The following is a 115343-nucleotide window of genomic DNA, read 5'->3' on the forward strand; positions in this document are numbered from 1 at the left end:
ACTTGGTAGGAAAAGGCTTTAATAAAAATAAGCGTTTGCACAACAAGTATCTTGTTTTAGAACAAGACACAAAAGAGCCTTTAGTTTCAAAACTTGAGATTCATATATTGAACCTTGAAAAGGCAAGGCTCTTAAAAGAAGGTCAATATAAAAATAGTAAAACAAAACGCTTATTAAACTGGCTGAAATTTATAGAAACTGATGATTGGGAGGTACGTAATATGCTGGCACAAGAATCACAGATGATGAGAAAGGCAAATGATACTATTACAATAATGGAAATGAGTCCTAAAGATAAATGGCTATATGATTCCCGTATGAAATACGAGCATGACAGGGCTTCATGTATAAACGAAGGTTATCGACAAGGACTTGAGCGTGGTCTTGATAAAGGTGTTTACCAAAATAAACTTGAAACGGCAAATCTTATGAAAAAAGCAAATTGTGAAATTGACTTTATCATGCAAATGACAGGCCTTAGCAAAGAAGAGATAGAAAAACTCTGATTAGTGTGAGAAAAAATTTAACAATTTTTTTTCAATTTTGCTTGGTATTTTGAATTTTTTGATGTATAATAATGTAAGAACAGTTATATTCGGCCTTTACTATAGGAGGTTTTTATGAAAAAGACATTAATTTTTATTTTGATGATACTTGTTTTAATAGTGTCATCCTGTAATTTGTTTTTAAAAGAAGAATACGGCGAGCTTATTTTAAGCTTTGACGAAAGCCTTCCCGACGGTGCCAGAGCCTTGGGTCCCGACGGTCTTCCAATTCTTTCGACTACTAGTATGAAAATCGATATAATCAGAGAAGACGGCTATACGGTAACAAGAGAACTCGGTGCCGAAGAACCTAAGTCCTTGATTGAGCTTGTACCTATCGGTGAAAAGATAGAGATAATAGTTACGGCAATTAACCCATCAGGTCAATGGTCGGGTAGGGCTTTTCACACTGTAGTTTCAGGTCAAAATCATGTAAGAGTCCTCTTAAACAAAAACATTTCAGGCTTAAAAAATCTTTTGTTTACACAGAAGAAGACTGATGCTCCTACTACCCCATACAACTTAACCCTCTATATGGACGGAAAAGAAATTAATGCTCACTCATCGCAATCAGAGTACAGCTTTGGCCGCGACAGCCTGGGACGGCTTTATATTAGTGTTAATGAGTTCAACTTTCATATCTATCGCTATACGAGTGAGGGTGAACTTCTTAACTATGTCATGGAGTCGATTTCTTGTTTTGCGAACGATTATACGACGGGAAAGATGTACGGTATTAATGGTTCCGGAAATATTATGAAGATAGATGAAAACTTGAACATCTCTGCTTTGAGCCCTCCCACAAGCCTTTTACATTATAACGATGCAGCGGCAATAGATAATAATCGGGTTGTATGGACATGGACAGATAATCCCTCTGACCCTTTAAAACTGAACTTCAAAAACAATTTGGAGAGTGGAGAAAATCCGATACCAATTGCAATCGAGAATCATATTAATATTCACCCTTGCAAAGAATCGAAAGTAAACGATCTTTTTATCCGCGGCGATTATGTATATGTGCTTTTTAATACCGTGAATGAAAGTGCGGGTTCAAGCGATTCTAACCTTTACTCTTTAGGCGGTGTCGTCCGTTATAATATAAACAATTTGACTGCTCCTCCTGTAAAAATCGGTTTTTCAAACAGCGTCAGCTTTGAAGACAGCTTATTAAAAAACTACGACTACTCCAAAAACTTTTACGGGGCTGTAAAAGTAATCGGCTTTGATGAAGAAAACATCTACATAGCCGATGACGGCTTTGATGCTGCCGATACTCCTGCAGGTGCCCGTATCGTTAAAAACCGCAACCGTATCGCAGCTCTTAATATCGCAACAAATACTTTAAGTTTTAGTGATGCCGGGCCCGCAAAATGGTATAACGAATGGAGAGAGTGGAGAACGCCTAATACGAAGATGATAGTGTGGAAATCTGATGCCGACTCCTCAAGAATTGGGATGAGTTACTATCAGGTAGAAAGAGGCGATGAGGACTTATCAAGTGCTCATCCGTTTATAACTTCCGGCGTCTACACCCCCATCGGTGTTTTATACAGCGATGTATTTTGTTATGACAGCGCAGGAAACTTCTATGTTTCGGGCAAAGACGGCAGCGATGAAAAATTATACCGATATGTATTAAAAGATGACGGAAGCTATGAGACCGACGGAGAAAAGGACATATCTAATAAACCGGAGGCTATGGCGGTTTCCGTTTCTTCCATTGCTGCCGATGCGGGAAGAACAATTTTGTTTTATTATAAGGCTCCGTTGAATTATCCTTATACTCATAAAATAGAGCGGCTTGCATGGCCTACGGATACTTTCTCTTATGCAGCAACAGCGCCCGAAATTAAATTGGCTGATTTAGGCGAATATGACACCGTTACTGCAATGGCAGCAAATAAGGACGGCATTTTTGTTGCGGTAAAAACCGTAAACGATAAGAATACTCAAAATGAAAAATATATGATTAGGGTTAAAAAATATGCACATCAACGGCTTGACTCTCCGGGATATATTAGTGCTGCTGAAACCGTAACCGTTATTGATGAAACATCGACAAACTATACTTCTCCTTGGACACAGGAACAGGCAAACGCATACATCAATGAAGACCTCAATGCTCTTTATATTTCAGACGGCGTATTATACGGTCTTACAACTAACCAAAAGGGATATATATATGGCGTTTCCTCCATGGCAACGGAGGTGTTTATAGGCGGTAAACTGCTTAAAATCGGGAATACCAAATCCCTTGGTTCTTATGTTGTTGTACTGTATAAAAACGACGGTCTTAGGCCTGCAACGTCTGGAGAATTCGCCCCCTACCGCTTTATTGCAGTTAAGCCAAAGAAACTCGTTATAGCTTCCGACGGCTATTACGGTAAGGGAACGGCTCCCAGAAATAAAAATAAGGTGTTTGTATTTGATATAGGAAACTGGGCCCATCCTGATGAAACGGTTACTCATGTTAGAATCAATTTCTCAAAACAATTGAGCTATTCCGGCGGCTCATTCATCTGGACAAGTGAATAGGCCTCTTATAAGTCTTTCCGTTCCGGTTTACGGAACGGAAAGCTCTTTGCCTGCTCTTTTGGATAGTATTTTAGCTCAGAACCTGCTGCTTAAAAACGCCGTTCAAAAGAGCGGCTTTTTTTCGAATAATAAAGATACCTTGCCCATCGAAATCCTCATCGTAAATGACGGAAGCCCCGGCGGTTCTTCTTTACCAAAAATTCTTAAACCCTATAAAAAGAAATTCAAAAACCTCGGTATTCCTCTGACTCTTTTGGAACACTCCAAAAATCTCGGACTGGTTGAAGCCCGCCGTACTTTGGTAAATGCTGCCTGCGGAGACTATGTTTTTTTTATAGATCCCGATGATACCATGCCTTCCGATTCTTTGTTGAATTTTTATGATGGTCTGCTTGCTTCGGGCTGCGGTATTCTTTCAAATGCTACGGATATTATTCACGGCAAAATGCGGCTGTCAGTTCCTCAGTTCAATATGGCAGATAAAAAAAATACGGAAAAATTCGACACTTTTTCAAAAAGCGTGCAGTCGATACATCCGGGTTTTCTTTCGGGAAACGAAGTTCTTGAAAATTTTTTAATCAAAAAAGAACACTCAGGTTTTTTATGTGCTAAGCTATTCCGTACCGGTCTTTTGCAAGAGGTGTATGCCGAGCTTCCCCATATTTTTTGTATTATGGCGGAAGACCTTTTGGTATATTTTTTTGTGCTTTTAAAAAAGCCCTCGTACTACGGCATCAATTCTTTTGTATATAATTATATTAACGATACGGGTATATCTTCAGCTGTTCAGGTTACAAGTCTCGACCGCTGGGAAAAAATCTGTTCCTCTGCCTCTGTCTTCACCCTTATTTTTTCCTATATTCAGGAGCATCCCCTTGACGAAAAATATATAGATGAATTACGCATCGCCTGCAATAACCAGCTTAAAAAAAACATAACTAAAATGAACAACGATTTTACCGGCAGCCTCCAAGCCGAAGCCTACGCAATTCTCTGCGATTACTGGGGCGAAGACTATGTAAAACAAATTGAAAAAAGCATGAAGGATGAATAGGCTAAGGGGTGATTACGCCGAAATGATAATTTTGGGTTTGACAAGGCCCTTTATTCATATGACTTTAAAAAACACCTTTACAAGAAACAACTTTTTTCTTTGCGAAGTTGAGCGTGCGCTCAATGCTTTGTGTCCCTCGCGGTTAAATAATCAATAAAATTTACTTTTTTTTTAAATTTTACTATTTATTGCAAACTCTTCATACAATAATTATGAAAGGGGAGAAATTTTCTCTTTTAAATAATTTTATTGGAGTTTTATATGAAGCAACTATTTAAAATAACCCTCCGCAACGACTATGCTTTTAAACGAGTATTCGGAGTGGAAGAAAACAAGGACGTACTACAGGACTTGTTAGAATGTATATTGGATAGTAATATGTTTTTTAACTATTGAAAAATTGATATTTATATGGTAATATCTTTAATAAAGATAATGCTAAAAATTTACAAAATAAGACGGGTTCTTAGGGCAGAGCCCTAAGCGGTTCTTTTGAAGATAGGAGGGGTTATAGGGGAGGAAAGAAATCTTTTATCCGAAAAAGTGTCTTTCCTCCCCTAATTAATCCGGAGGTGAGAGAAGTGTTAGCAGAAAATTCAGAGATGATGAAAAAAGCAAATGCCGCTATTTCTGTAATGGAAATGAGTCCTAGAGATAAATGGCTATATGATTCCCGTATGAAATATGAACATGACAGGGCATCATGTATAAGCGAAGGTTATCGGCAAGGTCTTGAGCGTGGTCTTGATAAAGGTGCATACCAAAAAGCTCTCGAAACGGCAAAGCTGATGCGTATGCATAATTACCCGATTGCCGAAATTTGTACAATATCGGGTCTTTCCAAAGAAGAAGTAGAAGCGATTAATTAATTGGTAATTTGTAATGTGTAATTATGCCGAATTTTGAGATTTGACAAATTTTTCATTTATGTGCTATAATATACTTTATGGAGAAAAAGTATTGGAAGATAGGTGTATTGATTCTCATTTTTTTGGGGCTGGTAGTTGCGGGAACACTCGTTGTTTATCAAAAACTCCCTGCGGGACAATCTTCGGGAAGTCCTGTAGGACACCCTACCGGAGAGCAGGCGGAGCTTTCTAAAACGGAAACTGCCGAGCCTGAAAAACCTAAACAGGAGAGCGAAAACACGGAACTTAAAAAGGAAGAGCCTAAAAGGGTTGTACCTACAAAAACGCCCGGGAAGGAAGTACTTAAAAAGGCGGCACCCAAAAAGATAGAACTTAAAAAAGCATCTAAGGCAAAAGAGAGTGATGTTTCGGCTGACCATGTTCAACCGGCTGAACCGCCTGAAAAGCCCTCAATGGGAATCTCCCTTGCCGGTAGGGATAAAAAAACTTTTAACTGGTCCTTAGGACTCTTGGCCGAGGCAAATATGAATTCGCCTGACGGTTATGCGATGGGCACGGGACTTTACACCCTTTTTATGCTTCCTTTAAAACTCAAAATAGGGCACCTATCCTTGGGAGCCAGGACTCTTTATTCCAATGACTTTAAAAAACATCATATTTTTGATGCAGCCCTCTTATTCCGTTGGAATTTTTATGATTTTTCAAAGATAAAAAAACGGGATTCGGGCTTTTTTATCCAATTGGAAGGCGGTGCCGTTTTCGGCCTAAAAGAAAGAGAGCCTTCAAAACTTTTTATGTATGCCCTCGGCGAAGCCGCATTCGGTTACCGCTTTACAATAAATAACTTTTTTATCGAACCCTATCTAAGAGGCGGCTATCCCGTAATCTGGGCAATAGGAATCAGCGGAGGATTTAGAATATGAAAAAATTTTTTGTTTTATTTTTGGCGATACTTTTTGTATCGGTTACGGCTTGTAAAAACCCGTTTTTTAAAAACATGCTGGATAAGGATTCGGGGAATGAAGGGGCCGGAAATTGGAATTCTCAAAGTTACGATTTTGTTCTTGTCACACCTCCTGCAAACGGCATCGTAGGCGTTGCCCCTGACTACCCCTTACCCGGAAGTCAAGATTATTGGAAAGGCGTATTTATTGCAGGGCGCACGGTAAAACTGAGTCCCTATAAGATTGGCAAAATGGAGGTAACCTATGAGTTATGGTATAGTGTACTCAAATGGAGTACTGATAATGGTAAGGGATACGTCTTTGCAAACAAAGGGCTTGAAGGTTGGGACGGCACAGGCGGTGGAGGTAGTTATCCTAATTATGCGAATATCGGTAAGCCTCCTACAGCAAACAAAAATCATCCTGTAACGATGGTAAGCTGGCGGGACTGCATAGTATGGTGTAATGCGTATACGGAAATGAAGCTGGGCTCCGATGAGCAATGTGTATACCGCGAAAGCAATGCTTCTGGTGCTGCGGTATTAAAAGATGCAACTGCTACAACTGCTTGCGATGCCGCATACGCCGATATGGGTAAAAAAGGCTTTAGGCTGCCGACCGAAGCGGAATGGGAATACGCAGCCCGCCGGCAAAATGACAACACAAATGCGACAGACTACGGCGAAGGTGGTAGTAATGTATGGCTGACCAAACTAAACAGTGCAAGCGGAGCAACAAAGCCGATAGGCTTTAACGGACTGAGCCTACCCGACGGAGAAACTTGGGAAAGTTTACGGGATGAACTTACTAGAGTTGCCGTTTACTATAATTGGTGGAACGGAACCGGCTGGATACATCAAACACCTGCGGTAACGAAGACCGCCGCAGCCGGAAGCAAGACTGCAAATGCACTCGGTTTACACGATATGAGCGGGAACGTATGGGAATGGTGTTTTGATGGGTACGAAGCCGAGATAGCAACCGGCGAGGTTACCAATCCTCAAGGTGCCGCGTCAGGCTCTAGCCGCGTCGAACGCGGCGGCAGTTGGCTCGGCTACGCGAACGGCTGCGCTGTAGGCCTACGGTTCAACCACAGTCCTGACTACAGGAGCTTCATTCATGGCTTCCGCCTGGCTTGCCGGCCTTAAGTTCACACATTTTGCCTATGAGGTTGAGCAGCGCAGGGCGCAGCGTAAGCCGCCCGAAGCAGTGAAACCGAACAGGCAAAATGTGTTTTGTGGTGCAGTAAATATTTGAAAAAAATAGTAAATTATAAAAAGATTTTTGTAATCGATTCAGTTTTTAAAAATTTCTTTGCGAAGTTGAGCGTGAGCTCAACGCTTTGCGCTCGCTGCGGTTAAATAATACCCTTACAAAATTACCGAAGTTGTGGTATAATAATAGATAAGGACATAGGCGGTATGATGCAGAACATTCTTCAATAGATGAGCATAGGTACAAAACAATCGGTATGGTAAATAAGGTGTTGACTGTTATCTATACCGAACGTAAAACTGCAATCAGAATTATTTCGGCACGCCTTGCCGAACAGGAGGAAATAGATGAGTACTATAAAAACTATGAGTTTAGATGAAGTTGCAAACTACGAGATACCCGCTGAAGATTTGGAACGGCTGAATAATTTTAAGAATACTGATTTTTCCGATTGTCCGAAAGATACGGCTGCACAGTTGAAACTGTATAAACCATGGTATAAACTTCATCCTCACGGTTATGGACAACAAAAAGCCGATATGCAAACCGAAATTGATGATGACCTTCTTGCATGGCTGAAGCAAGGAGAGGAAGGTTATCAGACCCGTTTGAATGCAGTATTACGCTGGGCAAAGCAGAACGGTTGCCCTATGGCAGCTCTTGGAAGAAGGTAATTGACTGAGGATAGAAACAAGGATTTTCCGATGGCTCATACAAAAACAAACTTGAAATAGCAAATCTTATGATGTGTATGAATTATCCGAACACTCGAACGAGTGTATACCCTCCACTCGGACGAGAGGCAGAGTGTTCTGCAGAACCGTCTTTAGACTTACCGCAATCCCTCTGTTTTCAATCTCAGCTAAAGATTAAACTAAAAATTTGATAACAATGCGGGTTCTTAGGGGCGGAGCCCCTAAGCGGAATTTTGGCTGCTAAAGCGGACAGGATGTCCGCCTGTATAAGCTATAGTTTTTCGATTTCTTCTTCGGGAAGACCGGTTATCTTTTTTATTAAAGACATATCCAGTTTTTCCATTTTCATAAGTTTGGCTGTTTCTCTCTTATTTTCATAAATACCTTTATACCTAGCATCCATCTCAAAAGTTGACATTAATCTATATTCTTGTCTTGCTTGTTCATTTTGTTTTACTGTTTGTATCATAGCCTCTATCTCCCTTGTAAATTTGCTTTTTGCTTTGCCCGTTTTAAGGTATTCTAAAAACTCTTTTAATTCTTTGTCTTCGGTATTTTCAAAAGCCTCTGAGTTTATTATAACCTTTTTTGTTCCATTTTGTAAAGATATATTTTTATCTTCAAGACAGATATTTTCAAAGGTGTAAATGGGCTTATTTTTCCCGATAGCATCAAAAGTGCAAATAAAAATTATAAAACTGTCATTTAAATTATTATAGGAATTCCCCCTATCCAAGAACGAAATATCGATGGCTGCTTGGTAAAATCTCATTCTTTTAGGTATATTCTTCTCGTTATTTACCTGCATTTCCACATCGTAGAATTTACCGTTTTCAGTTTGTACTAACACATCGAATCTCACTGACTTTGCCTGTTCATAGGTGTTAATATTATGCTGTACCGAAATATATGCAATTTTGCCTATTGTGTCTGATAGTATCATTTCAATAAGTCTTTTGCATAAATCCGGATTTTGCATAACTTTACAAAACATAAAATCGTCTTGTAAAGTCAAATCTTCAAATCTTTTTATCATTTGTGTTCTCCTATTTTTTTTATATTCTCCCTCCTCATTATATTTATAGAAAATATTTAAAAAAAATAGTAAATTATAAAAAGATTTTTGTAATCGATGCAGTTTTAAAAAATTCCTTTGCGGAGTTGAGCGTAAGCTCAACGCTTTGCGTCCCTTGCGGTTAAATAATCAATAAAATGTAAAATTACGCCTAAAAAACAACACAATTATCGACATCGAAATTCAAAACAGGTGGAACAGCGAGTTTATCCAACGAACCATCTTTTTTAACTATTGAAAAATTGATATTTATATGGTAATATCTTTAATAAAGGTAATGCTAAAAATTTACAAAATAAGACGGGTTCTTAGTGATTGCAAGCTGGCGTAGCAATCCAAGCCCTAAGCGGTTCTTTTGAAGATAGGAGGGGTTATAGGGGAGGCAACAACCAACGAAGTTTCTAGGTCAAGAAATCTTTTATCCGAAAAAGTGTCTTTCCTCCCCTAATTAATCAGGAGGTGAGAGAAGTGTTAGCAGAAAGTTCTGAAATGATGGCAAAAGCCAATGCAACAATAGAAGTAATGGAAATGAGTCCAAAAGAAAAATGGCTTTATGATTCCCGTATGAAATATGAACATGATAGGGCTTCATGTATAAATGAAGGTTATCAACGAGGTCTTGAGCGTGGTCTTGATAAAGGTGCATACCAAAAAGCTCTCGAAACGGCAAAGCTGATGCGTATGCATAATTACCCGATTGCCGAAATTTGTACAATATCGGGTCTTTCCAAAGAAGAAGTAGAAGCGATTAATTAATTGACATTCGCCTTTTTAATACATCAAATACTTTTCTCTCATCTTTAAAAACTTTTTTTCGTCTTTTTCGATAAATTTAAAGTAGTCATCTAAGGAAAGGCTCATCGAGCTTAGCTTGTTTGTTCCGCTTAATAAATTGAGGCCGCAGAGTTCGGCAGGGTAGTTATTTATCTTAAACTTATCGGGATACATTTCCCTTATTGTGTACATCACCGCGATTGCAGCTTTTACGGGCAAGAATTTGTTTTTATCCCTGACGATGATTTGAACTCCTTCGCATAGCTCATCCTTATAAACCGAAAGGGCAGGTGTAAAATAGGCGGGCTTAAAAAAGACTCCCTCAAGCTTGAGGGCATTTAGAGCTTCTGCTAAAGCCTCGGCATCTATATAGGGGGCTCCTATGTATTTAAAGGGCATGGTTGTTCCTCTTCCTACCGAAATGTTTACCCCTTCAAAGATACAAAAGCCCGAATAAACTAAGGCGGTATCGGCTGTAGGAATATTGGGCGAAGGAGGCACCCACATTAAATTAAGGTCTTCAAAATAATCTTCACGGCTCCACCCCTGCATGGGGACTATTTTTAAGTTACAGCCTATCTTAAATTCTTTATTGAACATTAAGGCTAATTCTCCCACGGTCATGCCGTGCCTTTGCGCAATCGGAAAATAGCCCGTAAAGGATTTATATTTCTCTTCCAAAATATTCCCCTCAACGTTTATGCCGTTTATAGGATTGGGCCTGTCAAAGACAACAAAGGTTTTTCCGTCACGGGCGCATGCTTCCATTGCATAGGCCATTGTGTAAATATATGTGTAAAACCTTGCTCCTACATCCTGAATATCGAAGCATAAAACATCTATTTGTTGAAGCATCTCTTTTGTGGGCCGCTTTGTTTTTCCGTAAAGGCTGTAAACGGTAAGGCCGGTTTTTTTATCTACCATGTTGGAAATACCGGCTCCATCCCTTGCATTTCCCCTTATTCCGTGTTCCGGAGAAAAAAGGCTTGAAAGATTAGTCTTTTCGTATAAGATTTCGATGCTTGATCTTCCTAAAGAGTCTATACCTGTTTGATTGGTAATCAATCCAATTCTTTTTCCTTTAAAAAGATTAAAAAATTCGTCGACGCGTTCAATTCCCGTTTTAAAATCGGACTCGTCCGGCTTACCTGCTTTTTTTTCTGCAAAAACTATTAGGGCAAGACTACAAAAGCAAAATAAAAAAAGCGTTTTTTTCATCTTGCCGTTCCTTCAGCTTGTTTTTTTGCTAAGTTTTTCTTTGAGTTCCTTGATTGAATTTCTGCAAGTATGGCCATAGCTTTTTCACTTTTTAAAAATTGTTTTAGGACTGCAGATTGCTTTGATTGTTCTTTTATGCTTTCCATTATGGCTGTCAAATCCTTGCGGGAACCTTCGTTATCATAAATTTGAGGTGTCATAGTTATAAGTTCTTTTCTGCCTACCGCAAGTTCTATAAGCATTTGATCCAGCAGAGCATTATCATAGTTTTTAAATGCGGAATAAATAAGGGTGGTAATGGCTCCATAGTTTTTTGCAAGATAAAAATCGCCCTCATATTTTCCGCGCAAGTTTTTTCCAAAAAGGGCAGGGGTGTTTTTTGCGCTTGTAAAGATTATGATTATTAAATCTTCTTTAGGATCGATTAAGGTTAATGTCCCCGTCCAGCCTGTGTGTCCTATTGTGTTTGCACTTGCAAGCTGCGAAAAAGCCCAAGCATAGCTGTTATTAAGTCCCTGCCTCCTCCATCCCAAGCCTGCCTGCGAAAAAAAATTCCCCTGACTGGTAAATAAATTCAAAACGCTTGAATCGAATAGTTTGATATTTCCGTAACCGCCGCCGTTCAGCATTACCTGAGCCAAAACTGCTATACTTTCGGCATTTGCAAAAAGCCCTGCATGGCCGCTTACCTGATCCATTGAATTATAGGCCTCAGGGTCGTGTACCGTTCCGTGAACCGGTAAATATTTTATATCTTTAAATTTTTCGTCCTTTGTCCTTTTGGGTGAGCGTATTTCGGTTGCAGTGATATCTTCTTTTGTAAATCCTTTTTTTAAAGGCTCATAGCAGACTGAAGATAAATTTAAGGGTTTGTAAAGGTTTTCTTCCGTATACTTATCCAAGGGCATGCCCGTTACCTTTTCTATAATCAAACCCAAAAGCATATAATCTATATCGGAATATAAAACCTCAGTGCGAGGAGAATATATTAAGGGAGTGTTGCAAATCAGCTCTAAAACAATCTCCTTGTTTTGTCTTTTATCGCTTTCCTTTTTTTTTGTTATTTTTTTGTTCACATAATATTGTGCCCCTGCCGGAAAACCTGCCTGATGCTTTAATAAGTCCTCAACGGTAATATCGCCCTTTCCCTTAAAGCGGGCCCTCTTGTTATCTTGAAAATCAGGAAAAAAATCTTTTACCTTGCCATAGATTGAAATTTTTTCTTCGGATATAAGTTTTTGTAGTGCAAAATTTACCGTATACATTTTGGTGTTGCTGGCTAGATCAAAAAGAGTTTCTTTTGTGATAGGCTTTTTGTTTTTGTGCAACAGGGGTTTCCCAAATTCGTCAACGGTGCTGATATAACCGTAGGCCGAATTTTTTATCATCCTTCCGTTTTTTACCACTACAAGCTGAACCGAAGGAAATCCGTTTGCTGTTTGTGCCTCCATAATGTCATCTATTATTTGAAAGGCTCTATAATTTACATTATTTAATTTTTCTTTTTTTTCGATAATGGAAGGGTAGGGGATTTTTACCGATAAGGTATAGGCTTTCAAAAAGCCCTTATCATCTTTTTCTGCTTCAATGTTTGTAATGAGTAAGTTATTGGTTCCGTTTATTACCTCATCTCCGATATAAATTTGAGTGTACTTATTTTTACAGATTTTTTTTGTATCTATTTTTTTTCCGTTTAAATATAAAAGAAATTTTTTTACATTTTCGGTATGAAAATAAACATAGCCCTGTCCCGTATAGGCCTTAAAAGGAATAAAGCTATTCGGTAAAATTGAAGGATCGTATTTTTCTTCATCCGGAGGAAAGCTTATATCCGTTTGAAAGCCTAAAAAGCCTCCTTCGGTTTCTTCCGATTTATAAATGTAGGCGTCTGCCGGTTCGCTCTTTATCTTTGATATTTGAGCCGAGCGGCATGACAAGATTAAGCTGATAACAAAAAAAATGCACAAAAATTTTTTCATTTGCCCATTCTATCATAAAATGTAAAAATAGAAAAGAAGAGAAATTTCTTCTTGCACATCAACGGATTATTGTATATAATGAACTGGGAGGTTCGATAAACAGTTCGGCAGGAATTCAGCCTCACTGTTTATCTGCCGAGTTTGCCTTTCGGCAAACGTCGCATTATTGTATGCGGTTTTGTAAACAAACCGCTTGAAAAAAACTTTTTTCAGGATTTGATTCGCTATCCGCTTTAGCGGATACGATGAAAAATTTCCTTGCAGAACAGAGCCGAAAGGCTCTGATATTTGCTGCAAAAAGTTTTTATGGAGGATTCTTATGTCAAAATTTAAAATGCAAAAGGCTAGCGCCGAAATTCTGGATAAATTGATAAAGCCTATTTCATCGATTACCGGTGCCAAAAATGAAGGGTTTTTAGTAACTGCAGGATGCGGAACTGAGCGTGAACAATGGAATACAATGACTGCCGGCTGGGGATCTATAGGTTTTTTATGGAATAAACTTACAGCTACCGTTTATGTAAGACCTACCAGATATACTTCCGAATTTGTTGATAAAGAAGATTATATAACTCTTTCTTTTTTTGATGGAGATGATCCATGGGCTAAGGATATGCTGGCTTTTTGCGGTTCCGTTTCGGGCCGAAATGCCGATAAAGCAAGGGAAACAGGTTTAAAACCCGTAATGCTTGAAGACGGTGTTATAGCTTTTGAGCAGGCTAAAACCGTTCTTGTATGCCGAAAACTCTACCGAAGCGAATTCGATATGGACTTATTTGTTGACCCGCAGATTATTATAGATTCATATCCAAAAAAAGATTTTCATTATGTTTATATTTGCGAGATAGTTTCCGTTTATACAAAATAGAGTTCTTTATTAGGGGCTTAGCGGCCTATGATAGATACATTTGCCCCAAACCATTTTTTACTCGTTTTTTCTAAAAAATCGGTTTTAGCCATATCTTCTAAAGTAGATTTGACGGCATTCATCAGGGCGATGTCCTCTTTTCTAAAAGCTATAACATATTCTTCGTAAGCTATAGCTTCATCCAGCACCCGATACGAGCCTTTTCTTGCTTGTATCAGGCTGCTAATTGAAAGAAGGTCGTATACTACACACTCTATTTCATCCTTTTCAAGAGCATTTACGGCTTCTTGGGCACTCTGAAACACAAGCGTGTTTTTAAATACTCCGTGAGTAGATTCGGCTTTTTTAAGACTTTCATGTATAAATGATGAGGATGTAATACCTATTTTCTTTTCCCTTATGTCTTGAATGGTGTAATAAGGCGACTTATCTTTTACAACCAATATTATAGCACTTTTTATATAAGGTGAGGTAAGAGAATAAATTTTATCACGCTTCTTACTGTATGCAAAGGCACTCCATATACAGTCGATTTGTCCATCCTTAAGTAATTTATCTCTTTGATCCCACTTAATGACTTTAAAAATCGGTTTTATTTTCATACGATTGCACAGTTCTTGAGCTACTTCTATGTCATAACCTTCCATTTTTGTCGTAAAAAGGTTTAGAAAAGAAAAAGGAGGATAATCATCCCGAATCCCTATTATAAATTCTTTTTTTACAAGAATTTTTGCAAGAGAAATATCGTTTGCTTTTTTTTGGATACGGACAGCCTTGGGTTTACAAGATGTCATAACCAATATCGTGAATAAAAAGATAAAGCTAAATTTAAAAATATGATTGGAATTTTTTTTCATAATAAATTTTCCCTTTTACTTTCCAAAAATCAGTAAATCTTTACCGAACCATTTTCTTGAAATCTTTTCAAGAACGCCTTTTTTTTCTAAAATGTATAAAACTCTTTCTATTTCCGTTTTTAAAGCCTTATTCCCTTTTTTAAATGCATATACATAGGAGTCTAAGGCTATAGCTTGTTCAACAAGACTGTACACATCCGGCTCTTTATTTAAGTATTCCGTCATTGTTGAAATATCTCCGACACAGGCGTCCAGTCCAAGGTTTTTTAAGTCTCCCAACATTTGAGGAATATTCTCATATGAGTCGTTTAATGAATGAATTCGAGTCATAATATCGGGATTATTTTTAATCAAGTCTGCTCCAAAACTTCCTTTTTGTCCCCCTATCTTCTTATCTTTTAGATCTTCAAAGGTTTTAATATTCTTTGATCTCAGAGTTAAAATAACTACGGCATTGCGTAAATAAGCTTGTGTAAGCTCATAGGTCTCATTTCTCTCATCCGAATAAGAGAATCCTGATGCAATACAGTCGACGGATCCCGTAGTTATCAGCTCGTTTACTTCGGTAGGAACTATTGAGCGGAATTCTACCTCGATATTCATTATATCTGCTATTTCTTCGAATACATCAATATCAAAGCCTGTTATTTCGTCTTTATTATTATAAAAACATATGGGCGGATTATATGCATTTACCCCTACAATTATTTTAGATCTTACAAGAACTTCGGCTAATGAAATATCATCCGAAGATATTTCATCAATTTCATTTTTTTTACATGAAAATATCAAGCTGAATAGCAAAATTACCGCAAAAAAAACTGCCTTTGAGTTTAATTTATTACGCATGAAACAAATATATCATAGTATCTGCAAATTGTAAAGAACGGAAAAGGCGCTTGTTTTCATTATTGAAACTTTTATCAAAAAATGATAGAGTACAAAAGATTATGAATGGGAGATATGATAAACAGGAGAAATTTGTGAACGATAAGATTGCCATTATCGGAGCAGGCTCTTGGGGAACGGCCGTGGCCTGTTCTTTAGGAAAAAACGGACACAGAGTTGTGCTTTGGAGCCATACTGCCGGCGTTGCCGATTCGATAAATACTGACCATATAAACGAAAAATACTTACCTAAGCATAAATTGCCTAAAACCGTTTCCGCCTCTACGGATATGGAAGAGGTATGCAAAGATGCTTCTTTTATATTTTTAGCAAGTCCTTCACTCTATTTAACCTCAGCGGTTGAAGAACTTCTTAAATTTGCTCCTTTTAGCCATGATGACGGCAAAATGCCTTATCCTACAATCGCCGTGCTGACAAAGGGTTTTATTCCTGATGAAAACGGAGAGCCTCAGTTTATAATAGACGTTTTGGAAAAAATGCTTCCCGATTTTTATAAAAATCACTTGGTTTATGTAGCAGGCCCCAGCCATGGGGAGGAAGTGGCCGAAGGTAAGCTGACCGGCCTTATAGCTGCATCTCAAAACCCCATGTGTTCTATCCGCTGCCGAGAGATTTTAAGGTCGAGGAGTTTGCTTGTTTATTCCAGCTTGGATATAATCGGAGTGCAGGTTTGTGCGGCCGCTAAAAACGTTATAGCCGTCGCCTTCGGTGTTTTGGATGCTTTAACCGTAACCTCCGATATTTTCGGCGACAATACCGAATCCCTACTTTTGGCTGCCGGCTTAAACGAGATTCAGGCTATAGGCAGGGCTATGGGGGCGACTCATCCCGAAACCTTTACATCGATTTCCGGAGTAGGCGACTTGGACGTAACCTGCCGAAGTAAGTACGGAAGAAACCGCCGTTTCGGTAACGAAATTATCACAAAAAAAATTCTTCTTTCCTTTGAAAATTTGGACGATCTTATTAAAAATATCGATAAGATAGGCTACTTGCCTGAAGGCGTTGTCGCCTGTAAATACCTGAACATTCTTGCAGAAAAGCGTAATTTAAAGCTGCCTATCTGTTCGGGGCTTTATAAAATCTTAAACAAGGAATTAAAACCTCTTGACTTAATAGAAAACTTATTACAGGGAGATACAAAGTAATGCTCGAAAATATTACCGAAAAATTCAGCGGGATAATGCGCTCTTTGAGCGGTAAATCCAAAATTACCGAAAAAAATATTGAAGACACAATCGAAGAAATAAAAACAGCTCTTTTGGATGCCGACGTAAACTTGCGCGTTGTACGCCGTTTTATAAATGCTACAGCAGAAGAAGCCAAGGGCGAAAGGGTTTTAAAGTCCGTCGATCCCGGTCAGCAGTTTACAAAAATTGTATACGATAAAATGACCTCCTTTTTGGGGGATGAAAAAAAAGCTCTTGACCTAAGGGGGCCTGACACCCAGTCGGTAATCCTCTTTTTAGGTCTCCAAGGCTCCGGAAAGACTACCAGTGCCGCAAAATTGGCCTTAAAGCTTAAAAACGAGGGCAGAAAGCCCTTGCTGGTTGCCTGCGACCTTGTCCGCCCTGCCGCCGTAGAGCAGCTTTCCGTTTTAGGCGGAAATATCAGTGTGCCCGTTTACAAGGAAGAAACTAAAGATGCGGTAAAAGTAGCAAAAAATGCTCTGGCCTTTGCCAAAAAGAACTTTTATGATACGGTAATAGTCGATACGGCAGGCCGCCTTCAAATCGATGAAGACATGATGAAGGAAATCGTCAATATTAAATCTGCCGTAAAACCTATGGAAACCATTCTTGTTGCAGATTCAATGACCGGTCAAAGTGCCGTTGATGTTGCAAAGGAATTTGACGAGCAGGTAGGGCTTTCAGGCTTGATCCTTACAAAATTCGACTCCGATACCAGAGGCGGTGCAGCCCTTTCCTTAAAGACCATAACAGGTAAGCCCATTTTTTACATAGGAACAGGCGAAAAACTCGAAGATCTTGAGCCCTTTTATCCCGACCGCATTGCAAGCCGTATCTTGGGCATGGGCGACATTGTTTCTTTGGTTGAAAAGGCCCAAGCTCTTTATGATGAAGAAGAGGCGGAAAAGCTTCAAAAAAAGATGCAAAGCGAAAGTTTCAGCCTTGCCGATATGCTCATGCAGTTGGAGCAGGCCGAAAAGATGGGGCCCTTAGAGTCAATGCTCGATATGATTCCCGGGCTTTCAGGTCAAATAGACAAGGATAAGCTTGACCTCTCGCTTTTAAAACGCCAAAAGGCCATAATCCAGTCGATGACCTTAAAGGAAAGGGATAATTTCCGCATTATCGGGCCTCCCCGCCGTAAACGCATTGCAAAGGGCTCAGGAACCTCCGTAGGCGATGTAAACAAGCTTTTAAAGCAGTTTGAAAAGACCCGTCAAATGATGAGGAAGGTGTCAAAAAATAAGGGACTGCAAGCTAAAATGATGTCCGGCGGGTTTTTCGGATAAGTTTCCACATTAAAATTAAAAGATTAAAATTAAAAGGCCTTGAAGCGTTAAGCTCAAGGCCTTTTTAGATAGTCACAGTTTCCTTTTGTGTTTTAAGGACGCATCTTTTTTTCGGATTTTGCTTGACATTGAATGCATTTTAAAGCGTAGGGCAGGGCCTTTAGTCTGTCTTCAGGTATCTGGTCCTTGCAGGTAATACATTTTCCGTATTTGCCTTCCCGTATTCTTTCCAATGCAGAATCAATCTTTTGCAGTTTTTTTACATTATTTTCTCCGATAAATTCGAGCATATCTCTGTCGGTACTATATGAGGCCAAATCTGCAAAGTCTTTGGGGATGCTGTTTGCTAAGGTTTCTGCATACTCTTCATCATTTCTCTGCAATGAAGCGAGTATTTCCTCCCTCTCTTTTAGCAAATATTCTTTCATTTCCTCAATAAACTTCTTTTTCATACACATCTCCTAGTTGACAATTTTTTTAATAGACTTTAGAATTATACGACTAAATCAAGCAAAAAGCAAATGTTTTTTTTGAATTTATTCATTTTTTTGGAGGTCTTGTGGCTAAGGAAGAAGCAATTGAAGTTGAAGGTATTGTTAAGGAGTCTCTTCCCAATACTATGTTTAGGGTTGAGTTAAAAAACGGTCATGTTATTTTGGCTCATTTATCCGGAAAGATGCGGAAGCATTATATTAAAATCGTACCGGGAGATACGGTAAAAGTTGCCTTATCCCCCTATGACTTGACAAGAGGCCGAATTATCTTCAGAGAAAGATAAACGTTTATCTTTAGATAAACGCTTATCTTAAAGATAAGCTCTAATCGAATATCGCCATATAGCCTTTCCTTATTCGGAGAACTCCCTCTGCAACAAGGGATAAGGCTAAGAGAAAACCCAAAATTCCTAAAAAGATAATACTCTTAAATAGCAGGAGACCTACTATTGTCAGTAGTATGCCGCTTATAAGTATCTTAAAGGCTTCACTTCGGCTAATTTTTTCTCTTTTCTTTGCATTTTCGCTTCGGATATTTCTCCAATTTTTCCACCAATTAGAGCTGAAAATGTCGTCTCCAAAGGGATTTGTGTTTTGACCGTAAGTATAGGTTTTCTCTGAAGAGTTAAAGGGGGTTGATGTACCGAGGTCGTAGTCTCTTCGTCTTTGAGGGTCGGAGAGCACGGAATAAGCCTCGCTTATATGCTTAAATTTCTCTTCAGCTGCCTTGTTATCCGGGTTTTTGTCGGGATGATACTTCATAGCCAAGGTTCTATATGCCTGTTTAATTTGGTCTTCATCAGCATTATTAGAGACATTCAGTATACTGTAATAATTTTCCACTAACCTATCACCGTTCCTTTAAAATCTTTACCGTTGAGAATGTTTTCCAAATTCTCAATATCTTTTCCGGCAGCACATATTACTTTTATACCTGCTTTTTGGGCTCTTTGGCTTGCTATGGGGTCAAAAGGGGTGTTTTTTCCGGGTACCCATTCCGTCCCGACTATTTTTATAAAATCTTCCCAAGATATTGAATCTATAGGTCTTGCTTCAGGATTCTTTTTAGGATCGTCGGTATAGACTTTGGCAATGTTTGAAAGATTTACTACCAAATTTCCCGAAAACCTTTCTGCAAGGACTACGGCATCATTATCCGTAGAAAAGCCGGGTTTCCAGCCTGCTGCAACCAGTATTTGACCGCCGAACATATCGACTGTTGTCGGGTCGTAAATGACAGGGTTGGGGCAAAGATCCTCAAAAACAGCCTTTACAAGCTGGGCATTGAGTCTTGTAGCCATTATTCCTATCCAATCCGCTTCATCATTTTTGGCAGAGGCCTTTCGTAGGTCACAAACTGTCCTGTATGCGTTTTGATAATCTCTGGCAGGAGCACCGCCTCCGATTACCATAATAATTTTTCGTGATGAATCTTGCGAAAGCCAATTTCTTATAGTTTTTGAAAATTTATCTAAAAAATCGAAATCCGGTTTATCCGGGGCTACTATAGAGCCTCCTACCGACAAAACAGTTACCATACTATCCCTCCTCAAGGATAATTATCTGTATATTAACAACTGTACATAAAAAAAAGTTTCTTAAAAATTTCAGTTAAATGCATTGTGTCGAATTCCGAGGCTCCTGCAGAGGACAAAAGCTCAATAAAAAATGTCTCATTTATTTTTTTTCCGCCTTTTTTAAATAAACCTAGGCCCGAAAGGTATTTGCATATCTGTTCCGAGTTTTCTTGAATCATCTTCATTGGAGCTTTTTGTAGGTAAATGTTTTTTTCTATGCTTGGATTATCTTTTTTTGATAGCGGATTATTCTTTTCTGCTATATACAGGGAATAGCAAAGAATAAGCACGGCATGGGAAAGATTATAGGAGCCGAAGTCTTCTTCAGCAGGAATATTAACCGAAAAAGAGCATAGATTAAGCTCTTCATCTATAAGCCCGGTGCGTTCATTTCCAAAAACAAGGCCTAATCTGCCTCCGTAGAATCTTTTTAAGTCAAGACATAGGTCTTCGGGGCTCATGCCCAGATCTTTACGTTTATGGCCTGTTCGTCTGCTGGTTCCTATTAAAACAGAGCAATCCGATGCGGCTTCTTTTAGGCCTTCAATGGTAGGAGGGTAAAAATGAGCATTTTTCCACACATGGGAGGCGTGAAGGGCCAGTTTTAAGACTTCCGTTTCATCATAATCTTCCTTGCTTCCCGTAATTCTCAAATCCTTAAAACCCGTATTTGCCATAACTCTGCATACGGCTCCTATGTTTGCACTTGTTTCCGGCCGGCAAAGAATAATTGTTTTTTCAAAGTTCATTTTTGTATATTGCCTTCATTCTGCCCTTATGTCAAGAGAAATTAAAAAAAAATCTTAAATTCGGAAAAATAAACTACAAGTTTGTAAATATTAGCCGATACTGTAACTGTAAAAGTTTTTTTTTGTTATCTTATGATATCTTTTGAATTATTAAAAGTGCAAGTTACAGAAAAATAGATTTTTTTTGTTTTTTTATTTGACTTTTTTTTAAATAAAGGGTATAATGGAGTTTAGACATACTGGATTATTTCTTTATTTTGAAAATAAAGTGGGAGAATTATGAGTAATAACAGTGTTATAGCCGGTTTTGATGATGAAAAAGATGATAGTTTAAAGATTCGGCTTCAAAGAGTAGATGGACTTGACAAATGCGTAGTTGTTTTTTTGAATGGCTATATTGATACCTATAACTCTGCGTTTTTTCAAAAACGCATTGCAAAGATTATAGACAGCGGTTTTATACAGATTGTATTTAACTGTGCTGCTTTAAATTACGTTTCATCCACAGGTATAGGTTCGTTTACAGCCTTTTTAAAAACCGTAAAACCAAGAGGCGGAGATATAGTTTTATTGGATATTCAACCCAAAGTATATGAAATATTCCAGCTTCTGGGCTTTTCACAATTTTTTAATATTAAGGATGCTTTGTCTGATGCAGTTTCATTTTTTCAAAGTTCGAGTACGACTGCAAATGCCCAAGTATTTCCGAAAATATTTGCTTGTCCCATATGCTCAAAGAAACTAAAGGCTACTAAGGCAGGCCGTTTTAGATGCTCGGAATGTAAAACTATATTGGCTATCGATAATAATGCTCAGGTTTTTTTGGGCTAAGGTTTAATCTTAATTTAAAATTGCAGTTTATAAGCCTGTTTTCTTCAATCAGGCTTATAAACTGCAATAAATGTTTTCAGGCTTATCTTTAAATTTCTAAAACTATTTTTATCTTACAAACGAATTAACCGAGAGCGGGGAACCTATCCATATCCCTTCGGCTCCAAGGTATTCTTTTTTCTTACCTTTGATTAAAAACTGAACGGAACTTACCGTTGAAAATTCACATGCAGTAAAAACTATCTGTTCAAGCTGGGCTTGATAGGCCTCTATGCCGTATCTGTTAAATTGAAAATCTTCGCTTATATTTACTTCTGCAACCCCGTTTTTTACTTCAATCGATAAAAGCTTTGTATCGGGCGGAATAAAAGAGCGGAAGCCTTGTTTTGCTTCTTCCGCTGAGGGGCCTTGAAGGAGGCTGTTTATGGCTTCGGTTAATGGCGAGTCCGTTTTTTCAAGCTGCCTCATAACCGGCTTTCTTACTAATTTACCGTCCGAATCTATTTTAACCAGATAAATTTTAGAGTTCCGTTTTTCAGATGATTTTTCATTTTTTTGCTCAAGTTTGGACTCCTCTTTTTTAGATTCGTCTTTGTTTTTGTTTTCAGAGTTTTTTTTGCCGGTTTTAGTTTCCGTTTTTGCCGGTTTTTCATTTGATCTTTGAGGACTTGGCTTTTTTTCTTCTTTGGATTTATCCGAACCCTTAGTTTTTTGCGGTTCCGAATTTTTTTTGACCGTTTTTTGAACTTGTTCAGCCGGTTTTTCCGGGGCGGCTTCGGTTTTTTCTTCGGAAGAATTTTCTTCATTTTTTTCTGCCGCTCTGATTTTTTCTATTTCGTTTTGAATGCCTTCAATATCCGCTTCATTTTGCTTTTCTTCTTGCATTTCTTTTTTTTGGAATATGCTTATTGCATTTGTTTTTTCAAAAACACGGGCAATATTGTCTTTGTTGATAAAAAAAAGCAGGGCAACCAATAAAATAAATGCAAGCCAAAAAAAACAGCCTAAAGATGTATTTTTCTTTCCCATAATCACCATATAATAATATATTTTAGAAAAAAATACTACACTTTTTATAAAAAAGTATATACATAATGTTAAAAAAATTGTATAATCGTACAATATGATAGTAGCGATTGATGGACCTGCAGGCTCAGGTAAAAGTACTCTTGCAAAGATGCTTGCTGAAAACTTGAACATTACGTTTATGAACACGGGCAGTTTTTACAGAGCATTGGCTCTTGCTGTGCTGCGTTCTTTCGGAGGCGGAAATGACGGAAGCGGAGGACAAACTCCCGATCTTTCCGATGAAGAAAAATGGACATCCTTTGCAGAAAAGACGGAACTTTTTTATATAAACGGCTCAATGTTTTTGGGTAATGAAAATGTTGAAGCTTATCTTAGAAGTGATGCTGTAGAATCCATCGTTGCTCCTCTTTCAGCTATAGTTCCTATAAGACGCATATTAAATAAGAAAATTCGCGAAGAAGCCTCTAAAACCGGAGCTGTTTGTGAAGGCCGGGATATGACTACCGTAGTTTTCCCTAATGCCGATATTAAGTTTTACCTTGATGCTTCTGTAGAGGCCAGGGCAAAAAGGCGCTTTGAGCAGGGAACAAGCAATCTTTCGCCGGAAGAAATAAAAAAAACGATTCTCGAAAGAGATGAGGTGGATAAAAACAAAAAAGAAGGGAGCTTAAAAGTAGCTCCCGATGCCGTGTATCTGGATACATCGGACTTAAATATAAATGAAGTTTATGCAAAAATGCTGGCGGAGGTGTCGGCAATAATGCCGGCATCAAAGTCGGAAAATATCAATAATAAAGGGTTATCTATGGAAAAGATGGAAGTGGTAAAGGATGTTGAAAAAGACTCCAACGGAAACATCCAAGCACAATTACAAGAGGAGTACTTAAATAATTTTGAGGCTCCAGAGGCGGGGACAATTAAAGAAGGTTATGTTGTTGCTGTAAACAACGGAACCGTTTTTGTCGATGTAGGCGGTAAATCCGAAGGTCATATTCCTTTGGATGAGTTTGATGAAGAACCTAAGGTAAATGATAAGGTAAATGTTCTTATCGAAAAAACCGAAAGTTCTAACGGTCATTTGGCCGTATCAAAACTCAAGGCCGATAGGCTTATTCTTCAAAAAGAGTTTAAACAGGCTTATGCCGATAAGACTCCGATTGATGGTACTATCGCAAAGCAGGTAAGAGCCGGTTATGAGGTAAAGCTCGGCGGCGGATTGACTGCTTTTTTACCTTTGAGTCAGGCAGATGTATCCAGAGTTGAAAAACCGGAAACTTTGATAGGTGTAAAGTCGAAATTCTACATTGAAAAATTGAGCTTTAACTCACGCTCAGGTGAAAATATTGTTGTAAACAGACGTAAGTACATGGAAGGGCGTACCGAAAAAGAAAGAGACGCCTTTTTTCAAAATACAAAGATAGGCGACACCGTAAAGGGAACTGTTAAGAGCTTTACCAGTTTCGGTGCCTTTATTGATTTAGGCGGTTTTGACGGACTCTTACATATCAATGATATGAGCTGGGGTCATGTAACCCGTCCTAAGGACTTCGTAAAGAAAGGCGAAGAAATAGAGCTTAAGGTAATCCGCCTTGATCCGGAGAACAAGAGAATAAACCTCTCATTAAAGCATTTTAGTCAAGATCCTTGGCTTCAGTTTGAAGACAAGTTCCATGTTGACGACATAGTTACCGGAACGGTTACAAAGACAACGGACTTCGGAGCTTTTATCGAGTTGGATGAAGGAATCGAAGGTTTGGCCCATATCAGCGAATTCAGCTGGGTTAAGAAGATTAATAAGCCTGAGGACATATTAAAGCCCGGAGATAAGGTAACATGTATGATTCTCGGCTATGATATTCAGGCCGGAAGAGTTTCTTTGGGTCTAAAACAGGTTACGGATAATCCTTGGGATACGATTGAAGAGCGTTATCCTGTAGGAACACGCTTAACTCGAAAGGTCGTTAAAATTACAAATGCAGGCGCCTTTATTTCTCTTGAAGAAGGAATTGACGGATTTTTACATGCAGATGATATTTCATGGATTAAACGTGTAAAACATCCGGGAAGCGAACTTGAAGTAGATAAAGAAATCGAGGTTATTGTTATCGAATGCGATGCCGAATCAAGAAGAATCCGTTTGGGTATTAAACAGCTTACCGATGATCCGTGGGAAAAATTCGGAGCCGCTTATAAAGTCGGTTCTACCGTTGAAGGTGAAGTTTCCTCAATCACCGACTTTGGTGTATTTGTAAAGGTTCCCGGAGATATTGAGGGTTTAATCCACAAACAAAATTTGGTTGAGTCCAGGGATGAAACACCTGAAGAAGCTCTTGCAAAATATGCTGTAGGGGATAAGATCAAAGCTGTAGTAATCGAAATAAATCCGAGAAACAAAAAAACCGCTTTCTCAATTAAAGATTTTAAGCGAAAACAACAGCAGGAAGAAATTTCTCAGTACATGTCAACAGAACAAGAAGATGATGATTCATCTTATACTCTTGGAGACCTTTTAAAGAATAAACCGGAGTAAATCCGTTTGTCTTATGAGTACGGTTGAGAGCATTAAAAGAGATAAGCTTAATACTCTTATAAACACAAGTTTGCTGATAAACTCAAATTATTCGGATTTGAGTGTTCTTTTGGAGAGGATTGTAGAATCGGCAATGGAAGTTGTAGAAGGGGATGCGGCGTCTCTTTTGATGCTTGAACCTGACGGTGGAAGACTTAGGTTTGAAATTGCAATAGGACCTAAGGGGATTGAAGCAAAAAAGATGGTGCTTGCATTGGACGGTATTGCCGGCTGGGTTATAAAATACAATCGGAGTGCCATCATAAACGATGTATTAAGCGATCCGCGCTTTGATCCTACCGTGCAGAAGGTTACAGGTTACAAAAACCGTAATATGATTGCAGTCCCAATGCGCATTAAAGATGAATGTATCGGGGTGATTGAAGTCTTAAACAAGAGAGACAAAAAAGATTTTGATGCAGACGACTTAAACGTATTGGAACTTTTTGCTACGCAGACGGCTATTGCCTATCAAAATGCAAAGCATTATGAGAAGTCTCGGGAAGAAATTATTTGCCTTCAAGATCAGCTGGAGCAAGATAGAGGCTACCATACTTTTATTGCAAAAAGTAAGGTGATGAATGAAAAGCTTGAGCTATGCCGTAATATAGCGGCTTCCGATGCCTCCGTACTCATATTGGGTGAGAGCGGGGTTGGAAAAGAGCTTATTGCCGAACAGCTTCACTTGAATTCGAGACGTGTTAATAATCCCTTTATCAGGGTGAACTGTGCTGCCTTACCCGAAGGCTTGCTTGAAAGTGAGCTTTTCGGTCATGTAAGAGGGGCCTTTACGGATGCAATTTCGGATAGAAAAGGAAGGTTTGAGCTGGCCGATAAGGGAACTATTTTTTTAGATGAAATAGGTGATATCCCTTTAACCTTGCAAACAAAGCTTTTAAGGGTCTTGCAGGAAATGGCCTTTGAAAGGGTAGGTTCAAATAAAACTCTTACGGTTGATACCCGAATTATTGCTGCCACAAATAAAAATATAGAAGAGCTTGTAAAGCAGGGGAAATTCAGATCGGATCTTTACTACCGCTTAAACGTCTTGCCTATATATATTCCGCCTCTTAGAAATAGAAAGGAAGATATACAGGAACTGGCACATTTCTTTTTAAAGAAGTTCAGCAAAGAAGTAAAAAAGCCGTTTTTAGGTTTTTCGCCTGATGCGGAAAAGCTTATAAATGCTTATTATTGGCCGGGAAATATTCGGGAACTTGAAAATGCTGTTGAGCGGGCATGTGTTTTGGGTAAGCCTCCTTATATCGAGGAAAAAGATTTGCTTTTAAAACTTGAATCCTCTTCTTTTGAGTCTGAGGGTAATTATTCAAATCCGGATTTAAAATCGGCCATAAATGATTTTAAAAAATCTTTTATTGTCAAAATTTTAAATGAACATAAATGGAATCAAACAGCTGCTGCCGAAAAACTCGGAATACAGCGTACATATTTATCGAGATTGATAAAAGAGCTCGAAATTAAGGAGATATAAAATGGTTTTGGAAGAAAATAAAGATTTGGCACAAAAAATCAATGATTTTTTAGTCCAATATAGAAAAATAGTGCTTGGCATTTTAGTTTGTATTTTGGTTGCCGTTGCCGGTATTATTGTTTGGTTTGTAACCGCTGAAAACTCCAAGAAAACTTCGGTAACAAGTGTTGAAAAAATTATTTATGAACTTGAAGACTTTAAACGGGAAGATCGGGCTAAAAATCCTGCATCTGAAGATGACGGCGGGGAGAACGAAAAAACCGTTTCTGAGGCTGTGAAAGAAGCTGAAGACAAGGCCATTGAAGAATTAAAAACCCTTGGTTCAAAATATTCTTCTTCCTATGCGGGCTTTCGGGCAAATACTGTGATAGCCGAAATCTATTTTCAGCGAAAAATGTATGAAGACGCTTTAAAATTTTATGAGCTTGCAGCAAAAGCCGTAAAAAATTCTTATGTAGAAGGAGTCGCTTCTTTTAATGCTGCCGCTTGTGCCGATGAGTTAGGAGATAAAGAGAAAGCCCTCGCTTATTATGACAGAGCTTCAAAGGTTGAAAATTTTCCGCTGATTCCCAGGGCTATCTTTAATACGGGCCGCCTGTATGAAGCCTTGTCAAAAAAAGAAGATGCCATCCTTTCTTATAATAAACTTTTGGAAAAATACCCCCAAAATGAATGGGCGCTTCTTGCAAAATCCCGTATAGTTGTTCTTACAGGAAACGATAAGCAGTAAATTGTTTAAGGATAAATTCGGTATATGCCGGTTTATCCTTAACAGAGGTCATATGCTTGGGAAAAAACTATTATGTTTATTCAGTATTTTTATTTTTTTCTCCTGCGGTATAGATGATATTGTTTATTTGGAGCCACCAAAATTAGTTCACAGTCCTACAGGGTATCATGATGCAGCTCATATGTATTTTGAGTTTGAAACCTCAGATAAAAAAAATTGGGGTATTGGTGAGTTTTTGGGATTTGAAGTGTATTACCGTATTTATGAATCGGAAACAGATTGTAAGAATCTGATAAAAAATATGGTGCAGTATGATGAGTCAAATCCTGCCAACTCCGTTAATCACCTCCTATCATCTTATAATTATAGGCTGTTAACATATCAGGGACACTCCTATCAAGATAGACCTATTGTTTTAGCTCCGGCTGCCAGCCCCGTTAATGATCGCCTTGTAAACTTCCGTCTTGAGGTTATTGACTCCTTTTCTAATTATTTTGAGATACCCGGATTGCCCCCGCGTAAGGTCTTACGTCAATTTGGTGAAGACTTCACTGTTGTAAAGCGCGGGGATTATGATGTTCAATCTTCAAGTAATCCTTCTCCTGATTCGTTTTATGTTGCAGCCTTTGCTGCAACTTACGGCTTCGATAAAAGCTTTAGGCCGCTTTATAGCAGCCTTATTTCATTGGGGTATGTTAAAATAAAAAAGAATACATAGTTTTATATGTATAAAATATAAAAAAAATACTGTATAAAAAAATACTTGAAATTTTCAACACGATATGGTAGAATCAGCATGCGAGGCATTTTATGAAAATATTGAAGCTTTTCATTTTTTGTATTGTTTGTTTGCTTATAAGTTCATGCAGTCGAAGGTTATCTGAAGTCAATGGCGTTAAGTATAATATCGATGAAGTTTTAAATAAAAATGAACCTATTACCATAAATGTTTGGCATTATTATAGTGCAAGTCAAAAAGAAAAATTTGACAATCTTATAGATAATTTTAATGCATCTGAGGGGGCCAAATACGGAGTGTATGTCCGTGGTATCAGAAGGGCAGGAAATGCAAGTGAAATATCTTCATTTTTAGCAGATGCCCTTTCTCAAAAACTTGGAGCAGATGAAATCCCCGATATTTTTTCGGCCTATCCCGATACGGCCTATGATTTCAACAAACAAGATCTTTTGCTGAATTTAGCCGATTTTTTTACCGAAAAAGAGAAAGACGAATATGTAAAAAGTTTTTTATATTCCTCCGGGTTTGGAGTAAAAGATGAAATTAAACTCTTTCCTGTTGCAAAGGCTACTGAGGTTTTTGTTTTAAATAAGACTGCATGGAAGCCTTTTGCAGAAGCCATGGGTGTTTCTTACCGTGATTTAGTTACCTGGGAAGGCTTGGTAAAAGTTGCAGAATTATACCATAACTGGACCGATTCATTAACGGCAGAACCTAATGACGGTAAACCTTTTTTTGGGCGGGATGCCTTGAGTAACTATATTTTAGTCGGTACTTATGAACTCGGCAACAGTATTTTCAATGTATTGGAAAACGGTGATGTTGAGTTTGTCTTGGATAAGAAAACCTTGCGTACCTGTTGGGATAATTATTATGTTCCGTTTGTCAAAGGTTTTTTTACTGCAAAGGGCAGGTTTAGGGCTGATGATTTAAAAACCGGTGACATCATTTCCTGTGTAACTTCAACTTCATCCGCAATATATTTGCCGGCTAAGGTTATGGATTCTGCGGGTAATTCTACTTTTATTGACTTAGATGTCTTACCCATTCCTCATTTTAGAAATGCAAAGCGTAAAACTATTGTTCAGCAGGGGGCCGGTATGGCTGTACTAAAAAGCGATATAAAAAGGGAGACAGCTGCAGTTCTATTTTTAAAATGGCTTACCGAGATGCAAAAATATTCCGAATTTGCTGTTTCTACGGGGTATCTGCCTGTTAAGAAAAAGGAACTTGAAACGGAGTCTCTAACAGCAGCTTTTTGTACAGATAATATCTGTATTTTACCTGTAGTGCAGGATGCTCTTAAGATAAGTATGGAAACAATGAAATCCTTAGATCTTTATTTTCAGCCGGCTTTTAAGAACTCGGATAAGGCAAGGAATATTCTTGCAGATTTGCTTCAAGAAAGAGCAAAAAGAGATAGGGCTAAGGTTCTTGAAAAGATTCAGGCCGGACAAAAATATAACGAAGCTGTAAATGAATTTCTTAGCGATAATGTTTTTGAAGAATGGTTAAAAGAACTTGAAAAACAGTTATTTGATTTAAAATAGTTGGAGTTATAATGAAAAACAGTAAAGATGCTCGAAAATATTCTACTTCCATTTTGTCCCGGCTCTTAGTTCCAATGTTTTTTGTATTTGTTCTTCAGGCAGCAGTAATGATGATGATGTTTTTAAGCTCCGATATCCTTAAAAAATCCAGCGACAATGCTTATGGAGTTTTAAGTGAAAAAGTTCTAAACCGAAAAATACTGATCGAAAATGAAATGACCAATAGATGGACAAGAATTACGGATTTGCATGAAAAAGTTTTAAAGGTAATCCAAACCGAATTGTCCCGCAATAATATTAAGCTTTATCAGCTTGCAGATAATACTGATTTACAAAACAGTATTCTGGATATACTGCTGCCTCAGCTTATATATACCATAAGACGGAACTATGTTACCGGTGTCTTTTTGGTCATTGATTCTCCCAGTCCTATTGCAAAAAAAAACGAGTTTTTTTATCCGGGTTTATATATAAGGAATGAAGATCCATCTTCTTATTCATCAAACAATGAGGACATCGTTATATCGAGAGGTCCTTCAGAAGTTGTGCAAAATCATAATATTGCCTTAGGAGTGGATTGGTCTCCTTTTTTTACTATTTCGCCTACCAGCCAAGATATTTTTTACAGGTATTTTAATGCGCCTATTGCTGCCGCTCAAAAATATCCGAATGAACCTGTTAAAAATCTGGCATTTTGGAATACTTTATTTAGGCTGGATTCTTTAAGCGACGAGACGATTACATATTCCATTCCGATAATGGACGAAAAAGGAAATATTTACGGAGTTCTCGGAGTAGATCTTTCGGCAAAGTATATTCAAACATTTTTAGATTTTGATGAACTCAATGTTTATAAAAAGGGAATGTATTGCATGGCCGTTCATGATATGGATGATAATGCCGGAACTTTTTTGCCTATAGTTTTTAACAGCATTGCGAGTAATTTGAACACAAGTCATATTCCGGCCTTTGAGGTTGAACAAACTTATTATAAAAATATTTTTAGTATCAATAAGGGCTCAATATTTACAGAAAGATATTGTTTGGCAATAGAACCATTTCATCTTTATCAACGTAACGGAATGTATGAAAATCAAGAATGGGTGCTGATAGGTCTGGCTCCTGAAGCCGGTGTACTTTCATTTTCGGTAACATTAAAGAAAATATTTTGGCAGTCTGTTATTGTTTCGGGTTTTTTGTTTTTAGCTGGTTCTTACTTATCTAGTAAACATATTTCCAATATGTTTACAAAGGTTGTACTAAAGCTGCAAAATAGTGATCCCAGAAAGATACTAAATATCGAAAAAATGAATATAACGGAAATAGATACTCTAATTGTTGCAATAGAAAGATTGAGTGCCAGTGTTTTTAATGCGGCTTCACGAGTGTCTACAATTATAGAAAAACTGCAAGTTCCTATAGGAGTTTTTGAACACAATATATTGATGGAGACGGTTTTTTGCAATTCGATTTGGTTTAAATTATTTAATATTCAAAACTATCCGGGTGATTCCGTTTTGAAGACGGACGAATTTTATAAATTGTTGGATCATTATGAGTATTATGTAGATATGAAGGATGATACCAGAACCATCTATGCTATACCTACAGGGGAACATGGGAAAGTCCGCTGGATAAGGTTTATGCAGACGAAGGAAAACGATAAAATTTTGGGTATAGCACTCGATATTACAAAGGAAGTTGAAGACCGCAAAAAACTTGAACTTCAAATGAATTATGATGAACTTACCGGTCTTTATAATAGGGCTGCCTTTGACAGAAAGATAACAGAAGTATTTAAGCAAAAACATTTAGGTATCTGTGCCCTTGTTATGTGGGATCTTGATAACCTAAAATATCTAAACGATTCTTTCGGGCATGCTTACGGAGATACTCAACTTATGGCATTTGGAAAAAAACTTGCTATGCTGCAACAAGAACGCTGTCTTGTTTGCAGACGTTCAGGAGATGAGTTTTACACCTTTTTTTACACCTTCTCGACGCCTGATGAAATTAAACTTATTTTGACTGCTTTTTGGAAGGATATACAGGAGACGCCTATAACCCTCCCTAATGGAGAAACGTCAAAACTCCGAGTTTCGGCCGGTTTGGCTTGGTATCCTTACGATGCAGACAATCAGGTAGATTTGGTCCGATATGCCGATTTTGCAATGTATGACGTAAAACATTCGTTTAAGGGCTCTTTATATGAATTCAATTTGGATGTTTATAAAAAGAATTATATAATGATTCACGGTACGGAAGCTCTTAATCAGATGCTCGACAGGAATCTTATAGAATATGCCTTACAGCCGATTGTTACTTCCGGTACCGGAGATATTTACGGATATGAAATGCTGATGCGTTCTTCTGCTCCGGAATTTAAAAGCCCTGAGGATATATTGCGTCTTGCTAAGGCCCAGTCAAAACTGCATAAACTTGAAGAGCTTACTTTTTTTGGAGCAATGGATACCTTTGTTAAAAAGATAGAAAAAGGGGAAATATCTAAAAATACGAAGGTATTTTTAAATACCATAAGCTCTCAAGTTTTATCGGATGCTAAATTCTTCGAATTTGAGGAAAAGTTTAAGCCTTATCTTTCAAATATTGTTTTGGAAATTACGGAATCCGAACCTCTTAATACAAACTTTTATGATCTAAAAAACGAGAGAATCCGTAATTGGAATGCAATGGTTGCAATTGATGACTTCGGAAGCGGTTATAGTAACGAGTCGTCGCTTTTATTCTTATCGCCTAATTTGGTAAAGATAGATATGTCCATAGTAAGAGATGTTCATAAAAGTCTTGATAAGCAAAACGTATTGGAAAACCTTGTTTCTTATGCAAAGAAAAGAGATATAATAATATTGGCCGAAGGTGTTGAAACAATAGATGAGATAGACGTATTGTTGCGGTTCGGTGTAGACTTGTTCCAAGGTTACTTTTTTGCAAAGCCGTCTTTTGATATTACTCCCATACCCGAAGAAAGAATACAGGAGTTAAGCAGGGTTTTCTCTTTGCATTAAGGCTGGTCTGATCTTATTGCTGTGACGCCTAGTTGACCGCAGGCTCCTCCTATGCTTTGCCCTCTTTTTTGCCGTGTGCTTATATTTAGGCCTGCCTTCTTTAGATAAGTTTCAAAGTTACGGACTTCAGCTTCCGATGGAGTTTTAAAATTCAAGCCTTCTACCGGATTCCAAGGTATTAAATTTATAAAACATTCAAGACCTTTTGCAAATTCTATGACCTGTTGAGCTGCCTTTTTATCGGTATTAAGCCCCTTCATAAGGGCAAGCTCTAAGGTTACCCTCTTATTTGATTTTGAATTAAAATATTTTATTGCTTGCTTTAATTCGTCAAGGCTGTTTGTTTTATTGATAGGCATAAGCTCTGATCTTAATGCCTCGTCAGCAGTTGTCAATGATACGGCGAGGCGTACTTCAGGCCCCTTATCTGCCATCTCATAGATTCCTTTGCATAGGCCCGAAGTTGAAATTGTTATGCGCCTTTTTGAAAGATTTCTTCCTTTGGGATGAGCAAGAATGTTTATTGCCTTATCTATTTCAGGTAAATTCAACATGGGCTCTCCCATCCCCATAAAGACTATATTATCCAAACTTCCTGCTTCTTTTTCCAAATGTAAAAATTGTTCTACGATTTCTGAAGCCGAAAGATTTCTTAAAAAGCCTATCTGTCCGGTCTTACAAAAAGCACATTTCATCGGGCATCCTGCCTGACATGAAACACAGGCTGTTTTTCTTTTTGCCTTATCGGTAAGCAATACGGTTTCTATTACAGAGCCGTCATAAAGCTCTACAGCCAGCTTAATTGTACCGTCTTTGTCTTCTAATGTTTCTTTTATTTTTGTCGAAAACAGAGAAAAATCTTTTTTTAGTTTAGAGCGCATATCGAATGACAAATTTGTCATTTCATCAAAGCTGTTTACTCCCGAAGCTATCCAGTGAAAAATTTGTTGGGCTCTGAATTTTTCTTTTAGACCGCAAAAGTTTTGAATCTCTTCAGGAAACATTCCCGAAAGAGCTGCTTTATGCTTTTTAATGGTCATTTTTTGTCAGCTCAAACAAAAGATCTGAAATCGTTTGATTTTTAATTCCAAGTTTCTGAAAATCTATTAAAGTTTCTATAGCTTTTTGCTTTTCTTTTTTTTCTATATAGCACTGGGCAAGTTCAAGATATACCCTATAATTCGTATCTTCGGTATCTTTAAGATGGGTTAGGGTAGTAATAGCCTGATCATATTTTTGTTGTAGTTTGCACAATATTGCAAGACCAAGCATTGCGTATGAATCAAAGTCTATGTCAAGAGCTTTTTGATAGCTTTCCTTTGCTTTTTCAAAGTCATTCATGCTGCGGTAGGCATCTCCTATTCGTGTTAAAATGACCTTGTTGTTAGGATCGAGTTCAAGTATTTTTTTCCAGTATATTATGGAGTTATATTGCTGGTTTAAACCTCTGTAACAGTCGGCTAAGCCGAAGAGTCCGTAAAAATTATTGGGAGATCGTTCAAGGGCTCTTTCAAAATAATATACGCCGCGGTCAAAGAGCTTCATTTTTCGGTAACAGTTTCCAATAGACGTCAAGATACGTATATCTACAAATTCTCCGCTCGATTCCATTACCTTTTCCCAGTATACGAGGGCTTCCCGATATTTTTTAAAGTCGTAATTTAGGTGCCCCAGTCCTATTAGGGCGTAGGCGTTTTTCGGGGATTTTTCCAATACTTTTTGATAAAGCTTTTCTGCTTTTTCAAATTCCTTGGTCTTTCGGTAAGCGTCGGCTACGCGGGTTAATACTGTGATATTTTTATCATCAAACTTAAGGTATTCTTCCCAGATAGCTATAGCCTTTGGAAATTGGTTCATTGATTTGTAGCAGTCGGCAAGCCCGAAAAGAGCATAGTTATTGCTTGGATGATGTTCAAGGCATTGTTTGTAAAATTGTATTGCTTCATTGAATTTATTGTTTTTACGCTCTGCATCACCTAAGCCTACCAGTGCATAATTATTTGTAGGATCAAGTTCCAATATTTTTTTAAAAACATTGATTGCTTCGGTAATACTGTTGCCTTTTAAAAGGGAGTAGGCCTGCTTTGAAAGTTCGGATATTTCAACCTGTTTTGAATTCTCCGGGCTGAATATGTCATCACTAAAGGATGGTCTATTTATAAAATCAGATTCCCCAAGGTCTGGAATCTCTTCATCTAAATTGTTTTCAGAAATTTCTGTAGTCTTATCCGGATTATCCATATTGGCTAATTCTTTTCCATGTTTGATGTCTGACATTAATCCTCCATAAATGTGTGTACGTACATCTAAAATTAATTAAACGCTGCAAATTTTTAAATAAGCATACGTATAATTTCCGCCAACTTATCCAGCAAAATACCTTCTTTATGGATATTATGAGCCAGATGATAAAATTTTAATGCTTTCAGGTGTTCATTTTGGTTTGTGTAGTAGTCGCCTATTCTTGCAAGGCCATCCGAATAACCGGTTGTAATAAAAATTCTTTCTGCAGCAGCTATGTCCTTTTTATTGTAAAGTTCATTACCTCGAAGGTTGAGTTTTGCCTTTTGTTCTGCGCTCAAGTTTTTAACAGGCAATTCGCTTGTTTTTATAAAGCCTTCTTTAATTTTTTGCAATATTCTTCCCTTTAAATGTACTTATATAAATATTTAAATTTCGTATTGTACGACTGTAAAAATAACAAGCATTGATAAATCTTAAACAGCATTAATTGCAAAATGTTACAATCAAAAACCTATTCCAATGGGAAGGCAAAGTATAACAAATCAATATAAAGCCGATCTTACTTGTATAATCAACCCTCTAATATTATACACTAATTTTTGATTTAATTCAATAACTAATGGAAGAAAAGTATAACCAAAGAGTAGAATTTGGACGACTCTTTGGTTATCCGGAAAATTTATTTTTAAATATTATTCATCAAAATCATCATAATCCAAGTCATCATCGTCATCATATTCGAAGTCTTCGTCATCAAAGTCGTCGTCAAAATCATCATCATCGTCAAAGTCGTCATCATCAAAATCGTCAAAGTCATCATCAAAATCATCATCATCGTCGAAATCGTCAAAATCATCATCGAAATCGTCGTCATCAAAGTCATCATTGTAAGAATCACTAAAAATTAAGGCATTATCGAATTTTTCCAATTCAAGATTTTCAAGCATAAACAACCCCTTGTACTACTATTTAGTTTATATCTATATAATTATAATAGATGAGAGCTCGCATTTTTGTCAACTAGATAATATCAAATTCTTGCCTTTTTTATATAATTTATTGCCTGATTTTGTATACTATTAGGCCGGAGCGGCCTGTTTCAAAAAATCTTTGCTCTTCCCAGGCCGAAACTATAATATCTTTTCCGATTACAAAATATGTATAAATAAATCCTTCGGGGAGAGCAGGAAGGGAGGTTTCTTTCCATTCTTGCGTTTCCGGATCTGCATAAAAAAGCCTGCCGGTTTCTAAAAGAACGGCCTTAAAAGTATTTTGATCGTTTTCAGGCGTAAATTCACATACCGAGGCTGTAATTTCAAAGTCTCCTGCATATGAGGTATCGGAATTTCGGTAAAAAATCACCTGCTTTGTTTTTAACTCTTCCGAAAATATCTCCGCTTTTACGTTTTTTGCAGTCATTTTGAGAATTTTACCTATGCCGCTCTCATCCTGAAAGACTGTAGCAGGAGAAGAGGCATCGATAAATTCTTCTTGACTTATCACTGAAAAGTTTCCTTTTAATAGGTCTTCAAAAGCGGGAAAGGAAAAATAGTCGAATTCTACACGGCCGTCTTGTTCCGTTTTAAAAGCCGCAAACCATTTTTTATTAAATTCCAAGGCTGAAAGTTGTGAAATATTTTTAAGATTAAAGGTTTGGGGATTGATGAGGCTTAAAAGCTCTCCGTTTACGCTATTATAGCGTAAGAGGCTTGATGGGCTTTCATCCTGAAGAATGGAGGAAAAGATTGTGTTTGTATATAATCTTATAAGGCTTCCAATGTCGGTTTTGTAAAAGCCTTCAGCCGTTTTTGTATAAAATTCGCTTTTGATTTCTATTTTAGGTTCTTCTTCAATGGAAAATGCAGGTAAAATCCCTGCCTTATTTACAAGAAATAGGGGCGGATCATACATTAGCCCCAATCCTGAAACTCTTACAGCTTCCGTCCACGGTAGAAAATCCGTTTTGGGAGCTTTTTCGGGAGAATCCGTTTGCTTTAAACATGGAGTTTCCGATTCTTCATCTTGAGTAAAATAATACCAGACCGTGCTTACAGGTTCGGTTTCCGCTTCGGTGTTTTCTGTTGGAGAGACTGTTTCAGGTTCGGCCTCTTTGTTTGCACAAGCGGCAAATAAGAGGACCGAAGCCAGAAGCACAGGAAAAACCCGTACTTTAAATAGATTATGCAAGGGCGATTACTTCTATTTCGACGAGGGCGTCTTTAGGAAGACGGGCAACCTGTACGGCCGATCTTGAAGGATGGTTTGAAGAGCCGAAGATTTCTGCATATACCTCGTTCATTGCTGCAAAGTTATTCATATCGCTTAAAAAAACGGTGGTTTTGATTACCTTGTCGATGCTTGTTCCTGCCTGTTCCAAAATTGCCTTTACGTTGAGCAAGGACTGGCGTGTTTGGGCTTTAATTCCTTCAGGAAAGGCTCCCGTAGCAGGATCCAAGGGGATTTGTCCCGATGTAAATACAAAACCGTTTGCCTTAATTCCCTGAGAATAGGGGCCGATGGCTGAAGGTGCCTTGTTTGTTGCGATAATTTCTTTCATTTAAAACTCCTTAAAACAAATTTTATGCGTTTATTTTACTCGTTTAAGGTCTCATAGTCAAGCCGAAGTTAAGTTCGTTTTATACGTTTAAAAAGTTCGGCGCGGTCGATTATAAAATAGAGGGGGCGGCCGTGGGGGCAGAGCGGTTCGGGGAGGGCGAAGGTTTTAACCGCTATATTGTATGCAGAAACGGGATCGATTATGTCGCCGTCCTTGCAGGCGGCACGGCAGGCTGATCTTGCAAGGATGTGGTGCATGAGTCCCGAAGGATCCTTACCTGCACCTGCAAGGTCTTCTTTTAAGTCTTTTTCCGTGCCCTGCCATCTTATGGGAACCGCCCTTATAATCCAAAGCCCTTTTTTGTCTTCACTTATATTAAAGCCCGCTTTTTGAAGCTCATGGAGGTTTAGTCTTATGATTTCATCGTCTTTTTCGGATTCCGTTTCGATGCGGTAAGGAATTAAAAGCTCCTGCGAGGGGCCGAGGCTTTTTTTTAAGCCTTCAAAAAGAATACGCTCGTGGGCGGCATGTTGGTCTATTATATAGAGGGCATTGTTTTTTTCGACAGCGATAAAGGTGCCGCAAAATTGGCCTAAAAATTTAAAATCGGATTTGGGGAGGTCTTGCGGCACAGCTGAGGTCTCATAAGCAGCAGCCGACAGTCTATGCTGTGCTGCTGACACTTCCTGAAAAGCTGCCGAGGCTTCAATCTGCCTTATGGGGGAGGACGGCCAATAGGTTTTTGTGCCGGCCGGATTATAGCTTTGGTTTAAATCGGCTGCTTCATATTCAGTTTTTTCAAAATCAAAGCCTTGCGTATATTCCGGTTGATAGCTTTCCTTTAAAAGATCGGAAACCGTTTTTTGTTTATAAAAAGAACTTATGGTAGAGCTTAGGCTGTGATGAATTTCTTTATAGTCTTCGAATTTTGCTTCCCTTTTTGCAGGATGAATATTGAAGTCGACTCTTTCCGGATCTACATTTAAAAACACAAAGGCTGCGGGAAAGCCTCCGTTGGGAAAATAGCCTTCCGAGGCATAGCAAAGGGCTTGAACAAGGCCGTATTCGTTTATCCGCCTTCCGTTTACAAAGATGTAGATATTCCGCTTGTCGGAGCGGACTACCGCGGGGCTTCCTAAAACAGCTTTAAAAGAAAAGCCGTCTCCTTCTTGGTTTATCTCGTAAAAAAGCTCTTCAGGTTCTTTAAGGCTCATGGCTGTAAGGCATCTTTCTTTTAAGGAAGAATGCGCCGGAAGAATTAGCTTATTTATTCCGTCCGCTATATAACGCATTTCGATATTGTAGTGGGGGAGGGCTTTTTCGACAAAGGTCTGACGGCATTGGGCAGCCTCATATTGAGGACGTTTTAAAAATTTTTTTCGGGCAGGGAAGTTTTCAAAAAGATTTTTAACTTCGACTGTTGTGCCCTTATTTAGGCGGGCAGGAGAAATCTTTCCTAAGGAAAGTTTCCAAGCTGCGGGGCCTTCGCGGGTGGAGGTAATTTCGAGGGAGCTTACAGCCTGCACCGATGAAAGGGCTTCACCTCTAAAGCCCAAGCTCCTTAAGTGGAGGAGGTCTTCAGCCTCTTCTATTTTGCTTGTGGAATGGGTATGGGTACAAAGCTCCAAGTCTTCCCTTGTCATTCCGCAGCCGTCATCGCTCACCCTGATTGAACTTACTCCGCCTTCTTCTATTTCCACTATAATTTGAGAGGCTCCCGCATCTATCGAGTTATCCAATAGTTCCCGCACAACAGAGGCCGGCCGCTCAATAACTTCTCCGGCGGCTATTTTGCTTGCGGTTTCTTTTGATAAGAGTTTTACGGGCTTGTATTCTCTCATGCCGGCTTCCTTTAAACGTTTTCCGTTACCGTAAACAGGTCGAGCTCCGGCTCTTCTTCTGGCAGTACTGGCTGGTTTAATAAGACTTCAATCTTTCCTTCCATTTTTTCTATATCTTTTTCGAGCCCTTTGGCAAGCTTTATGCCTTCTTCAAAGAGGGAAAGAGCCTTTTCCAAAGGAATATCGGAGGAGCGTATGTCATCGCTTATCTTTTCAAGTTTTTCCAGTCTTTCTTCAAATTTTTTCATATACAAATACTATCCTTTTTTTTGATGAGGGTCAAGTCTTCTTTATGAATTCCGATAGCGGCGGATAATTGACAAGCCATAGGGCTTATGCTAAACTATTAGTATGATGGATTTTAGTAGAAAGTTGCCTATAGGCGTACAGAGTTTTAAAGTAATCCGTGATGATAATTATCTCTATGTCGATAAGACCGAATATGTTTATAGATTGGCATCTTCGGGCAGAGTTTATTTTTTAAGCCGTCCGAGGCGTTTTGGAAAAAGTCTTTTTCTTTCTACTCTTGAAGCTTATTTTTTAGGGCAAAAAGAATTGTTTAAAGGCCTTGCCATTGAAAAGCTCGAAGAGTCGGAAAAAGAAAAAAGAGAAATCTGGCAGGAATATCCCGTTTTATATTTGGATCTTAATCTTGCAAAATATGAAACAAGGGAAGACCTTGAAAGCGTTTTAAATAATCATCTTTGCAGATGGGAAGAATTATATGATAAGAGCAATTCTGAAAATACTCTTGCAGAACGCTTTTTCGGCATCATACACCGTGCATACAAAAAAACCGGAAGGCAGGCAGTTATCCTTATAGACGAGTATGATAAGCCCCTTATTCACACTATGTGGAAGGATGCTGCCTTAAATGAAATCTATAAGACAATTCTTAAAGGTTTTTTCGGAGTTATAAAAACAGCCGACCAAGCAATACGCTTTGCCTTTTTAACCGGAGTTACCAAATTCAGCAAGGTAAGCATTTTCAGCGATTTAAACAATCTAAACGATATAAGTCAAAAGCCAGATTATGCCGGTATATGCGGAATAAGCCAAAAAGAATTATTGGAAACTTTCCGCCCCGAAATAGAAATCCTAGCCGAAAGAAACGAATTAAGCTATGAAGATTGTGTTTCAGCCTTAAAGAAAAGATATGACGGTTATTGTTTTTCTTATGGAACGGAAATGATGTATAACCCATTCAGTCTGCTCAATGTTTTTGATGGAAAACAATTTGAAGACTATTGGTTTGCAACAGGCACTCCGACCTTTTTGGTAAACGAATTAAAAAGAGCGGACTACAATATTCCCGACTTGGACGGAAACGTAGAGATGAATTCTGCTTTTTTATCCGATTACAGGGCAGGTGTGGACTCAATTATACCCGTATTGTTTCAATCGGGTTACTTGACTATAAAAGGCTATGATAAAGAATATAAGATGTACTTGTTGGGCTTTCCAAATGAGGAAGTGCGTTACGGTTTTTTGTATAATCTTTTACCCGAATATTCAAATATAAACTTTACAGATACCTCTTTTAATGTGGTACAGTTTACAAGGGATTTAAGAGCGGGAAAGGTAGATGAGTTTATGCAAAGATTAAAGTCGATAATGGCAAGCCTCCCCTACGGTACGGAAAAAAAAGACAGCAATGAAAGCATCGCCTTGAGGGAGCATAATTTTCAAGTTTGCATTTACTTGGTTTTTGCGTTGATGGGACAGTTTGTCGAAGTGGAAACTCCTTCATCTACAGGAAGAACCGATTGCGTTGTAAAAACAGAAAAGGCTGTTTACATCTTTGAGTTCAAACTAAAAGAAAGTGCGGAAGATGCCTTAAAACAAATCAAAGAAAAAAACTATGCCGAAAGGTACAAGGCTGAAAATAAAAATATAGTTCTTATAGGTGTAAGTTTCGATCCTGAAGAAAAAACCGTAAAAGAGTGGATAAGCGAAACATTGACATGATTTATAAATTCTGATAACATGTATCAAAGAGTGTAATTTTTGATAGATATAAAATGAGAGGAAAATAAATTGAATAAATAGACAAAAATAGCCGCCGATTACAGATTTTAACTTTCTTTTAAAACTAGATAACTTCTAAAAACTTGTTTTTTGAGAAGTGCTGTAATGGTGTGCCTTGTAAGTTGTAAACTTTTTTCTTTTGTCTAGGAGTTCAATATGTTAAAGAATTTTATTAAGTGCATCTGCACTGTTTTTAAATACGGAGCCTTTCCGGCTGTAGTCTTATTTTTTCTTTCGGTTTTTACGGGACTGACCCTTCCTTTTACGGTTTTATATACTCAAAAACTAATCGATTCTATAATTTTATTTTTAAAAGAGTCTGTTGTTTTGTCTTCCGTTTTATGGAATGCCGCTGTTTTAGCCCTTACCATTCTTTTTATGAATCATGTTAATTTTATAAGCAATATAGCCTTTATCTATCTTGAAAAAAAATTGACTTATAATTTATCCGAAGCTATTTTAACCAAGATGCTTAAGATAGAATTTGCATGTTTTGAGGATGCTGCATTACACGATGCATTAAAGGAAATCAGGAGCCGGCCTGCAAAAAAGGTTATAAATCTTTTTAAGGAATGCCGTGCCTTCCTTTGTGACAGCATAAAACTTTTTGGAATGGTTTTTATATTTGCAAGGGTTTCCCCTTGGCTGAGTCTCGGCTTTTTTGTTTTTTTAGTTTTGGATTTTATAAACGAATATATTGCAACAAAAAAAATCCAAGCTATCTATGCTTCTCAAGTTTTTGATGAAAGAGAACTCGAAGACTTAAGCTCCCTTCTTTCAAATAAGGATGCCTTGCCCGAATTAAAAATATTTTCCGCGATTCCTTTTATCGTAAAAAAATTTAAGGATAAGTATAAGGTTTTATTGAAGGAAAGAATATCGATTACTCTAAAATCTTACCGTTACATGGGGATTGCTTCCGTAATAATGATAGCATGGTTTTCTTTTTTAATCTTTGTTTTGATTCGGTTAATTATAAGAGGACAAGTGTCTGTAGGAATGTTTACAGGTCTTATAGCTTCAATAACGGAAATTTATTATTTGCTTGTATTTATGTCTCAAAGTTTTTGGGGCTTAATCGATGATAATAAGAGTATCGGCTTTTTGTATACATTTATGGATCTTCCCCATGATATTCATTATAAAGAAATGCGGTATGAGGAAAAAATTTTAGAACAAAACATTTTGGAACAAAACATTTTCGATAAAAAAAATGCAATCATTTTTGAAAATGTTTCTTTCCATTATCCTAATTCTGAAAAAAAAGTTTTAAAAAATATTTCTTTTAGGATAGAAGCGGGAGCTCACATTGCCTTGGTAGGAAAAAACGGCAGCGGAAAAACAAGTTTGATAAAACTGATTGCAGGACTTTATAAGCCTTCAGCCGGAAATATCTTTATAGGTTCAAAAAACATAAACTCTCTTTCCCGCGATGCCCTTCACAGGGAGTTTAGTGTTGTGTTTCAAGATTATGCAAGCTATCAGATGACCCTGCGTGAAAATGCAGCACTGGGAAGCATTGAATTTTTAAACGATGATGAACACCTAAAAAAATCCCTTGCCCTTATTTCCGATGATCCTGTTTTTGATGATCTGGATAAGCATCTTGGAAAATTGGAAGAATCTGGAACGGAGCTTTCAGGAGGACAAAAACAAAAACTTGCAATTGCGAGGGCTTGTGCCGCTAAAACTAATTTTATAATTTTTGATGAGCCTACGGCTTCCTTGGATCCTTCAGCCGAAAAAGAAATGTATCAAAATCTTCAAAAAATTATAGGTACTTCCAATAGGGGGCGGGGCTGTATTTTTATCTCGCACCGTCTTGCAAGTGCAAAAATGGCAGACATCATTTTTGTGCTCGATGAAGGGAGAATAATCGAAAAAGGCTCCCATGATGAACTTATAAAAAACGGCGGCCTTTATTCTAAAATGTACAAGGAGCAGGCTTCTTGGTATAAGAATGAGCTTGACACTAAAAAAGTTTTTATGAGAGGAAACTTATGAAAAATAATTATCTATACCGTTCTTTTAAATTTACTTTTGGGGTAAGCCCCGGTTCACATATTCTGGTTTTAATTGAAGAGATTTGGCAGGCCTTGTTTCATTCTATTGCAGCTCTTCTTTTAAGCGGTTTTATTGACACCGTTATAGCTTATTCTCAAAAAAGGGTTGAAGCAAAAAGTCTTTTACTTTATGCTTTGAGTTTTGCCTCCCTTTATGTCTTACAGGAATTATGGGCACTTGTTTATAACGGCACAATGAATATCGGAATGTATGAAAAACCGAATAATTATGCCAATCTTTTAATTGCCGAAAAAGCTTCACGCTTACGCTTAATCGAATTTGAAGATGCAAATATTTTAAACATGTATAAGTATGCTAAGGATAACATAGAAAACGAATATGTGCCTTATCTTGTAATGCGTATGATTTATATTTTTTGCCGATTTATCGAAATAGCTTCTTTAACATTTGTAATAAGCAAATTCGATTGGCGGCTTTTCTTTGTTGCAGGCATTTCGGTTATTCCTTATTTTATTACTCGCCTTATCCGCGGAAAAGAAATGTATAAATATAAATCGATTCAAATTCCTGAGGAGAGAAAACTGGATTATCTTTGGTCTCTTTTTACGGACAAGAGTGCGGGAAAAGAATTACGTATTTCAAGATCCGATGAGTACATAAAAGAAAAATGGCTTAAAAAGAACAAGGAAGTTTTTGATCCCTTTTGGAAGTTAAAGAAAAAAGATGCCTTTTCCGTTTTGTTTTGCGACATGCTTTCTTCTCTCGGATATGGAATTGCCGTTTTTATCTGTCTTTATCTTGCCTTAAATAAAACAATCAGTATTGGAAACTTTGGAGCGGCTATCGGTGCTTTTACTATGATTCAGTTTTGTATGCGGAATCTTTTGGAAGCCTTAGGCTCGATTTCAATGTATGCCGCCCATACAAAACATTTTTTCGATTTTTTGGATTTAGCCGAAGAAGCTCCTGCCGAAGAAACAGCCTCAGAGCTTAAAGGTTCAGTCTCCGTATCAAAAGAATCGGCCGCCGAATTTAAAAAATCGGCCGCCGAATCTAACGATTCGGCTTGTAGTTTAAAAAACTGCATCGAATTGAAAAATGTTTCTTTTTCATATCCGAATAAATATAAAAAAGCTATTGAGGATATAAATCTTTCCATTAGAAAAGGAGAAACAATAGCTCTTATAGGCGAAAACGGTTCGGGTAAGACCACTCTTTCTAAAATTATTTTAGGACTTTACGAGGCGGACGAGGGTTCCGTTTTTTGGGATGGTAGAGATTTAAATTTTCTTGACAAGGATGCTCTTTATAAAAATATTTCTCTTACTCTTCAAAAGCCTGTTCAATATAATTTTAGTTTAAGAGAAAATGTTGCAATTTCAGATTTGAGCAGGATAAACGAAGAGGTAAAAATTATAGAAGCCTTAAAGGAAAACGATGCCGATTATCTTTTAGAAAAAACAGGCGGTTTGGACGGAAGACTTGGGCGTATTTTTAATGGAGCTGAACTTTCAGGCGGGGAGTGGCAAAGGCTTGCCCTAAGCCGCTGCCGTTTTAAAAATGCCGATTTTTTAATCCTTGATGAGCCGACCTCGGCCCTCGATCCTATCGAAGAAAGCCTTGTGCTAAAACGCTTTATAAGCCTTATCAAAAACAAAACCGCTGTAATTATCTCGCATAGGGCAGGATTGTGCAGGCTTGTAGACAGGATTACCCTTATGAAAGAGGGCAGGCTCATAGCTTTAGGCACTCATGACGAGCTTTTTTCATCTTGTGAGGAGTATAGGAAGCTTTATTCTGCTCAGGCAGATTTATACCGAGATTAAAACTGAATTTCTAAGTTTTTTTCATTTATGCCTTGATTAAAATAAAAAAATGATGTATGGTCGTTACAACATTTTGTGAGAGGTTGCTGACATTGGTACCCTTAATTATTTTAAAGGAAGGCGACAAGGCCTCCGTACTTAAATTTGACGGAACGGGGGCCGAATTTTCCCGCCTTCGCAGTTTTGGAATAGATATAAATACGGAAATAACCGTTGTTACTTCTCAGGCCGATAAAAAAGGCCCTATTTTGCTTTTGGTAAACGGTTCAAAATATGCAGTAGATTATAATCTTGCTTCTAAAATTTTGGTCCGTTTATAGTATTGAGGAGATTGGAGATTTAAATGACTCTTGATGAATTGGAACAAGGAAAAAAAGGAATCATAGAAGATCTTGAGATAAGCGGAATGACTTTGCAAAGGCTTATAAGTCTTGGGTTTACTCCCGGAGCTGAACTTTCGGTTGTAAGAAAGGCTCCGCTTTTAGATCCCTTTGACATTTCCATCTGCGGTTCGCTTGTAGCAGTCCGTAAGGACGAAGCTAAAAAAATCATTGTAAAAGAAGTTTAGAATATGAAAAAAGAAAAAATAAATATTGCTTTTGCCGGTCAGCCTAACTCCGGTAAGTCAACCCTATTTAACATGATGACGGGAGCTCATCAGCATGTTGCAAACTATCCGGGTATCACCGTTGAGAAAAAAACGGGAGAGTATTTTGCTCTTGACCAATCGGTTTTTATTACCGACTTGCCCGGCACTTACAGCCTTACTTCCTATTCACCGGAAGAAAGGGTAACCCGTAATTTTATCCTCCGTGAAAAGCCCGAACTTTTGGTAAACATTGCCGATGCCTCAAATTTGGAAAGACATCTTTATCTGACATTCCAGCTTTTGGAAATGAACTGTCCTATTGTTATGTACTTAAACAAGATGGATTCTGCAAAAAATGCAGGCTTACAAATCGATGTCAATAAAGTTTCTTCTCTTTTAGGTATTCCGATAATAGCCGGTTCGGCCAAGAAAAAAGAAAAAGTAAACGAATTAAAAGATCTTATTTCAAAAACGGCTGAAAACTCTGAACCTCAAAAACCCTTTATGCTTACCTACGGTGAGGATATGGAATCCTATTTGGAAAAAATTGTCGAAAAATTAAAGGATTCTGCAAAGGACGAATTTTTTTCTATTCCCTTAAGATGGCTTGCAATCAAGCTTTGCGAAAAGGATTCCGCAGTTATCGAAGAAGAGGGTAAAAATTTTACAAACTTTGACTCTATTTTAAATTTTATAAAAGAAATCGAAGCCGAGCACAAGGAAAAACATAAGCACAGCTTTGAAATAGAAATAGCTCTTGCCCGCTCCGCTGCGGCAAAAAAAATTGTTGAAGCTGCGGTTTCAAAAAAAGAGCTTGAACAAAAAGCCGTCGAGTCCTTAAATATTAAAAGAAAGGTTACCGAGGTTATTGCCGCCCTTATTCTTTGTTTTGTAACCTATGAAATTTTGGATTCCCTCTTTTTGCTTTTGCTGATTCCTATCTTTGCAAATAACATTCTACGCTTGATTCTTAGCTTAGCCGGAGCTTTTGCCTTTACGGGAGGAGCTGCCCTTATCTATACTAAAGGCAGTTCAGGCAGTATAAATTCAACCGACAGAATCGACAAAGTGCTTTGCCACAAGGTTTACGGTCTTTTGATTTTGGTTGAGCTTGTTTTGGTCTTTTATTGGATAACGGTAGTTTTGGGTTATAAGATGACCGACAAGGTTTTCCCGATATTTAAATTTGTCAGAGCAATAGTTTCTCAGCTTATTTATCCTGAAGGTCTTATAAACGAGGGGCCTTTAAGAGGTTTGTTTTTAAGCGGGATAATTGATGGGGCAATAATGATTTTAAACTATGTCCCAATCTTTTTCTGCTTGTTTGCCCTCATTGCCTTTTTGGAAGATGTCGGCTACATGGCCCGCCTTGCCTTTATCATGGATAGAATTTTACGCAAGTTCGGTTTACACGGACAGTCAACCCTTCCTATGATTCTCTCGGGTGTTATAATGGGAGGCTGCGTTGTTCCCGGTGTTATGTCCACAAGGACAATCAGAGATGATAAGTCAAGATTGGTAACGATTCTTATCCTGCCCCTTCTTAACTGTATGGCAAAGATTCCTTTTTATGTTTTAATTACGGGAATATTTTTTACAAGCTACCAATGGATAGTTCTAGGCGGAATTTCCTTTTTTACATTAATAGTTGCCCTGATTGTTGCAAAATATTTCAGTCTCTATGTTGTTCACGGCAAGCCTGAACCTTTTGTACTTGAACTTCCGGCTTATAATATGCCGACCCTTAGAGGCGTTTTAATACGCACCTTTGAACGCTTATGGAGCTTTATCAAAAAGGTTGCAACGACTGTAGTTGCCGTTTCAGTTATAATTTGGGCAGGTGTAAATTTCCCTTCGTTGAGCTCGGAAAAAACCGCTCAATATGAAGCAAGAAAGGATGCTTACATTCAGGACTTTGCAGGAAAATTAAACAATTCCTATTCCCAATATTTTGCTTCCGAAAAGGGATTTATAGAATATCAGCGTTTAACCGAAAAGCTTTATTTGTATGATGCCATAAATCGGTTCGGCGGAGCTAAGGGTATGGAAAGGAATATAAATAGATTGTTTTTACAAAATCCCGAAATGACAAAAATAGCCTTAAAAGGAAAAATTGAACTCGGCAGCAATATAGGAGCTTTTAAAAATTATCTTGATATGTATTCTTCCGCAAAAAAAGATTTTGATAAAGCATACAATGATGCTCAAGAATTTCAAAAGCCTATTTTAAAGGCTTCATTTTATGCTTATTGGCAAAAGCTGAATCCTTACTTCTTTGCCCTTGTCAGAACCGGAAAAGTGAAAATTTCAGGCACAGCTGTAATCGATTCCGAAGCCGCTGCCGCTGCAAAGGCTATACGCCCTGCAAGTGCAGACCTAAAGCTTATCTCCGTACAATTGCGTAAAGAAACTTTGGAGAACTCCGTTTTGGGATATCTGGGAAAGGCAATGGAACCCGTTACAAAATATGCGGGCTTCGATTGGAAGGTAAATATTGCAATTCTAGGTTCCTTTGCCGCAAAGGAAGCTCTTGTTTCGACCTTGGGCACCATTTACAGTGTTGAGTCTTCAAGCGAGGATTCGGGTAAAGTTTTGGAAGCCCGCATTCAAGATAAGGAAACGGGATTGACCCCATTAGACGGTCTTACCATTATGATTTTGATAGCCCTTTTCCCGCCCTGCATTGCTACCGTTATGGCAACAAAGACCGAGACACAGAGTGTGGGTTGGACGCTATTCAGTGTTATGTATCCCGTAGTCTTGAGCTCGCTGGTTGCCGTCCTAGTTTTCCAGCTGGGAAGATTGTTCGGCTTTTGATTGTAAAAGAAATTTAAGGAAAACTTCTAAAAGACTGAAGCTTTTAGAGATTCACATTTAGAATTATAAATTTTATGGGAGTTTATAGATGAAAAAAATATTTATCGTATTTGTTTTAATGATGTGTTCTATTATGCTTTTTGCACATTCGCCCCTATTGACCGTTGAAGATAACGGAGACGGAACTATCTATGTTCAAGGCGGATTTTCAAATGGAGCTTCGGCTGCCGGTGTTAAACTTTATCTTACCGATAAGGCTTCAGGGCAAAAAATCTGGGAAGGAGAATTCCCCGATGTAGGCGAACTCAATCTGCCTATCCCGAATGTTCCGTATACGGTAACCTTTGATGCGGGCCCCGGCCATATTATCGTAAAAGACGGTCCCGAGCCTGAAGGCGGTTTCGGCAGTCAGACTGCTTCTTCTGAAGCGGCGGGGGAAAACGAGTCAGCCGGAGATGCTGCTCCGGCTCAAAAGCCCGTTGCTGTCTCCGGTTCCGCGGGCTGGGTTCCTATGGATACCGTTTCGGCAATGCCCGGTGTCGGTCCTTCGTTTACGGCAATCTTGGCCCTTATACTTGCGGTAATAAATTCGGTACTGATTGTCTTCCTCTTTAAAAAACAAAAAAGGTAGGTGTAAAAAGTGAAAAAGCTATTTTTTTCCGCATTGCTATGCTGTACGGCCTTGGGCCTTTTTGCTCACTTTCAAATTATTTATACTCCGGCTTCAATAATCGAAGCTTCAAATAAGAAGGTTGATTTTATAATTTCTTTTACTCATCCCTTTGATTCCGGCCTTACTATGGACATAGGTAAAAATGAAGCAGGCGAAATAAAAGGGTTAAAGGAATTTTATTCCATCCATAAAGAAAACAAGGCCGACTTAATGTCCTTTTTAAAAAAGGGAGAATTTGAATCTGCGGAAAACAAGGCCTTTGCGTATACCCTTGAATTTGATAAAGAGGCCGGTTTTAAGGGAGGCGGAGACTGGGTTTTAGTTGCCGTTCCTCATCCTTATTTTGAAGCAGCCGATGACGGATATATTCAGCAGATAGCTAAGGTCTTTATTAACAAGGCCGGACTTTCAACCGATTGGCAGTCAAGGGTTGCCGAAGGTTATCCCGAAATTTTGCCCTTGGTAAAGCCCTATGAGATTTGGGAGGGCGGTGTGATCCGTGCCCTTGTTTTGGACTCCGATGGGAAACCCGTGCCTTATGCTCAAGTTGAATTTGAAAACATGAACTACGATGTGGATATGGCAAATAAGAAATTTACCGGAGAACCCAAACTGCAAAAAGCAGGTGCCGGAATGATAATGGCGGATAATACCGGCGTTTTCGAGTTTATTCCTCCTTGTCCTGGATATTGGGGCTTTGCTGCTCTTGGGGTAGGGAAGGAAAAGGAATTCGGAGGGAAAGAACTTTCTCAAGATGCCGTTATTTGGTTTGAGGTCAGCAAGATTGAAGATGCGGCCGAACAGGCTGATAGTACAAAACAAGCCGATATATCTTCTTCTGACGGAGAGCCTTCTGAAAGCGCAAAACCCAAGGAAGGATTTTCGCCTGCGGCCCTGATAATAGTAATCTTGCTTTTTGTGGTTATGTTCGCTTGGCCTCCTATCTTTAAAAAGATTTCGGATAAGGCTGAAAATAAATAGGTAGCAAATAGATAAACAAGCCCTATTGGTGACCCATTGGGGACTTGCTTTTTTTTAGAAAATAAGATAGATTGTAAGTATTGAATTACATTTAAATTTTAAAAAAGGATTTATCCGTGAGTTTTAAAGCAAGGCTTTTGGCCATATCTTTTTTTAACTTAAGATAATGAGTCTTTAGACTAAAATATTTATAGGAGAGTTTCTATGAAAAAAATTACAGGAATAGTTTTACTTTTATTCTTTGTAGCTATGGCTTCATTTGCACATTTCCAAATGATTTATACCCCGACTTCAGTAGTTGAAGGCAACTCTGTTGATTTTAAGATTGTTTTTACACATCCTGCAGAATCAGGCCATACAATGGATATCGGTAAAAATGAGGCCGGAGAAATCAAGGGTTTTGAAAAATTCTTTTCCGTGCACAAGGAAAAGATTCAAGATCTTCTTCCTTCATTAAAGAAAACAGAGTTTTCAACTTCAGAAAATACGGCTTCAGCCTATGACCTTATCTTAAATAAAGATAATGGTTTTAAAGGAGGCGGAGACTGGGCTTTGGTAGCTGTTCCTCATCCTTACTATGAAGAGTCTGAAGGCGGCTATATTCAGCAGATCACCAAGGTCTTTATCAATAAGGCCGGTCTTGATACGGACTGGAGTGCGAGATGTGCCGAAGGTTATCCCGAAATCATGCCCTTAGTAAAACCCTACGATGTTTGGGTAGGCGGACTTTTCAGAGGCACTGTTTTAGACTCAAAAGGTAAACCCGTTCCCAATGCAGAAATTGAAGTTGAATATATCAACTTTGACGTAAACATGAAAAAAAGCAAATTTGAGAAGAAGGCAAAAACAAAAAATGCTGCAGCCGTTATTTTAGCCGATGCAAACGGAAACTTCTCCTTTGTTCCTCACAAGGCCGGATACTGGGGCTTTGCTGCCCTTGGTGCAGGTAATGTAAAAGAATTTGCCGGGAAAGAACTCTCACAGGATGCCGTACTTTGGATTGAGGCAGTACCGGTAAAATAGGGCATTCTTATGACATTAGGAATGGTTTTGACTATTTCCATAGTCGCAGGTGTGATCCTCTTACTTATCCGTAAATATTACAGGATATTTAAGGGTAAGGCTTCAGCCTGCAGCTGCGGAGAAAAAAATATCAATCCTAAGAGCGGTTGCGGTTGTGGATGCTGCGGCTGTTCTGCGGGAAAAAAAGAAAGCTAGTTCCTTTTTACTTTAAGCTAAGAATTGTTTCTTGTTTAAATAAAAAGTTAGCTGTATATACTTATATTAACTTAAAGGAGTTTAATTATGGTTAATAAAAGAATGGGTGCAAAGATTGCACTTATACTGGTTACACTCGCAGTTATTTTTACTGCTTGTAAATCAATGCCTGCTGCAAAAATGAACGATAAATTTGCGGCCGGAATGGAATTGGCCGCCTGGAAAGGCGAATGGGTTTCTGCAGATATAATAAAAGATAACCCGTCTTTAAAAGCAGCTTATAAAAAAACAGCTGCAGATATGCGCTTTTATACACCTGAAGGTCTTGAAGCTGCTGCCTTGGATATGTACAAAACACCGGCGGTAAAGGCAAAGTTTGACGGTACAAATACTGTTCTTTTTACATCTTTGGATAAAGACGGTAAAGAAATGCAAATTTCAGTCAAATACAAGTACTTGGGACAAAAAGCTGATAGTGAGTATCCCGATTCTATGTGGGAGACTTTTGAGGCTGTAGAAGATAAGCTTGAGAATGCAAACTTTAAGTATTTTATATCAATGCCTCCTCATGCTCATGGTGACGGACCAAAGCACTGGCATGCCCGTTTTGGAAGATACGGTATTGATAACCTTGTAGCCGGTGCAGGAAAATGGCCTACATACTATTCTTCGTCTACATCTGAGGCTGAGCTCGTTAAAATGTTTGAATCTTCAATCCCGAATATGCCTAAATGGAATCCTGCTTCTCCCTTTGAATCCTATGCCAAGCACGGCAAATGGATCAACTCTTTATCTATTTTCGAAAATACAAGTAAAGAAGTTGAAGCTGCTTATGCAAAGGTTATAAAAGAATTTGCAGGCAAAAATCCCAAGGGCGGAGATTTTACAAAGGCTGAAATTATTGCCGAATTACAGAAAGGAAATAAATCAGTTAAAGACTATTCCCACATGGAGTTTATTGTAAAAGACGGAAAAAATGAACTCGTTTTCTATAAAGGCGATAAGGAAATCTTTAGATCAAGCTATGTCCGTGTTGCTGCAAGTACTTCAAAACCGTATATGACGATGAAGGCTGAAAGAAAAGATGCCGGTATGTATTCTTTGATTTCATTTGTAGTTGTACACGGTAAGGCTCCGATGCTGCATTTCCACTTGTGGTACGGTAATAACGAAAAAGAAATTGAAGAGTTTGAAGGAACACCTACTTGTTACAGGACAGCTCTTACAGACGCTGAAATTGCAGCAGCTGTAGAGAAATCTGTAAGAAATCTTTTAGAAAAATTAACAAAGGCTAAAAAATAAATTTTATTGGGAACCTTATTTTAGGTTCCCAATTTTTATTAAGTTTATCAATATTTGATAGTACTTTATTTTGACATAAGGAGGTTACTATGTCGAAGAAAAATTTTGGCGCAAAACTTGTATTAGTTTTGATGGTTCTTGCAGTTATTTTTACTGCATGTAAGTCGATGCCTAACACAATCGGAGGCATGAAAATTGAAGCCGGTAAAGAACTTGCCGCATGGAAGGGTGAGTGGGTTTCGCTGGATTCCGCAAAAAATGATCCTTCTTTAAATTCTGTATACAAAGAAGCGGTTGCCAAAATGGAGAACTATACCGTTGAAGGTTTCAAATTGGCTGTTGAAGGAATGTATAAAGCATCATTTTCAAAGATAAAATTTGACGGAACAAACACTGTTGTGTTTACCGTAAAAGATGCTGATGGAAAAGAAAAAGAAATTTCTTCCGAGTATGTTTACAAGGGAAAGGTTCCTGTTATCGGTTATGACGGATATTATTGGGAAACCTTTGAAGCTGTAAAAAATGTACGCGGCCTTACTATGGCAAAATATATTATCTGTTTTCCCCCGCATCGAGATTCTGAGGACGGTTTACTCCATTGGCATGTAAGAGCAGGCGGATCCAGTATTGATGCATTGGTAAAAGCCGATCCTATGTGGTGGCCTACCTATGTGTCTGCTTCAATGACAAAAGAAGAGCTTGTAAAGAATTTTAAAGATACTATAGGCGCTGTTGCAGGAATGTTCCCAAAATCTCCCTTCGATCCTTATGCAAAGGAAGGAAAATGGATGAACAGCTCTTTAATTTATGACAATACAAGTGCTGAAGTTAATGCAGCTTACGATAAAATCATTAAAGAATTTGCCGGTAAAAATCCTAAGGGCGGAGACTTTACAAAAGCTGAAATTATTGCCGAAATGAAAAAAGTATACGGCACGACAGATCTTTATACTCATATCGAATTTGTTACCGAAGACGGTAAGAACGAATTTGTAGTCTATAAGGATGAAAAAGAAATTCATCGAGCGGCTTATAAGAGAACTGCCGAAAATGCCTCCAAGCCCGGATTGCTTGCTGTGGTAACGGATAAAAAAGATGCAGGAATGTTTAAGACAATTTCTTTTACTAACCCTGGCGGAAGTCCTTTACATTTCCATTTTTGGTATGGTATGAACAATGCCGATTTTGCCAAAATTAAAGAAAAGCCTACATGTATACCTGCAAACACATCAAACAAAATGATTGCAGAGAGAGTTGAAAAATCTTGCCGCAAAATTTTAAAAGGTATTGTTGAAAAATAATTGTATTGAGATTTTTTATAGGAGAGAATAAAAATGAAAAAAAGAACAGCTGTTTTTATTTGTTTTTTAGTGTTGGGAGCAGCTCTTTTGTTTGCTCATGCCCCGATGTTGTATTGCTATGATAACGGTGATGGAACTTTTACCTGTGAAGGAGGTTTTTCCGACGGCTCATCTGCTGAAGGTGTAGAAATTCGAATCGAAAATCCTAAGGAAAAAGATGCAAAAAAGAAGGTTATACTTAAGACCAAGCTTGATAAAAAGGGCGAGATAACAATTAAGTACGCCGATATCAAGGTAAAAGACTTTTTAATTATCTTTGATGCAGGTCCCGGCCATGTGGTAAAAGTAAAATCAAGCGATATTGAAAAATAAGAGCTGATTTACATTTTTAAAAAGGGACTTTGTTTTTACACTGTCCCTTACAATAAACCTCCTTTTTTTTCGTTTAAAAGAACATCGGCACTGTGCCAGCTTAAAGTTGCACATTTTATACGTGCCGGCATTTCGGCAAAGTATTCCAAGATTTGAGCATCTTCCAATTCTTCCTTTTCTTCTTCCGAAATTTCTTTTCCGTTCATCATCTTAAAAAATATTTCTACCTTGCGTTTTCCTTCTTCGGCTTTTTTTCCTTTTATAAGTTCAATCAGCATATTTGTAGAAGCTGTAGAAATGGCGCAGCCCCTTCCTAAAAAGGAAGCATCTTCTATGATTCCGTTTTTTTCCCGGATAAGCAGGGTAAGGTCATCACCGCATGAAGGATTATGTCCTCTTTCTATCTTTACTCCTTCGCCGGAAAGTTCGCGGCAGTTTTCTTTTTTTCGGGAGTATTCTAGAATCATTTCCTGATAAATCGTATCTATGTCCATTTATGTTCCTTATCGATATTATTTTTAAGTTTTTTTAATCCTTTAAAAAAACGCTTTTTACTTTTTTTAAGGCTGTGATCATAACATCTATGTCTTCCTTGGTATTAAAAATAGAAAAACTTGCACGGCAGCAGGAGTTTATGTTTAGGTAAGCCATCAGGGGTTGAGTACAATGATGGCCGCTTCGAACCATAACGCCGTATTCGTTTAAGATGTAGGAGGTGTCATGCGAGTGCACGTCTTTTACATTGAAGGCGATTATACCCGCTCTCTCCTCAGCATCGGTTCCGTAGGTTTCTACAAAGTCAAGTTTTTTTAATTCCGAAAGAGCATAAGAGTCCAATTCTTTTACGGTTTTTTCTATATTGGCATAACCGATTTTCTCGATATATTCTATTGCATTTTTAAGAGAAACTATGGCAGCTGTATCGTGGGTTCCGCCTTCGTATTTATAGGGAGCTTCCTTAAACTCGCTTGATTCTTCTGTAACAAAGTTGATCATATCTCCGCCGTATAAAAAGGGCGGCATCTTGTCCAAGAGCTCTTTTTTTCCGTAAAGAACCCCGACACCGAAGTCCGAAAAAATCTTGTGTCCCGAAAAAACTAAAAAGTCGCAGTCAAGGGCCGACACATCCTGTTTGTAGTGAGCAATGGCTTGGGCTGCATCAACCACAACAACGGCTCCGCTCTCATGGCTTAGTTTTATTACCTCTTCTATAGGGTTTATAATTCCTGTAGCATTTACCATGCTTGATAGGGCGACCACCTTTGTTTTGGAAGAAAGTTTAGCCTTAAAGTCATTTATGTCCAAGGTGCCGTTTTTGTTAAGGTAGATAAATTTTACGGCAGCCCCCGTTTGTTTTGCAACAAACTGCCAAGGTACGAGGTTTGCATGATGGTTTGATACCGCCAATAGAATTTCATCTCCGGTTTTAAGATTCGATAAGCCGTAACAATAGGCAATTATATTGAGAGCCTCGGTAGAATTTTTTGTAAAGATAATGCTTTCAATTTTGTCGGCTCCGATAAACTCGGCTGTTTTTTTTCGTGTTTCTTCAACCAAAATAGAAGAAGCTATTGCAAGGGAATGAGAGCCTCGGCCCGCATTTCCGTTTGAGTGTAAAAAATATTCTTTTATACCTTCTATAACCGATATAGGCCTTTGTGCCGTTGCCGCCGAATCCAAATAATGAATGTTAGGATTTTGCATAAGCAATGGAAAATCGTTTTTGTACATCTATTTCTATGCTCCTTAAAGCCGCATTTCTCTTTATTTTACATAAAAATAAGTCTTTTGTCCAGCAATGGGGGAGTGGGATTCAGGGTAATTGAATTATAAAACCGAACTACATAAGTTGACAAAAAGTAATACATATTGTATAATAAAAATATGGAAAACGAAAAAACAACAAAGCATCTTTTTGAATGGGACTACGAGAAAGAACAGCGTAATATAAAAATACATAAAATCTCATTTGAAACTGCAAAACTCGTTTTCAATGATAACAACCGAATTGAATTATTCGATATAAACCACAGCGGGGCAGAAGACCGTATTATTACTATAGGAAAGGTAGATAAGGTGCTGTTTGTTGTTTACACCGAACGAGGAGAAAAAACACGGATCATATCCGCAAGAGCCGCCACAAAAGCGGAAAGGAGACTTTATGGCAATAGTTACATCGGTTTTACACGGTAACGAAAAACCGACCAAAGAACAAATTGAAGAGATTAGGCGTGCCGCAAAAATGCCCATTGTATACGATGAAGATTGCCCGCCCTTAACCAAGGAGCAAATAAAAGAGTTTGCACGCATAGCCAAAGAACAGCGCAAACTTCGAAAAAAACAGGTAGTAGCAATCCGGCTTTCACCTGAAACCGCTGAAAAAGTCAAAGCCCTAGGTAAAGGCTATAGCTCCGTATTAAGCCGTATTATTGATGAGGCCTTTCGAAACCCCGAACTCCTGCAAAAATGTTTATAAAGCGGTAATGAATGATTAAAGGAAGGATTGGGCGCTGACGGGATCGAACCGCCGACATTCTGGGTGTAAACCAGACGCTCGTACCAGCTGAGCTAAGCGCCCAATGACATGGATAATATTACAAATCACAAAAAATGTCAATACATATTTTGTAAAAAAATGAAGTTTTTTGCCGCAGTCTTATCGCTTCTTTTTGAGTTGTTGATTTAATTTTACAAGCCCCGGCACCGGCTGAGGCTTAATAAATTTTATAAACTTAAAGGGATGTATATCTATTGCATTTGAATACCAGCCGCCTATGGAGTAAATATCTATAATATTTACGCTTAACCTATAGGATATCGGAATAATCACGCTCTCTCTCAGCAAGAGTTCTTCTGCCTTGCTTAATATTTCGTACCGTTTTTTAAAGTCTTTTTCGGCGTGGGATTTGAGGATTATTCTTTCAAATTCCTGATTTTTCCAGTCCGAGTCATTGAGGTTGGAATTAGGCCGGAACATCTCCAAAAAGGCCAGAGGGTCTGCGAAGTCTCCTATCCAAGTGATTGTTCCCAAATCATAATCATTTGATTTTAGGCTGTTATAATAAGCGTTAAAAGAAATAAGCTTAACTTCGGTTTTTACCCCTATTTTTGACCATGCGGCCGATAGAATTTCGGCTAATTCTTGATAATATGTATTTTCGGGGATTTTAATTACTACCTTTTTTTGTTCTTCGTTTAAATTAAGCTTATTTATGATTTCTTGGGCTTTTTGCAGGTTATATTCATTTACACCCTGAATTTTGGGGTAGCCTGCAAGGGGAAAAATCAAAGTTTCAGCCTTTATAGGATAGCCCTTGCGTAATTCCTCATATGGAACAGCTAAAAGAAGAGCTTTTCTAAACTCTGCCGCCTTAATATTCGGAGATGAAGTCTTAAAGAAAAAATAATCCGTTGCAAAAAGAGGGTCTATATTTACACAACGCTGATCGCCTATTTTAGAAATCACATCACTTCTTGAAAGCCAATGAATCTTCCCTATATTGAATTTTTCGATAGCTTCTTCCTTGCTTAAATCGAGGAAGAGGTTTATTTGAGGAATTTGAACATTATCCTTATCCCAATAGTGTTCGTTTTTTACCAAAATCAGCTCTTTTTCGGAAAATTTTTTTATCCTATAGGCACCGCTTGATATGGGTTTAAAGCTGTCCCTTAATTTTTCTATTCTTTCTATGTTAGAAAATTTTAAGGCTGCTTCAAGTTGGGAAGTTTCAACTGCTGAAAATGCATGATGGCATAGAATGTTGGGAAGGTGCTCAATTTCGGTATTTGTGGTTACTAAAAGAACTTGCCCACTTTCGGCTTTTATTCCGACTTGATTTTTATTTTTTAGTTTTCCGTTACGGTAATCGGCAGCTCCGTCTATGCAGTCCAAAAGCGAAGCATATGGATGGTTGCCTGCGGGGTTTAAAAGATTCAGCCATGAATCAACAAAGGTTTGAGCCGTTATGGGCTTTCCGTTTTCAAACTTTGCATCCTTTCTGATTGTAAAACGCCACGTTCTTCCGCCTGAAACACTGTGCTTTTCGGCAAGTGCCGGAACCGGCTGCAACGTATAAGGATCGTATACAAAAAGGCCTTCACAAAGGGCCGTTAAGATTTGGGCTTCTCCCGCATCGAAGGCCGTATGAGGGTGAAGCATTGGTATCCCTGAAGTTATGGAAATATTCAGTTCTTTTTTTTGGTCTTCTTGCGAAAACAGGCAAAAGGATAATAAAAACAAAAATAACGTAAATAGTTTATTCTTCATATAGCGGATATTATATTGTTTTTTTTATTATTATTCAATCGGATTATATTTTAGATAACCCCAAGTTTTTTCATTTGGTTTACTTCTTCGCTGAGAGCTTGATATTCGGCTCGGTATTGGTTTGCCTTTATAATCGAATTTGTAATTGTTGTAATTTCTATCTTGATTCCTCTTATTTTACTTCTAAGTTCCGGTTTTACGTTTTTATAGAATTCGTCAAGCCCTCCAAGCTGTTTTAGGATTTCATTGCTGTCGCTTATGTATTTTGTGAGGCTGTTAAAAAGAAACTCGTTCGGCATTGTTTTTATTTTTTGATTAACAGCCGAATTCGGCATTAAAATACTTTGAAATAAGGCTATTTTTTGAAGCACTTCTTTTTCAAAAACGGAATAGTTAATTGTTTGTTTTTTTGTATTTTGATTGATATTATCGGTAATAATGATTGTTATATGTTTTTCAGGAGGCTCCAGTTTTAGTACCTGCCTAAGAATTTGTGCTAATTTTTTAAATATCGTATTTTCAGCCTTGTATACCATTTCTTGATTGGACTTTATTTTTTCCAATGCTGCTTTTAAATGAGGAGCTGAATTTGAAAGAACCCTTAAGCCTGATATTAAAATAGGCCTGTGATTGACTTCCTGATTTGAAAAAAAGCTTTCCTTTGGTTTAACTTCAAGGCGGGATAGAATTTCCTGTTGTAATATGGCCGAATCGTCACCGTAATCTTCTCTGATTATTTCGACTATTAGATCCGTGTAAAAAGGCTTTTTTCTGAACTTTACTGTGAATACCTTTTTTATTTCCCGTAGTATATTTGAAGGATTTGCACAATCCGCCTTGCTTATCTTTACTGAAGGTATAACTTCTCTGCGTATTAAAAGTTTATATTCTTCACGGTAAAAGATGGAAAGGCTTTTAAGCTGGGTATTGATATAGGCCTCACTTTTTCCAAGGTGGGCTACAGAATCCCGTAATAGGCTGTTTGATAATTGGTCCGGGCCTTTGAAAAGGTTATTGATTATATCTGCTATAGCCCTTGTATTTGTATGATTTGATGTATTTGTAAAATCCGACCAAATAAAGGTACTATTTAGTTCAAGGAGGATGGAAATTCTCTTGGGAGTTAAAAACTCGGTATTAAACTGATAATAATTGTTGACAAATTCCAGCATTGTTTCATAGTGGGCTAAGCGGGTGCCTATAACGCTAGCCTTTTCCGAGTCTGCAAAGTTTTCTTTGCTTGGAATTTCAACCTCAGTCATTTTACTGTCATATTTATAAGGATCATCATGGATGACCCGTTTTTTTAAAAGAGTGCTTCTGACTGCGTGGAGTGCACTGCTTTGAATATTGTAGTTTTCCCGCACTTTGGGAAGAATTTGAGAGTTAAACTCATTCCTTTTTGTTTCAAGGATTACCGAAAGTTCCTCAACAAAGTTTTTTCTATTTTCCATACCCCACTTATCGGCATTTTTCCCTTTTTGTATAAGTGGGCATCTCTAAAAACCTTGTTGGATTTTTAGAGATGCCCGACGAGTTTTTCATAAGTCTTTATATATTAATGACTTATGAAAAACATCGCAAATTAAATTTAAGGAAACCCTCTAAAAACTGATGTTTTTAGAGGCTCCCAAGTATATAATAAGTAAAGATTTTTACCGGCTTAGGGGTTTGACAAAGTTCTTCTTTTGTCGTATTCTGTTATACATGTTTGTTTCAGTTGTTATAGATCCGGGTGGAAGGGAATCGGCTTCTCATCTCGCAGAAGTTCTAACGGCCAACGGCTTTGAACGGGTTCAGCATGCCTGTTGGGAATCGGTAACAATAAATGATGAAGGCCTTGTTACATTAAAGCAGGATATAGACCGGGTTACCGATTATTATGACATTGTACGCCTCTACCAATATCCTATTCAGGATGTATTTGCCGTAACTACGCTTTATAAAAAAAAGTGGCGAAGGGTGCTTGTACGCCCGCCCGCAAAAAAGTTGGAGAATTAAACCTTATGGAAGACTATAGATCAAATTTAGAAGCCTTAAAAAACGATATCTCTAATATTTGGGGGCGTCTTTGACCCTGAGGCGGTTAAATCGAAAATAGCCGAAAAAGAAGCTATAACCTTAGCTCCCAATTTTTGGAATGACAGTAAAAAAGCCGAAAAAATTATGGGCGAGATAAAGGCCCTTAAAAACAGAATTTACCCTTGGCAGGAGCTTATAGATGGTGTTTCCGATTTGGAAGTTTTGATGGAGCTTTCGGAAGAATCGGAAAATGACGAACTGTCTGAAGAAATCAGCTCAAATTATAACTCTATTTACGAAAAATATAAAAAATTAAGTATATTGAGCCTGCTTTCAGGTGAGGTCGATAAAAACGATGCTTATCTTACAGTCCATGCAGGAGCTGGGGGAACTGAGGCCTGCGATTGGGCTGCTATGCTGGTGCGCATGTATTTGCGCTGGTGCGAGTCCAGAGGTTTTAAAACGGAGACCATCGATTTAATAGAAGCCGAGGGCGGAATAAAGTCTGCAACATTTCAGATTTCAGGGGAGTTTGCCTTCGGTCTTTTAAAAAGCGAAACGGGGATTCATAGGCTGGTGCGTATCAGCCCCTTTGATTCCAACGGAAGGAGGCATACATCTTTTACTTCGGTCTTTGCTTTTCCGGTTCTTGATGATACGATAGAAGTGGATATAAGGCCTGAAGACTTGCGTATCGACACATACCGAGCCGGAGGAGCCGGAGGTCAGCACGTAAACAAAACCGACTCGGCCGTACGTATTACCCATATTCCAACCGGAATAGTTGTTGCCTGCCAAACTCAAAGGAGCCAAATCAGCAATAGAGCCACGGCTATGAATGTTCTAAAATCGAGACTTTATAATTATTATGAAGAACAAAAAGAAAAAGAGAATATGAAGTTTGCTGCCGAAAAAAAAGGTATTTCTTGGGGCAATCAAATCCGTTCCTATGTTTTTCAGCCTTACACAATGGTAAAAGATCACAGGACAAAGTATGAAACGGGAAACATTCAGGCTGTAATGGATGGAGAAATAGACGAGTTTATAAACAGCTTTTTAAATACGAAGATTGAAGATATGAGTATTGATGAGGACGATGCTCTATGATATGTATTGTATGCAAATCCGAATTTTTGGCAGCCGATATAAGAGCAATATGTCTTTCTCATGTAAACGAAACAATTAAGATTTTGCCTCAAGTTTCTCTTTTGCATACATTAACCAATGAAGATGTCCGCCTCGTTTTTTTTGATTCAAACCTTTTTACGGATACGGCTTCTTTTAGAAAAAAAAGCCCTCATACCCAATTTGTTGTTATTTCTTCTATCGGGGATGAAGACCTTGCAGAAAAAGCTCTTATCTGCGGCGCTTCGGATTTTTTATTATGCCCATTTACTGAAAAAGGAGTTGTAAATTGCTTATGAGATTCTCCTTTAAATTGAAAAAACTTATTTTTTTATCCGCATTTTTTTTTATAGTTTCTTTTTTGTTTTCACAAAAGAATGAAGATGAAAATTCCGATTGGACTATTGCCGTTTCCGAATTTAAAACGGAGGGACTTCCTTCCTCTTATCAAAGTTATAAAACGATAGTGCCTGAAATGTTTTTAATCTACATGGATACCGGAGCAAAAAGAATAGTTCCATTTGAAGAAAAAAAAATGAGGGCTATTATGGAAGCTTCAAATAAAAAACTAAGGCTTATAAAAGAAAGGGCAAAACTTATAAAAGACAGAGATGAGCTTTTTTTGTCGGTGGAAGACAAAAAAATAAAAGACGAAAAAGAGAAAAAACTTACGGAAGAAATTTTAAAAAAAGAAAAAAGTATTTATGAGGCCGATATAGATATCAAAATTGAAGAAACCCGTTTTTTTACTTCAAGCCATCCTAAAAATATAAACTTATGGAAGTATGGAGAATCTTTATATAAGCTGTCTGAAAATGCCGACATAGGCGAAAGTTTAAAAAAAGAAAATATCTCGGCTCTTATTTACGGCTCGGTAAAAGATATTTCAGGCTACATGGTTATAACCGCTTATTTGGATATGGGGATTCCCGGAATGAAGGTTCACGAATTTTCAGGGGCCGGAAGATATGATGATGTTGAAAAAGTCGTCGAAATGATGGTGCGGCAAATATACACAATTATTCAAAATACAAAAGAAGTAAAAGTATTTTTTGATGTTAATCCTAAAAATACAAAGGTTTATATTGACGGTGAGCTGATACGGGATTTTTCAAAACCTATAATGCTGCGTGAAGGATTTTATCAAATAGGAGCTTCTGCTCAAGATTATGTTGAAGAAACAAAAAAGCTGGAATTAAAAAATAAGGCTGCCTATACCTTAAAAATTAATTTAAAAAAAGAAGAAACCGCTACAATCGGTTTTAATCTTAAAAGTGCTTCTCCAAATTTATTTTTTAAATCCCAATACTCTATTCGCATTCCCGGAATTATAACTGTACCTAAGATGAAGTCTATTTTTGAATTTGAGGAAAATGGTATTCATACCTTCGGAGTTTTTGAGCCTTCAAATAATAATTTTTCACGGCAAAATGTTCAAAATATGATTATAAAGTTAAACAAAAAAAATGTAAAAGCTTCGATAGAAACTCAACGAAAAATTTTATATTGGTCATTGGGGGCTTTGTACATAAGCCTGCCTATAACGATGATTTTAAATTCTAAAGTAGATGATCAAGTATACGCTTTTAAGAGCGGAAAAATTCCTTATACACAATCCGAAGCAGATCGTATAAATAAACTCGTACTGACCCAAAATATTCTTCAAGGAATTACGATTGCTTTGGGAGTCAATTACTTTATACAGTTGATAATCTATTTGGTAAAGGCAGATAGAGCCTTACCGCGAAAGATAAAACCTAATTATTCAGCTCCTGTTTATGAGGAAGTTAAGACTGATAAAGATACTGTAGTTAACAATAAAGATACGGTTATTAAAGATGAGGAGAATAAAAATGAAGAATAAAAGTTTTGCAGCCGGATTAAAAAAATTATTCGGTTTATATAAGGGGCCGGATGAATCTTTTTTTGAAGATTTGGTTGATACTCTGATAGAAGGAGATATAGGAGCTAAGACAGCCCTCGAAATTGAAACCTCTTTAAGAGATTTATGCAAAAAAGAAAAGCTTGCTTCTGAAGATGATGTTTTAACCGGTCTTTATAATATTTTATTACCCTATGTCAAGATAACTTCTTTAGTTCCTGAGAAAGACAAGGTTTCTATTTATCTTGTTCTAGGTGTAAACGGGGTCGGCAAAACAACATCGATAGGAAAGATGGCTCATTATTATAAAGAAAAATACGGTACGCCCATCATTTTGGCCGCCGGAGATACCTTTAGAGCTGCTGCCATAGAGCAATTAAAATTCCATGGAGAAAAAAATGATGTGAGGGTTGTCGCACATCAGCATGGGGGAGACCCGGGGGCTGTCATCTTTGATGCAGGAGATGCAATGGCTTCATCAGGCGGCGGCCTTGTTCTTGCAGATACGGCAGGACGGCTTCACAATAAAGAAAATTTGGTAAGGGAGCTTCAAAAAATAGACAGGATTGCAAAAACAAAGGCTTCCGAAGGCTGCTATAAAAAAATATTGGTATTGGATGCAACTACAGGTCAAAACGGTTTAAGACAGGCCGAAGTTTTCCATGAGGCTATAGGAGTCGATGCTGTCTTTTTAACAAAGTATGATTCTACGGCAAAGGGCGGTGTTGCCGTTACGGCAGGAAAAGAGCTTAACCTTCCCATGCTCTTTGTCGGAACCGGAGAAAAATACGAAAACATATCTCCTTTTTCGGCTGAAAACTATGTAAAGGAATTTATCGGAAAAATATAAATGAGTTTAAAAAAAATATTATATTTTGTTTTTATTTTATACTCTCTTTTTATTTTTGCAGACGGTTCGGAAAATTCTGATGTTCAATCTCCTCCTGTGACAGAAACGGAAAATCAAAATTTGCCTGCAACTGAAAATGCCGATACTACAGTGCCTTCCGGTACAGAAACCGAAAATAAAAATTTATCCGAAAACGAAAAAGATCCGGAGGAATCCGATAAAGGATTTGATTCCATTCAAAGTTCCGGACTTACAACCGGTTTCGGAGACCGATGGTTTTTTGAAGAACTTGATGACAACGGCAGACCTCTTCTTTCCGTTCTATATGAAAAAGATAAACTTATAGAAAAAAAAACATATACCTACACAGACGGTTATCCTGAATCTTGCGAAGTGGTTTTACCTGATAAGCTTATCAAAATAAAATATAATCAAAAAAGAATGGAGACCGAAAAAACTATTTACGATGCGGAAGGCAAAAACGAACTCGAAAAAAATATTTATACTTATAATGAAAATAATTTATTGATAGAATCGTTTTTAAAAAAAGAAGGAACCGAATATATTTCAAAGTATGAATACGGGCCTGAAAATAAACCAAAATCCAAAACCGACTTTGTCAACGGGAATAAAATTTCTTACACGGAATATATGACGGATAAAAAGATAGTTCATTTATTCGAATATGGAAAAGAAGTCGGTGTAATAGAGGAAGAAATATAAAATGAAAAAGAATAATTATGGATGGATTTTTTTTGTTTTAAATAGATTTAATTCAGCAGATACAAAGGGGCGCTCTTCCATCTCTACTCTTTTTTCTGTTTTGGGGATTGCCTTCGGCGTAATGGTCTTGACTGTTGTTTTATCCATAATGAACGGTCTCCAGATGGGATACATAGATACAATTTTACAAGTTAGTTCGGGACATATAAGGTTGTACGGCGAAAAAGAAGATCTAAAAAAAGCCGAAAATTTAGAACTCCATAAGGCTTTTTTTATTTTTCAAGAATCACAAACATTGATGCAGGGAAATTACGGCAAGCAACACGGCGTTTTAATCCGTTCGGTGGAAAAAGATATAATGCAAAAAGACAAAGGACTTGCCTCTGCCTTAAAAATAACTTCCGGTTCTTTTAATATCTTAGAAAAAGATTCTGTGATTTTGGGTTACGAGTTGGCCCGCCAGCTCGGTGTAAAGGTTGGCGATAATGTAAATATTATAGCCGTGTCAGGTTCATCCGAAACAAGCCTTTTTCCTGAAAATCAAGATTTAATTGTTACGGGTGTTTTTAAAACGGGATATTATGAGGTAGACTCTTCCTTTGCCTTTATGTCTTTAGAAAACGGAGAAAACTTATTCGGAAAAGAGTCGAAGCTCTATGCCTCCGTCAAACTACAAAACCAAAACAATGATGCAGCCTATATATCTTCCCTAAATGCTTCATCCATTAATTTAAAAGCGGAATCATGGCGTACTTATAATCATGCTTTTTTCGGAGCACTTAGAATAGAAAAAAATATGATGATGCTTTTGGTGATTTTAATTTTTTTGGTTGTGTCGGTTAATATTTATAACGGAATGCGGCGTTCAATTTATGAGAGGAGGGAAGAAATTTCCGTTCTTGCTTCTCTTGGTGCTTACTCCAAACATATACAGGTTCTTTTTATTGCAAACGGTTTTACAATAGGCTTGATAGGTGCAAGTGCCGGTCTTTTATTGGGACTTTTGCTCTCGGTTCAAATAAATTCTATTTTTAATTTAATAGAAAATATAGTAAATTCGGTTTTGAATTTTGTGTCAATATTGTTTCAAAATTCATCCGATGCGGATTTTGCTGTTTTTAGTCCGGTCTATTTTTATATGGAAACCGTTCCGGTTAGAATATTTTTTAATGAAATTTTATTGATTTTTTTGTTCGGCATTTTTTCCTCATCCGCTGCGGCTATGATAGCTGCGAGACGGATATTGAAATTGAAGCCGGCGGAGGTATTACGCTATGAGTAAGGATATAGTTTTAATTTCCGGTTTAACCAAAACATTTTCTTCGGCAAGTGAAAAACTTGTAATATTCGATAAACTGAATTTTTCCATTAAAGAAGGAAAAAAGATTTCTATTACCGGAGAATCAGGTTCGGGTAAAAGTACCTTTTTAAATATACTGGGCGGTCTTGAATCGGCAGACAGCGGTGAGATTATTGCAGGTTCTTATAAGGTTCATTCGCTTGATGAAAAATCTCTCACCGAATATCGAAGCTCCTTTTTAGGTTTGGTGTTTCAATTTCATTATCTGTTAAAAGATTTTACGGCTCTTGAAAACGTAATGCTTCCCGCCCTTATTGCAGGAAGATCAAAAAAAGAAATAAAAGAAAAGGCTCTCTCCCTTTTGGAGGATGTAAAATTAGCCGAACGGAAAAATCATTTTCCGTCTCAGCTGTCGGGAGGAGAAAGACAGAGGGTTGCTGTTGCCCGCTCTTTGATAAACAGTCCCTCTCTTATTCTTGCTGATGAACCTACGGGAAACTTAGACCCTGCCAATGCCGAAACTGTTCAAAATCTTTTATTTTCAGTAGTAGATAAACACAAAAAGACCTTGGTTCTTGTTACCCATGATCAAAATATCGCCTCAATGACGGATATTTCTTATAAACTTTATAAGGGTAATTTGGAAGAAGTATGAAAAATTTAGTCTTTATAAAAATGGCATTTAGATTTTTAGGTATAGGTTCGGGAAAGACGGTTTCCAATGCCCGTAAAAGTTTATTCGGTGCCGTTTTAGGGATAGGCATAAGTATAGTTCCCCTTATTGTAGTTTTGGTTGTCTCTGACGGTATGATTCAAGGAATAACTTCCCGCACAATCGAGCTTGGAACGGGACATCTGCAAGCTATAAATATGAGGTCGATATCAAGCTATAAAAATGCCGAAACAGAAAAAAATATCCGCTCGTTAATTCTTGAGTTTGATGAGGGAAACTTTGTTGAAAACGCTTGGATTGAGAGGCAGGGAAACGGTTTGGTTATCGGTAAAAACGGAAGAAGCGGCGGTGCAATCCGTGCAGTCGAACCTGAATTCTTTACTCAAAATATCAGGGCTCTTAATCTTATAAAAGTCATATCCGGTTCTCTTGAATTTGAAAATAATAAGTCTGCAATTTTGGGAACAGCTATAGCTGAGAAGCTCGGTTTAAAAGTAGGGGATACATGCAGAATCATAACCATATCTAAAAACGAAAAAGGTAAAACAATTCCCCGCGTAAGTTCATTTAAAATTTCAGGCCTTATATCTTCAGGCTATCAAGAGCTGGATGCCTTGTGGGTTTTTATTCCTTTGGAGGAGGGTTTGAAGATTATACCGTTGACTTCTTCTTTGACCTCAATAGTGGTTTCAACCAAGGACCCATTTGATGAAGATAAGATGCAGGCTCTTCAATTAAAATTGAGCTCGATATTACCCGAAAGTTTTTCCATATATTCTTGGGCAGACTTAAACCGCTCTGCTTTTACATCCTTTAAGACCACTAAAAATATTTTACTTTTTATCATGTTTTTGATTGTCCTGGTTGCCTCTGCCAATATTTCATCGGCCATTGTTATGCTTGTAATGGAGCGAAGAAGGGAGATTGCCATACTAAAGGCTGCCGGAGCCCATCCATCGTCTATAAGCCTTGCTTTTTTGCTTGCCGGTCTTTTAACGAGCTTAGGCGGGATTATTTTGGGAATGCCCCTAGGAATTTTAACCGCCATACATATAAACGAAATCTTTGCTTATGCAGAAAAAATTTTAAACTATCTTCAAAATGTTTTTTATACCTTCTTTTATGGAGCCGGAAAGCCTCTTGAAATTCATCTTTTAGATCCTGCCTATTATTTGGAACATATTCCCGTAAAATTAAACCTTTTTGACCTTTACACGATAGCCGTTTCTATGTTAATATTATCAGTAGTAGTGTGTTTGATTCCTGCAGTACGGGCAGGAAAAGAAAAGCCGATAGAGATTATGAGGAAATTATGATTTGTGATATGTGTAAGTTAAATGAGGCTAAAGTTTCTGTGGAACAAGTTGCAGACGGTGTGACTAAAAATATTTATCTGTGTCCGGCTTGCTCACAAAGGCTCGGATTTGGTATGTTTTCTAAAACTATCGATATTTCCATAACAAAAATCCTTGGATCCGATGATGAAGATAATGATGACGGCAGAAAATCGGAGCAATGCCCTATATGCGGATTAAGTTTTAGAGAAATTGAATCGAAAAAAATGATCGGATGCTCAGACTGTTTTTCGTTTTTTAAAGCCGAAATTATGGAAATATTGGGAAAAAAGAAAAAAAATCTAAAGTATTCCGGGCCTATCACGGATGAGCAGTCTCCCGAAACCTTTTTTGAAACTCATAGTTCTGAAGAATTACATGAAGAGCTAAAAAAAGCTGTCGAAACTGAAGATTATGAAAGGGCTGCCGCTTTAAGGGATGAGATCAAAGCTTTGGAGAAAAACCATGATATCAAAATTTGACGGTTGGTATATGGAAAACGGTCCCGATACCGATGTAGTCCTATACAGCCGTTGTGATGTAGCCCGAAATATATCAGGTTTTTTGTTTCCAAATAAAATTAGTCTTTCCGACTCTGTTGACATTATTTCGCTTGTTTTTTCTTTTTTTTCCTCTTTGGAGGATTCCGCTTATTTTAAAAAGTTAAAACTTAGAGCAATAGATCCGCTTTCCATTAAACTACTTGAAGAAAAAGGAATTATTCTCCCCGATATGCCTGAAAAGATAGAAAAGGCTGTTTTGGTGCACGAAAACGGCTCTCTTTATATAGGTTTGAATCTTGAAGATCATATAAACATAAGTTCTTTTGCTGCCGGAATGGATCCGGAAGAAGTCTGTGCAAGGGCTTCCTTTATGGAAGTCAAAATGAGAGAAAAAATTAAATTTTCGGAAGATAGGGACCTAGGTTTTTTAACTTCCAATCTTATGGGGATAGGAACGGGACTGAAGTTTTCGGTTTTATGCTCTTTTCCGGGAATCCTTTATTCCAACTGCCTGGGTTCAGTCTTGGAATTAACAAAGCAAAGCAATCTCAATGTTGCAGGTTACTACTCGCCTAATTCTAAGAATTCCATAGGAGCTCTTTTTTTGATTTCAAATGCCGTATCTGCAGGCGATAATGAAGAGATTCAGACTGCGGATTTTATTTCCTGTGTAAATTCCATAATCGAAATTGAAAGAGAGAAGAAAAAAACTTTTCTAGATGAAAATAGATTGAAGGTTGAAGATATGCTTAGAAGAGCTATAGCTGTAGCTCAAAGTGCAAAACTTATGGATTTTAAGGAAGCAGCCGATATAGTTTTTAAAATAAAGTTCGGCTTAAATATGGGCTTAATTACCGGTATTACCAATGAAGAATGCAACTCGATGATTTTTAAGTCCCAAATGGGGCATCTTGCTTTTTTATTGCTAAACAGTCATATAGGCTTATCTGATAGAAATTTAGACGATTTTTCTATAGAAGAATATAGGGCTCGTACTATTCAAGAACTTTGTTCAAAAGTCCGAATTATAATGTGAGGTGTTATATGTGTCAAGGTCTTTCACAAGATGCTCATAAGCTGCTTACTCTTTTCGGTCAGCAGGAAGCTAGGCGGGTTAATGCGGATCTGTTTCAACCCGAGCATATTTTATCTGCTTTGATCCGAAATAAAGTAGGCAGGGGTTATATAATTCTTCAAAAATTAAATATTGATCTTCTCAATTTACAGCTGTTTATTGAACAAAACACTCCTATCCGTGCAGGAGATAGAATCATAGGTGAAATTCCTCCTTCTCGAAGAATTAAGTCTTTGGTCGATATTGCAACAATAGAAGCAAGAACTATGAGGCAAAGTGTGGTCGGTACCGAGCATCTTCTTGTAGCCCTTGTCAGAGAAGAAAATTCCATAATATCCGATTTTTTTATGCGTTATAATATCGTAACTGAAGACATTAGGATGATAATATTAAAAATAACCGATCAGATGGATTCTGTCCGAACAGCTAAAACAGCTGATGTGTCTAAGTCAAAACAATCGGCTCTTTCCGAATTTGGGCGTAACCTGACGGATATTGTAAGTTCCGGTTCCCTTGACCCAATTATAGGCCGCGAAAAAGAGATTAGAAGACTTATCCAAATCCTTTCCCGAAGAACAAAAAATAATCCGATCCTTGTAGGAGAGCCCGGAATAGGAAAGACCTCCATCGTTGAAGGCTTGGCCTTTGCCATAATAAACGAAAACGTACCTCACGATTTATTAAATAAAAGTATTGTTTCTTTGGATCTCGGTTCCGTAATTGCAGGAACAAAGTATAGAGGTCAGTTTGAAGAAAGGCTGAAGCAAATTATAAATGAAATAAAAGAAAATAAAAATATAATTTTGTTTATAGATGAAATTCACACCCTCATAGGCACAGGCGGCTCTCAGGGAGCTATGGACGCCGCCAATATTTTAAAACCTGCCCTAGCTCGAGGAGAAATACAATGTATTGGGGCTACAACAGTTGATGAATACAGAAGATATTTTAAAAACGATTTGGCTCTTGAGCGGCGCTTCCAGCTGATTCAAGTTAAAGAACCCAATCCTGAAGAAACCTTTGATATACTATGCGGTATAAAGCATAAATATGAAGAACACCACAACGTCATCTACGAACCCCAGACTGTAACCAAGATAATTGAATATTCAAAACGGTATATTACGGATAGATTTTTTCCGGACAAGGCTATTGATGTATTGGATGAAGCAGGGGCAATGAAAAAAACTATCCTTGACAAAAAACCCGGCGAACTTTTTGAAATTGAAGACAAGATAAAGGTTTTGATGCTTGAAAAAGCCGAGATGGTTGAGATGCAAAATTATGAAAAAGCTGCCTTAATCAGAGATGAAGTCCTTGATCTAAAAAACGACATATATCAAATTAAAAATAAGTGGATGACTTCTTATCAGCATCCGATTTCCTATGTTGACGAAAACGATATAGCAGAAGTTGTTGCAATGATGACGGATATCCCCGTAAATAAATTAAGTCAGGATGAGGCCGAAAGGATGCTTCACATCGAAGAGGAATTAAAAAAATCGGTGGTAGGGCAGGATGAACCCATATCGATTTTGTCCAATTCAATAAGAAGGTCCCGTGCAGGTATTTCATCTCCCGAGAGACCCATAGGTTCATTTTTGTTTTTAGGTCCTACCGGTGTCGGAAAAACCCTTCTTGCAAAAACTCTCGCCGAATTTTTGTTCGGCACAAAAGAAGCATTAATCAGGGTCGATATGAGTGACTATATGGAAAAACATAATGCTGCAAAACTTATCGGTGCTCCTCCAGGATATATAGGCTTTGATTCAGGCGGATTTTTAACCGAAAAAATAAGACGTAATCCGTACTCCGTTTTGCTTTTGGATGAGGTAGAAAAAGCTCATCCCGATGTCTTTAATATTCTGTTACAAATTTTAGAAGAGGGTGAACTTAGAGACAGCAGCGGGCATATTGTGAATTTTAAAAATACGGTTATTATTATGACCAGTAATGCAGGGTCTAAGTCCATCATAAAAGAAAATCAGCTGGGCTTTAATCCTTCGGGAGACGGCGTAATGGCCTATTCCGAGATAAGAGCAAGTGCTCTTAACGAAATAAAAAAATTCTTATCACCGGAATTTATAAATAGAATTGATGAGTTGCTTGTTTTTAAGCCCTTGGATAAGGATGACATCAAACGGATATTAAAACTTGAGCTTAAAAAATTTGAAGATAGAATTGCAAAGCTGGATTTATATATTGAACTTTCAAAGGAAGCCGAAGATTTCTTTGCAGATAAAGGATATGACCCTGCCTATGGTGCACGCCCTATGAGAAGACTTCTTCAAAATAAAATCGAAGATGTCCTGTCCGTTAAAATAATAAGCGGCGAGTTTTCAAAGGGTAAAACTGCTCTTGTCGATTTTTCGGCTTCAGAGGATGATATAATAATCAGCATTAAAGAAAGCCCTAATTATGAAGATGCTTACAGCGCATCGGTTAAATGTGAGGTAGAATCCAACTGATGCGCCGGTACTTTTTATATTGAAGTATTATCAGGTATTACGGAATTTTTTACTATAACGTATATTCCGCCGACAACATGATAGAAACCGTAGTCACCATCGGGAGGTGTTTGGTCCATGCCTATGGATACGTTATTTCCCATACGCACATTTTTATCTATTATTGCAGAACGTATGCGGCAATGATTTCCTATACCCAAGCTGGGGCATCCTTCTTTTAATCGAGCTTCTTTTTCCTCATGTGTTTCGTAATAGTCCGCTCCCATGCAGATAGAGTCTTCTACAAAGCTGCCTGTTTCTATGATTGACCGGACACCTATTACGGAGTGATTTATTGTAGAATTCGTTATGACACAGCCTTCGCTGCAGATAGATCTGCTCAAGTGTGCATAGTTTACCTTTGATGGAGGTAGATTTCTGTTATGGGTGTATATTGGCCTTTCAGCATCATAAAAGTCGAATTTAGGCCTTATTTCCGTCAGATCAAGAGTTGCATCATAAAAAGACTTGATGGTTCCTATGTCGGACCAATATCCGTTATGAGGAAAGGCAGAAACCTTATATTTTCCGTTTATTGCTGCAGGAATTACTTCTTTTCCGAAGTCGGTATGATCGCTGTTTAAACATTCTTCCATGACCCTTGCATTGAAAATATAAATACCCATTGATGCCAGATATTGTTTATTGGGATCATTCGGTTTGATAAGGGACTTTTCAGGAATTTTCCAATCATCTATGTTTTTGTCGGGACCGGGTTTTTCCATAAACTCGGTAATTACAGAATCCGAATTAACCTTCATAATACCGAAACCTGATGCATCCTCTCGTGTGACGGGAGTACAGGCTACGGTAATATCGGATCCGGATTCTTTATGAAAATTTAAAAATTTTTTTAGATCCATACGGTAGAGTTGATCGCCTGCAAGGATTAAATAGTGGGAGGGATTTTGATGCCGAAAATGATGAAGGTTTTTTCTTATAGAGTCAGCCGTACCTTCATACCATCCTGTATTATCGAAAGTTTGCTCAGCTGCAAGAATTTCTACAAATCCGTTTGAAAACGTATCAAAAGTGTAGGCTTTTGCAATGTGGATATGCAAAGAAGCAGAGTTAAATTGTGTTACAATATAAATATTCCTAAAGCCGGAATTTATACAATTGGAAAGAGGTATATCGATAATTCGATGTTTACCTCCAAAAGGAACAGCCGGTTTAGATCTATGCATGGTAAGCGGATAAAGACGTGTTCCTTTTCCGCCTCCCAGGATTATGGAAAGAACTTTTGACATAGGCATCCTCCTGCCTATAATTATATAATGCTTTTTAAAATTTTACCAGATTAATTTATTAATTCTTTATAAATTTTTTCTACTTTTTTTGCAAAATTGGCAGACGAAAAGTCCTCGGCTATCTTAAATGCTTCTTTTGCATAGCTTTGAATTTCTTCTTTGTTGTTTAATGCGAATTTAATGTTGTCCAAAAGTTCATCGTTTTCCTTAAATAATAAACCTGTCTTTTTGTGTAGGACGATACCTTTGATATTTGTGTCGTCATATACCAAAACAGGAACTCCTGCTGCCATTGCTTCAAGAATAGTCAGACCCTGTGTTTCAGTTTTTGATGGGCTTATAAATAAATCGGCAGTTTTATAATATATAGGAACCTTGTCGTTTGGAATTCTATTTGTAAATATTACATTTTCCTGTAAATCTAAGTGTCTTACTCTTTCTTCAAGCTCTAACCTATCAGGCCCGTCACCTACAATGATAAGTTGGATATTTTTATTTTCGCTTGTTATTTTAGGCATTATATTAATTAAAGTTTCAATATTTTTTTCCTTTGATATTCTTCCTAAAAATATAAGTTTAAATGAATCTTTTTTTATGTTAAAAGATTTTAGTAAGCTATCAGTTTCGGCATCGGGAATATCTTTTTTAAACTTCTCAAGATTTATTCCTGATGGAACAACATATATTTTATTTTTTACTCCATAGCTTATAAGTAAATTTTTTGTTTTTTCTGTGGGTGCTATAACTCCTGAAAGACGGGCAATATAACGCTTTGAGAGTTTTCTTACTACTTTTTTTAAAGGGCTTTTGCCGAAATTGGAAATATAGTGGGTATATTCTTCATAGACAGTATGATATGTGTGTAAACATGGAATATTTAGATCTTTTGCAATGAAAGTACCGAAATTGCCCATGGAAAATTCCGTTTGAGTATGTACTATATCGAAATTTAAAGCCTTTACTTTATTGTATGCCTTTGTATGTTTAAAAAATAATCCTACTCTGAATTCAGACCATTTAAAAAATGGAATTGAAGGAACTCGAATAATATGTTTTTCATCCTCATCCTTAAAATCCGGAAATGTTGTTGTGATTATATAAACTTCGTGGTTTAGTTTTTCCAGCTCTTTTTGTAAGTTCATCGTAGAGGTTACAACTCCGTTTATTTGAGGATAATAACAATCAGTAAAAATTCCAATTTTCATTTTATATAGCTCCAACCAAAATTTATCATAAATGATTTTATTAAATGTCATTTTATCACAAATATTTTTCTTTGCCAACAGCTTTAGCAATACTTGACATAAACTTTAAGACAAACTAAACTAATCTTAGTATGAGAGGTTTCGACAGACAGATCGTTATTTTGATATTTCTTTTTATAAGTGCTCACTTTATATCATCCGAAGAAGGAAAAACTTTGTTTAGTTTTTCTGCTTCTCCATCGCTTATAGCCGGCTCGGGATTCGAGTATGCTTTTAGAACTGACTCATTTATTAAAAGCAAACTTGATTGGCCTCTTTTGCCTGCAGGGGGCTTTACTGCCGGTACCGAGTTTAAGCTTAAAAACGGATTTTACTTTTCTTTTGTTTCTTCATTTATAATACCTGCTTATTCGGGTAGAATGTTTGACTACGATTATTTGAATCCCTATGATTCTTCAATGCTGACCCATTTTTCGGAGCATAAGGCCTATGTTAAAAAAGCCTTGGATTTAAATCTAAATATCGGCTTCATGAAGCTTCTTGTTGAGTATAAAACCTCTTCAAATAAAAAAATAAGAGTCTCTTGTGCTCCATCCATAGGAATAAGGTATATTTTAAATGCATGGGATGCCGTGGACGGTTACACCAAGTATCCTCCCGATACAAATCCTCCAAGTCCTGTTTTACCTGATACTCCTACTATTCCCGTTGCAGGACTCGGAATAAGTTATAAACAAACTTTTATTTTACCTAATATAGGAGTTCTATTTAGATTTGAACTTCCAAGGGAGTGGAAGATTGATTTATCTACTCAACTTTGCCCGAGTGTTATTGGGTTTGCAGAGGATTTTCATTATAAGAAAGAACATGGAGGCTTAAAATTTGTAGATGTTTTTACAAAGAAAAATCTGTCTTTTTATTTATACCTTTCGGCTGAAAAAAGACTTTCAAAGCATTTTTCTTTTTTTTCTTCCATTGATTACACCTCGATTACGGCCTACCATGGAAAGCTTTTTGCTTATTATTTAAAATCAGGATTATTAAAAAGCAGCTCATCTACCGGTTCGGTTGGCGCTGCTTTATATTCTACCCGTATCAATTTAGGCTTTATATTTCATATAGTAAAATAGATTTTTCAGATGATTTTAAATAAAAAACCCAAGCTCCCTTTATGGAAGCTTGGGAAAAATTATTTTAGGAGGTTCTATGTTTTACCAACTTTCTTGGCGTAAGACATAATCATTAAAAGAGTTTAACTCAAGCACTCTTTTTACTTTTTCAAGTTCATGAGGCCTAATGCCGTACAAAACAACCCTTGTAGTGGTTTCCGTTTTTTCGTAGGCAGGCTCAAAACCAATTTTTCTTAATTTGATTACAAGCCTTAGGGCATTTTCTTCCCGCTTAAATGAGCCCAACTGAATTCTCCATAAAACGCCTTCTGTTTCTGAGGCCTTAGCAGGTACATAAACAAGATTTTGATTTTTTGTACTGTCAGTTGAAGCTTGAAACTCCTGCTCTTTTGTTTTTACCAAGTCTTTTGCTCTGCTGTTTGTTTCTTCCGCTTTTAGAGATGCCTTTTCCTGATTGATAGTCTTTTCTGAAGTTTCGGTTCTCGTAAATGCTCCCATATTGTTAGGATCTATTTTTCTTAGACTTACCCTTACAACTCCATAGGCTAACATATCCAAGGCAGCGGCGGCAGCCTTTGAAACATCTATTTCACGGTTACCTACAAATGGTCCTCTATCATTTATTCTTACGATGACCTTTCTTCCATTTTCTAAATTGGTAACTTCAACAAGGGTTCCGAAAGGAAGAGTTTTATGAGCCGCCGTGTAAGCATTCATATCGAATATTTCTCCGTTTGCGGTCGGCCTTCCGTTAAAGGCTTCCCCGTAGTACGAAGCATAAGTTTCCTCGCTTATAATTTCTCCCTGTGCAGCTAAAAAGTGCATAAAGGATAAGGACAAAATTAACATAAGGATTGCTTTTTTCATTTAATTCCTCCCGAATTAAAATCTTATATATTCAATATCGGAATAAAAAAAAAGAAGATTAGAAAAAAAAGCCTTAAACCGGTTAAGTTTAAGGCTTTTGTGCTGAAGACGGGAATTGAACCCGTACGGCATTACTGCCAAGGGATTTTAAGTCCCTAGTGTCTACCTATTCCACCACTTCAGCAGATGTGGTATACTATCATAAATTTTAAAGGTGGTCAAGATGTTTTCCGACTCTCATGCACATTTTTTTATGATTTTTAGACGAAATGAAGGCGATGCTTCATTTCTATATACAATGATGGAACGCAAATTCAGGTTTGCCATGGATATAGGTACTCAACCGGGAGATTTAAAAGAAAGACAAAAATTTATTTCGGATGTTTTTGACGGAAAAATACAAGGGCAAGAGACCGTGCATTTGCCTGAGCGTTTCCCCGATTTTATGCATTTTGCGGCGGGGCTTTGGCCCCATGCCGAAAGCATTGCCGAGCCTGAAAAGGCTCTTGCAGCTTTAAAAACCGATATCGGTACTCTTTTTTTACAAAAAGCCGAAGCGGAAAAGACTAATCCGAAAAAGCCCTTTTATTGCGGCCTTGGAGAATGCGGGCTTGACCGTTATTGGAACGGCCCTGCTGCCGAAAAAAGGGGAGCAGATTTAAATTCTGAAGAAAGAGGAACAACCGATATAGAAGGGGAGGAGTTTCTTTTTAATGAACAGTTAAAAATTGCAAAAGAAAAAAATCTTTCAGTTATAGTTCATTCAAGGGATGCTTATGAAGATACCCTAAAATGTATTGATGAGGTAGGACATCACAAGGGGATAATCCACTGCTATTCTTACGGGCTTAAAGAGGCTTATTCCTTTTTGGAAAGGGGCTGGTATATTTCCTTTCCCGGAAACATAACCTATGCTAAAAAGCAGGCTGATAGGGATAGGATTGCAGAGCTTGTAAGGGCCATTCCTGCCGATAAGCTCTTGCTTGAAACTGATGCCCCGTATTTAGCCCCTGTTCCTTTTAGGGGAAAGATAAATACTCCTCTTTTAATAGAATACACCTATGCCGCAGTTTCCGAAATTTTAGATAAATCTATGGAAGCCTTGGCGGAACAAATTTATCAAAACTGCTGTTCTTGTTTTTTGGTAAGGTAGTGTCGGGCATCTCTAAAAACTCGTTTAGTTTTTAGAGATGCCCGATAGTAAAAAGGCTGTCCGCCCGTATGGGAGCCCCTTGTGGAGACCCTTATGGGGGACAGCCTTATTCGTGCGGAGGGTTTAATACCCCGACGCTCTGCGTCGTAACAAAGGGTATTAAAGCCGACTGCAACCACCTTATGAGAACAACATACCCCGACGCTTGCGTCGGGGTTGTTGATTGTTTTACTTAAAAAGCTTTAAGTTTTTACTGCTTAATCAAAATAAATTCTACTCGGCGGTTCTTCCACCAGTTGTCCCTGTCGTTAAAGGAGGCAACGGGCTTGGAGCTTCCCATTCCGACAGAAGAAAGACGGGAACTTCTGACGCCTTCCTTTATAAGGAATTGGCGGACTGCCTCCGCCCTTAGTTTTGATAAGGGAAGTAGATCCGCTTTTTCTTCTTTTTCGGTACCTGTCGTAGTGTTGGCATGTCCTTCAACCTGAACCTGATATTCCGGGAATTTATTGAGGATAACGGCAATACGCTTTAAGATATTATTGTTCTTATCGACAATGGCTTTATCGAGACCGTTGAAGTCGGCTGCATTTGCCCTAAATATAATCGAAGGTACAGCTATTTTAAGTTTATCCCCGTCCCTGATAACAAGGATATCTACCGGAATGTAGCCCCTGTAAACCGAGGTAAGGCCTACCTTATCGGTTACCGTAAAGGTAAAAGGATAATCCGTTGCCGACTGTACCGTTTCTCCTGAAAGAGAGCGGCCGTCCCAGATGAGTTCATTAGTTATCTTTTCTTTTCCGCCGGTTTTCCAGAAAAGCTTACCGCCGTTTTCTTCCGGTTCGGTAATTTCAAACTTCCAGTTTTTGATGCCTGCCTTTGAATCGGCTTTTAGGCTTATGTAGAGGTCATCATCGGTTCCGTCATTATCGGGGCTGAAATATTTAGGCCTTGTGCTTACACCGATCTTAGGCGCCTGAGTTGAAAGGATAAAGTCTTCCGTAAAGGCTGTTACGATATCGCCTTTTTTGTACTCTATGTACATGGTTGCCAGATATCTGCCGTCGGGAGCCTTTGAGTTTCCGCTCTTGCCGTCCCATACAAGCTTTTTAAGAAGTTTTCCGTCCTTTTTGGAAGTCCATTCGGCAAAAACCTTGCCGCTTTCTACGTCCGAAATCCGTATATTCCAGTTGTCTATTTCGGCATCAATGTTTGTAAGCACCGAAATATTTTGAACATCCTTTATTCCGTTACCTGTAGGAGAAAATACCTTGTGTTCGGCGGTTATATAGCCCTTGGCTTGACGGCGGTCTACTATGATGCCTTCAAGTTTTTGGACGGTCTTGTTTCCTGCTTCATCTTCAGCTTCGACAACGTAGGTATACTTTTCATCAGGGGCCTTATTGCCCGTATCATCATCTGCTGCCCAGATAAACTTATCGGCCTTGTTCTTCCATTTTAGGGTTTTTACCGTTTTATTTTTGGAATCGACAAAGCGTCCCACCCATTCTTTTTCGGAAGAAGATATTTGATCTATGGGAAGGTTCGGCTTATTGTTTCCTTCAACAGGAGAAAAGGCCAGATAGGGAGCGGAAATTTCAATTTCAGGATAAACCGTGTCTATCGTTATTGATGAAATAACGGATTTTGCCTTGTTTTTGTTTGCAAGCTCTACTTCAAATTCGGCAGAGTATATTCCGTCAGGAGCCATTCCATTTTTTTCTGAAGAGTAAATTTTATCAAGTTCTCCATTCCAAGTTATTTTCTTTGGAGGAGTATTGCCCTTGTAGGCTTTAACAAGTTTGCCCTTTGAGTCCTTAATGTTAAGAGTAAATGAGCTTACAGCCGTTTTTGATTTTACTACAGGATAGAATTCCATGCTGTCCTTTACCCTGTCATTATTGGGAGAAAAGGCCGTATAATTTGATTGGAGAATGATATCCGCTTTTTCGGTATTGAGCTCTACAAGCACGGGATTCGAGAGAGCTTCGTTTTGAGCCTCATCAATTCCTTTTAGTACATAGATGTACTTACCGTCTTCGGCAAAACTGCCGTCGGACTTTCTTCCGTTCCATTCAAATTGAGCCGGAAGTTTACCGCCGAAATTGTTTGTATAAACCGGTGTACCGCTGATTGTATTTCCGCTTGAGGCCTTATAGATTTCTGCCGTCCATAAGCCGGGTTTTTCTTCCTTGTGGGTAAAGATAATGCTGTCCAGTTCTCCGTCACCGTCAGGAGAAAATAGTTTTTGGTTTGTACTTGCTTCAGCCTTGGGCGGTGTAATGTCCAAGGTAAAAGAGGGCGTTTGAGTTGAAGGCTTATGTCCGTTTATATACCTTGCGGAAATAAAGGCCTTGTATGTACCCTCAGGTAAGATCTTTCCTGCTTCGTCCTTTCCGTCAAAACTTTTGGTTTCTATCTTTGAGGGAGTTCCAGTATATGTTTTTACGGTTGTACCTGTTTGATTTTTTACTTCAATCTTCCATTCTTCAAGCCCCTTGGTAATCGGAATAGAAGGAATAAAGCTTATCTTATTGTTTGAGCTGCTTACCGGTGAAAAGGCGTTTTTATCTATATTTATGTTAATCGAGGGCTTGTAGGTATCTACAATGATGTTTGAAAGGCTTGATACGGTTTTATTTTTTGCCCTGTCGATAGATTCGATTTTATAGCTGTAAACTCCGTCAGGTACAAAAATTCCCGAATCGTCTTTTCCGTCCCAGCTTAAAGGAGAAAGTTCATTATTTTTAACCTCTATTTTTTTTACGACCTTGCCTTGGGCATCGCTTATGCTTGCCGTCCAAAGGTCTTCATTTGAACCCTTATTGTCGAAAACAAAGACATCTTTATTTCCGTCCCCGTCAGGACTGAAGATGAGGGCTTCTTGGTTTTGAGGTTTATTAAATGTAAGAGCGGGAGGAGTTTTATCCACATAGGCTGTGTAAACTTGAGATTCCGATTTATTTTTATTATCGTCTTCGGCTCTTATTACAAAGCTGTATTTTCCGTCGGGGGCTATTTCTCCCGAATCGGTGCGTCCGTCCCATCGAAGGGTTTCCGGCACTTCAACGCTTTCTTTTGATTTTCCTAAAAGTTTAAAGAATGAAGCGGCGTCTTTCATTTCGCGTAAAGGAGTTTTGTTTGAAATTGTGCGGACAGTGTTTCCTTTTTCATCCTTTATTTCGCAGTTCCAAGCCGTTACATACCTTTTGTCGGTAATTTTTAGGGGGATTTCCATTGCGTCGTTTTCTCCGTCATTATTGGGAGAAAAGTACAGTGTGCCGTTTTCGGGCATTTCGGCTTGGATTTTAGGCCCTTCGTTGTCCTTTACCCCGAAGTGAACATTTACACCTCCGCCTAAGGCCCAAATTCCGTTATGGAATGGTTTTGCTGCAAACTCGGGACGGATTTCGTTTTCTTCCCAGCCGTTTTTCTTTAAGAAGGAATCGTTTGCTCCTTTAGATTTAATCTTTATATTTACCCCTATGTTGAAGGAGGGAATAAATGTTTGTTTTTTATAAATTGCTTCGACCGTGTTGATGACAAAGCCTGTTTTAAAGGATATCATATCGGCCATGAGCATGTGAAGTCCCGTATTAAAAATAAGATTTTGGAAAAAGGGTGCCGAGAGGTCTGCATGCATTCCAAGTTGGAAGCCGTCAATATCTACTAATGTTGAAGCAAAGCCTACCCTCGGAGTGATTATTGCAGGGCTGCCGCTTGAAGCTCCTCCCTTTATGCCTGTTGCCTTTGGGTTATAGGTTTTGCCGAGTCCCGTTATCGAAACGCCCAGCTTGGAGTTTTTTAGAAATCCAAGGTCTCCGAACATATAAAGAGCCCCGATATCGAGCCCGAGTCCCCAGTCCTTTCCGATGTCGGCATAGGCTCCGGCCCCTACTAAAAGTTTATCGGTTAAATCCTTTGAATATGAAAAGCGTAAGCCTCCCATCGTTCCAAGTTTTAAGGAATTAAATTCGGCATTTAAAAAGTGAAGGCTTCCTGCAAGATTTCCCCATCTAAAGGGGTAGAGGAGGCCTGCATTGACCGCATGACCGACCCCTTTTTCTTCGCTAAGGCCTGCAAGTAAAAAATAGGAAACATCGAGAATAGGCCTTTGTTCTGCCCCGCCTAAAGCCGGATTTACGGCAAGACTGCCCGGCACAGTGTCCCCGAAAGGTCCGCCTGTAACAGAGGCTTGTCCTCCGGCAACCGAGGGGGATTGCAGCGCGGGCTTTTCTTCCCCTCCGGGAAGCGGATCATAGGCAAAAATCGCCGTTCCTATCATAAAAAAGCATAAAACAAAAAAAACTTTCGCTTTTAAACCGAATTTAAAAAAAATCATATTGAGCTCCTTTAAAAGCAAATATAACTGCCTAGTAAAACACCTGTGCAGGTAAAGTGTTACTTAAATTAGTTTTTGGGTAACTTTATATATATCGGCAAAAAACAATAGAGCTATCGAGTAGAAGCTTAAAATCATTAATTTTTTTAAGATGATCTTGACAAATAAAAATATGTAACTCATAATGGACTTATGAAAAAGAAAAGGTTAATTATCTATATTTTACAATTTACTTTTATTTTTGCTTTCTTTATTACAACTGTTTTTATGTCAAAAAAGAAAGACGGGTCGCTGCGGTTTGTTTCTTTTCAAAAAATGAGGGCCGATTACGAGTTTTTTTGGAATTTTATTTATGAAGGCTATCCTTTTACAGAGGTCTGCGAAAGACAGGGGGCTGATTTAACAAAAATAAAAAATGAAGGATATATAGAACTAAAAAAGGTTAAAAATCAAAAAGAATATTATACTTTTTACGATAAGTTATGTAAGAAGATAACATCAGAGAAAAAAACGGGACACTTATTTCCAATCCACTATAAAGATTATTCGGATAGTTTAAACAGTCAGGGTTCGTATGATGTTTTAAATGATAAGAATAAAATTATAGATAAATTTTATATGGAATGGCAGAAAAGGGATGGGAAGATTTATCATAAAAATAAAACATATGCCGAAAAGAAAATAATTTTAGAAAATAAAATTGCTTATATTAAAATACATTCTTTTTCTACATTTACATATGAACAGCAAAAATTATACGAAGATGAAATTAACAATTTTTTAATGGAAACAGCAGGCTATGAGCATATTATAATAGACATTACCTCCAATCGAGGCGGTTCTATCGATAATTGTAAGCTTATAATCGGTCCAAATATTACCGGTAATAAACAGGTTGCTTTTTATGGTTTATATAATGAAAATAAATATACAAAGCCGTATTTGGATCATATATTTAAAAAAATCAATATAGAAAAAATAAATCTAAATGATATACCGAAAGTTAAAAATTCCAATACTATTAAAAATGATAAAGCTTATATACGAAGAGAGTCTATTTCATGGCAGTATTTGAATGGGTATAAACCTTGTAAAAATAAAAAATTTTGGCTTTTGATAGGAAAACTGTCTTATTCTGCTTCGGATCGGTTTGCCTATATGTGCAAACAAAGCGGCTTTGCAACATTGATAGGTGAAAATACCGGAGGGGCCGGAGTAAATGCTTATTGGCCTATGCATATTTTTTTGCCTAATAGCGGTTTATTGATCTTATTTGATTTTACCTATGGACTTAATTCTGAAGGTTACTGTGCAGACGAATTTGGTAACTTTCCCGATATCTATAATCAGCCCGGTAAGGATGCACTTGAAACTTGTTTAGAGGAAATTAAAAGATTGGAAGAAAATATAAATCTGGAAAATAATATATAGTTTTACAATTAAGGTTTTGAAAAACTAAACAATGAAAATGAAAACTAGCTATTTATTTAAACATTCCAACTATCTCACTCGGATAGCGATTGTAAGGGAGCAAAAGCAATTTATACAAATTGCTTTTGCTGTACATCTTTCCGCAGTAATTTCTGCGGAAAGATACCGAAGCGATAGCGAAGCCCTGAAAAGCGCGATGCTGACACTTGTGTACTTTTACATAATTATGATAGTGCACAAGTGTCAGCAGTCCGCCAAAAGAAAATTATTATTAAACAGTCCCACTGACAGGACTTTTGAAAATAGGTGGAGCAGATACAAGGAGCCTAGTAAAAATAAAGCGGAGGCGTATTGGGTATACGTCGAGCTCATTTTGCGTAGCGACGCAGGAGATGCCCGCATATTTTCAAAAGAAGTAATCCATGATGGTCTGGGACGCATAAACTACACAGCCAAAGAAGGAGAAGTGTACATTGAAGGAACCATAGATTCTACTCAAACAGGCTGGAATGTTTCGGGAGCGGTTTATTATGATGAAGACGGAAGAAAAAAAGGAGAAGGACAGCCCGTGTTCTATGGAGGAGATATACAAAATGAATTAAGCGGAAGCTCAAGCCAAATCCTTTTATATGAAAAATTAAACGAATTAAAACATCCTACAAGCTATGAATATGACGGACTAGGCCGCGTAATAAAAACAACCCTTCCCGACGGAAACATACAGCGTAATGAATACTCGATAGACGCTTCGCTTCAAATAACAAAAACAACCGACCCATTGGAAAACATAAACATCAGTAAAAAAGATATAAGAGGAAACATAAAAGAAGTAGAAAGACGGGATAAAAACAATACCTTACTAACCAAAGCCCGATACGAATATTCGGTATTAGGAGAAATGTTAAAAGCCTACGATGCTAAAGACAACCTTTTGGCAGTAAACTATGACATGCTTGGACGGCGTATAAGTTTAGAAAGCCTTGATATGGGAAGAAAAGAATGGAACTATGACGATAAAGGCCGCTTGGAGTATGAAAACGACTCCGTATTAAGATCAAAATTAGCGTCAATAAAATATGAATACGACGGCTTTGACCGCATAGTAAAGACGGACTATCCTTTTAGTGAAGATGTAGAATATGAGTACGGAGTACCGGGACAAAAAGGAGCGGGAGAGATAATCCGCAAAAAAGATGAAACAGGAGAGACAAAATACGAATACGGCCTACTAAACGAAGTAAAAGTAGAAACACGGACAATAAAGAGGGGAAGAGAATTCCAAAAGCCCGTAACCGCCGTGTTTAACTATGAAGCCGATTACTTAGGCCGAATGCAAAGCATAAGCTACCCTGACGGAGAAGTGTTAAGCTACAGTTACGACAAGGGCGGACAATTAAAAGGAGTTATAGGCAAAAAAGGAATAGAAACCTATAGGTATGTAGACAATATCTTGTATGATGAACACGGCCAAAGAGTTTACATCAAATACGGAAACGGAGTAGAAACAAGATACAACTATGACCCTGCACGGCGTTGGCTAAAAGACATCAAGACAGAAAACAAAGATAAGAATTTGGTATTCCAAAAAATAAACTATAACTTTGATGCAGTAGGCAATGTAGAAGGATACATAAACACGGCTAGTAAGTATGAAACAAGCCAAAGCTACAGTTATGATAATTTGTACCAACTTATAAAAGCCGAAGGAACGCACAAACAATACGGAGGAATAAACCCTAACCCCGATAACCCTCATCCGTCAAATCCCTTACACACAAATAAATACAGGCAAACCTTTGCCTTCGACATAATAGGGAATATGACGAATAAGAGCAGTACCACAAACCTGCCCGGAGGTTCAATAAGTAGTGATGACACAAAACTAAACTATGAACTGGATTATGAGTATGACAGTAAATATGCACACCGCTTAATAAGAGCGGGCAATAGATATTACCGATACGACGCCAACGGCAACATCACTGCAGAAAAAGACGGAAAGTTCAGCGACAAAGAAGAAATAACATTTACCTACTCCTACTTTGCAGAACATGACGTATACGGCGTAGACTACGGCTTTGACTTAGAACCTCCTGAAGATGACCCTGCAAACCTAGAAAGTGGAGGCACAACAAGTACTACACCTACAGGAGGCTACAGAAGAGATTATACATGGAATGAACGCAACCTATTGATAAAATCAGACAATAAGTTAAACACAGTAATATACCGCTACGGCGATGACGGACAGAGAGCATTAAAGTTTACACAGCAATCAAATAGCGAAACTTTATACTTTAATAACTTTTACTCCGTACACCAAGTTGCCCATGAACCTAATCACGAACATGGATTACGAGTGAGCAAACACATCTTTGTCGGAAACTCGCGGTTAGTAACTGCTATGACACATGCGGATAATAATGGAGACACAACGGAACAAACCGAAAAAAGATATTATTATCATGCAGACCATTTACAGAGTGCACAGTTTATAACAAATGCCAGAGGCGAACAATATGAGCATATAGAGTATACACCATACGGAGAGTTATGGATTGAAGAGACTGCACCGGGGATAGATAAGTTACCGTTTAGGTTTACGGGGAAAGAGCTGGATGAGGAAACAGGATTATACTACTATGGGGCAAGGTATTTGGATCCGAAATATAGTAGGTGGCTAAGTGGAGATCCGGCATTAAACGATTATATACCTAAAGCGCCTATTGATGATGAAGCGAAAAAGCACAATGAGAATTTACCGGGAATGGGCGGTATATACAACACGGTAAACCTTCATGTGTACCACTACGCAGGGAATAATCCTGTGAAGTATGTGGATCCGGATGGAGATAAAATACTGGATGTTAGTACAACTCTATTTCAAGAAGACGGTGGTGCGGAACCCCTTGGCAAAAGTAACCTTACTATTAGTGGATATGGATGTGTTTTAACGGCATATACTCGAATTGGAAATGCAATAGGAATTTCTGAAGATATTACACTTCTTAGTGCAAATAGAACAGCAAAAAATAATATATTTGTTGGCGAAAATAAAAATTTACTTGACCGTTGGAATAGTGGACCAAAATTAGTAAATAGAATAGGAGAAGGTAGTGGCAATATGTTAAAATTTGATAAAAGTCTAACGGATCTAACATTAAATGAATATGGAGCAGCTCTAGAAGAGTATAAAAATTCTTTTGATACTTATGCTGTTACAATAAGGCTTTCAAGTGGACATACTGTGAATATGAATACTGATGGGATTATTAGGGAAAATAATGGTAATTATACGATAAAAATAAATAATACAAGCAATCTCTCAACTCATAATGCTTGGAAGCCGGAAGGAATGAATAGTGATGTAATTGATAAAAATGTTTATATTGAGCGTATTGATGTATTTAAAGTAGAATTTAATGGAAATTTTAATAAAAATATTTTATTACCGAATTAGTTTGGAGGATTGATTATGAAAAAATTATGTATTTTATTAGCGGCTTTTATTTTGCTTTTTTCATGTAAAAAAAATAATGAGCAAAAACTCTCGGATATTGTTTCTAAAAAAAATGAAACAATTACAAGTCTTAATGAACAAGAAATTTCAAGACAATCTGCCGATTTTGATAAAGACAAATTTTATGAAAGAAATTTTTTACTTGATTGGAATTTTTTTATACCTAAGGGGCGTAACAGCAATTTTCTCCCTTCATCATATAGTTATGTTAAACGAGGTGTAAACTATAAAACTTTGGTTGTATGGAAGGCATATACCGAATACGGAATGGGTAAATTGCTTCAAAGTTATGCTGAAGGAGGAGAGATGGGCGGTCAATCTTATACAAAAGATGATATAGGAAAAAAACTGATTGTTGCAGGCTATAAGTATGACAAAAGCGGATGTCTTATATCAAGTATAGAACCTATCCTTTACGGTGAAGGCGAGCAAATGGAAACTCTGTATGAGTATGATTCATATAACAGGTGTACCGCTTTACATAGCAGATATGTTCCTGAAATTGACTTAATTCCTTACAGTGAAGAGTATTATAAAAAAGCTGAAAAGTGCGATATAATACAGGATAATTTAAGAGAGTATGCTCCCATAAATAAAAAAGACGATATATTAGAATGTAAATTTTATTATGTTCATTCAGATGGGAAAAAGAATTTAATCTCTACAATAAAAGAAGGAAAAACTGAAGATTATTTTTTTTATAATAATCAAAAAGTTCTTTTAATAAATAATCGGCCCGAAGAAATAAAAGATGAGAATGGTGTATGGAAGTTTTTATATAATGAGAATGAACAAATACTTGAAGCAGTGCAAACTGCAAATAATAAAGTAAAGGAAAAATTTTTTGATGCAAAATATAAAAACGGCAAATTAATTGAAAGTAAATATGATGATGGAAATTCTGTAATAAAAACCGTTTATAAAAAATATGATAGCTTCGGAAACTGGCTTGAGGCGGACATTCATTATAACAACGATGAAAATTGTTCGTTTACTATTTTCCGTGATTTTGAGTATTATGAATGACAGTTGATTAACTTATATTTTATTTCTAAGGAGGCTTTAAGATTATCATAGACGATTTTATGGGTATATTTTCAAAATCTATAATTATAAATCTTTTGATGAATATTGTTTTTCAGTTCATCTTGGTGATAAATTGTGTTTAGAAAGATCTATTTTTATGTTAGAGAAACCTAAAAATATAATTTTATTTAATGAAAACGCAATTTTTAATTTAATTTTAAAAATTGATTTATAGAAAAGGTAAAAACTGTTCCATTTTTACCCGAATAACTTATTATGGGAGACTAAATAATGAAAATTTTAAGGAATATGATTTTTATTTTTATGTTGGTTCTTTTGGTTTCATGTACAAAAAGAGAAAACAAGATGATTGTAAACGATGCTCAGCAAAATACCATAACTGAAAGTTCTAAGAATATTGACAAAACTTCTAAAGAAGAGAAAATTGAATTTGATACTTCAGGAAGCGGTAAAAAAAGTTGTTTTCCATATGGAGCTAATATTGTAAATAATACAAATTATCCGTCAGATATTAATTTTGGTGATATATCTTTATTTCCAACTGATGCTCGTTATTTGAATGAAAATTTTAGATATAAGAAAATAATTTCTTGGCGCCGTTGGGACGAGCCTGCAATAAAACGAAAGTTAAAAAGTTATGCTGAAACCCCGGAAGGTGAAAATTTTATCGGTCATAAATATAGTTCTGCAGATATAGGTTTGATGCAATTAGAATCTGCAATTTTATTTGACGAAGATCAAAAGAAAATTATTGAAGTAGAAGATTCTCCATATTATGATGGTAAAATAGTAAAGTTGAATGAATATAATGATCTTGGTCTTCAAACAAATATATATGATTTTAGATTGGATAATGAAATTATCTTATTTAGTGAAGAATTTTATAATGAATTAAAAAATATTGATGATAAATTAATGTATTCTTATGAATACATTGATATTAAAGATAATCCGAATATTTTGAAATATAATCACTATTTTTATCATTCTAAGGGAAAAAAGCTTTTGGAAAGCGGCCGAATAAGTAAAACTCTTAACATGAAAAATACTATGGATAATAATTTTTTTATTGCAAGAGCTAATAAAAGTTTAAAGTATTATTTAAAAGAAACTCATTCTTATGCATTATTTTATTATGATGAAATGGGGAGGCTTAGTAAAATAGAGCCTCTTCCTACTTCAATGGGGTGGAAATTCTATGATGTAGAATATGATGGAAATAAACTATTGGAAGGGAAATTAAAATTCAGTGAGAAATCGGATGCTTATTTTAAATATGTTTATACTAAACATGATAAAAATGATAATTGGATTGAAGCTAAAATATTTTATGATGATGATACTGAAGCTTCATATACTGCAATTAGAGAGATAGAATATTATGAAAATTAGGAAAATTCTATAAGATAAATTATGCAAGTAACTGAAATATAATATTGGAGGATAAAAATATAATAGTAAAAAGGAAAAATATGAATTAGAAGACTTGGGGTAGAATTTACTACTGCATGGGATGGAACTTTAATATCATATTCTATGGAATGCTAAAGCAATGAAGGAATTAAAAGAAGATATTGGGTTTATAAAAAAATTAATTGAATGAGGTAAATGATGATTGAACAAATACTTGTTTTTTTATTTTTAATGGTGATAGGAAGTATATTCCTAATATTTAGAGCTCTGGTTTTCAGAGAATTACATAAAAAAAATACTTATGTTTTTATCATCATATATAATATATTCATGTTGATAGTATTATTGAAAGTTTTATTAAATTTTTAATAACATAATAAAATAAATTGTGTAAATAGTTTAAATGTGATTTGATAGTATAAAACTATGACTGTCAAAATACAGAAAACTTGGAGGTAAAATTAAAAACCATTTGGTAAACACTTAACATAAGGAAAAATATTATGAAAACAATTTTTTACTTTTATTCACAGTCTGCCTATCTCCCTCGGACAGCGATAGCGGAGTCATGAAAAGCGCGGTGCTCAATTTTGTTTTCTTCGTAATGCTAAAAAACAAAATTGAGCAGTCCGCCGCTCAAAGCTGCTTACGCAAAAAGCTATCACTATCTGAAATCCCCACTGACAGGACTTTTGAAAATAGACATGTTGGATGCAAGGAGCAAGAAAAAATTAACCGCAGGCGTACTTTATGTACGTTGAGGATTAATTTTTTTGAAGCGACGCAGCAGACAGCGTGTATATTTTCAAAAGAAATATTACCAGTTAAATCGTCCCTTAACCCATATAGAACTTATCTTGTTTAATTGTGCAAAGTCTCCCTTGCCGTCATAGCCTTTGGTGTAAATGTCTCCGCCCAAAATTACATGCATGTTGTCGGTAAGGGAATAGTCAACCGCATAAGTGCTGAATGTACTGCCGTAGTTAATATCGACTGCTCCGCTTGCAGAAAGTTTGAGCGTGTCCCGCAAAAATGTTTTGCTTATATTGAGGCTGACAAAACCCTTGTGTATCGGCCTTTCTATATCATCCTTATGATCGAGAATGAGGTCTTCAAAATACTGTGTACTAAGTGTCCAAGAATTCTTAATCCAATCAAGGCCTGCAAGAGCCAATAGCTGGTGTTTCGATTTGGGTTGTTCAAAGATGAGAGGAATCCCGCCTATTCCGGGTATACCTTTTTTAGGTATTTGGTTTTTCGGTTCAAAATATCTGCCTCCAATCCATGCACTTTCCAATCTTATAGTTACATCGCCTGCAGGAATCGCCGCATCAAAGCCCGCCATTCCTATACGATAATATTCTTGATTTAAGTTTATTAAAACATTGGGAGGTGTTAATTTTCCTTCTCGTGTGAAGCGAGGGTTTTTATCCCAGCCGTAAAAACCTGAAACCGAAAAATCGATGCCGGGTAAAAAGAAAGAAAAGCGGGCGGCAGCTTCCGTGTCGGTAAACATCTTGGGTTTTGCACTTTCCGTCTTTGTGTAGTGAGCCGGAAGGGTACCCAAACTGTCGGGCGTATCGATATAGTATAAATCGTCCTTTGCACCGTTTTCAAAGCCGAATCGCGGAAGTTTGTTCGGGGTAAAAAACGGAACGGCGACTGCTTCAAATGTAAAAATATCGTGGAAAAATCTTAAGCGGATACTGTCAGATGCAAGTTTTGTGTCATCGGAAGAAAAAGCTAAAAAGGCGGAAGAATCTTTTGCACTCAGCACATCGGTAAGGGAAAAGCCGTCAGCCTGTCCCCAGTTGATGAGCTGTCTTCCGAAACTTAAATCCCAAATCTCGCCCGAATAGCGGAAATAGGCTTCATTAAGTTTAAAGCCCGTGCGTGCGGGATTGCGGTAATTGTATTCTGCCGAGGCTGAAAGAAAGGCATAGGCCGAACCTGCAAGGACTTCTCCTTTTATTTGAGCAATAGAACGGGACAGACTGTACTCGGCTCCTTTGTTCCATCTAAGACCGTGGGCTGTTTCCAGTTTTCCGCTTACCGTAAATACCGGTTTTCCGTTGTCATCTTCCAAATCATCAGTAAATTCTTCATCATCTGAATTATCGGCTGCTTGATATTCGGATAATGTTCCTCCTGCTTCCTGTGCACCGCACGGAAATCTTAATGCAAAAAATAACATACAGAATATAGTACCTAACAAGAACGCTTGTCTGTATTTTCGTATTGTTTTCATATCTTTATACCTCCCATAAAAACTTTTTGAAAAAAGTTTTTTCGATACAGCTTACCGTAAGAAATCGTTTTCTGCTGTATACTTTTATTCGTGCGGAGGGTTTAATACCCCGACGCTTGCGTCGTAACGAAGGGTATTAAAGCCGACTGCAACCACCTTATGAGAACAACATACCCCGATGCTTGCGTCGGGGTTGTTGATTTAAGCCTTAGAAGGAAAACAGAAATTGTATTAGCATTACAATGCCTGTTTGAACCAGAGAAAAAAACGGCACTATTATAAACGGCCACAACAAAAAATGCTCCGGTATTCCTATAACCTTCATCCAATTTTTTGTTTGATAGATTGGGTTATCTTCTGTTCCCGGAATGACAATCAACTTAGTCCACTTTTGGAATAAAAGACAATCCAACAAGAAAAAATCTCCGAAATTAACGATAATCCAATGAATATATGCGGTACAAAATAGTAGCCTAAATGTATGAATTCCGCCATATAATGTACTGCTTACTCCATAAAGCCAGCACGCTCCCATTACTATAACCGTAAATATTTTATTTACCCGTTTTTCTTTTTTACTCATCGGTTCAGGTGCAGCTTTTTGAATCCCCTTAGGATATGAATCCATTAAATATCTTGGGTTAGCTATTACAAGAGCCGCCGCCGAACCGTTAAATATGGCCGCCATCGCTATGCCGTCCAATATTGCTCTGATTATATCCATATGGACTCCTCCTATAAAAACTTTTTGTAAGGATTATCAAATCCTGAAAAAAGTTTTTTCACGCAGTTTGTTTACAAACTGCATACAATAATGCGATGTTTTGTACCTTGTGTACAAAACTCGGCAGATAAACAGTGAGGCAGTATTTGTGCCGAACTGTTTATCACACCTCCTTTTTAAAAGAAGCCTTTTGTAAAAGTATTACCTAATCTTCCCTTCCTCAAGCGAATTGACTCTAAAATAAGAATCCGGTATCTCTTTGTTAAATTCATGTTTTAGAATTTCAATTAAGGTTTTATGTTTTTTTTGCAAGTTGTTCATTTCCATTTTGTTTGCAGTCCAAAAGCCGTCTTTTTTTTCGATGCCGCTGACGGTAAGTACTTTTAGCAGAGTTCCCTGCTCATCATAAAATTCCGCCTTTATGTTTAAAAGGGATTCCTTGTCTATCCATGAAACATATTTTGAGTACATGGATTTTTTTACCGGAACGGATTCGATTTTCCAGCAGTTCTTGGAATCGATTTTTTCTTCACCTAAAAGAGTGTGTTTATAATCGTCCACCTTGCGGCCGCTCATGTCATCATAGGTAAAATCCGTTCCCATAAAGTAGTCTTGGCTTGATGAACCGCTTATGCGCTTAGCTTTTTTTAATGCAGGCATATAAAGCCATCTGTCATCGTTTTTCGAGGCATCGTCATACGAGAACGAAAGATAGCCGACTCCTTTTACATCTGCAGGAAGTAAAAACACCATAACTGTTTTTTCTTCCTTTCCGTAATCTTTTGAATAGGCTGTAACTTCCCGAACTCTTTTTTTTCCGCTTGAGTTTATAAGGGTCATCCTCATCTTAAAAGAATCGGTTACGGCCTTTTCCCTGTTGCTTGCTTTTTGCATGATTTCTCTTCCCGTCAATTCCTGTGCAAACGCAAAACTCACAGCTGCTGCCGCAAACACGGCAAGAGCAATCAAATGTTTTATTCTTTTCATATCAACCTCCAAATAATTTATAATTCCTAATTATTGAAATCACTGTACTTTAAATCGAATTATCCTCTCCGGCTTATTGCCTCTGTATATTTTATCTACACCTGCCACGATGCGGCTTTTTCGCGCATACCGATAAAGTTAGCATAAATACCGTCATGCTGCATCAACTCGGAGTGTTTGCCGTGTTGTACGATATTTCCCTTATCCATGACAAATATTTGATCGGCGTTTTTAATAGTTGAAAGCCTATGTGCAATGATGATTGCGGTTTTGTTTTTTAAAAGTTCATCGAGGGCTCTCATCAATTTCTCTTCGTTTTCGGGGTCTACACTTGAAGTTGCTTCATCGAGGATAACAATGGAGCTCGGTTTGAGCATTGCCCTCGCAATGGAAATACGCTGGCGCTCTCCGCCTGAAAGATTGCTTCCGCCCTCCTGCAGCACGGTATCGTAACCGCCCGGCAGCTCCATAATAAAATCGTGGCATTGAGCGGCTTTTGCCGCAGCGATAATTTCTTCGTCGCTTGCATCCGGTTTTCCGAATTTGATGTTGTTCTTTATCGTGTCTTCAAAGAGGTACACATCCTGAAATACAAATGTAAAGTTCGATAAAAATGTATCGTATGCAAAATCTTTTATATTGGTATCGCCGAGCCTTATTTCACCTGCATCGACATCCCAAAAACGGGCAATCAGCTGGCAAAGGCTTGTCTTCCCCGAACCTGAATAGCCGACCAATGCGGTTACGCTGTTTTTCGGAATATACACATCCAAGTTGCGGAAGAGCTTTTCTTCAGTGTTCTTTTTTCCGCCGTATCCGAAGGTGATATTCTTGACGGTAATATCGTCATTTCCATGGGGCCGGAGCGAACCTTCCGGTAAGGCTTGAATATTTTTAACCTTAAAAAGCGTATCCAAATTCTGCACCGCAACACCGCGCATTCTCTGCATTGTACCGGCTATTTCAAAACCGCCGAATACCACAAAGCTCGCGACAATTAGCATCAGCGTTTTTTCAATATCAATAGTCCCAATCGAATATCGGTATAAGGCGCTCACGATAATTGCGGTTGTTCCTAATTTTAGCAGCAAAGAAAAAACCAGCAATGAAGGTGTCAGAGTCTTTTCTACGGCAAAAAAACCTATTTTGCTTTTTTTAATACTTTCCGTCACATTTTTGAGCGCTGCGCTTGTTCTGCCGAACGCCTTTACCACGCCGATTCCTTGCACATACTCCAAAATATCGGTACGCAGCTGCAGCTTAAGCTCAGTCAGTTTTGCCGTTACCGCATCCGTCTTTTTTTGGAATATATTGGTGAGTAGAATCGCTACTGCAAGGGTAACAAAAATGATGCAGCCTGTTACCATATCAAAGGGGAATACGAACAGTGCCATGATAACCGTTTGAATGCTTCCTGCAAACATCATTTCGAGAATCATCATGTCGATTGTTTCAACATCTGTGATAACCGTTGTTAATGCGCCGGAAATATCTCCGAGTCTGCTTTCGGAAAAATATCCCATGTGCACGTTTTTCAGCTTATCTCCGATAACGAGCCGATTTTCAGCTCCCATAGTATACGATGCGATATTTTTATTTCGGTCGGAAATATACCCAAAGATAATCTTTCCTATTATGCCGATAAGCATAATACAGAACACCGTAATGCTGTTGTTTTTTGTAACCGGCTGTGCCTGAAACACTGCACGGCTCAGCGTCAGCAAAAAATATCCGAGTCCGCCGAGAGTGAATCCTTCGAATATGCTTTTGAGCATGTCGCAGATAAACATCGTTGTTATGCGCTTTGATTGCTTTCCCGCAATCGTGTATATCTTTTTCAATAAATCAAACATTTTAGCATTCCTCCAATTATCCGTTATCCCTGCCGCTGATATGGGACTGCCACATTTTTTGATAGAGCGGCGAATCTTGTAACAGTTCGGTGTGCGCTCCCTCTGCGGCAATCCGGCCCTTATCCAGCACGATGATTTTATCGGCATTGACAATAGTGGAAAGCCTGTGTGCAATCATAATGACGGTTTTATCTTTTACGAGGTTGTCGATGGACTGTTGAATAACGGCTTCGTTTTCAGGATCGGAATAGGCGGTTGCCTCGTCGAGTACGACAATGGGACTATCCTTGAGAAGCGCACGGGCAATGGTAAGCCGCTGTCGTTCACCGCCTGAAAACTTACTGCCTGCGTTTCCCGCATTGGTGTCATACCCGTTAGGCAGGTTTTTGATAAAATCATGGATGCTTGCTTTTGTACAGGCTGTTTCGATTTCCTCATCCGTTGCATTCTCTTTTGCCATCCTGAGATTTTCCCGAATGCTCTTGTTGAATAAAAAATTCTCCTGCGACACATATGTAACCAGCTGCATGTTCCGTTCCAAACTCATGCTGCCGATGTCAGCGCCGCCGATGGTGATGTGCCCGCTTTCGATATTCCAAAAGCCTGCCAGCAGTTTTGCAATGGTAGACTTGCCGCTGCCGGAAGAACCGACAATCGCAGTCAACTCGCCTTCTTTGGCGGTAAAGTTCAATCCATCGAACACCTTTGTACTGTCCTTGGCAGCTGCACCGTCCGTTTCGCACAGCGCTCCACCGTAGCCGAATATCACATTTTCAAAGCGCACATCAAAGCCTTGCGGATCGGGAGCCGTATCGTGCCGTATCAGTTCCGGTAAATCGAGCACCGATTTTATTTCCCCGAATACGACACGCACATTTGCCATCGCATCCGTATAGGCCATCGCTTTTAAAAGCGGCTTGTACGACGCATAAGAAAGCAATATGCACATAATCAGCGTAGGAATTGTAATCCCTCCGGTCATAAAGAGGTAAAGCCCTACCGGTAATACGATAAGGAGCGTAGACGGCAGAACCTCCATTGCAGCTATCATAGCAAAACATACGCTTAAATACCAGTCGAGCATTGAGTCCCGATTGTCCTCCACTGCTTTTTGAAATTTATCATAGGATGAAGCCGATTTATTAAAAGCCTTGATAACTTTGATGCCCTGAATATATTCGACGGCAGCGGCATTCATTTTTTTTGACGCTTCAATGTACCGCTTGGACTTTGCTTCGTAATCTTTCATCATCAGCATCGAAAAAAGTATACCGAGCGGCAGTGTTACAAGGTTTGCAAGACCGATCTTCCAATTTAATATAAAAATGATAACGACAATGACAACCGGAATGAGCACATTCGCCAATACTTCAGGGATTACATGTGCAATAGGTTTTTCCATCTTATCAAGTGTTTCTACCACAAATTGAGACCACTTGCCGCTGCTTTTTTCTTCTATTGTGCCCATCGAAAGGCGGCTAAGTTTTTCCACAACCTTTTTCCGCGTATCTTCGATGACACTGAACGCAAGATTATGGGAACCGATTGTCGATACCGAATGCCCGATAAGCGCCCCTGCAAACCCTGCAAGAATAAGCCCGGCATAAGGCAAGAAAACGCGGTAATCTGTGACACCGTTTATCAACTCTGTCACAATAGATGCAACTGCAAAGTACGGAACAATGCCGCAGGCAACTCCGATAATTGCGAAAACCACCGGAAAGATGATTGCTCCGATATGTTTTTTTAAGATATCCATAATAGCTCCATGTGTAAGTAGTTCATAATTATTTTTTCTCTTTTCCGAAAGGTTTGGTTATATAAATCAATACCGGTGTCATTAGATAGTCGGCAATAAGGGCGGAAAAAAGACCGACTGCCGCCAAGATTCCCAAACGCAGGAATGCATCTATTTTGCTCGCCATGTACATTAAAAAAGTAACCGACAAAATTATCGTAGTCATTGCCAAGGTTTTTCCGATAGAATAAAAAGAACCGACAATCGCTTTATCATAAGAGCCTTCCTTTTCAAATAGGTACTTTGTATGGTTGGTAAAATGGATTGTGTCATCTACCGCTATACCGAGAACCATGGGCATAAGTGCCATTGTTACCATGTCAAGAGGAACATGGAAGTAGCCCATAATAGCTCCTGTTGTAATAATCGGCATAATGTTAGGTATAAGACCTATGAGTCCCATTTTAATACTTCCGAATACAATCATCATTAAAACACCGATTGCTGCAAGAGATGTAAAAAAAGAATTTATTTCCCCATATACTATTTTGTTATTCATTTCTGCGGCATGGGCTGCAGCTCCGGTTAAAAAGGCTTCGGCATCGGGGAAAAGTTCCGCACATTTTTTATACACGCTTTCCAAATTGGCGGCAAGTTCATTTCCGTCAAAGGCGGCAACATCGACGGTCATACGGAGAGTTCGAAATTCATCATCAACCCAGCGGGAAGTTTCTCCACCCGATATTTCGTATAAAAATAAAAGTTGAGTTAAGAGGTCTTCATCTTCAGGTATGGTATAGAAGGCCGGATCGTCGGCATGCATGGTCTGATTCATGTCTTTTACAACATCCAAAATCGAAAATATTTTCGGTACTCCGTTATTCAGCTTTGTCAATTTAAAGCCCGATATGAGGCGGCTTAACTCTTCCAGCTTTTTTAAGTTTTCCGGTTTTTTTACTGCATCTTCTTCTTTAAATGTCAGCATTACATTATAGTTAAAATAGGCACCCAATTGAGAATGTGTAATTTCATAAATGCGTTTTACATAAGGAATTCTTGTTCCCATAAAGTTAAAGCTGTCCATGTTTACGGTTATCATAAAAATAGCGGGAAGACAAAGGGCCGTTGCAAGTGCAAAAACAATTAAAATCGGTTTTCGTTTTTTTAATACGGACCTTCCGAACTTTTCAAAAAAAGAATCCAGCTTTTTATATCTTATTGCACTCTTATTTTGTTCAGGAGGACAGTCCTTTCCGAAACTCATCAAAATAGGAATTAAGATGCTGACATAGACATAAACCGCAAAAACCATAGCGGCGCTTGCAAGCCCCATCCAATGCATCGCATCAAGGTCAACCGTTAAAAACGATAAAACGGAAGCAACTGTTGTAACTACCGTAAAAAAGAGAGGCCAGCCCGTATTTTCTATTGAATCGATAACGGCTTCTTTACGCTTTCCTATTGCGTAAAAGCTGTTTCTAAAAGAATTTACAAGGTGAATTGAGTAGCCTACCGAAAGAGCCATTGCAAGAATGATGGGAACGGAAAGCATTTCGGAACTTCCTTCAATATTTAAATGTCCCATAAAACCTAAAACTGAAACTATTGCGCCTGTGGTGGCTATGATAGGCACTATCGTACCTCTTAGCGAACGTGCGAAAATAACGAGGAGAATTATCATACACAGAAAACTAAGGCTTACGCATTTTTTTATGTCTGCGTTCATAACAATCTTTTCTTCCGTTTCAGTGTAGGGGAGACCTGCAGGTTTTATTGTGTAGGCAGAGCTTTTGTATTTGGGATTTGTTACGATATCGATAGCGGTTTCTCCCATGATATACATAAGCTCCTTATCCGAAGTTTTCATCCATTCTTCTTTGCTGGGGGTTGCTTTAAGTGAAAGAACAAGCCAGGTTTCTTTTGCATCGCTTGAAACCAGTTTATTTACAATGGATTTTCGGGATAAAATAAAATCCTTTGCTTTTTTAAGTTCGGCAGGATCTTCAGGAATGCCGTCTATAAAGGGATTTTTTATTTCGATTCCTTCTTCCGTTCCGACGCTTATATCGATATCGGTGATAGAAGTAACCGAATCGGCGTACGGAACCTTTTCCAAAAGTTCGCTTCCGATTTCCTTAATCATTTTTAAAACCTCAGGCTTAAAAACATCATCGGATTCTATAAGCAAAACTATGGTGTCATTGCTTCCGAAAAGCTCCTTAAACCTGTCTTCATGTTCTTTCATCTGAGCGGTTAGTTTTACGAAGACTTCTTCGGTCATTGACGTGGCTCTAAACTTTTTTAAGCCCATTGCGGCAAATACGGTTAGAGCTGCTAATAAGATAACTAACAACCAGCGGTATTTTAATTGAAACTCGCCGATCTTTTTAAAAAATATATGCAAACTTTCAAGTTTCATGGTACAAACCCCTTGTAATACTAACAATTAGTAAACGCTGTTTACTAATTGTTAGTATAGCTCTACAGTAAAAATTTGTCAAGAGGAAAAATCAATTTTCTTTGTTTATTTCCGTTTCCGTCTGCATAATTTTATTCCAGCAAAAATACATTACATCGGTTAAGATATCTATAAAGGATAGGGCTTTTTTATAAGAATATTCATGTGTGATGATTTCAAAAAGAGGTGTTAAGGCGGTGCTGTAAATTAAGTGAAGCTGGTCGTCGTTTAAGGGCCGGACATTTATACCTCGTTTTTTTAAGTCGTCAATGAATTTTTTGCACGCTGAAACATCTGCCATTACGAATTCGTGACGGATGTTTTCGTATTTTGTTCCCGCCGCGCGGTTAAATAAAAGCCTAAAATCATCGAAGCGGCTGTAAACCAGCGTACATAAATTCTGTAAAGATATGCGTATCGCTTCTTTTGTTGATAAAAAGTCTTTAGTTTCATATAAATGTATTGCGATTTCGGAAAAATCGGAACCGATACTTAGGGTTTGTCCGATGAGAGGCTGTACGAGAGCTTCAAATATTGCCGCCTTTGACGGGAAGTGTTTGTACAAAGCTCCGGCCGTTATGCCGGTCATTGCGGCAATGGAACGCATCGATGCTTTTTCAAAACCGTTTTGCAAAAACTCAGCTTTTGCATTTTTGAGAATTTCCGTATAGGTATCGTTTTTCTTTTTTGTTGATTCTGCCATCGGTTATATTATAGGCATCAGTTTAAAAATTGTCAAAGGGGGCATAAACGGCGTTCATTTAATTTGTAATTGGTAATGTTTTATGAGTAATTACGCATGCAAACTGCCCATTACCAATTATACATTGCTTATTCCTCCTGCAACCGAATTTCCGTACCGTTTCCATCTTCGGTTTGCATGTACAGCTTCCAGTTTTTTTGTTTTGCAGCTTTGAAAGCCGCTCGAAACTCGGCTGAGGCGGGAACGGCCGATCCTCTTTCTTTAGGGAGCTTCTCCCCTTCGCTGTACAGTACGGCGAGGCCTTCTTCATCCGTTTTGCGGTCGGGCAAACTGTTGAGTATCCGTATAATGGCGTCTTCTTCAAGGCGGTTATTCTGAAAACCCAGCGCCTGTAAGGCGGGTAAGCCCTGCACATTGAGTGCGGTAAGCTGATTATCCGAGCACGTCAGCTCCTGTAAAGCCGTCAGCCCCTGTACATCGAGGGATGTCAGCCAGTTATCGTGACAGTACAGCGTATGTAAGCCGGTAAGTCCCCGTACATCGATGGAAGCGATTGCATTGGAACTGCAATACAGCTCCTGTAAAGCAGTCAAACGGCGTACATTCAGTGCGGTAAGCCGATTATCGTTGCAGAACAGCGTACGTAATCCGATTAATTCCCGTACGTCAAGCGAAGTAATCTTATTGTCTTGGCAGTACAGCTTCTGCAAAGCCGTTAAAACGTGTACATCAAGCGAGGTAAGCTGATTATCCGAGCACTCCAGTACCTGTAAAGCAGGTAAGCCCTGCACGTCGAGTGATGTCAGTTTATTGAAGTGGCAGTCCAGCTCCTGTAAAGCCGTCAGCCCCTGTACATCGAGGGAGGTTAGCCGGTTATTGTCACAGTGCAGTGCCTGCAGCGCGGTAAGACTCCGTACATCGAGGGATGCGATTTCGTTACCATTGCAGTACAGCTTCTGCAAAGCGGTCAACCCACGTATATCCAGTGCGGTAAGCCGATTCTTGCCGCAATACAGCGTATGTAAGCCGGTTAATTCCCGTACATCAAGCAAAGTAAGCATATTGTTTTGGCAATACAGCTCCTGCAAAGCAGTTAAACCGCGGACATCAAGCGAAGTCAGCCGGTTTTTGTAACAGACCAGCTCCTGTAAAGCCGTCAGCCCCCGTACATCGAGGGATGCGATTTCGTTACTATAGCAGGACAGCTTCTGCAAAGCGGTCAACCCACGTATATCCAGTGCGGTAAGCCGATTATTGCCGCAATACAGCATATGTAAGCCGGTTAATTCCCGTACATCAAGCGAAGTAAGCATATTGTCTTGGCAATACAGCTCCTGCAAAGCCGTTAAACCGCGGACATCAAGCGCGGTAAGTTTGTTAGCGTAACAGACCAGCTCGATAAGAACACCTTTAAGGACAACCTTTGTTCCCGTTACCGTAAGTACCGTTTCTTCGCCGCTCGGGAATTCCGTAACCGTGCAGCCTTCTACCTGTACGGGCGAGCCGTCTGCCGTTACCGCCGTCACGGTTATCTCTTTTTCATGCGGGCTTATACCGAGTACCGCCCTGCCTGCATTTTCCGTCGCAGCGACAGCGGTCAACAATCCCGCTGCAAGCAGTATTGTTATAAACAGTTTTTTCGATTCTTTCATATATTTATATTATAGGCATCAGTTTGAAAATTGTCAAAGGGGTATCTTTAAAATAGGGGGGCTTAGTTATTTGAGGCAGATAATGTATTGTGGCCATAATCCTGTTGAATTGACCGTGTACTTGAAGCCGTAAAGATGCCGTTTCCACTACTTATTATGCATTAAAAGTCTGCAATAGCACATGTTAGAAGATCGATGAACTTTGCAGTCTTAGACACGCTGCCTGTCTGGAAAAAAACACACCACACTTCCTTACCGCTGTTGTAATTTTGCACTTGTGATGATGACCAATACGATTCCGATTTAAAGAATGCGTCCGCATAGGTGCCGCCGTCCGGCAAATCGTGTATTGCTTTAAGGCTTGCATCGATTTTTTCTTTGTTCCTGTATATTTCGCACAGCTCCGCAATGCTAGGCATATACCACATAAGATTTGAACTGCCAAGCTGAGCAGCATATGTTGTGTTATATGTATTTACCCAGTTAAACGCAGGATAGTTTGCTGCAACGGCTGTTCCGGCAGGATCTATCGACTTGACGTAGTTCCAGTTATCGCTGCCGTCCGTGTCTCCTCTAAATGTTGCCGTTCCAGCAACTCTATCTCCGGTTTTATGGGGTGTACAAATAATTTTCTCAAATAATGTAGCGTAGCCGCTGGTAAAATTCTTTGCCCAAGTGAGCTTTTGCCCGCTTACACGCAGGGCGAGTATTTTCGGCACTCCGTAAATATCGAACACAATGCCGACCGGCGGATTGCTCGGATTTATTGCGGTGTAATTCTCTTTAGCTATACGGGTTTTATCCGCAAGCACAATCATTCCCGCCGTGTATGTGTTCGAGTCTATAACGCTTAACGTTCCCGTTTTGCTTGCAGTACCGCAGTGTACCGTAAGTACAGTATCTCCTGCGATAGACGGGCACTCTATTTCCGTCGTTGCTTCCGTATTGCTCCAAACCTTAAATTTCGTAAAACGGGCGCCGCTTACGCTAAAAGCCGTATTGAGTCCGCTAAAGTTTTCACCCCTAACCGTTACCGGCAGCATTTTTCCGGCGTAGCTTGTTCCCGCTTTAGGTATTGTTACACTCGTAATTTCAGGCGCTTCATACCGCTCCAGTTTCGCAGTTTTGGTTTGCGCTATTCCTTTAAAGAATACTTTTATCGTGTATGAACCGCTTGCAGCAGGCGGCGTAATTTTTTTTTCAAATTTTTCTATATGTTTTCCTACATTTGCTTCAACCGTTACCGTACTCGAGGGTACCTCATTCTCGTGTAAATCAAATACTTTAATCTTTGTTTCGCCGCGAAGGTCAAGGTTGCTTCCTTTAACCGTTACGGTTACCGGTTCTGTAAAGTTGAATGGAATGCTTCTTGGATAAACGTCTATAGAGTCGACCTTTGCAGGAGGGGTAACGGTAAACGATGTCCATTTACCGGCAAGCGTAGTTCCATCGATAAAAATATTGACTTTATAGTATATTCCGTGCTTTGTAAGGGGCGGGGTGGGAGGTATCGGCGCTTGCAGCTTTGCTGTTGCCGTATTATTCGTTACATCGATGGCAGCCTCTTTCTCTTGCTGCGTTTGACTGCCCTCCGTAACCCGTACTACAAGCTTTGTCAGCTTGCGGAAATGTTGCCCTTTTATCGTTACCGTAATATTTCTGTCGGCTACTGCCGTATCAATGCGGTACCGGTCAAGCGTAACTTCCGTTATTTTAGCAAAAACTATTGCCTGTAGAGTTACTTCTGCCTGGCTGCTTTCATTTCCGGCATTGTCTTTTGCTTTTACGGTAATTGTGTACATGCTTCCGTCCTCGGGAATACCTGTAACCGTAAAGGCAGTTTTATCTTTTTCCAGTGTTTCCTGCTTTACTACGGTGTTATCTTTTTTACAGATAAGCTGCAGTTCCTTAAAGTCCTCATCGGTAGGATTTTGCCATATTACAGTGATTGTTTGGTTGTCGGAAGAATAGCTTGCCGTTAAATTTGTTACCGGTGCAGGCGGCATTACATCCTTAGGCGGTACATCCTTGTTTTGCGTTTGAACTTGATCAACTGTCTGTTTACAGCCGAAAAAAAATGCTGCGCTCAATACCGTCATGAGCATACCAAATACTAAAATATGTCTTTGTTTCACTGTTAAAACTCCTATAAAAACTTTTGCAGCAAGTGTCAACTTATGAAAAAGTTTTTTCAGCACTTTCATAAGTGTCATCTCAAAAGCTCGACAAATTTCACGATGTCTGTCTTGTGCATAAAACCTGCTATTCTATCGCCTATTATACTGATTATGTTCAAGCTTTTCAATATGGGTGCAGACTTGCACATACGAATTAAAAGCTCATTTTTATTAATTTTTTGCTTTCGAACAACAGCGGGGTGGTTACGCTTTTTAGGCTGCCGGCGGCGTTCTATTCGTATTGACATAAGCTCTCTTATGTTATAAAATTATGTCAGCTTTTATAGCTAAACCGGAGAATGACTTATGAAAGAAATATACGGAACGGTCTACGATAAGAATAACAATCCTCTTGAAAAAGCCCTCGTAGCCCTCCTTAACAATAAATTCGAAATTGAATATTCCGATGAAACAAATAATGAAGGAAAATTCAATTTATCTGCTGAGCCGAAGTATTATCCGTTTTTTATTGCTGTAAAAGAGTACAAAGAAAATTATCTTGAATACTGGAGTCAAAATATAGACCTTGATGAGGATTTGGAAATTAATCCTAAAATAGATGTGATTGAGATATACGGTTTACACTGTTTTCAAGTTAAGGGAGCAGGTAACTATTTAATGGTCTACTTTAGACCCATGAGCCTAAGTAAGTTTAAGGCAAACGAAAAAAATATCGTTCCCGATATAGGTAAAGAGTCTTTAACCGTATCTGTAAACGGTGAATTTTGCGAAATATTGACTCTTTCCTATGTTGAAGAACAATTTCCTGATGCCCAAATGACATCCTTTCTTATACAGATTTCAACGGATGGGGTAAAATTTTCCGGTAAGAATAAACTTGAACTTAGCATAACCGATAGGAACGGAGACTATGGAGAAGCTTCAATATTCTTTAAACTTTAATTTTTCTACAAATTTTATAAGGAGATACTAATGCAAAACAAAACTGCACCGAGATGGGATTTAAAAAATATTTATCCCGATTTTAAATCAAAAAAATATGCGGAATCAAAAAAGAAAATTCCTGCATTGACTTCCAAGTTTGAAAAACATTTAAAGGCTTTTTCGGATAAGGACTTAAAAAAATGGCTTGTAAAAGCTTTGGATATTTTAAACGAATTTAATGCCGAAGCCGAAACTCTTTATGCCTATGCTTCGGCCGTGTATACAACCGATACCGAAAACAAAGAAGCTTTATCTGAGCTTAACTCGATATCGGCTCTCTTTGTTCCGTTTACGCCCCTTGGAGTTCGCTTTTCTAATATCTTGGCTTCCGTTTCCAAAGAAGTAAAGGCCTTGATTAAAAACGACAAGGATTTAAAATATGCTTCCTTCTATTTGGAAGATACATTGTTTTGGCAAAAAAAACAGATGAGCGAAGAAGAGGAATCCTTGGCTGCCGATCTTGCCCGCTCCGGTGCTTCGGCTTGGAGCAAATTACAGAGCACGATGACTTCCACAGCTTCATGTATTTGGGATGAAAAAACTAAGGAAGAAAAAACCTTGGTTCAGCTTAGAGCGATGGCCTACGATAAGAATGCGGCTGTCCGAGAAAAGGCTTTTAAAAAAGAACTTGAGCTTTGCAAGTCCATCGAAAAACCCGTTGCCGCAGCCTTGAACGGCGTAAAAGGAACTTCCATTACCTTAAATAAAAGGCGTAACTGGAAGGGCGGCACAATCGAAAAATCTGTAAAGCAGGCAAATATAACTCAAAAAACTCTTAACTCCTTAATTTCCGCCATCGAAGATTCTCTTCCTGCATGGAGAAAGTATTTAAAGGCTAAGGCCATGCTTTTAGGTAAAAAGGATTTACCCTTTTACGACCTCTTTGCTCCGGTTTCAAAATCATTTCCGACATATACTTGGGAAGAAGCAAAGGCCTTGGTAATCGAAAACTTTTCTTCATTTTCAAAGAACATGGGAGACTTTGCAAAAAAGGCCTTTGCCTCCAACTGGATAGACGGCGAGGTACGCAACGGCAAGGTCGGTGGAGCCTATTGTACTCATTTTCCCGTAACAAAGGAACCCAGAGTTCTTTGCAACTTTGACGGCTCTTTTTCTTCTGTAAGTACCTTAGCACACGAGCTGGGACATGCCTTTCACTTTAATGTTGTAAAGGATATGCCCGTAATAAATCAAAGCTATCCTATGACCCTTGCCGAGACAGCTTCTATTTTTGCAGAAACCATTTTGTTTGAAAGCGAAATTAAAAAAATGAATGAAGAGCAAAAGACTGCTCTCTTGGAAATTCACCTTCAAGACGGTTGTCAGGTATTGATCGATATTCTTTCTCGTTTTTATTTTGAGCGCTCCTTTATGGAAGAAAGGGAAAAGCATGAACTCACTGCTGAAGACTGCTGCCGCCTGATGCTTGAAGCTCAAAAGAAAAGCTATGGAAACGGGCTTGATTCTAAATTGCTTCATCCATATATGTGGCTTGTTAAGGGACATTATTATTCTGCAGACTTGGGCTTTTATAACTTCCCCTATGCCTTCGGCCAGCTTTTTGCTCTCGGTCTTTATAACCGCTATAGAAAGGAAGGAGAAAAGTTTACTTCCGTTTACGAGGATATTTTAAGAAAGACCGGTATGATGGATGCCGTTAAGGTAACAAAGAGTGCAGGCTTTAATATCGAAACTCCGGACTTCTGGAAAGAAGGCATAAAGATTTTTACGGATCAGATAAGCGAATTTGAAAAGCTCGTAAAAAAAGCAAAGAAAAAATAAGCCTTATTGTTTTGATAAAATATTTATAAGCCTCGATTGATTTTAGGGCATATATAAAAACCTTGTTGGATTTTTGTATATGCCCGTCGAGTTTTTCATAAGTCTTTATATATTTTTTTATTATAGAAAAGTTCAAAATGCACTTGCCTGCATAGTATAAAGTTCGGCATAATACTTGTTGGTTTGCATTAAATTTTCGTGGCCGTCAAAGCCTACAATTTTACCGTTTTGCAAAACTAAAACTTTATTAGCTTTTTTTACAGTCGATAAACGGTGCGTAACAAAGAAAACGGTTTTACCCTTTGTCAGCTCCAAGAATTTTTCATAAATGATAAATTCGGAGCGAGGGTCAAGAGAAGCCGTCGGTTCATCCAAAATAAGAATTTCAAAATTGCCGAAAAACGCACGGGCTATCGCAAGCTTTTGCCATTGACCGCCCGATAAATCCCGCCCGTCTTCAAATTGAGTTCCTAACAGCTGTTCTAAATTTTCAGTTTCATCAAAACCTGATTTTTTTAAAGCAAGCAAAATTTCGTCATCATCTGTAATTTTTCTTAAATCGGAAAGAGCCGTATTTTCACGAACCGTTAAATCAAACTTTGCATAGTCTTGAAAAACAGCACCGATAATTTTTCTATACTCAATAACATCATAGTCTTCAATTGAAGTTTCATCAAATTTTATTGCACCTGAAGAAGGTTTATAGAATTTACAAAGCAATTTCATCATCGTGGTTTTACCGCTTCCGTTTTCACCTACGATTGCAATTTTTTCGCCATTAGTAATTGAAAAAGAAATATTTTGTAAAGCAAAATTTTCATTCGATTGATACTTAAATGAAACATCATCAAAAATAATTTTATTAAAGTTTGAATTAATTATTTTATTTTGCCCTTTACTACTCGGCGGTAAATTGATGAAATCAAAATACTTTTGCATATATAAAAGCGTGTCATACAATAAACTTGAATCTTCTACCAAACGAGAAATGCTTTGCGTTGTATATAAGATACTTGACGAAAAAATTAAAATACTTCCGACCAAAAAGGTTCCGGAAAATGTGCCTTTTATAATCGTATTAAAGACGAATACACTGATTGCCGTACTCACAATTAAAAATGAAACGGAAGCTATGAGTTTTTTAACACGGTTTAACTTTATTCCCTTATTTATTCTTTTAAATGTGTCTTTGTATTTATTGATGAAAAAATCATAGAGACCGTATAACTGTACGTCTTTTATATTCTCTTTTGAAAGTAATGAACTTAAGTAATAACTTAGCTTTCTTGAATCCGGTGTATTTGATACTAAAACTTCAAAGGCTTCTTTTTGTATTTTATAAAAAACAATGCTTTGAGGAATAATTGCGATAAACATTAAAAGTGAAATAAATGGACTGAAATCGGCAAGTAAAACAAGCATAGAAACTGCCGTGATTATACAGCTTATTATGCTTGCACCGAAAACGAGTAAGTTTACGGGGCGCCAATTTGCCTCTTGGCATAAAATATCAATGTCATCGTAAAACGAGCTGTCTTCAAAAACCGTAAGTTCTGATATTGCTCTCGATTTATTCATAAGCGAAGTATTTAAATACAGTGTAAGTTTGTCGGTTAAAAAGCCTTGTATGGTGGTATATACAGGCTGTAAAATGTTTGATAACAAAAAAGCGGCAGCCCACACAATTAAAATGAAGATAACTCCGTTTATGTTTTTTTCCGTTGCAGCATTTATGATTTTGTTTGCCGAATAAATAAGAAGTGAGGGCATAAGTGCTTGAAGCGGAATTACTAACAAAAGCAAAACGGAATGAAACTTATCGGCTTTAAACACAACCGACAAACTCTTAAAGTAAAGACGAAAAAAGTTTTTAATCATAAATACACATACCATCCTCTTAGTTTAAATTAAAATAAATTCTGAACAAGTTTTCCGCCGTCCGTTTCAGGGTCTTTGGTGCTCAAATATTCGGAAATATCGACATCCTTTTTATAATAGTCAAGCATGTCCTTGTTTTTTTCAAAGAAATGGCTTACGGCTATTTTGAAGAATTCCATACAGACTCTGGCATCGTCTTCGGCACGGTGGGCATTTACGGCTTGAACGCCGAACTGTGTTGCAAGGTTTTGCAGGGCATAGCTTTGTAAGCCTGGAAGGGTTTCGCGTGCAAAGGTTAGGGTGTCAAAGACCTTGTTTGTAAGCTTTGTTTTTCCGCATCGTTCAAGCTCGCAGTTTATAAAGTTTATATCGAAGCTTGCATTATGGGCTACCAAAACCGTGTTGCGGATAAAGTCCAAAAAGTCTGGTAAAACTTCTGCAAATTTAGGCTGACCTGCAAGCATCTCATCGGTTATTTGATTTACCTTGCCCGCTTCGGGAGGCATTGGTTTTTCAGGATCAATCAAAACATTGTAGCGGGCAATAACTCCTCGAATGTCGAATTTTACGCAGCCGATTTCGACAACTCTTTCTGCCTTGGCCTCCGTGCCCGTTGTTTCGGTATCGAAGGCCGTAAAAACCGCCTTATCATAGACGGCACTAATCCAATCGTAAGAGCTCATTATGCGTTTAGTACCCCGTTAAATTCTTTTTCGAATTCGGCAATCTTTTTATCCGATTGTTTTTTAGCTTCTTCAACCGATGAAACAACCTTTTCGGAATGGATTATGTAGATCTTTATCTTAGGTTCGGTGCCGCTGGGCCTTATGCAGATTATGGAGCCGTCTTCCAAATAATATTGAAGAACATTGCTTTTAGGTAAAGTAACTGTAGTTTTTTTGGAAGGTTCTAAAGGAGAATATTCCGTGCTTTCCTGAATATCCCTGATGGTTTTTACATTCACGCCGGCAATTTCGCTTAAATTTCTTTCCCGAACTCTTACCATCATGTCCTGCATAATCTTTAAGCCTTCTGCACCGGGGTATACCATGTTGATGGTCTTTTCTCCGTAAAAACCGAATTGAGAAAAGATTTCGTTTAGCCTGTCTAAAAGGCTCTTTCCTTTGCTCCTCCAATAGAGGGTCATCTCAGCACAAATTGCAGAAGAGGCAATACCGTCCTTATCTCTTACCTCGGTTCCGAAGTTGTAGCCGAAGCTTTCTTCATAACCGTAAAGATAGGAGTGGGAGCCCGTGCTTACCATTCTTTCGGCAACGCCGCATATCCACTTAAAGCCGGTAAGACATTCTTCACTTTGCACATTGTAAGAGGCCGCAATCAAATCGCTTAAGGGAGAGGTTACTATCGAGCGTACTATTGCGGCATTTTGAGGCAGTTTATTTTGTTCTTTTAATGTAAGACAGATATAATCCGCAAAGAGGGCTCCCATCTGGTTGCCGCTTATAAGCTGCATTTCGCCTGCATCGTTTTTTACTGCACAGGCAAAGCGGTCGGCATCGGGATCGGTGGCCATCAAAATATCGGCACCTTCCTTTATAGCCAAATCCATGGCCATCTTTAAGGCTTTGGGGTCTTCGGGATTGGGATAGCTTACCGTCGGGAAATTCCCGTCAGGTTCACGCTGTTCGGGAACGCTTATAACATTAAAGCCCATTTCTCCCAGAACCTTTTCGACATGCATGGCTCCCGTTCCGTGAAGGGGAGTGTAAACTATCTTTACCTTGGAAGCCATATTTTTAATAATTTCTTGACGGCTGATTTTCTTTTTAAGCATAGCCCAATATTTTTCATCGATTTCTTTATCGATTATTACGAGCTTTCCGTTTTTAAGAGCTTCTTCTTCGCTCATCATTTTGATTGAAGAAACCTCGCCTACCTTTTTAATGATGCCCGAATCATGGGGCGGGGTAATCTGGGCTCCGTCCGACCAGTAGGCCTTGTAGCCGTTGTATTCCGGAGGGTTGTGCGAGGCTGTTACTACAATTCCCGTATCGCAGCCGAGTTCCCTTATGGCATAAGAAAGTTCCGGCGTAGGCCTAAGGCTCGAAAAAAGGTAACAGCGGATATTGTTTGCCGCAAAAATCAGAGCAGCCGTTTTTGCAAAAACATCCGAAAAGCGTCTTGAGTCGTAGGCAATTACGGCACTTAAAGAGCCGGCCTTGGCCTTCTCAGGCTTTGCTTCAATTAGATAATCCGCAAGTCCTTGGGTTGCATTTTTTATTACTAAAGGATTCATGCGGTTTGTGCCGCCCCCTATAATCCCCCTTAAACCTGCCGTTCCGAATTCCAAGTCCCTATAAAATCGGTCATACAATTCTTTTTCATCGTTTTTTTCGATTAAAGCCTTAACCTCTTCTGCGAATTTTACTTCCTTTTCTTCGGAAACATATTTTTTTGCTCTATTTAATATTTCATTTTTATCCATAAAAAGTCCTCCATTTATAACTTTATAATTATATCACAGTTCAGAGGTTTCCTGCAAGGGTATGAAAAGTATTGAAAGTATTGATTGATTCTCTTACAAAATTGCTGAAAGTGTGGTATAATACAACCAGTGAGGAAATAGCTATGAGTACGGCAAACAGAAAATATAAAGACTCGGTATTTGTCGACTTGTTCAGTGAGGACGAAAAGGCTAAAGAGAATTTTTTGTCGCTTTACAATGCATTGCATAATACCAAACTTACGGATATGGAGCAATTGAAAAATATCCGCCTTGATCAAGTTCTTTATATGACATTTTATAATGATGTTTCTTATCTTGTAGATAATAAAATAATAGTCCTTGCTGAACATCAATCAACCATCAATCCTAACATGCCATTGCGTTGCCTTGAATACATCAGCCGACTTTATGAAACTCTATTTGAATCAAAAGAAAAATACAGCCGTAAACTCTTAAATATTCCGACTCCCGAATTTTATGTTTTTTATAATGGAGAAGAGCCATATCCTTCTGATAAAACATTAAAACTATCGGATGCTTTTACAGAAAAGACAAGGGAAACTAATCTTGAGTTAACCGTTAAAGTGATAAACATAAACAGACAAAACCGTCATCCGGTATTGGAAAACTGTAAAACAATGCAGGAGTACAGTATATTTGTGGAAACGGTAAGAAAATGGAAAGAAATAGATCCTCAAAACGGCTTTGAAAAAGCCGTTGAAGAATGTATAGCAAACAATATTTTGCGTGAATATTTAAAACGCAAGACTAAGGAGGTCGTTAATATGTTATTAGCCGAATATGATTATGAAACCGATATAGCTGTACAGCGTGCTGAAGAGCGGGAAATAGCCTTTGCAGACGGCTCATACCAAAAAGCCCTTGAAACAGCGAAACTAATGAAAGGTATGAATTATCCTATTAGTGATATTTGTACAATATCTGGTCTCTCTGTTGAAGAAATAGAAGCCTTATAAAAAATCGGGAAGATACTTTATCCACTGCCTCAAGGCTGCTGCTTCTTCTATATGGGCCAAAGAAATATTTTTGTTTGACTCTATGTCGGCGATTGTGCGGGATATTTTTAAGAGGGCGTGGCTTCCTCTTCCCGAAAGTTTTTTTGAGTCAACAATTACGGAAAAAAATCTTTCCGCCTCGCCGCTCATTTTGCAAACTTCAGCCGTTTCTTGGGGTGAAAGTTTTGCGTTTTCATAAATTATGTTTTGCACTTTTTTCTCCTTATTTGTAAATTTTAATCTTTCCCATTGAATGAGCCTTGCGTTTTTTATTTTTTCTCTCATCGTTTGGGTAGAATATTTTGCTTCCGCTAAAATATTTTCAGGCTTGGGCGGCATTACCGGAACCCTTATATCGATTCTGTCCAAAAGGGGGGCGGTGAGTTTTTTCCAATATTTTTCGATTTCGTAGGGGAGGCAGGTGCAGACCTTTCCGGGGCTCCCGAAGTTCCCGCAGGGGCATGGGTTAATCGCAAGTAGAAGCTGAAAGCGGGCAGGGAAGGTGCTGCTTCTTCCGGCACGGCTCAAGGTTACGCTTCCCGTTTCCAAGGGGGCACGGAGGCTTTGCAAAACGCTTGCCTTAAATTGAGCGGCTTCATCTAAAAAAAGAACGCCCCCGTGAGCGAGGGAAACTTCGCCCGGCATACATTTCCCGGCTCCTCCTATGATGCCTTCCATACTTGCATTTTGAGAAGGCATCCTAAAGGGCGGCCTTTTTAAGAGCCTATCCTTTTGAATGGATTGAGGTAAAAGGCCTGCGATGCTGTAAATGCGGGTTGTTTCCATTGCCGTTTTTTCGTCCATGTCGGGGAGAAGGAGGGGGAAGCGGCTTAAAGAAAGGGTTTTTCCGCAGCCGGGAGGTCCGTAGGCTATCAGGTTATGTCCGCCTGCCGCCGCTATTTCTAATGCCCGTATCAGACCGTCCTGTCCGCGGATATCCTCAAAGCTTTTTACCAAGCCGAGCCCGCTTTTTGAATCTTTTTGAAAATCGAAATCTTCCGGCTCTTCCGTATCGCTCCATACAAAAAGAGGTGCGGTTCCCGTATCGGGGACGCTTTCTTTTTTTAACCCCTGAGGCTTTGTATTGAATTTTCCGCTTTCTATTTGGTAGAAAAATTCGAGGGCTTCGATTAGATCGGATACTCCGAATACATTGATGCCGTCTTCGATGAGGGCCTCGGCTTCGTTTTCTTTTGGAACTATAAAGTATTTAATGCCCTGAGAGCGACCTGCCGAGATAGCTCCTATGAGCCCGCGCACAGGCCTTACTCTGCCTGAAAGCTCAAGCTCGCCCATTATCATCACGGATTCTTTTTCCCTGTCTTCATATTGGGGAATTATAGTTTGAGCTTTTGCTTTAACCTCTGCCGATTTTTTTTCTGCCTCTTTTGCAGTTAGGACGGCTATGGCAATAGGAAGATCAAAACCGCTTCCTTCTTTTTTTTGATCGGCAGGGCTTAAATTTATCAGTATCCTGCTTACGGGAAATTCAAGTCCCGAATTCCTGATAGCAGCCCTCATCCTATCCCTTGCTTCCTTTACCGCAGAACCGGGGAGCCCCACTATGTCGATAACCGGCAAGCCCCGCCTTAAATCTGCCTCGACCTTAATCAATTCTCCTTCATAGCCAAATGACGAGAAACTTAAAATTTCCATTATATACTCCTGTCTTTTAATGATAAAATTTTGTTTGCCTCTAAACATTTCAGTTTTTAGAGGTGGCCTTCAAAAATTTGCAATGTTTATCATGCCTCTCTACTATTATTTTAGAAAAAAAATGATTTATATAGTAAAATTTTGGGAGAAAGTTTGGAAATTTTCGGGATGTTGATATTCTTATATAAATATGTTATCCTGGCTATCATTATGTATGATTATACAATCTATATCTTTACTAAAAGATTATATTTCCTATTGGAGGTATTATAAAAATGAAGCAAAAGATGAGTAAGTTTTTAACGGACAGTAAACCTGTCTTAAAAAAACTGATAGAAGAGCTTTCTAAAGAATTTGAGTATGTTTCGATTTTGGGGAGTGACTCAAAGGGAAAATCTTATTCGGTACGTAAAACGGCTGTTTCGGTTGGGGATTCTTTTTCTACCGAAAGAGGTTTTGTATTGCGGGTTTATAACGGCCTTGGATATTCGGAATATTCTTTCGATGTAATTGATGCCGAAAATATCAAAAAAGAAATCAGGCGTATTGCTAAAACCGATATCGAGTTTTTAAAATCGAAAAACCTTGAAAGAATTAAGTATCCCGTAATTGAGGAAGAGGCTTTAACAAAAAGTTTTTATGCCGAAGTAAAAGAAAGTTTTGATTCGATGAATGACGAGCAAAAAATAAAAAGGCTTGAATCCGTAATGAAAAAGGGTTTTGACTATTGCCCAGAAATGATAGATTTTCAGGTCAGGTATGAAGAGGTTTCCGTTTGTAAAATCTTCCTTTCGCAAAAAAAAGATTTGGAACAGGCCTATGCTTATGCAATTTCTTATCTTATTCCTTATTTAAAAA

General features: G+C 38.1%; 94 protein-coding genes, 2 tRNA genes and 4 pseudogenes (2 of these 100 running past the window's edge). 58 read left to right on the forward strand and 42 right to left on the reverse strand.

The features are described from left to right. The 8 genes and pseudogenes from E4N80_RS02490 to E4N80_RS02530 all read left to right on the forward strand — a co-directional run. Positions 1–506: the 3' portion of an Rpn family recombination-promoting nuclease/putative transposase gene (locus E4N80_RS02490; RefSeq protein WP_253700167.1), read on the forward strand. It extends 361 nt beyond the left edge of the window; 506 of the gene's 867 nt are visible here — the last part of the coding sequence; the start codon falls outside the window, past its left edge; its stop codon occupies positions 504–506. Positions 507–620: 114 nt separating this feature from the next. Then, on the forward strand, positions 621–3083 hold the full coding sequence (locus E4N80_RS02495) for a hypothetical protein (RefSeq protein WP_253700169.1): 2463 nt from the start codon (positions 621–623) through the stop codon (positions 3081–3083). Continuing rightward, positions 3076–4137 (forward strand): glycosyltransferase family 2 protein, encoded by a 1062-nt coding sequence (locus E4N80_RS02500; RefSeq protein ID WP_253700170.1) that lies wholly within the window; start codon positions 3076–3078, stop codon positions 4135–4137. Before E4N80_RS02495 ends, E4N80_RS02500 begins: the two co-directional genes overlap by 8 nt. A gap of 261 nt (positions 4138–4398) precedes the next feature. After that, positions 4399–5006: pseudogene (locus E4N80_RS13015) on the forward strand (PD-(D/E)XK nuclease family transposase). A gap of 77 nt (positions 5007–5083) precedes the next feature. Next, the gene (locus tag E4N80_RS02515) at positions 5084–5929 is read left to right on the forward strand and encodes a hypothetical protein (RefSeq protein ID WP_253700172.1); all 846 of its coding nucleotides are present in this window, start codon (positions 5084–5086) and stop codon (positions 5927–5929) included. Beyond that, positions 5926–7098 (forward strand): formylglycine-generating enzyme family protein, encoded by a 1173-nt coding sequence (locus E4N80_RS02520; protein ID WP_253700174.1) that lies wholly within the window; start codon positions 5926–5928, stop codon positions 7096–7098. The genes E4N80_RS02515 and E4N80_RS02520 overlap by 4 nt, the downstream gene beginning before the upstream one ends. Before the next feature lie 290 nt (positions 7099–7388). Next, positions 7389–7544, forward strand: a pseudogene (locus E4N80_RS02525) (BrnT family toxin); the annotation flags it as partial. Beyond that, a complete protein-coding gene (locus E4N80_RS02530; protein ID WP_253689408.1) occupies positions 7513–7839 on the forward strand; it encodes a BrnA antitoxin family protein in 327 nt (108 codons plus the stop codon). The pseudogene E4N80_RS02525 and the gene E4N80_RS02530, both read left to right, overlap by 32 nt. Positions 7840–8131: 292 nt before the next feature. Here E4N80_RS02530 and E4N80_RS02535 read toward each other — a convergent pair whose 3' ends face one another. Further along, entirely contained in the window at positions 8132–8896 is a 765-nt protein-coding gene (locus E4N80_RS02535; protein WP_253700178.1) for an Rpn family recombination-promoting nuclease/putative transposase, read from the reverse strand. 190 nt (positions 8897–9086) lie between these two features. Between E4N80_RS02535 and E4N80_RS13020 the strand changes: the two are divergent. Both E4N80_RS13020 and E4N80_RS02545 read left to right on the forward strand, forming a co-directional pair. Next, positions 9087–9173 (forward strand): annotated as a pseudogene (locus E4N80_RS13020) (hypothetical protein); the annotation flags it as partial. Between the two features lie 212 nt (positions 9174–9385). Beyond that, positions 9386–9691, forward strand: a pseudogene (locus tag E4N80_RS02545) (PD-(D/E)XK nuclease family transposase); the annotation flags it as partial. 15 nt (positions 9692–9706) lie between these two features. Here the strand turns inward: E4N80_RS02545 and E4N80_RS02550 are convergent. Together E4N80_RS02550 and pbp4b are read right to left on the reverse strand one after the other, a co-directional pair. Then, positions 9707–10927: an exo-beta-N-acetylmuramidase NamZ family protein gene (locus E4N80_RS02550; protein WP_253700179.1), complete on the reverse strand. Its 1221-nt coding sequence runs from the start codon at positions 10925–10927 to the stop codon at positions 9707–9709. Further along, positions 10924–12906 (reverse strand): penicillin binding protein PBP4B, encoded by a 1983-nt coding sequence (gene pbp4b, locus E4N80_RS02555; protein ID WP_253700181.1) that lies wholly within the window; start codon positions 12904–12906, stop codon positions 10924–10926. Before pbp4b ends, E4N80_RS02550 begins: the two co-directional genes overlap by 4 nt. Before the next feature lie 319 nt (positions 12907–13225). Here pbp4b and E4N80_RS02560 point away from each other — a divergent pair, with 319 nt between their 5' ends. Then, entirely contained in the window at positions 13226–13774 is a 549-nt protein-coding gene (locus E4N80_RS02560; protein ID WP_253700182.1) for a hypothetical protein, read from the forward strand. A 17-nt stretch (positions 13775–13791) separates the two neighbouring features. On the opposite strand, the gene E4N80_RS02565 is transcribed toward E4N80_RS02560, so the two are convergent. After that, the gene (locus E4N80_RS02565; RefSeq protein ID WP_253700184.1) at positions 13792–14631 is read right to left on the reverse strand and encodes a substrate-binding periplasmic protein; all 840 of its coding nucleotides are present in this window, start codon (positions 14629–14631) and stop codon (positions 13792–13794) included. 15 nt (positions 14632–14646) lie between these two features. After that, positions 14647–15480: an ABC transporter substrate-binding protein gene (locus E4N80_RS02570; protein ID WP_253700186.1), complete on the reverse strand. Its 834-nt coding sequence runs from the start codon at positions 15478–15480 to the stop codon at positions 14647–14649. Positions 15481–15614: 134 nt separating this feature from the next. On the opposite strand from E4N80_RS02570, the gene E4N80_RS02575 reads away from it, so the two are divergent. Together E4N80_RS02575 and ffh are read left to right on the forward strand one after the other, a co-directional pair. After that, a complete protein-coding gene (locus tag E4N80_RS02575) occupies positions 15615–16688 on the forward strand; it encodes an NAD(P)H-dependent glycerol-3-phosphate dehydrogenase (protein ID WP_253700188.1) in 1074 nt (357 codons plus the stop codon). Next, a complete protein-coding gene (gene ffh / locus E4N80_RS02580; RefSeq protein ID WP_253700190.1) occupies positions 16688–18019 on the forward strand; it encodes a signal recognition particle protein in 1332 nt (443 codons plus the stop codon). The genes E4N80_RS02575 and ffh overlap by 1 nt, the downstream gene beginning before the upstream one ends. A gap of 92 nt (positions 18020–18111) precedes the next feature. Here the strand turns inward: ffh and E4N80_RS02585 are convergent, their stop codons facing one another. Then, positions 18112–18471, reverse strand: a complete 360-nt coding sequence (locus tag E4N80_RS02585; protein ID WP_253700192.1) for a TraR/DksA family transcriptional regulator — start codon at positions 18469–18471, stop codon at positions 18112–18114. A gap of 107 nt (positions 18472–18578) precedes the next feature. Between E4N80_RS02585 and infA the strand changes: the two genes are divergently transcribed. Next, the gene (gene infA / locus E4N80_RS02590) at positions 18579–18797 is read left to right on the forward strand and encodes a translation initiation factor IF-1 (protein WP_002668257.1); all 219 of its coding nucleotides are present in this window, start codon (positions 18579–18581) and stop codon (positions 18795–18797) included. Between the two features lie 40 nt (positions 18798–18837). Here infA and E4N80_RS02595 read toward each other — a convergent pair whose 3' ends face one another. Genes E4N80_RS02595 through E4N80_RS02605 form a run of 3 tightly spaced genes read right to left on the reverse strand, consistent with a single transcriptional unit; the run spans position 18838 to position 20839 of the window. Continuing rightward, entirely contained in the window at positions 18838–19356 is a 519-nt protein-coding gene (locus E4N80_RS02595; RefSeq protein ID WP_253700194.1) for a DnaJ domain-containing protein, read from the reverse strand. Beyond that, positions 19356–20051, reverse strand: coding sequence for a UMP kinase (gene pyrH / locus E4N80_RS02600; protein ID WP_253700195.1), 696 nt, complete (start codon positions 20049–20051; stop codon positions 19356–19358). Before pyrH ends, E4N80_RS02595 begins: the two co-directional genes overlap by 1 nt. Before the next feature lie 32 nt (positions 20052–20083). Further along, the gene (locus E4N80_RS02605; RefSeq protein WP_253700197.1) at positions 20084–20839 is read right to left on the reverse strand and encodes an RNA methyltransferase; all 756 of its coding nucleotides are present in this window, start codon (positions 20837–20839) and stop codon (positions 20084–20086) included. Between the two features lie 279 nt (positions 20840–21118). On the opposite strand from E4N80_RS02605, the gene E4N80_RS02610 reads away from it, so the two are divergent. Continuing rightward, positions 21119–21670, forward strand: coding sequence for an STAS domain-containing protein (locus E4N80_RS02610; protein WP_253700199.1), 552 nt, complete (start codon positions 21119–21121; stop codon positions 21668–21670). A gap of 108 nt (positions 21671–21778) precedes the next feature. Here the strand turns inward: E4N80_RS02610 and E4N80_RS02615 are convergent, their stop codons facing one another. After that, positions 21779–22699, reverse strand: coding sequence for a GerMN domain-containing protein (locus E4N80_RS02615; RefSeq protein WP_253700201.1), 921 nt, complete (start codon positions 22697–22699; stop codon positions 21779–21781). A gap of 94 nt (positions 22700–22793) precedes the next feature. On the opposite strand from E4N80_RS02615, the gene rpsA reads away from it, so the two are divergent. The 6 genes from rpsA (at position 22794) to E4N80_RS02645 (ending at position 32805) form a co-directional block, all read left to right on the forward strand. Continuing rightward, positions 22794–25229 (forward strand): 30S ribosomal protein S1, encoded by a 2436-nt coding sequence (rpsA, locus tag E4N80_RS02620; protein WP_253700202.1) that lies wholly within the window; start codon positions 22794–22796, stop codon positions 25227–25229. A gap of 13 nt (positions 25230–25242) precedes the next feature. Beyond that, complete coding sequence (locus tag E4N80_RS02625) at positions 25243–26760, forward strand: sigma-54-dependent Fis family transcriptional regulator (RefSeq protein WP_253700204.1); 1518 nt, start codon at positions 25243–25245, stop codon at positions 26758–26760. A gap of 1 nt (position 26761) precedes the next feature. Next, a complete protein-coding gene (locus E4N80_RS02630; RefSeq protein ID WP_253700210.1) occupies positions 26762–27490 on the forward strand; it encodes a tetratricopeptide repeat protein in 729 nt (242 codons plus the stop codon). A gap of 52 nt (positions 27491–27542) precedes the next feature. Beyond that, entirely contained in the window at positions 27543–28208 is a 666-nt protein-coding gene (locus tag E4N80_RS02635) for a hypothetical protein (protein WP_253700212.1), read from the forward strand. A gap of 92 nt (positions 28209–28300) precedes the next feature. Further along, the gene (locus E4N80_RS02640) at positions 28301–29779 is read left to right on the forward strand and encodes an extracellular solute-binding protein (RefSeq protein WP_253700213.1); all 1479 of its coding nucleotides are present in this window, start codon (positions 28301–28303) and stop codon (positions 29777–29779) included. Positions 29780–29790: 11 nt separating this feature from the next. Beyond that, positions 29791–32805: an EAL domain-containing protein gene (locus E4N80_RS02645; RefSeq protein ID WP_253700215.1), complete on the forward strand. Its 3015-nt coding sequence runs from the start codon at positions 29791–29793 to the stop codon at positions 32803–32805. Here E4N80_RS02645 and rlmN read toward each other — a convergent pair. From rlmN to xseB, 8 genes are all read right to left on the reverse strand, one after another. Then, the gene (rlmN, locus tag E4N80_RS02650; RefSeq protein ID WP_253700217.1) at positions 32802–33845 is read right to left on the reverse strand and encodes a dual-specificity RNA methyltransferase RlmN; all 1044 of its coding nucleotides are present in this window, start codon (positions 33843–33845) and stop codon (positions 32802–32804) included. The two genes, E4N80_RS02645 and rlmN, sit on opposite strands and share 4 nt — an antisense overlap. Further along, the gene (locus E4N80_RS02655) at positions 33835–35082 is read right to left on the reverse strand and encodes a tetratricopeptide repeat protein (protein ID WP_253700219.1); all 1248 of its coding nucleotides are present in this window, start codon (positions 35080–35082) and stop codon (positions 33835–33837) included. The genes rlmN and E4N80_RS02655 overlap by 11 nt, the downstream gene beginning before the upstream one ends. A gap of 56 nt (positions 35083–35138) precedes the next feature. Further along, positions 35139–35441, reverse strand: coding sequence for a hypothetical protein (locus E4N80_RS02660; protein WP_253700221.1), 303 nt, complete (start codon positions 35439–35441; stop codon positions 35139–35141). Positions 35442–35741: 300 nt separating this feature from the next. After that, positions 35742–35996 carry a hypothetical protein gene (locus tag E4N80_RS02665; RefSeq protein ID WP_253700223.1) on the reverse strand — a complete coding sequence of 85 codons (255 nt, stop codon included), beginning with the start codon at positions 35994–35996 and terminating at the stop codon, positions 35742–35744. A 109-nt stretch (positions 35997–36105) separates the two neighbouring features. Then, a complete protein-coding gene (locus tag E4N80_RS02670; protein WP_253700225.1) occupies positions 36106–37203 on the reverse strand; it encodes a DUF8086 family protein in 1098 nt (365 codons plus the stop codon). 25 nt (positions 37204–37228) lie between these two features. Beyond that, positions 37229–37606 (reverse strand): RidA family protein, encoded by a 378-nt coding sequence (locus E4N80_RS02675; protein ID WP_002668289.1) that lies wholly within the window; start codon positions 37604–37606, stop codon positions 37229–37231. A 68-nt stretch (positions 37607–37674) separates the two neighbouring features. Next, positions 37675–39447, reverse strand: coding sequence for a DNA mismatch repair endonuclease MutL (gene mutL / locus E4N80_RS02680; protein WP_253700227.1), 1773 nt, complete (start codon positions 39445–39447; stop codon positions 37675–37677). A gap of 11 nt (positions 39448–39458) precedes the next feature. After that, a complete protein-coding gene (xseB, locus tag E4N80_RS02685) occupies positions 39459–39695 on the reverse strand; it encodes an exodeoxyribonuclease VII small subunit (protein WP_002668301.1) in 237 nt (78 codons plus the stop codon). A 106-nt stretch (positions 39696–39801) separates the two neighbouring features. Between xseB and E4N80_RS02690 the strand changes: the two genes are divergently transcribed. The 13 genes from E4N80_RS02690 to E4N80_RS02750 all read left to right on the forward strand — a co-directional run bounded on the left by E4N80_RS02690 (position 39802) and on the right by E4N80_RS02750 (position 54579). Continuing rightward, a complete protein-coding gene (locus E4N80_RS02690; RefSeq protein ID WP_253701039.1) occupies positions 39802–41415 on the forward strand; it encodes an ATP-binding protein in 1614 nt (537 codons plus the stop codon). 216 nt (positions 41416–41631) lie between these two features. After that, positions 41632–43479, forward strand: a complete 1848-nt coding sequence (locus E4N80_RS02695; protein ID WP_253700228.1) for an ABC transporter ATP-binding protein — start codon at positions 41632–41634, stop codon at positions 43477–43479. Further along, on the forward strand, positions 43476–45326 hold the full coding sequence (locus E4N80_RS02700; RefSeq protein WP_253700230.1) for an ABC transporter ATP-binding protein: 1851 nt from the start codon (positions 43476–43478) through the stop codon (positions 45324–45326). Before E4N80_RS02695 ends, E4N80_RS02700 begins: the two co-directional genes overlap by 4 nt. 56 nt (positions 45327–45382) lie before the next feature. Continuing rightward, on the forward strand, positions 45383–45646 hold the full coding sequence (locus tag E4N80_RS02705) for a FeoA family protein (protein ID WP_010695791.1): 264 nt from the start codon (positions 45383–45385) through the stop codon (positions 45644–45646). Between the two features lie 23 nt (positions 45647–45669). Then, on the forward strand, positions 45670–45894 hold the full coding sequence (locus E4N80_RS02710) for a FeoA family protein (protein WP_002668304.1): 225 nt from the start codon (positions 45670–45672) through the stop codon (positions 45892–45894). 3 nt (positions 45895–45897) lie between these two features. Further along, complete coding sequence (gene feoB / locus E4N80_RS02715; RefSeq protein WP_253700232.1) at positions 45898–48732, forward strand: ferrous iron transport protein B; 2835 nt, start codon at positions 45898–45900, stop codon at positions 48730–48732. 88 nt (positions 48733–48820) lie between these two features. Then, positions 48821–49363 carry a hypothetical protein gene (locus E4N80_RS02720; RefSeq protein ID WP_253700234.1) on the forward strand — a complete coding sequence of 181 codons (543 nt, stop codon included), beginning with the start codon at positions 48821–48823 and terminating at the stop codon, positions 49361–49363. Between the two features lie 9 nt (positions 49364–49372). Next, on the forward strand, positions 49373–50386 hold the full coding sequence (locus tag E4N80_RS02725) for a DUF4198 domain-containing protein (RefSeq protein ID WP_253700236.1): 1014 nt from the start codon (positions 49373–49375) through the stop codon (positions 50384–50386). Between the two features lie 204 nt (positions 50387–50590). After that, positions 50591–51409, forward strand: coding sequence for a DUF4198 domain-containing protein (locus E4N80_RS02730; RefSeq protein ID WP_253700237.1), 819 nt, complete (start codon positions 50591–50593; stop codon positions 51407–51409). A 9-nt stretch (positions 51410–51418) separates the two neighbouring features. Further along, the gene (locus E4N80_RS02735; RefSeq protein WP_253700239.1) at positions 51419–51604 is read left to right on the forward strand and encodes a hypothetical protein; all 186 of its coding nucleotides are present in this window, start codon (positions 51419–51421) and stop codon (positions 51602–51604) included. 87 nt (positions 51605–51691) lie between these two features. Further along, positions 51692–52906, forward strand: coding sequence for a ZinT/AdcA family metal-binding protein (locus E4N80_RS02740; RefSeq protein ID WP_253700245.1), 1215 nt, complete (start codon positions 51692–51694; stop codon positions 52904–52906). Positions 52907–52995: 89 nt separating this feature from the next. Beyond that, positions 52996–54207, forward strand: coding sequence for a ZinT/AdcA family metal-binding protein (locus E4N80_RS02745; protein WP_253700247.1), 1212 nt, complete (start codon positions 52996–52998; stop codon positions 54205–54207). 33 nt (positions 54208–54240) lie between these two features. Then, positions 54241–54579, forward strand: a complete 339-nt coding sequence (locus tag E4N80_RS02750) for a hypothetical protein (RefSeq protein WP_253700248.1) — start codon at positions 54241–54243, stop codon at positions 54577–54579. A gap of 47 nt (positions 54580–54626) precedes the next feature. Here E4N80_RS02750 and sufU read toward each other — a convergent pair whose 3' ends face one another. Together sufU and E4N80_RS02760 are read right to left on the reverse strand one after the other, a co-directional pair. Continuing rightward, positions 54627–55073 carry a Fe-S cluster assembly sulfur transfer protein SufU gene (gene sufU, locus E4N80_RS02755; RefSeq protein WP_253700250.1) on the reverse strand — a complete coding sequence of 149 codons (447 nt, stop codon included), beginning with the start codon at positions 55071–55073 and terminating at the stop codon, positions 54627–54629. Between the two features lie 34 nt (positions 55074–55107). Then, positions 55108–56310, reverse strand: a complete 1203-nt coding sequence (locus E4N80_RS02760; protein ID WP_253700252.1) for a SufS family cysteine desulfurase — start codon at positions 56308–56310, stop codon at positions 55108–55110. 153 nt (positions 56311–56463) lie between these two features. Between E4N80_RS02760 and E4N80_RS02765 the strand changes: the two genes are divergently transcribed. Together E4N80_RS02765 and E4N80_RS02770 are read left to right on the forward strand one after the other, a co-directional pair. After that, the gene (locus tag E4N80_RS02765; RefSeq protein WP_253700253.1) at positions 56464–56772 is read left to right on the forward strand and encodes a BrnT family toxin; all 309 of its coding nucleotides are present in this window, start codon (positions 56464–56466) and stop codon (positions 56770–56772) included. After that, a complete protein-coding gene (locus E4N80_RS02770; protein ID WP_002679825.1) occupies positions 56741–57055 on the forward strand; it encodes a BrnA antitoxin family protein in 315 nt (104 codons plus the stop codon). Before E4N80_RS02765 ends, E4N80_RS02770 begins: the two co-directional genes overlap by 32 nt. A 28-nt stretch (positions 57056–57083) precedes the next feature. On the opposite strand, the gene E4N80_RS02775 is transcribed toward E4N80_RS02770, so the two are convergent. The 3 genes from E4N80_RS02775 to E4N80_RS02785 all read right to left on the reverse strand — a co-directional run bounded on the left by E4N80_RS02775 (position 57084) and on the right by E4N80_RS02785 (position 60300). Continuing rightward, positions 57084–57157: transfer RNA gene (locus E4N80_RS02775), tRNA-Val, on the reverse strand. 78 nt (positions 57158–57235) lie between these two features. Then, positions 57236–58738 carry a peptide ABC transporter substrate-binding protein gene (locus E4N80_RS02780; RefSeq protein ID WP_366797277.1) on the reverse strand — a complete coding sequence of 501 codons (1503 nt, stop codon included), beginning with the start codon at positions 58736–58738 and terminating at the stop codon, positions 57236–57238. Between the two features lie 158 nt (positions 58739–58896). Continuing rightward, complete coding sequence (locus E4N80_RS02785; protein ID WP_253700257.1) at positions 58897–60300, reverse strand: TP0584 family protein; 1404 nt, start codon at positions 60298–60300, stop codon at positions 58897–58899. Positions 60301–60553: 253 nt separating this feature from the next. Here E4N80_RS02785 and E4N80_RS02790 point away from each other — a divergent pair, with 253 nt between their 5' ends. The 12 genes from E4N80_RS02790 to E4N80_RS02845 all read left to right on the forward strand — a co-directional run bounded on the left by E4N80_RS02790 (position 60554) and on the right by E4N80_RS02845 (position 72801). After that, positions 60554–60847 carry a hypothetical protein gene (locus E4N80_RS02790; protein ID WP_002668328.1) on the forward strand — a complete coding sequence of 98 codons (294 nt, stop codon included), beginning with the start codon at positions 60554–60556 and terminating at the stop codon, positions 60845–60847. Between the two features lie 5 nt (positions 60848–60852). Then, a protein-coding gene (gene prfB, locus E4N80_RS02795) for a peptide chain release factor 2 (RefSeq protein WP_253700258.1) occupies positions 60853–61975 on the forward strand; the annotation gives its coding sequence in 2 pieces (ribosomal slippage) (positions 60853–60918 and positions 60920–61975; 1122 coding nt in all). Continuing rightward, complete coding sequence (locus tag E4N80_RS02800) at positions 61972–62292, forward strand: response regulator transcription factor (RefSeq protein WP_253700260.1); 321 nt, start codon at positions 61972–61974, stop codon at positions 62290–62292. The genes prfB and E4N80_RS02800 overlap by 4 nt, the downstream gene beginning before the upstream one ends. Beyond that, complete coding sequence (locus tag E4N80_RS02805; protein ID WP_366797144.1) at positions 62289–63857, forward strand: DUF8525 domain-containing protein; 1569 nt, start codon at positions 62289–62291, stop codon at positions 63855–63857. Before E4N80_RS02800 ends, E4N80_RS02805 begins: the two co-directional genes overlap by 4 nt. Continuing rightward, positions 63847–64725 (forward strand): signal recognition particle-docking protein FtsY, encoded by an 879-nt coding sequence (ftsY, locus tag E4N80_RS02810; protein ID WP_253700264.1) that lies wholly within the window; start codon positions 63847–63849, stop codon positions 64723–64725. The genes E4N80_RS02805 and ftsY overlap by 11 nt, the downstream gene beginning before the upstream one ends. Then, entirely contained in the window at positions 64726–65448 is a 723-nt protein-coding gene (locus E4N80_RS02815; RefSeq protein ID WP_253700265.1) for a hypothetical protein, read from the forward strand. 1 nt (position 65449) lies between these two features. After that, positions 65450–66730 (forward strand): ABC transporter permease, encoded by a 1281-nt coding sequence (locus E4N80_RS02820; RefSeq protein WP_253700267.1) that lies wholly within the window; start codon positions 65450–65452, stop codon positions 66728–66730. Continuing rightward, positions 66723–67403 carry an ABC transporter ATP-binding protein gene (locus E4N80_RS02825; RefSeq protein ID WP_253700269.1) on the forward strand — a complete coding sequence of 227 codons (681 nt, stop codon included), beginning with the start codon at positions 66723–66725 and terminating at the stop codon, positions 67401–67403. The genes E4N80_RS02820 and E4N80_RS02825 overlap by 8 nt, the downstream gene beginning before the upstream one ends. After that, positions 67400–68737, forward strand: a complete 1338-nt coding sequence (locus E4N80_RS02830) for an ABC transporter permease (RefSeq protein WP_253700271.1) — start codon at positions 67400–67402, stop codon at positions 68735–68737. The genes E4N80_RS02825 and E4N80_RS02830 overlap by 4 nt, the downstream gene beginning before the upstream one ends. Continuing rightward, on the forward strand, positions 68734–69237 hold the full coding sequence (locus E4N80_RS02835; protein WP_253700272.1) for a UvrB/UvrC motif-containing protein: 504 nt from the start codon (positions 68734–68736) through the stop codon (positions 69235–69237). Before E4N80_RS02830 ends, E4N80_RS02835 begins: the two co-directional genes overlap by 4 nt. Further along, positions 69221–70294 (forward strand): ATP--guanido phosphotransferase, encoded by a 1074-nt coding sequence (locus tag E4N80_RS02840; protein ID WP_253700274.1) that lies wholly within the window; start codon positions 69221–69223, stop codon positions 70292–70294. The genes E4N80_RS02835 and E4N80_RS02840 overlap by 17 nt, the downstream gene beginning before the upstream one ends. 8 nt (positions 70295–70302) lie before the next feature. Further along, complete coding sequence (locus tag E4N80_RS02845; protein WP_253700276.1) at positions 70303–72801, forward strand: ATP-dependent Clp protease ATP-binding subunit; 2499 nt, start codon at positions 70303–70305, stop codon at positions 72799–72801. A 14-nt stretch (positions 72802–72815) separates the two neighbouring features. Here E4N80_RS02845 and E4N80_RS02850 read toward each other — a convergent pair whose 3' ends face one another. Together E4N80_RS02850 and E4N80_RS02855 are read right to left on the reverse strand one after the other, a co-directional pair. Continuing rightward, positions 72816–74090 carry a glucose-1-phosphate adenylyltransferase gene (locus E4N80_RS02850; protein WP_253700277.1) on the reverse strand — a complete coding sequence of 425 codons (1275 nt, stop codon included), beginning with the start codon at positions 74088–74090 and terminating at the stop codon, positions 72816–72818. Positions 74091–74140: 50 nt separating this feature from the next. Continuing rightward, entirely contained in the window at positions 74141–75295 is a 1155-nt protein-coding gene (locus tag E4N80_RS02855) for a glycosyltransferase family 4 protein (RefSeq protein ID WP_253700279.1), read from the reverse strand. 131 nt (positions 75296–75426) lie between these two features. Between E4N80_RS02855 and E4N80_RS02860 the strand changes: the two genes are divergently transcribed. Continuing rightward, the gene (locus tag E4N80_RS02860; protein WP_253700281.1) at positions 75427–76425 is read left to right on the forward strand and encodes an omptin family outer membrane protease; all 999 of its coding nucleotides are present in this window, start codon (positions 75427–75429) and stop codon (positions 76423–76425) included. A gap of 81 nt (positions 76426–76506) precedes the next feature. Here E4N80_RS02860 and E4N80_RS02865 read toward each other — a convergent pair whose 3' ends face one another. Both E4N80_RS02865 and E4N80_RS02870 read right to left on the reverse strand, forming a co-directional pair. Next, entirely contained in the window at positions 76507–77292 is a 786-nt protein-coding gene (locus E4N80_RS02865) for a septal ring lytic transglycosylase RlpA family protein (protein ID WP_253700282.1), read from the reverse strand. A 100-nt stretch (positions 77293–77392) separates the two neighbouring features. Then, positions 77393–77476, reverse strand: a tRNA-Leu gene (locus E4N80_RS02870). Positions 77477–77515: 39 nt separating this feature from the next. On the opposite strand from E4N80_RS02870, the gene E4N80_RS02875 reads away from it, so the two are divergent. Next, the gene (locus tag E4N80_RS02875; RefSeq protein WP_253701040.1) at positions 77516–78445 is read left to right on the forward strand and encodes a TatD family hydrolase; all 930 of its coding nucleotides are present in this window, start codon (positions 77516–77518) and stop codon (positions 78443–78445) included. A 250-nt stretch (positions 78446–78695) separates the two neighbouring features. On the opposite strand, the gene E4N80_RS02880 is transcribed toward E4N80_RS02875, so the two are convergent. Then, positions 78696–82790 (reverse strand): FlgD immunoglobulin-like domain containing protein, encoded by a 4095-nt coding sequence (locus tag E4N80_RS02880; RefSeq protein WP_253700284.1) that lies wholly within the window; start codon positions 82788–82790, stop codon positions 78696–78698. Between the two features lie 192 nt (positions 82791–82982). Between E4N80_RS02880 and E4N80_RS02885 the strand changes: the two genes are divergently transcribed. The 4 genes from E4N80_RS02885 (at position 82983) to E4N80_RS02900 (ending at position 90180) form a co-directional block, all read left to right on the forward strand. Then, positions 82983–84221 (forward strand): S41 family peptidase, encoded by a 1239-nt coding sequence (locus E4N80_RS02885; protein ID WP_253700286.1) that lies wholly within the window; start codon positions 82983–82985, stop codon positions 84219–84221. A gap of 31 nt (positions 84222–84252) precedes the next feature. Further along, complete coding sequence (locus E4N80_RS02890; RefSeq protein WP_253700288.1) at positions 84253–87681, forward strand: RHS repeat-associated core domain-containing protein; 3429 nt, start codon at positions 84253–84255, stop codon at positions 87679–87681. A gap of 15 nt (positions 87682–87696) precedes the next feature. Continuing rightward, the gene (locus E4N80_RS02895; RefSeq protein WP_253700290.1) at positions 87697–88767 is read left to right on the forward strand and encodes a hypothetical protein; all 1071 of its coding nucleotides are present in this window, start codon (positions 87697–87699) and stop codon (positions 88765–88767) included. Positions 88768–89058: 291 nt separating this feature from the next. Next, positions 89059–90180 carry a hypothetical protein gene (locus E4N80_RS02900; protein ID WP_253700291.1) on the forward strand — a complete coding sequence of 374 codons (1122 nt, stop codon included), beginning with the start codon at positions 89059–89061 and terminating at the stop codon, positions 90178–90180. 838 nt (positions 90181–91018) lie between these two features. On the opposite strand, the gene E4N80_RS02905 is transcribed toward E4N80_RS02900, so the two are convergent. From E4N80_RS02905 to E4N80_RS02950, 10 genes are all read right to left on the reverse strand, one after another. Next, the gene (locus tag E4N80_RS02905; RefSeq protein WP_253700293.1) at positions 91019–92449 is read right to left on the reverse strand and encodes a capsule assembly Wzi family protein; all 1431 of its coding nucleotides are present in this window, start codon (positions 92447–92449) and stop codon (positions 91019–91021) included. A 208-nt stretch (positions 92450–92657) separates the two neighbouring features. Further along, a complete protein-coding gene (locus E4N80_RS02910; protein WP_002668396.1) occupies positions 92658–93173 on the reverse strand; it encodes a hypothetical protein in 516 nt (171 codons plus the stop codon). Positions 93174–93374: 201 nt separating this feature from the next. After that, positions 93375–94160: an outer membrane lipoprotein-sorting protein gene (locus tag E4N80_RS02915; protein ID WP_253700301.1), complete on the reverse strand. Its 786-nt coding sequence runs from the start codon at positions 94158–94160 to the stop codon at positions 93375–93377. Positions 94161–94255: 95 nt separating this feature from the next. Further along, the gene (locus E4N80_RS02920; protein WP_253700303.1) at positions 94256–96013 is read right to left on the reverse strand and encodes an ABC transporter ATP-binding protein; all 1758 of its coding nucleotides are present in this window, start codon (positions 96011–96013) and stop codon (positions 94256–94258) included. A gap of 16 nt (positions 96014–96029) precedes the next feature. Next, a complete protein-coding gene (locus tag E4N80_RS02925) occupies positions 96030–97772 on the reverse strand; it encodes an ABC transporter ATP-binding protein (protein WP_253700305.1) in 1743 nt (580 codons plus the stop codon). Positions 97773–97800: 28 nt separating this feature from the next. Then, a complete protein-coding gene (locus E4N80_RS02930; RefSeq protein WP_253700307.1) occupies positions 97801–100170 on the reverse strand; it encodes an efflux RND transporter permease subunit in 2370 nt (789 codons plus the stop codon). Between the two features lie 91 nt (positions 100171–100261). Further along, positions 100262–100912, reverse strand: a complete 651-nt coding sequence (locus E4N80_RS02935) for a TetR/AcrR family transcriptional regulator (protein WP_253700309.1) — start codon at positions 100910–100912, stop codon at positions 100262–100264. 128 nt (positions 100913–101040) lie between these two features. Further along, positions 101041–102564 carry a leucine-rich repeat domain-containing protein gene (locus E4N80_RS02940; protein WP_253700311.1) on the reverse strand — a complete coding sequence of 508 codons (1524 nt, stop codon included), beginning with the start codon at positions 102562–102564 and terminating at the stop codon, positions 101041–101043. A 161-nt stretch (positions 102565–102725) separates the two neighbouring features. Further along, positions 102726–104699 carry a fibronectin type III domain-containing protein gene (locus E4N80_RS02945; protein ID WP_253700312.1) on the reverse strand — a complete coding sequence of 658 codons (1974 nt, stop codon included), beginning with the start codon at positions 104697–104699 and terminating at the stop codon, positions 102726–102728. Between the two features lie 74 nt (positions 104700–104773). Further along, positions 104774–104989: a hypothetical protein gene (locus tag E4N80_RS02950; RefSeq protein WP_253700313.1), complete on the reverse strand. Its 216-nt coding sequence runs from the start codon at positions 104987–104989 to the stop codon at positions 104774–104776. 58 nt (positions 104990–105047) lie between these two features. Between E4N80_RS02950 and E4N80_RS02955 the strand changes: the two genes are divergently transcribed. Next, positions 105048–105644 carry a carboxypeptidase-like regulatory domain-containing protein gene (locus E4N80_RS02955; RefSeq protein ID WP_253700315.1) on the forward strand — a complete coding sequence of 199 codons (597 nt, stop codon included), beginning with the start codon at positions 105048–105050 and terminating at the stop codon, positions 105642–105644. Positions 105645–105674: 30 nt separating this feature from the next. After that, positions 105675–107468 carry a M3 family oligoendopeptidase gene (locus tag E4N80_RS02960; protein WP_253700317.1) on the forward strand — a complete coding sequence of 598 codons (1794 nt, stop codon included), beginning with the start codon at positions 105675–105677 and terminating at the stop codon, positions 107466–107468. A 132-nt stretch (positions 107469–107600) separates the two neighbouring features. Here the strand turns inward: E4N80_RS02960 and E4N80_RS02965 are convergent, their stop codons facing one another. Genes E4N80_RS02965 through E4N80_RS02975 form a run of 3 tightly spaced genes read right to left on the reverse strand, consistent with a single transcriptional unit; the run spans position 107601 to position 111792 of the window. Then, positions 107601–109361 carry an ABC transporter ATP-binding protein gene (locus tag E4N80_RS02965; RefSeq protein WP_253700319.1) on the reverse strand — a complete coding sequence of 587 codons (1761 nt, stop codon included), beginning with the start codon at positions 109359–109361 and terminating at the stop codon, positions 107601–107603. 14 nt (positions 109362–109375) lie between these two features. Beyond that, positions 109376–110029, reverse strand: a complete 654-nt coding sequence (locus tag E4N80_RS02970; protein ID WP_002669823.1) for a 3'-5' exonuclease — start codon at positions 110027–110029, stop codon at positions 109376–109378. Continuing rightward, entirely contained in the window at positions 110029–111792 is a 1764-nt protein-coding gene (locus E4N80_RS02975) for a phospho-sugar mutase (protein ID WP_253700321.1), read from the reverse strand. Before E4N80_RS02975 ends, E4N80_RS02970 begins: the two co-directional genes overlap by 1 nt. 143 nt (positions 111793–111935) lie before the next feature. Between E4N80_RS02975 and E4N80_RS02980 the strand changes: the two genes are divergently transcribed. After that, complete coding sequence (locus E4N80_RS02980; protein ID WP_253700323.1) at positions 111936–112790, forward strand: Rpn family recombination-promoting nuclease/putative transposase; 855 nt, start codon at positions 111936–111938, stop codon at positions 112788–112790. Here the strand turns inward: E4N80_RS02980 and E4N80_RS02985 are convergent. After that, positions 112785–114485 (reverse strand): YifB family Mg chelatase-like AAA ATPase, encoded by a 1701-nt coding sequence (locus E4N80_RS02985; protein WP_253700325.1) that lies wholly within the window; start codon positions 114483–114485, stop codon positions 112785–112787. The genes E4N80_RS02980 and E4N80_RS02985 overlap by 6 nt on opposite strands. A 275-nt stretch (positions 114486–114760) precedes the next feature. On the opposite strand from E4N80_RS02985, the gene E4N80_RS02990 reads away from it, so the two are divergent. Further along, positions 114761–115343: the 5' portion of a TldD/PmbA family protein gene (locus E4N80_RS02990; protein ID WP_253700326.1), read on the forward strand. 845 nt of this gene lie beyond the right edge of the window; 583 of the gene's 1428 nt are visible here — the first part of the coding sequence; its start codon is at positions 114761–114763; the stop codon falls past the right edge of the window.

It is taken from the genome of Treponema denticola (genome assembly GCF_024181605.1).
Taxonomy (GTDB): Bacteria; Spirochaetota; Spirochaetia; order Treponematales; family Treponemataceae; genus Treponema_B; species Treponema_B denticola_B.

Excerpts from the sequence above, each read along its gene's own strand:
- E4N80_RS02495 (WP_253700169.1), top strand. The coding sequence starts at position 621 with ATGAAAAAGACATTAATTTTTATTTTGATGATACTTGTTTTAATAGTG.
- E4N80_RS02515 (WP_253700172.1), top strand. The coding sequence starts at position 5,084 with ATGGAGAAAAAGTATTGGAAGATAGGTGTATTGATTCTCATTTTTTTG.
- E4N80_RS02520 (WP_253700174.1), top strand. The coding sequence starts at position 5,926 with ATGAAAAAATTTTTTGTTTTATTTTTGGCGATACTTTTTGTATCGGTT.
- E4N80_RS02530 (WP_253689408.1), top strand. The coding sequence starts at position 7,513 with ATGAGTACTATAAAAACTATGAGTTTAGATGAAGTTGCAAACTACGAG.
- E4N80_RS02535 (WP_253700178.1), bottom strand. The coding sequence starts at position 8,896 with ATGATAAAAAGATTTGAAGATTTGACTTTACAAGACGATTTTATGTTT.
- E4N80_RS02550 (WP_253700179.1), bottom strand. The coding sequence starts at position 10,927 with ATGAAAAAAACGCTTTTTTTATTTTGCTTTTGTAGTCTTGCCCTAATA.
- pbp4b (WP_253700181.1), bottom strand. The coding sequence starts at position 12,906 with ATGAAAAAATTTTTGTGCATTTTTTTTGTTATCAGCTTAATCTTGTCA.
- E4N80_RS02560 (WP_253700182.1), top strand. The coding sequence starts at position 13,226 with ATGTCAAAATTTAAAATGCAAAAGGCTAGCGCCGAAATTCTGGATAAA.
- E4N80_RS02565 (WP_253700184.1), bottom strand. The coding sequence starts at position 14,631 with ATGAAAAAAAATTCCAATCATATTTTTAAATTTAGCTTTATCTTTTTA.
- E4N80_RS02570 (WP_253700186.1), bottom strand. The coding sequence starts at position 15,480 with ATGCGTAATAAATTAAACTCAAAGGCAGTTTTTTTTGCGGTAATTTTG.
- ffh (WP_253700190.1), top strand. The coding sequence starts at position 16,688 with ATGCTCGAAAATATTACCGAAAAATTCAGCGGGATAATGCGCTCTTTG.
- E4N80_RS02585 (WP_253700192.1), bottom strand. The coding sequence starts at position 18,471 with ATGAAAAAGAAGTTTATTGAGGAAATGAAAGAATATTTGCTAAAAGAG.
- pyrH (WP_253700195.1), bottom strand. The coding sequence starts at position 20,051 with ATGGTAACTGTTTTGTCGGTAGGAGGCTCTATAGTAGCCCCGGATAAA.
- E4N80_RS02605 (WP_253700197.1), bottom strand. The coding sequence starts at position 20,839 with ATGAACTTTGAAAAAACAATTATTCTTTGCCGGCCGGAAACAAGTGCA.
- E4N80_RS02610 (WP_253700199.1), top strand. The coding sequence starts at position 21,119 with ATGAGTAATAACAGTGTTATAGCCGGTTTTGATGATGAAAAAGATGAT.
- E4N80_RS02615 (WP_253700201.1), bottom strand. The coding sequence starts at position 22,699 with ATGGGAAAGAAAAATACATCTTTAGGCTGTTTTTTTTGGCTTGCATTT.
- rpsA (WP_253700202.1), top strand. The coding sequence starts at position 22,794 with ATGATAGTAGCGATTGATGGACCTGCAGGCTCAGGTAAAAGTACTCTT.
- E4N80_RS02625 (WP_253700204.1), top strand. The coding sequence starts at position 25,243 with ATGAGTACGGTTGAGAGCATTAAAAGAGATAAGCTTAATACTCTTATA.
- E4N80_RS02630 (WP_253700210.1), top strand. The coding sequence starts at position 26,762 with ATGGTTTTGGAAGAAAATAAAGATTTGGCACAAAAAATCAATGATTTT.
- E4N80_RS02635 (WP_253700212.1), top strand. The coding sequence starts at position 27,543 with ATGCTTGGGAAAAAACTATTATGTTTATTCAGTATTTTTATTTTTTTC.
- E4N80_RS02640 (WP_253700213.1), top strand. The coding sequence starts at position 28,301 with ATGAAAATATTGAAGCTTTTCATTTTTTGTATTGTTTGTTTGCTTATA.
- E4N80_RS02645 (WP_253700215.1), top strand. The coding sequence starts at position 29,791 with ATGAAAAACAGTAAAGATGCTCGAAAATATTCTACTTCCATTTTGTCC.
- rlmN (WP_253700217.1), bottom strand. The coding sequence starts at position 33,845 with ATGACCATTAAAAAGCATAAAGCAGCTCTTTCGGGAATGTTTCCTGAA.
- E4N80_RS02655 (WP_253700219.1), bottom strand. The coding sequence starts at position 35,082 with ATGTCAGACATCAAACATGGAAAAGAATTAGCCAATATGGATAATCCG.
- E4N80_RS02665 (WP_253700223.1), bottom strand. The coding sequence starts at position 35,996 with ATGCTTGAAAATCTTGAATTGGAAAAATTCGATAATGCCTTAATTTTT.
- E4N80_RS02675 (WP_002668289.1), bottom strand. The coding sequence starts at position 37,606 with ATGAAAGAAATTATCGCAACAAACAAGGCACCTTCAGCCATCGGCCCC.
- mutL (WP_253700227.1), bottom strand. The coding sequence starts at position 39,447 with ATGAGAGAATACAAGCCCGTAAAACTCTTATCAAAAGAAACCGCAAGC.
- xseB (WP_002668301.1), bottom strand. The coding sequence starts at position 39,695 with ATGAAAAAATTTGAAGAAAGACTGGAAAAACTTGAAAAGATAAGCGAT.
- E4N80_RS02690 (WP_253701039.1), top strand. The coding sequence starts at position 39,802 with ATGGATTTTAGTAGAAAGTTGCCTATAGGCGTACAGAGTTTTAAAGTA.
- E4N80_RS02695 (WP_253700228.1), top strand. The coding sequence starts at position 41,632 with ATGTTAAAGAATTTTATTAAGTGCATCTGCACTGTTTTTAAATACGGA.
- E4N80_RS02700 (WP_253700230.1), top strand. The coding sequence starts at position 43,476 with ATGAAAAATAATTATCTATACCGTTCTTTTAAATTTACTTTTGGGGTA.
- E4N80_RS02705 (WP_010695791.1), top strand. The coding sequence starts at position 45,383 with ATGGTCGTTACAACATTTTGTGAGAGGTTGCTGACATTGGTACCCTTA.
- E4N80_RS02710 (WP_002668304.1), top strand. The coding sequence starts at position 45,670 with ATGACTCTTGATGAATTGGAACAAGGAAAAAAAGGAATCATAGAAGAT.
- feoB (WP_253700232.1), top strand. The coding sequence starts at position 45,898 with ATGAAAAAAGAAAAAATAAATATTGCTTTTGCCGGTCAGCCTAACTCC.
- E4N80_RS02720 (WP_253700234.1), top strand. The coding sequence starts at position 48,821 with ATGAAAAAAATATTTATCGTATTTGTTTTAATGATGTGTTCTATTATG.
- E4N80_RS02730 (WP_253700237.1), top strand. The coding sequence starts at position 50,591 with ATGAAAAAAATTACAGGAATAGTTTTACTTTTATTCTTTGTAGCTATG.
- E4N80_RS02735 (WP_253700239.1), top strand. The coding sequence starts at position 51,419 with ATGACATTAGGAATGGTTTTGACTATTTCCATAGTCGCAGGTGTGATC.
- E4N80_RS02740 (WP_253700245.1), top strand. The coding sequence starts at position 51,692 with ATGGTTAATAAAAGAATGGGTGCAAAGATTGCACTTATACTGGTTACA.
- E4N80_RS02745 (WP_253700247.1), top strand. The coding sequence starts at position 52,996 with ATGTCGAAGAAAAATTTTGGCGCAAAACTTGTATTAGTTTTGATGGTT.
- E4N80_RS02750 (WP_253700248.1), top strand. The coding sequence starts at position 54,241 with ATGAAAAAAAGAACAGCTGTTTTTATTTGTTTTTTAGTGTTGGGAGCA.
- sufU (WP_253700250.1), bottom strand. The coding sequence starts at position 55,073 with ATGGACATAGATACGATTTATCAGGAAATGATTCTAGAATACTCCCGA.
- E4N80_RS02760 (WP_253700252.1), bottom strand. The coding sequence starts at position 56,310 with ATGTACAAAAACGATTTTCCATTGCTTATGCAAAATCCTAACATTCAT.
- E4N80_RS02765 (WP_253700253.1), top strand. The coding sequence starts at position 56,464 with ATGGAAAACGAAAAAACAACAAAGCATCTTTTTGAATGGGACTACGAG.
- E4N80_RS02770 (WP_002679825.1), top strand. The coding sequence starts at position 56,741 with ATGGCAATAGTTACATCGGTTTTACACGGTAACGAAAAACCGACCAAA.
- E4N80_RS02780 (WP_366797277.1), bottom strand. The coding sequence starts at position 58,738 with ATGCTTCACCCTCATACGGCCTTCGATGCGGGAGAAGCCCAAATCTTA.
- E4N80_RS02785 (WP_253700257.1), bottom strand. The coding sequence starts at position 60,300 with ATGGAAAATAGAAAAAACTTTGTTGAGGAACTTTCGGTAATCCTTGAA.
- E4N80_RS02790 (WP_002668328.1), top strand. The coding sequence starts at position 60,554 with ATGTTTGTTTCAGTTGTTATAGATCCGGGTGGAAGGGAATCGGCTTCT.
- E4N80_RS02800 (WP_253700260.1), top strand. The coding sequence starts at position 61,972 with ATGATATGTATTGTATGCAAATCCGAATTTTTGGCAGCCGATATAAGA.
- E4N80_RS02805 (WP_366797144.1), top strand. The coding sequence starts at position 62,289 with ATGAGATTCTCCTTTAAATTGAAAAAACTTATTTTTTTATCCGCATTT.
- ftsY (WP_253700264.1), top strand. The coding sequence starts at position 63,847 with ATGAAGAATAAAAGTTTTGCAGCCGGATTAAAAAAATTATTCGGTTTA.
- E4N80_RS02815 (WP_253700265.1), top strand. The coding sequence starts at position 64,726 with ATGAGTTTAAAAAAAATATTATATTTTGTTTTTATTTTATACTCTCTT.
- E4N80_RS02820 (WP_253700267.1), top strand. The coding sequence starts at position 65,450 with ATGAAAAAGAATAATTATGGATGGATTTTTTTTGTTTTAAATAGATTT.
- E4N80_RS02825 (WP_253700269.1), top strand. The coding sequence starts at position 66,723 with ATGAGTAAGGATATAGTTTTAATTTCCGGTTTAACCAAAACATTTTCT.
- E4N80_RS02830 (WP_253700271.1), top strand. The coding sequence starts at position 67,400 with ATGAAAAATTTAGTCTTTATAAAAATGGCATTTAGATTTTTAGGTATA.
- E4N80_RS02835 (WP_253700272.1), top strand. The coding sequence starts at position 68,734 with ATGATTTGTGATATGTGTAAGTTAAATGAGGCTAAAGTTTCTGTGGAA.
- E4N80_RS02840 (WP_253700274.1), top strand. The coding sequence starts at position 69,221 with ATGATATCAAAATTTGACGGTTGGTATATGGAAAACGGTCCCGATACC.
- E4N80_RS02845 (WP_253700276.1), top strand. The coding sequence starts at position 70,303 with ATGTGTCAAGGTCTTTCACAAGATGCTCATAAGCTGCTTACTCTTTTC.
- E4N80_RS02850 (WP_253700277.1), bottom strand. The coding sequence starts at position 74,090 with ATGTCAAAAGTTCTTTCCATAATCCTGGGAGGCGGAAAAGGAACACGT.
- E4N80_RS02855 (WP_253700279.1), bottom strand. The coding sequence starts at position 75,295 with ATGAAAATTGGAATTTTTACTGATTGTTATTATCCTCAAATAAACGGA.
- E4N80_RS02860 (WP_253700281.1), top strand. The coding sequence starts at position 75,427 with ATGAGAGGTTTCGACAGACAGATCGTTATTTTGATATTTCTTTTTATA.
- E4N80_RS02865 (WP_253700282.1), bottom strand. The coding sequence starts at position 77,292 with ATGAAAAAAGCAATCCTTATGTTAATTTTGTCCTTATCCTTTATGCAC.
- E4N80_RS02875 (WP_253701040.1), top strand. The coding sequence starts at position 77,516 with ATGTTTTCCGACTCTCATGCACATTTTTTTATGATTTTTAGACGAAAT.
- E4N80_RS02880 (WP_253700284.1), bottom strand. The coding sequence starts at position 82,790 with ATGATTTTTTTTAAATTCGGTTTAAAAGCGAAAGTTTTTTTTGTTTTA.
- E4N80_RS02885 (WP_253700286.1), top strand. The coding sequence starts at position 82,983 with ATGAAAAAGAAAAGGTTAATTATCTATATTTTACAATTTACTTTTATT.
- E4N80_RS02890 (WP_253700288.1), top strand. The coding sequence starts at position 84,253 with ATGAAAATGAAAACTAGCTATTTATTTAAACATTCCAACTATCTCACT.
- E4N80_RS02895 (WP_253700290.1), top strand. The coding sequence starts at position 87,697 with ATGAAAAAATTATGTATTTTATTAGCGGCTTTTATTTTGCTTTTTTCA.
- E4N80_RS02900 (WP_253700291.1), top strand. The coding sequence starts at position 89,059 with ATGAAAATTTTAAGGAATATGATTTTTATTTTTATGTTGGTTCTTTTG.
- E4N80_RS02905 (WP_253700293.1), bottom strand. The coding sequence starts at position 92,449 with ATGAAAACAATACGAAAATACAGACAAGCGTTCTTGTTAGGTACTATA.
- E4N80_RS02910 (WP_002668396.1), bottom strand. The coding sequence starts at position 93,173 with ATGGATATAATCAGAGCAATATTGGACGGCATAGCGATGGCGGCCATA.
- E4N80_RS02915 (WP_253700301.1), bottom strand. The coding sequence starts at position 94,160 with ATGAAAAGAATAAAACATTTGATTGCTCTTGCCGTGTTTGCGGCAGCA.
- E4N80_RS02920 (WP_253700303.1), bottom strand. The coding sequence starts at position 96,013 with ATGTTTGATTTATTGAAAAAGATATACACGATTGCGGGAAAGCAATCA.
- E4N80_RS02925 (WP_253700305.1), bottom strand. The coding sequence starts at position 97,772 with ATGGATATCTTAAAAAAACATATCGGAGCAATCATCTTTCCGGTGGTT.
- E4N80_RS02930 (WP_253700307.1), bottom strand. The coding sequence starts at position 100,170 with ATGAAACTTGAAAGTTTGCATATATTTTTTAAAAAGATCGGCGAGTTT.
- E4N80_RS02935 (WP_253700309.1), bottom strand. The coding sequence starts at position 100,912 with ATGGCAGAATCAACAAAAAAGAAAAACGATACCTATACGGAAATTCTC.
- E4N80_RS02940 (WP_253700311.1), bottom strand. The coding sequence starts at position 102,564 with ATGAAAGAATCGAAAAAACTGTTTATAACAATACTGCTTGCAGCGGGA.
- E4N80_RS02950 (WP_253700313.1), bottom strand. The coding sequence starts at position 104,989 with ATGTCAATACGAATAGAACGCCGCCGGCAGCCTAAAAAGCGTAACCAC.
- E4N80_RS02955 (WP_253700315.1), top strand. The coding sequence starts at position 105,048 with ATGAAAGAAATATACGGAACGGTCTACGATAAGAATAACAATCCTCTT.
- E4N80_RS02960 (WP_253700317.1), top strand. The coding sequence starts at position 105,675 with ATGCAAAACAAAACTGCACCGAGATGGGATTTAAAAAATATTTATCCC.
- E4N80_RS02965 (WP_253700319.1), bottom strand. The coding sequence starts at position 109,361 with ATGGTATGTGTATTTATGATTAAAAACTTTTTTCGTCTTTACTTTAAG.
- E4N80_RS02970 (WP_002669823.1), bottom strand. The coding sequence starts at position 110,029 with ATGAGCTCTTACGATTGGATTAGTGCCGTCTATGATAAGGCGGTTTTT.
- E4N80_RS02975 (WP_253700321.1), bottom strand. The coding sequence starts at position 111,792 with ATGGATAAAAATGAAATATTAAATAGAGCAAAAAAATATGTTTCCGAA.
- E4N80_RS02980 (WP_253700323.1), top strand. The coding sequence starts at position 111,936 with ATGAGTACGGCAAACAGAAAATATAAAGACTCGGTATTTGTCGACTTG.
- E4N80_RS02985 (WP_253700325.1), bottom strand. The coding sequence starts at position 114,485 with ATGGAAATTTTAAGTTTCTCGTCATTTGGCTATGAAGGAGAATTGATT.